Raw genomic sequence first — 115,343 nt, forward strand, 5'->3', positions numbered from 1 at the left:
TCGCCTGGCTGTTGCACCGATCGCCCGTGATGGCGCCGATCCCCGGAACCAGTAGCAGCGCACGTCTCCACGAGAACCTGGCAGCCGATCAGATCAGCCTCACCCCTGAAACCATGACCGCGATTGAGCTGGCGGCCGCCAACGCGGACAACCAGTCAGAAGCCGGGAGGAAGCGATGAACCTCCGGCCCTTTTCTGACCATCAGCGGGGCTTGTTCGTCAGCGTCGACGGGCCGAGCGGCGCCGGAAAGTCCACGATCGTGCACCACCTGGCGCAGCTGCTCGTCGCCGCTGGCGAAGACGTCCACGTGACGGCCGAGCCGTCCACCGGCCCCATCGGTGCGCTGTGCTGCGAATTGACGGAGACGATCACCGGTCACGCGCTGGCCTGCTTGTACGCGGCCGACCGCTACCACCACCTCGAGGCGGAAGTCCGGCCGAACACCGAGGCCGGCCGAGTGGTCATCTCCGACCGCTACATCCCGTCAGGCCTGGTCATGCAGCGCTTCGACGGCATCGACCCTGCATTCCTCTGGCGATTGAACGCCGAAGCCGACCGCCCCGACCTGGCCGTCATTCTCGAAGCTGACCCCGAGGTCATCTCGGAGCGCCTGAGTGAGCGCGGCCCGCACAACCGCTTCCAGCTCGCGCCGGGCAGCAGCCACGCCGAAGCACACTTCTACCGGCAGGCCACCGAGCGACTGATTCAAGCGGGCTTCGACGTGCTCCGGGTGAACGTGAACCGCCAGCCGGCCGATCAGTCCGCGGCCCTCATCCGTGACCGGCTGCTGACTTTCTTCGCGCCTGCGGCGGGGTGAGCGGGCATGGTCGAGACGACCACGGAAGCCGGCGCCGAGAACGAGATCACAGCACTTCACCGGCTCGCCACCCGAGTACTGAACGAGCACCGGAGCGACAACGGCCTGTGCGCCACGTGCAGCTGCGCCCTCCCATGCAGTCGCGCCGTGCTCGCTGAACACAACCTCGCGCTCACGAGCACTCCCTGAACCGGCAGGACCGGCGACGCCTGGACGCCTGGGGCCCGTCGCCGGTCCTGTCACCCAAGTTGTACGGAGACCGACCATGAAACCCCAAATGCCGAGCGGCACGTGATGGATCGGCGCGACCTCGGCATGGACATCGTCGGGCAGCTCAAGGACATCAACAACGACACCGGAACGTTCGTCGCAGGAGTTCTCAGCGACGACATCTCCCGAGAGGACCAGATCACCTTCGCGCTGCGGCTCGTGCGGCTGGCCGCGCGCATCAAGGAGCGAGCGGACGGCACGGCCGAAATGGTCATTGAAGGGGGCGTTGTTGATGGCGGTCATAGCGGGCGACCTGCACTCACGGCCGGAGCAGATGAACGGCCCGATCATCCCCGCCCCGCGGTCGATGGCTGAGCAGCCTCGTCCCAAGGCGATAGCCGACCTCACCTTGGCGGCCACGTCCACGGCGGTGAACGTGGGCAACCTGTTTCTTTGCTACACCTTCGCGGAGTGGCGGCGCACCGAGCTAATCGACACTGGTGAAGCCGTGCTCTCCGAGATGATCGGCCAGACGGTTGAGTTGACCGGCGTGCCCGACCCAGCGGCACGCTGGATCAACCTTCGGGACCTCGCGCTCCTCCGCGTGCGGCTTGTGCTCCTGGAGGCTGGCGTCATCGTCGAAGTGGCCGACCGCCACAACCAGCCACCGACGTGGCCCGACGCCGTGACGTCACTGTGCAGCCGGTGGAGCTCCTACCCGACCAACGTCGGCCGGGTCGTGTGGTGCGAGCTGGAAGCACGGGTGTACGAGCTAACCGAACAGGGTCTACCGAAGCGGCCGAAGACTGCGGGCGCCACAGGGCCGCCGGCACCAGGGGCTGATCCGGAGCTTCTTCGGCGCGTGCTTGAGGGGCTGGAAGGGCTGTAAAGAATGATCGCGACTCACCGACATCGACGGAGGCTACGGGGCGTGGCAAAGGGACGAGTAGAAGATCGGGCTGTTTTTCTGGCCGCGTCGCTGCTGGCCGGGGCGCTTCCGATGTGCCGCTACATTCACCGATACGGCAACACCCAAGATCGAGAGAAGTTGCGCAGGCTGACGGGCTCCAGGGAATACGAGGAGCTGGTCAGCCTCCTTGTGCAGATGCGAAAGTAGAAGCCCCGCGATAGTAGCATCCCGCTGATACTTCCCCTGGACCCTTGAGTTAAGGATGGGCCGCAGCCACTCAATGCATCAGGCAACGAACGAGCCGCAGGCTCGAAGCAACACTCAACTTCCCGACTGGTAGAATGTAGAGACAGCCCAAAGGAGGTCTCGCTTGATACCAGATTCCTGCAAACACTCCCAAGTGAACCTATTGAGCCCTTGGGAGATCATCCGAAAGTACTCATGCCAGGCATGCAGTGCCGTTCTTACATGCGCGTGCGATACACAAATAGCAACACGAGTACTACCACATCAGGCCCTGCAAGGAATTGACGACTACAGTGGCGCCAGGGTGGCAGTCACTCAACCTCTCACGCCAAACATCTGCGATGAGTGTCGAGGCGTTCCACTGAAGGCCTATCCGAGAGCCGCAATTCGCGGTGCGACGACGAAACTCCGTCGTTACTACTGGCGAGAGATCTGGACTGGCACACATCTTCGATTTCTTAGGTGGTGCGACGAAGAAGGTATAGCCACGCAAGACGAAGAAGGAAACTCGCTCGTACTCACACTCGAAGGTCAACATAGGGACCAGTATGAGCAGTTCGAACGAGATGCGATCGACCAGGTATCCCAACTTCATAAGACTCAGCCAAAGTACACATACGAAGAGCTGTCGGACGCGGAAATCATCAAGAAGCACAACGTCCGAGTAACCGAATACAAGGCGACATACTTGAGTCCCACCCGCGACCAGGTACTCGTACTCGCCCTGGAAGACTCCAACCCAGACAACGCCCAGTCAGTCGAGGAATTTGTAGCGACACAGCTGCAATCCGAGGGGCGCGAGGTCATGTTCTGCGAGTCGCTTCCGTTTCAAGCACTATTTGGTTGCCTCATGTGGATGTGGGTGCAGGATTTCGCCGACCCCTTCGGCAGGCCCGCAGGCTTCGGCGGTCGTCCAGGCGAAGGCGGCGGAGGCAACGAGCTGATCTGGACAATGCTGCCATCAGACTTTGGCCGACAAGCTCATGGCGATCGAAGACGAGCCGAACTGGACGAGCATCTCGATTTCATCGGCGCGACGACCAAGGATATCCTCTGGGCTTTCGACTACTGGCTGGAGCCATCTCGGCCATTACGGCAGTACCTATGGGCGTACAAGCCCGAGGACGAGCAACGCGCCAGAAAGATCATACAGGTGCTGGGTGTTCAGAAAGTCAAGACGGTCTTGCGCTGGCTGGCAGAATCGTATTGGGCACGATACCTGGGCTGGCCAGATCTATTTACTTGGCGCGAGACCCCGGACGGGCCAAGCGACGTCCGGTTCGTTGAAGTGAAGTCAAGCGGCGATCGCCTCAGCGGAGAGCAACGTAACTGGATTCAGGGCAACGACAGTCGGCTTGGTTTCGACTTTACCCTCGCTAAGGTTCATCGCACCAAAAAACTATCGGTAACTGAACCAGAGGCAGAGTAAGCCTAAAAGCACAAAAGCCCCCAGACTCGGTCACCTAGGCGGCGTTACAGTCTACTCTTGATTATCCCGGGCCAGTCTGCCCAAGAGCCCAGCCACTGCGGCCACGACCATGACCGCATCGTCCCGACTCCACGCAAAGTCGGCAGTCACTTCGTCGTCGTGGTTTGCACCGCTCGCGAGGCTATACAGGCTATCGACCAGGACGCTCCATCGCTGTGATTGCGTCCGTTCCTTCGCCTTCTTTTGCTGCGCCGACGTGTCTGAAGGAACGACCTCCTTCACATAATCGAGCGCAGACCGGGCCTTGATTATGGCTTCCTCGTACTTGCCATCGACGATATGCCCCTTGGCCTCTCGAATACGGCTGACGGCCTTTCGTAGTTCGCTGCCGTCCAGGGGAAGCGGCACCAGGACTTCCATCACGACCGCAGCACCCAGGCCCTCAAGCTGTCGCGCCCATGCTTCAGCTGGCACGACGGCCGGCTCCTGCGCCTGCACAACCGGGTACAGGCCGTCTACGGGCTGGAGCAGTACGGCGTCGAGATGCAGTCGTAGCGGGAGATCACGGCCGTCTCGTAGGTCCTCAATGACCCGGACCTGGCTGTCACTGAGAGTGCAAGTCAGCTGTTCGATCGCCTGAATCCCACGGGTCGCCAGCAGCTTCGGATGTAGTGGCCCAAGCCACCTGTTCGCATTGTTGAGCTCGGCGTACAGCTCGCCACCCAGCTGGATCGGCAACCCTTCGGCCAGGCCGACCGGCGCCACGGTCACGGTGATAGCAAGCCGATGAACCCCGGCACCCGGCGACAAGTTCACGGTCGCATTGCCGGGCCCGGCACTCACGCGCAGCCCGCGTCCCTGCGCGAAGTTCAGGTCAACCATGGCGTCTCGTCCTAGCTCGTCGTGCCGTCACCTGCCGGAGGGAACGATACTCTGCCTGTAGGCGCTATACCGAAACGGGCTCATCGAATATTGACCAGTGATGAAAAATGTGTTTAAATAGATACGCTCCATCTAGGTATTTTCCTGGCGGCATCCCTCTCGCCCGAGTAGTAACTCATCTTGCTGCACGCGCGAGGGCGGATGGACTGCCTGGAAAGTGAGATTCCCAGATGGACAAGCGTAATCCTCAGCTGACCATGACGCCGACGATCCAGTACGCAATCACCGTGTTGCGTGCGGCAACTCCACAGCGCGACCGCAAGGCCGGGGCAATCGGAATCAGTGCTGGTTTCGACGAGAGCGGCTTTGACATTTCCGCCGTTTATCCTGGCGGGCGATCCGGAACCAGTTTTGCCCCAACGGACGAGCAGGTAGCAGCAACATGTCTGCTTGCGTCAGTCTTCGGCCTGCACCAAGCCGCCCTGCGCAGGGCGTGGGGTATTGCCGATGACAACGACCGCGATGAAACCTACCCGCCGCAGTACCACGCCGCAGTGAAGCAGCTCCGCGCCAACTCGCGGCGAACGGCAAAGGTGGAAGGATCTCAGTTCTATTACTACGACCGCCGCCTCCATGGCAGCGTGACTGTATACCTCTGAGAAGCGAAAGTCAGCAGTCACAGATTTCTGTGCTATCCGCCCGCCGACCCGGAGAAAAGAATAGGTCGGCACGTAACCAGGCTCCTGGAGTCACTGATCGAGCATCTCAATGACCCTGATTACGTTTCTATTTTAGATGTTCTAGCGCAGGTAACATTTGGTACCGCCACATCATCCACATACCCGCGGCGAAGCCTGCCCCTGCAACCATAACCGTCCACACGATAACTACCATCCAGGCCATCCATCTAGCCATCGGCCTGCCATCAACAATATAGAATTTTCGATCCTTCAATTTTCTCCGCCCAAAAACAAGGGAGGAGTCTACCATACTTCTTGCCAGCTTACTTGCTATTCGACTGATGCCATCATTTTCACGTCGTTTAATTGTCCGATCGCCTCCATAGTGTTTCTTGTCTTCAAGCATTTTTCGACGATCCTCCAACTTCATCGCCTTGCTGTAGTCAGGATCGCGATGCAGTAGGAAGATCACCAACAACGCCTCACGCTCTTCCTCGTTCTCAAGCTGCTCGATCTGGTACCGCAGCCGCCTCGCGACTGCTCTTCGTCGCTCTTCTTGCGGGTCGCTCCTCCAGATCCCAAAGGCGATGCACAGTGGATCTTCGGCCCACACTGGCAGCTCTGGGTGTTCCAGCCCCAGCTTCCACTCGCGAAGATCTTTCAGCCGTTTCTCGATGGTTTCAGCCCAGTCCATGCGGGCGAGCGTAGTCACCGAGAGCGCGTGTCCTCTAGGACATATCGGCAGTCCTGGTGGACATCAGCCCAGCTCAGCCAGGGTCTTGCCCGTGGACGGCACTCGCCGCCCCGGAAGGGAGAACGAGATGGGCAACGAACTCATGCGTCGCGTCGGTGACGCCCTGCTGTCCCAGGACCAGTCGCCGGTACCCGCGCGGCTGACGCGCGAGGTCCAGCGGGCCGTGGACCGCCAAGCCGGACTGGCGGTGGTCCGGGCGGCTGCCGCCCAGGCCGACGCCTACGAGGCGAACACGCGGGTTGAGCTGGCCGCATTCGTGACCGAGACCGGACTGTCGCTAGCCGCGCGGCTATCCAAGCACGAGGAAGAACTCATCCAAGGGGCCCCGCTCGGCGAGGCCCGTTACAAGCACCTGGTCGACAGCTTCGCCATGCTGGCCGCCGACGAAGTGAGAAAGCTGGGGCAGCCATGAATGCCCTAGTCACCGGCGGGCTGGCCGCACTGGTCGCGGCCGGCGTCTCGTTCCTGTCCGGCCTCTGGTTGGGACGTCGGCAGCGGTCGGCGCGGGAAGCCCAGCTCGAAGCTCGGCTGGCCGGGCTCCAGCACGTCGTGGACGTCCAGCGCGACACGACCGGCCTGGTCACAGAGCGCGTCATGTCCGCGATGGGCGACCTGGTGGAACGCTCAATCGCTGTGCTCCGGCGGCAACGGGAGCGGCCATGAACGTGGTTATTGGCTTGGTTCTCGGCGCGGTGCTGCTGCTTGTGCTCGGTGTGCTCATCGGTTGGTGCGCGATGGAGGTTCGTACGGAGGACCAGCAGGAGGACATCAAGCGCCAGAAGTCGCAGGTCAACCGGGAGATGAACGCCATCCGGACGGCCAACCGGCTCGGGCTGGCCTTCTGGCGAACCAAGGAGGAACTCGACACCGAAGCACGACGTCACCAGCGGGGCGGTGAGTGGTGGTGAGCCGCCATCAGCCGTACCGCGGAGCCCGGCGGCGTCGCTATCAGGTCGTCATGAAGTCGTGGCGGCGACTGCGTCAGAACGACGTGGACGGACCCATTCAAATCCGGTTCCAGCGTCGGCACCTCATGGAGGAGCTGCGCGTGCTCGACCTCGAAACCTACGACTACAGCTAGGGACAGGTCATGCACCCAGGAATGTTCAGCAAGCTCCTGACCAGCGTGTTCGGTGCGTTGCTGCTCGTGCTCCTGGTGGCCGGGGTGGCGCGGGTGGCCTACTGGCTGCTCGCGCCGCTCGTCCCGGTCCTCGTGACGGCGGTCGCCTTGGGGGCCGTCTACTGGTTCATCTTCCGGGGAATCAGGCGACGCTAGGCGGACCGCCCTCCTGCTGCGGAATTGACAGCCGCCTTCTTCGCTGAGCCCGCAGCTGTAATTTTGACGGCTCGACTCGTCCGGCCATCAGCTCCATAACAACAAGAAGGGAGTGCATCCGTGTTTTCGCAAACTCGGCTGCTTCACGCAGCCCTAACCAACGGAAAGGCTCCCTATGGACAAACCTCGCAAGAAAATTCATGTCGTCGGCGAACGCCGCGCCCAGCTTGACATCAAGCGCTTCGCTGACGCTCTCATGGCCTTCGCTCTGCACAGCCTGAGCACGAAGGCCGAAGCCGACCACACCGCCCAGCCGGCCGCCGCCGAACCTGACCAGAAGCGGCCGTCATGATGTTGGCTGTACTCCTCGCCCTCGGCGGCCTCGCGATCCTGGGCCTGATCCTCGGCGCACGCTGGCTCGACGCCCTGACGTGGCGTCGACGACTGGTCGCTTACCAGCTCCGGCTACCCTCCGGCCTGACCGCCGAGCAGGTCAGCGGGTGGCTGGCGTCCGTCGCGGCCGACTCGCGGCACTGGCCGGTCGGCGTCGAGATCGAAGCCACCCGCGACGGCATCGCCTTCTACTTGCTCACGACCCGCTCACAAGAGACGAGCACGCTGGCCCGGCTCCGTTCGGCGCTCCCCGGCGTACGCGCCGACCTCCTACCTGACTACCTCGAGTCGCGGCCGGCAGTGCGCGCGGCCCGCGAGTTCAGGCTGACGACTTCACAGCGCCCACTCGCGGCCGACCGCGCCGAGGCCGCCGTAACCTCCCTGCTCGCCGGGCTGCACCCCTTCGCGCATGGCGAAGCGGTACGCGTGCAGTGGCTTCTGTCCGGCGGTCGCGTCTTCCTGCCGAGCAAGGAGGACGCGGGCGAGCTGGCCCGCGCGGTGCGCGCCAAGAACGCTGCGCCGGTCTTCAACGCCGTGGCTCGCGTAGGCGTGTCGGCACCGACGCGCGCCCGCGCGGTCAACTTGCTCAGCCGCGTGACCAACGCCTTCAAGATGCTGGACGCTCCGGGCGTCTCGGTTCTCCCGCGGTTGCTGCCGCTGTCGATCGTGGCCGGACGTCTCCAGAGGCGCGTCGTGCCGCTGACCGTCTGGCCGATGCGGCTCAACACCCACGAGCTTGCCGGACTGCTCGGCTTCCCGCTCGGCAACCTGCACCTTCCGGGATTGGAACTCGGCCGCGCCCGACAGCTGCCCCCGCCCGAGGACATGGCGCGCTCCGGGCTGGTGCTCGCAGCCAGCAATTTCCCTGGTGCCCAGGACCGGCCGTTGGCCCTGCGTACCGATGACCGCCTGCGTCATCTCCACCTGATCGGGCCGACCGGCGTGGGTAAGTCCACGCTCATCGCCAACGCCGCACTCCAGGACATCGGGTGCGGCGACGGCCTGATGCTCATGGACCCCAAGAGCGACCTCGTTGCCGACGTCCTGGCCCGCGTACCGGACGACAGGACGAAGGACGTGATCGTCCTCGACCCGTCCGCCACCGACTTCCCGATCGGCTTCAACGTCCTGCAAGTCGGCCGCAGCGAGCACGAGCGGGAGCTGGTTGTCGATCACGTCGTGCACGTTTTCTCGGAACTCTGGCGCTCGTCCTGGGGACCGAGGACGAGCGACGTGCTCCGTACTTGCCTGCTGACGCTCACTCACACTCGCGCCCACGATGGCTCGGCCTTCGCGCTGACCGAGGTTCCCGAACTGCTGCTCAATCCGGCCTTCCGTAAGTTCGTCACCGCGCAAGCCGGCGTTCCGGACTCGGTGCGCTCCTTCTGGTCGGCCTACGAGCACATGAGCGAAGGCGAACGCGCGCAGGTAATCGGCCCCAGCATGAACAAGCTGCGCAGCCTGACCACCCGCACGTCACTCCGCCTGATGCTCGGCCAGTCCACGGGTATCGACCTGACCGACGTGTTCACTGCTCGGCGCGTCGTACTGGTCGCGCTCAGCAAGGGCACGGTCGGCACCGAGACGGCGCACCTGCTCGGCTCCCTGCTCATGGCCGCGCTCTGGCAAACCACCTTGGCCCGCGCCGCCGTGCCCGCCGAGAAGCGCCGACCGGCGTGGGCCTACCTGGACGAGTTCCAAGACGTGCTCCGGCTTGGCACAGACGGCGAGCTGACCGACATGTTGGCCCAGGCTCGTGGGCTGGGTCTCGGGCTGACCCTGGCGCATCAGTACCTTGACCAACTCCCCCGCCAGGTCCAAGCCGCCGTCCTCGGCACGGCCCGCTCGCAAGTCGCCTTCCAACTCGACCACGACGACGCCCGCACGCTGGAGAAGCGCTACGCCCCGGCGCTGACCGCTGCCGACCTCATGGGCCTGCCCGCTCACGAGGTCGCCATCCGACCCAGCATCAACGGCCAGACCCGACCGCCGACGACCGGCATCACTCACCCACTCAGCGAGCCGGACCACGATCCAGCCGTGCTCGCCGAGCAGAGCCGCCAGCGCTTCGGCGTGGCTCGGGTCGACGTGGAGGACGCACTCCGCTCGCGCATCGAAACTCCGGCAACGGGCAAGATCGGCCGCACGCGGCGCGGGAGTGCCTCATGAACCGGGCTATGTCGCGTGTTGGTCTCGGCGTTGGAATCGCTCGGCACCTCGCTCTGCTGTCACCGACGTCAAACCGCGTGCAAGTGCCGATAGCGCCAGCGAAACACCTAGTCCTTCAGGAGGACCAGGTATGACCGCCCGCGCCCGCCGAATCAGCACAGCACACGTCCTGGCTCTGGCCGAGACACTGACCGAACGCGAGTGGTCGATCCTCACGACGGTCAACCTGCTCCGGCTGGCGACCGGCCTCCAGCTCGAACGGCTGCACTTCGCGGAACTGACCGGCAAGAGCCGATCGGTCGTCCGCTGGCGCGTGCTCAAGCGGCTGGTCGACGCCCAGGCGCTCATGCCGCTCACCCGTCGCGTGGGCGGAAGCCTCCACGGCTCGGCGCAGCTCACCTACGCGCTGGACACCGCCGGGGAGCGCCTGCTCCGCCTTCGCCGCAACCTGTCGCAGACCAAGGAGCGCATCCGACGACCGGGGCCGATCGGAGAGCGCTTCGTGGCGCACACGCTGGCGACGAGCGAGCTGTATGTGCAGCTGGTCGAACGCGCCCGAGCGGAGGGCTTCATGCTCGACGACTTCCAGGCTGAGCCCGCCGCGTGGTGGCCGAACGGGGCCGGCGGATGGATGAAGCCGGACGCCCACCTGTCGATCTCGGCAGGTGAGTTCACCGACCACTGGTGGGTGGAGGTCGATCTCGCCACCGAGGCCGTGCCCACGCTGCGCGGCAAGTTTCTCGCCTACATCGACTTCGTCAGCCTCGGACAGCTCGGCCCTGATGACGTTGTGCCGCGCGTCCTGGTCACGGTGCCGACCTTGGAGCGGCGCGACGTGATGACCAGTGTCGTCACCAAGCTGCCCGCTCCCGCCGGTGAGTTGTTCGCCGTGGTGCTGCACGACGAGGCCGTGGGCTGGCTCACCGCGGAACTCAGCGAGGCCACCCATGAGTAGGGAGCGACCGCGCGACTGGTGGGTGATCGCGGGCATGACCGTCACCGCCTGCGCGGCGGCCGTCAGCAGCTTCTCGGGTCTCCGCTCGTTGGCAACGGCGACTGGCTGGCCGGACGCGCTGGCGCCGCTCATGCCGTTCACGGTCGACGCCTACGCCATGACCGCTACCCGCGTGTGGCTGTCCAAGGCCACCGGCTCAACGGAGGCTCGCCGGTTCGCGCGCTGGAACGCCATCGGGGCTATCGGGCTGTCGCTGATCGGCAACGCCGCGTGGCACCTGATTGCCGCGAAGGTGCTCGCCGTGACATGGCCGATCGTCGTGCTCGTCGGAGCCGTCCCGCCCGCCGTCCTCGGACTGCTCTCGCACCTGGCTGTCCTGCGCGTCCAGGACGACGAGGACGAAGCCGCACCGCTCGGTACGGAGCTGTACGAGCACCAGGACGGGACCGATGCCAGCGGGGACGACCTCCTTGAAGCTGCTCGCGCCGCTGACGACGCCCACCGCGCCGAGCACGGCAAGCCGATCACGCGCGACGAGCTGCGGAAGGCACTGCGCGTCAGCACCGGGCGGGCGAGCGAGTTGTTGCGAAAAATACGCGAGCTACCAGAGACCGAGCGCGATATTTCGTGATCGTTGTCAATTCTACTGTACCGAATTCGGTACAGCTCGTGTATATATTTACTCAAGGGGACGCACATGAAAGAACGTAAAAAACCATTACCGAATACACTCGGCCAATATCTAGAGCATGGACGACAGGCAGCAGGACTCAGCCTCCGTCAACTCGCCAACGCAACAGACGTACCACTAACGACAGTCGCCAGGCTAATGAGGGACGAGGTTGAAAGTCCACAAGCCGACCTTGTCCAACAGCTTGCAAGAGTTCTTGAACTAGACGTTGTCGACGCGCTCGCTTACATAGGAGTAGTCCGGCCGCGCGGATTACCGAGCGCCAAGCTGTACCTCCGAGAAAAATTCGGGCTTCGAGGCGAACAACTCGACGAAGCCACCCAGGAGATTCAAGAGATTATCGACAGACACAATAACTAACCGTTCATAGAGAGGAGACTGCTTATGAACGACATTCCACAACCAATCATTAGGCAGCTTCGCTCTCTTATGCCAGTTCGGCCACTTGAGGAGCACGAAGCACGGGGAGTCGCCGAACGGCAGGCGACGAAGCTCCTTGAGCTTCTAGACCAGCATGAGCCGGCGGTTGACGTCGAACTCGTTGGCGAGCTGCCACGGGTACAAGTCAAGGTCGATTCCGCCCTCAGCGGCACGGGCATACTTGGCTTCTCGGATTGGAGTCGTGGCCGCTGGCTCATCGTGGTGAACCGCGATGACAGCCCTACACGACGACGCTTCACGCTCGGCCATGAATTCAAACACGTGCTCGACCACCCATATATCAAGGTGATCTACAGCGAGCTTGGTCGCACCAATAAGGAGCGGGACGAAATAACCGAAAGAATTTGCAACTACTTCGCAGCCTGTGTGCTCATGCCGCGCAATTGGGTCAAACGAGCCTGGGCGAGTGGCATCCAGGGTCCGGCAGCCCTTGCCGCCAAGTTCAAGGTATCGCCAGAGGCGATGGCCATCCGGCTAAGGGAGATCGGGCTTGTCGACCCTTGGCCTCGCTCCATCCACCTACCCGAGCCAAGACGCTCCGTTCGGAGTTACTTCCGTAAGGATAGACCAGCAATGCGGCCCCTAGTCAGTCCAATAACAACTTGAGGAGGAATACTTATGATCAAAACTTTTCTACCAACATATCTCCGGACCGCGGCCGAGAGTTCTGAAGAACTTCTCACCGTCGCCGAAGCGTGCGCCGAGTTGCGCGTCAGCAAGGGGACTCTCTACCAGTACATCCACTCACGCCAGCTCGCCAGCATCAAGCTGCGCAGCCGTCGCCTGATTTCGCGCAGCGCAATCCGTGCACTAGTCGAGAAGCTAACAATCGAGGCAACCACGTAATGGCTCGGCGAAACGCGAACGGCGAGGGGAGCATCTATAAGCGCAAGGACGGAAGATGGGAGGGCGCAGCCTACCTGGGGACTATTAGCGGAAACGTCAAACGCCTTCGCGTTTACGGCAGGACCCGCAAGGAAGCACACGGAAGACTAACCACGGCGCTCGCGCAGGTACAGCAAGGCGTATCACTACCGGACCGCAATTGGAAACTTGCCGAGTATCTAGACAACTGGCTTGACCGTGCCGTGAATGCCGAACGACGACCGAACACCCACAAGCGATATGAGGTAGTAGTCCGACTCTATCTAAAGCCCGCACTCGGCAAGAAGTCGCTGCAGCAGCTTTCCGTGCGAATGGTGAAGATTTCTACAAAAACATACTTGCGAGTGGCGCTTCACGAAACACAGTGTATCAAGCACGGAAAGTTCTCAGCGCCGCACTGACACACGCCATGAGGCAGGAGCTACTGCTTCGCAATGTAGCACGGTTGGCCGAGATGCCACGGTACAAGCCACAGGAGGGACAATACTGGACAGCTCACGAGGTCGTCAGTTTCCTTAGCGCAGCACGGTCAGACCCCTTCTATCATGTTTTCGTCCTGATTATCCTTTACGGCTTACGCCGAGGCGAGGTTCTGGGTATCCGATGGCGAGACGTGGACTTTGAGAAGGGTGTACTACACCTCAGACAGCAGATACAGCGAATTGGCGAAAGGCTCCAAGAGGTAGAGCTGAAGACCGACTCCAGCGAGCGAGACGAACCGCTGTTGGCAACCACGCGTGAGGTGCTCATACGACAGCGGGCTAAGCAGGCGGACGCCCGCCTAGCGGCTGGAGCCGACTGGCTGGGGGCAGGAACCGACGATGAGCTTGTTTTTACAACTCGGACAGGAGGCCCGATTGAACCTCGCAACCTTTACCGCTCGTTCCATCGCATACTCGAAAAACACGGAATCCGCAGGATCAAGCTACACGAACTGAGGCACACCAATGGGACCACTCAAAAGGACCTCAACATTCCGGAGCGCGACACTCAAGCCGTACTTGGACACAGCAGCGTATCGACCACCCGCATCTACCAACACGTAAGTCTAAGCAATAAGCGAGACGCGTTGGAGAAAGTGGAAGACCACTTGCTCGCAGGACAGTTCGCAGTAGATCAACCCGGTAGCCGTCAAAGTCTGCCGTCAACAAAGAAAAAACTCCACCAGCTTGGTGAAGTTCTCTCTGGAGGGCCCACTGGGGCTCGAACCCAGGACACGTGGCTTAAAAGGCCCGGCCAGCACACCTTACAGGAACGCATTACCTCTATAAACCAGGTATCACGAAGGCGTAGACAGACGTGGAAACTCGGATGCGTCACCGTCAAAATTACCGTCAGCCAAACTCCAACGAACTATAGCTCATGGCAAACCATTTGTCTACGCGAGCGGCCGAAAGCGTGGTCGGCATGAGACATCGACCACGAAACCGCGAACGCGGTCCTCCAGCCCCACCAGATGCGCTCCCTCCCTATCTCGACAACCCGAAAGGAGCCGGTCTTGTACCCGCTCATCTCACCCCATCGACCACTCGTGAAGGGATGGCGCTATGCGCATACTCCTCGACCCAACTCAACCCTTCCCCGAAAACACCAAGTTCGCTGTCAGCTACCTGCGCGTCTCGACCAAGGCGCAAACCGAGACCGGCTACGACGAAGAGGGCCTGTCCATCGCGGCCCAACGCGAGGCCAACGAGAAGAAGGCCGAGCAGCTCGGCGCGGTCATCGTGGCCGAGTTCGTAGACGCGGCCGAGTCTGCCAAGACCGCCGACCGTCCCGAGCTCCAAGCAATGCTGAGCTTCATCCGCGAACTGGGTGTCATCAGCTACGTCATCGTGGACAAGGTTGACCGACTCGCCCGCAACCGGGAAGACGACGTGCTCATCAACATGGCCGTCCGCAAGGCCGGAGCACAGTTCGTCTCTTCCAAGGAGAACATCGACGAGACGCCTTCGGGCAAGCTTCTGCACGGGATCATGGCGAGCATCGCCGAGTTCTACTCCGCCAACCTGGCTTCCGAGTCCAAGAAGGGTATGCGACAGAAGGCCAAGTCCGGCGGCACGCCGGGCCACGCGCCCCTCGGCTACCGCAACGTCCGCGAACGCATCGACGGACGCGAAATTCGCACCGTCTCTGTCGACCCGGAGCGTGCCCCGCTCATCCAGTGGATGTTCAGCGCCTACGCCTCCGGCGAGTGGACCATGCGCCAACTCACCGACGAACTCAACCGTCGCGGGCTGCGCATCCCGGCCACGAAGAAGCTCCCGGAACGCCCGCTGCGCTACCAGCACATCGACAAGATGCTCGTCAATCGCTACTACATCGGCTTCGTCAGTTACGAGGGCGTCGAGTACGACGGCCGGCATCCGGCGCTCATCGACTCTGCGACCTTCGAGCAGGTGCAGGCCGTTCGAACCGCGCGCGCTGCGGCACGCGAGAAGGTGCAGAAGCACCCGCACTACCTGAAGGGCTCGATCTTCTGCGGCCGGTGCCGTGGTCGGTTCGGTGTCATGAACGCTCGCAACCGCTGGGGCACGATCTACCCGTACTTCTACTGCCTCGGCCGCGCCAAGAAGGAGGACTGCACACAGTCAACGATCCTGATCAGCGACGTTGAGGCGGCCGTCGCGGACTACTGGTCCCGCGTCCAGCTCAGCGGCCCCCGCATCGCGGACATCCGCGAGCAGGTCATGGCCGAACTGGTACGGCGGCAGCACAGCAACCGGGCTGAGCTCGACAGACAGGAGAAGCGCAGGAAGGAACTGCAAAACCAACAGCTCAAGCTGATCGAGATGCGCTACGCGGATGCCATCACGCTCGAACACCTGAAGTCCGAGCAGGACCGCATCACCCGCGAGCTTGCCCAGGCGCAGCAGATCATCGACCAGTGCTCGACCGAGATCGAAGCAGTCATGAAGGTGGTCGAGGAAGCATTGCTACTCTGCGCCAACGCGCACCGGCTGTACGTCAGCGCGCCGCCCGACGTACGCCGACAGCTCAACCAAGCCGTCTTCGCCCGCTTCTGGATCATTGACGACCAGGTGCACGGCGCAGACCTGACCGAAGGCTTTGCCCACCTTCTCGCGCCCGACCTTGCCACACGGCTGGCCGAGCCGAAGGACGGCGAAGCCGCTAAGATCGAAACCCGTTCACGCCCCGACAGGGGCCAGAGACGATCCACCGGCGCACCGAGCGCCAACCGAGAACCGGTGCGGCCCGAGGACGCCGTACAGCGCCCGAACGGCCCACTTCCCGCCGATACAACGAACCCCGGACCCAACCGGGACCGGGGTTCAAACGTGACCACTTTGGTGTTCAAAGGGGGACTTGAACCCCCACGCGTGGGATATCTCCCGTGTTTGGGGAGATCATGCACTCACTGTAGATCAAAGTGACTGCACACGCATTCTGGCTAGCACGGCGAGAGCCGGAAGCGCCGCCGGCGGTCAGACGCGCCGAACTGCGGGACACCGGAGGAGCTCGCGCTTCCCGGCAGTGCCTCGGCGGCAGACTCGTACGCAGGATACGTTCGGCGGGCATTCCTGCTGGTCACCGGCGCCGCGCCGGGGCCGCTTGCGCCAGGTTCAGCTAAGGCTGGCCGCTTTGAGCCAGAGCGTGAGAGGGATGGCCAGCGGGAGCAACAGGAAGACCAGGAAAGACTGGTCGATGTGCCGCTCGCGTGTCTTAGCTGTGGCGCTGGTTCGACTTTCCTCCAGTGCGGCGGTGAGCCGTTTTTCGTTTTCGCCGGCACGCGAGCGATACCGTCGAGAGAGTCGCGCCAAGAACCAAGCATGGTCGAATTCCCAGACGATGCTTCGATCCTCGAGGCCGATTTCAAGCTGGTTGCCGCGCTCGCGCACGAAGTAGACGTGTTCCCACGTCACACTCGTCGCCCCCAAAGCGTAGACAACCTTCAAGCCGCTGCCGTCCCAGGTGATTCGAGGCCGGAGACCGCTGCGGCGAATCACCTCGAGAAGCACCGCTGTCAACGGCAGGCTCACCGCAAGTGGCGGCAAGCTACCGATGTCGACGACCGCCGGGACGCCGGAGCCGACGAGCACCATGGCAAGGGCGCCCGCCACATTGATCAGCCTGCTGCGCCTGATTTCGCCGTGCACGTGCTTCCTCGTCCGTCTCTTCGGGAGCATTGACGGGGGGAGCCTTCCGCGAGGCAGGCTCCCCCCGTCCCGTCATCAACGATACTTTCTCATGAACTTCGTCTGCTTCCGCCACTTGAGGATGCGGCCTATCCCCCACAGGCGGGACGGGCTGAACTGGCGTCGTGCCGCGAAGTACCGGCCCAACCTGGTCGGTTTCACCAGTCGATGGCTGTGCGCGATCGGGAACCGCGCCTGCGCGACCTTGGACCCTGCGAACCCCAGCGCCCCGGTGATCGCACCGCGGATACCGCCGCCGACCACGTGGCCGACCCAGTTCTCCTGGCGGTGGTTCACTGCCCAGTTGGCCGCACCAAGGCCGGCGCCGACGACGAAGCCGACGCCCACCGCACAGCCGATACCCGCCGTGCCCACGCAGGCAAGGCCGACTGCCACGCCCACCACCACGCCCCGGACGATGCTGTTGTCCAGTGCTTTGCGGGCGAGGTCGACTCCCTTGCTCAGCCACGACCACCATTGCCCGTCCAGGTCGGTCTTGTTGATCGGGTCGGCGCTGACGTAGTCGTAGTCGTTCGCCGACCCTCCGTCGACCGGGTCGACCGAGAGGAACCGGCCCAGCAGCGGGCTGTACGGCCGCGCTCCCATCTGCACCAGCGAGAGACCGCCCGCGTGTTCGGTGAACCGCTGGTGCTGTCCGAGCCAGCCGTAGTCCTGCTGCCCCGGCTGGTTGTCCGGGATCGCGTCCGGCGATACCGCGCCGGCGACGTCGAGCGCCTCGCCGTAAGGGGTGTATGCGAGCAGGCCGCCGACTTGCTTGCCCGCCGCGTCGCACGTGAAGCCGATGTCGCCGCGGACAGTCGGTACGTCCCAGGTCGCCGGAGATGCCGCCTGCTGGTTGTAGAGCACGCCACCTGGCAGGCTGATCGTGCGCGAGAGCAGGCGCTTGTTCACGTCAAGTACGACATCCGCGCTGTCACCCGTGGCGGTGTAGCCATAGAGGACGTCAGTGGCGGTGTCGCCCTGGGTGGCCGCGCGCCGCGTGATCCGGCCAGTGGCGTCCCGCACATACGCGATGTCGGCCGGGTCCGGCCCGGTGATCCGCGCGGTCAGGTTCCGGTCGGCGGAGTCCCAGCCCAGATAGGTCGTCGCGGCCCCGGCGGTGAACTCTGTGGTGTTGCCGTGACTGTCGTAACCGATGCTGGTCAACGCCGTGGCACCGGTGGTCGCCAGCAGCCGATCGGCTGCGTCGTAGCAGTATCCGGTCTCGGCGCTGCCGGCCGCAGTCTGGTCCGTCAGGCGGACTCGGTTGCTGTTCATTCCTGCGTTGGCCTGGCTGCCGCCTGGGCAGCCCGCGGGCGTGGCACCCGCGAAGTCGTACGTGTAGTGATGTCCGCGCACGTACGCTTCGGTCATTCTGCCCGCAGCGTCGTAGCCGTAGTTCGGGCCGTCCGGGCGAGCGTCGATGCCGCCGAGCGACTCGTCGACCACCGTGCCCGCCTTGGACCGCGTCACCTGTGAAACGACAGTGGTGCCGTTGGAAGTCTTCCACGTCAGCGAAGTCAACTGCCCCGCCGAGTCCCTGCCGATGGCATCGAGCGACATGCCGTTGGCGTAGCTCACGCTCGCCGGTTCGCCGGCGTTGTCATAGGTCGACGACGCGAGCACTGTCTCGCCGAGTTTCGTGGTCTGCAGCCGCCCGGCGTCGTCGTAGGTGAACGTCGTCAGCTGCGCTGCATCCGCGGCATTGGGAAATACGACATTTGCCTGAGCGACCCGGCCAACCTGGTCGTAGGCGCTCTCTGTGCGCACGCCGTGGACATCGCTGTAACCGACGACCCGGCCCAGCAGGTCCGTCGTGGTGGTCACCGTGCCGTGGACATCCGACACGGAGGTCACCAGCGGGTCACGGCCCACGGCGTAGTTGGTGGTGACGGTCCGCTCGCCCTCGGCCGTGTTGGCCGGAACCCGTACGGAGGTCACCCGGTCGCGCAGATCGTAGGCGGTGCATGTCCAGTCGCCCGCGAGGGACTTGGCCACCACACGCCCGGACGCGTCGTAGACCTGTTCCTCGACCCGCGCCGCGCCAACCGCCGGCGCCGGTGAAGTCACCGACTTCGGCAGCCCGCCCTGCGGAACTGCCGGGCTGCCCGGTACGCAGGGGTTTGCCCGTGTCTCCGTGTCGCCGTAGTGGGCGGTCGTGGTGACCGCGCCCGACGGCTGTACCTTGGTCAGCCCACGGAAGTATCCGGTTCCCGGCGCCTCGTAAGTGGAACCGGTGGTAAGCCGTACGCCGCCGGAGCCGGTGCTGCCGGCCACGGCCAATCCGTACACAGGATCGACACCGCCGTCGGTGAACGAAGTTGACGACACCTTGCCCGGCACGCCGGCCGACTCGTCGGTGGTGACCGACGTGGTGTGCCCGTAGCGCGGCTTGAGCTGGGTTCCCGGAATCGCCTGTTGGGTGCCGGACGGTGTCGTCCAATGCAGCTCCAGCTGCGCAGTCAGGTCGAATTCGTAGTAGTCGACGCGGATTCGCTTGGCCTGACCGGCAGCATCGGCGTGCACCACGCCTTGACGCCAGGCCGGTGTGGTGTTGCGCCAGTCGTCGATCACCAGCCGGTCGTCCACCCACACGCGAACGCCGTCGTCGGCGAGCACCCGCAGGGTGTAGTCACCAGCCGCCGGGAACACCAGGTCCCCGGTTGCGCGTAACGAGAAGTGGTCGGCGGGAACGGCAGTAGGCGCATCGCTGTTCCAGTTCTTCACGAACGAACCGTCGGCCGTGCCCAGCCCGGTCGTGTACGCCTTGGGTGAGCCGGCTAGCTGATCGTTGCCGTACCAGGTGACGGCGAGCCCGTTGATGCCCTCGTCGTAGCCGGTCCGCGTGTGCGGCACGGTCGCCGCGCATGCCGCGGTCGGTACCTGCCCGCTGAAGCAGGACGTCGGGGCTGGCCCGTAGGTGTCGACCGGGCGGTCCGCGTAGTCGTACACCGTGGTGGACGTTCGATTGGCCGCGTCGGTCGTGCTCAGTTGCTGGTCTTTGGCACTCCAACTCTGCTGGGCGACCTTGCCGGTGGCGTCGGTCGTGGTGAGAGTCCGGTCGGCGTCGTCATAGGTGACCTTCGACAGGAAACCGGTGGCGGGGTTCAGCCCTGCAGCGGTGACCTTCGTCGTCTTCGCCGCCGGGTCGTAGATGTATCCGTGCTGCGGACGCGGCTGCCCCGGCGCCGGGGCGCCCGACCGCACGGAGGTCGCCTTCGCCTTGCCCGCGACGGTTTCGTAGGTGATCTCGGCGTTCAGGTCGGTCAGTCCCGCGCGGTTGGCCGGGTCGGCAGCGATCCAGTCGTTGACCAGCGAACTGCGTAGGGTGGTCAGCAGACCGGCGGCATCGTAGCCGTAGTCATTGATTTCCGAACCGGGATCTTCGATCCGTGAGAGCTTCGCCTGGCTGTACCAAAGCCGTGTCTCGGTTCCGTCCCAGTAACTGATGCGGCAGAGCATCTGTGACGGCGCGGTAGCGTCCGCGCCGGCCGGCGGAGTCGCGCCGCCATAACAGTCGTCACCGGCGCGGTTGTAGTGCAGGATCTGGGATCGCTGCGATACCGGATCCTTGATCTCGCGCAGCCGCGATGGCGCGCCATCGTAGACGTACTGAAGCGTCGCGGGTTTGCGGCTGTCGAGGACGCCGGTCTGCGACTCCACCTTGCCGTCGGCGCGGAAAACGTACACGCTTCCGGCCTCGGTGAGCGTCACCCGTCCGGCGGCGTCGAGGCCGAGGATACCGGTCTCGCCGTCGGGTGCGGTGTAACCGCCCGCGCTCTTCTTCGTCCAGGTGTGCTTGGACCCAGTGGCGTCGGTGAGCACCACCGTCTGGTCGGTGACTTTGGCCTCGGTGTAACTCGACCCGTCGCCGTCGAGATCGGCCGAGACGGACCAGCCCTGCGGGAGCACGGGCAGATCGTTGGTGTAAAGCCAGTCAGCCGGCACGATCTGCGGCACGACCGTGGTGTTGTCGGACGTCCGCACGAACAGGCGCATCTTCGCCGAACCGGTGGCCTCGGCGCTCTCCACCTTGATCGGTACCCGCTGGCCCGCGGTCAGGGAGACGTTGGTGGCCTGGGTCCAGTTCAGATCACTCGGAGTGCCGACGTCGTAAATCTTGGCGTTGTTGAGCCATACGACCGCGCCGTCATCGTGAACCCCGGCAAACTGGTAGGTCCCGGTGACCGGGGCCTGGAAGAAGCCTTCCCAGCGGGCGACGAACCAGTCCGCAGGCAGGGCTGGGGCAAACGGCGAGTCGACACCCCAGTCGACGTTGACCTGCGGTTCGGTGCGCACAAGCACCGGCTGCTGAGCGTCACTGATGAGGCCGTTGTGCGACAGGTCGACGAAGTAGGACGCCTTGAGGCCCTTGTTCTCTCGCTGCTGGGAATTGTAGGTGAGTGTGACGCCCGCGCTCCCGGCGACCGTGGTGAAGGTAGGTGTTGCCTGCGATGCCGTGACGTTGCCGTTGGCGAGGTTGACGCTGATGGGGCCGGCAGTGTCCGCCGGCGCCGGGCCGTGGTCACCGATGCGCTGGTCGATCTTGAAGTGGCCCACCCAGGCCGGGGTGATCGTGGTGGTGCCGCTGTAGGTCATCGCCTGCCAGGTGTAGGCGACGCCGTCCTGCAGGATTCCGGCCGGCACGGTCCACGTCGGGGTGGTCAGGCAGCCCGACTCCACCACGACTCCGGACTTCGCGTCGGCACCGGTGGCGATGCGGAAGCAGTACTTGACCTGCTCGCCGTCCGGGTCGGTGACCGGGTTGACCGACAACGTCGGGGTCAGCGACGTCGACACCAAGCCGTCGGCCGGAGCCACCATCGTGGCGGCTGGGGCCGGGGAGCCGGTATCCACGGTCAGGGTGGCGTTGAGGTTCTTGTAGGTCCAGGTACCCGGGTTCTCGGCACCGATCATCATGAAGAAGACCGAGCCGTCGCGGGCGTTGACCCGGTCACGGATGAACCCCGTCATCCCTTCGCCGACGAAGCTGCCGACGTCACCGACCAAAGCGCTGGTCATATACCCGCCGACGCCGTTGAAGTTGAACGCCGACGCGTGGTAGAGATTCGCGTTCCACGTCTTGACCGAGCCGACCACGCTGGTGTTGCGCGTGAGGTCCATCCGCGCGCCGACCACGGTCTTGCCGAACAGCGGCGAGTAGTCCATGTGGAAGACGCTGCGGTTGTAGGTGTCTCCGTTGGCCTGGCTGTTGCCGATCCGCAGGCCGCAGGCGTCGCAGTTCGTGCCGTCGGAGCGGTAGGAGTGCGACTCGGTGACGCCGTAGGTGAACGTCGGGTCAACGAACACCGGGTAGACGCGCTTGGGGTCGCGCAGCCAGTCCGGGTCGACCGCGACGGTCAGCCACCAATCCGCGCCGGCCTTGTCCAGGGTGTAGACGCCGCCGGTCATCGCCGGGGCTGTCTCACCGTGGCCCGCGGAGTCCCAGGTCTCGATCGGCGGCAACACGATCTTCGCCGCCCCGCTCTTGTCAGCCAGCGTGACCGACCCGTTCTTCTCCAGCTTCGGCGTCAGGTCACCGGTGGTGAGCTTGAACTTCCACGACGACCGCCCATCCGACGGCAGCCGCTTGAGCTTGATGGTCTCCTTCACCGCGCCCGGCGTGACCTCGTAATCCAGGTCCGTGCCCGCGGCGACCTCCGGATAGGTGACCGAATCACCCTTCACCGCGGCGGTCGCCGGGGCGGCCTGGTCCAGCGCCAGGCCAGCGGTGTGGCCGCCCGATTCGACCTGCAGCACCGCGGCGTCGTCGGCTTTGGTGGCCAGCGAGGGGCTCAGCGGGTGGTGGTCGGCGTCGGCGCGCTTGGTCGCCGGGTCGGTGGCCAGGATGGTCTGGACCGGCTGCCACTGGCCGTGCTCGTCCTGCACGTTCAGCGGCTGGTTCGACTGCCGCACCGAATGCGTGCCATCGACGTTGACGTACTCGGTCGTGAACATCGACCGCGACACCGGCGTCGACCGCTGCGGATCGAAATGCGTTCCCGCGCCACCGTCCAACCGGCTCGACGCGGCGAAATCCGCCTTCGACGGCGCCTGCGGCGCGACGGGAGCGGGCGGGGCCGAAGGCAGCAACCCGACGTCACGCGCATCGATCGGCTTCGGTGCTTCCGCCAGGCGCGGCGGGGCCGCGATCGCTTCGGCGCTGCCGACGAGCAGCGTCATCGTCAGGGCGAGCACGATCGCTCTGACCCAGCGGACCAGATGGACAGGACGCGACAACCGCAGCACGGCCAGTTCCTCCCCCGGCGACCCGGCATCCGCCGCGGCCGCCCCCAATGGCCCGCGGAGCACGACTGCCGCCGCGGGATGGTGCCGGGCGCTCCGCACACGTCGTGCCCGGTTCGCCCCGAGGTCGGGAATTCCCGTCCCTCGCCCGCACCCTGCATCGCCGGAACCTCACACCGTCGTTACACCGTCGAGTGAGATGAAGCCCACAGTTGCCAGTCGATCACCGATCCGGTAGAAGCGCTGCTCACCGCCCGTCTGAAGGCGAAGGCTCACCGGCTACGATCGCAGCCGGTCCCGCCTTCGCCGGACCACATACCGCCCCTTCGACAGGAGACCGATGCCCCAGCCCGCGCTCGACGCCCCGGACGTCACCGCACCGATCCCGCGCACGACCGCGAAAGTCCGGCGCGACGCCGCGCCTCGGGTCGGCGTCGCGGCGCTGTGGGTCTTCGCCGCCGCTCCCTTCGCGCTGGCGCTCCTGGCGGCCGTGCGCGCGCCGAAGATGCACGTGCTGCTCGACTACTGGCACGTCTTCGCGAAGATCACCGACGACAACGGCGGCCTGCTGCTCGGCCAGGTCTTCACCTACCACCTCGACCAGCCGTTTGTCGTGCCTTCCTTGCTGTTCTACGCGGACGCGGCGTGGTTCGGCGGGGACAACCGGGTCCTGACCGTCCTGACGATCGTCCTGCTCACGGTCGCGGTGCTCGCTCTGCGAACGATGCTGCCGCGACACCTGAACCCGACGACACGGGTGGCGTTGACCGCGGCGATGTCGTGGCTGCTGTTCACTTCCCACGCCACCGAACTGTGGCTGCAGGGCACGAACGGCATCAGCTGGGTCCCCGCGATCACGTTCTGCACGATCGCGATCGCCTGCGCCCACCACGGCCGCCCGATCGGCGCGTCCGTGGCCGCTGTGCTGGGCTGCCTGAGTTTCGGCGCGGCGTTGCCGATCTGGTTCGTCCTCGCCTTCATCGCCTGGCTGCGCAAGGAAACGCGGCTCCGCATCGCGATCCCCGCAGCGGCCGGGGTCGTCATCCTCGCCGCGTGGTGGCTCACCAAACCGGCCGGGGCGCAGTCCGGAGCGACGGACGCTTTCGACCCGGACGGACGGCTGTCCGTCGTCGCCGCCGCGGTCGGCGGGTTGTGGTCAGTGGACATCGCCGTCCTCGCTGTCATCGCCGGAGGCTGCACGATCGCCCTGCTCGCCCTGCTGCTGCACCGCACGATCGACCGCCGCCCGGCCGAAACCGACGCAGGCTGGGCCGGCCTGGCCGCCTACGCCTTCGCGCTGGCCCTGATGCTGGCGCTCGGCCGGACGACGACGAATGTTCCCGGCGGCAACGTCGGGCTGATCAGCCGGTACGTCCTGGTCGCCGCACTGGCCACCATCGCGGCGCTCGTCCTGACCACTGTGCACCATCCACAGTGGCCGAAACGGTACGTCGTCACGGCGGTCGTGGCGCTGTCCCTGGTCACGCACGCCATCGGCGGCGCCAAGGCCGACGAAGTCCGCCGCAGCTACGCGTCACTCAACCTGTCCGCAATCGCCCTGCGCGTCGACGCACCCGCAGCACTGGAAGCCCTGCACATCCAGCGCGCCGCCGCCCCCGCCGCCCGCACGCTGGGGGCCTACCCGTTCAACGACAGCTTCACACTCGGCTGCCACGGCCCCGAACTCGGCACCCACCTCAACCTCACGACCGCACAACCGGCCTCAGCCGGTGCCCTCGACGCCCCCGCCACCGACGCCGGCACCATCATCACCGGCTGGGCCGCCATCAACGGCACCCGCCCGGACTGCATCCTCATCACCGACCAAACCGGCACGGTCACCGGCGGCGGTATCACCGGCCTGCCGCTCACCGCCGGACAGACCACGAAAGCCACCCCCGGCGCGACGGCGTGGCAGGCAACGTCCGGCCCGGCCAACGGGCCACTGACCGTGCTCGCCGTCCAGGGCGGACGCCTCCACCCCATCATCTGAATCTCCATCTGCATAGCCAGCACACTTTGTCCACAGATCCTCGGCCATGCGCAGAACCGGGAAACTCCCCATCCCTTCCACATTCCGTCGCTCCAATTGGACCCGACCTGAGGTTCGTAATAACACGTTCGTCAGCGAATAGAACGTTATACAATCCAGCCTCGGCCGCGCTGATCGGGCGAAGACTTCCCAGCCCGCCGTCATGCGACCTCGGCTGGAGCCTCGCTCCAGCGTGATCCTCGTTCGACCGCCCTCAAAGCCAGCACCGTCACCGACGGAGACCGTCGACCTGCTCGCACAGTGGATCACCGTCAGCAACTCCACCCGCACCTCTCCCCCATCCGAGCACACCAGTGGATTGCGGTTCGCCTTCCACGACCGCACCTCGACCACCCACCATCAAGATCGCGTGTCATTCCAGGGCTGGTAGCGCGACATGGCGGAGCACCTCATCGCCGGACACGGTCAGATCATTGCCGCTTACTTCGACACCTGCACCTCACGCCGCGTCCCGTGGCGACAGCGACTACAGGCCGCCCAGCTCACGACCGAGGCGTCGAGTCCGGAGTGCCCGATCGATGCGATTGAAGTCGGCGATTACGAACGTGCCTTCACCGGTAATCAGTTCGCCACCCTCTACAGCCGGTGCACCCGGCACGGCATCCAGCTGTGGCTGCCCGAAACCGGGGGGCCCGGTCGATCTCGGCAACCGGGACCACCGGGGACAGATGGTGCCGCTGGCCACCCAGTCACAGCGCGAGGTCCTCCGCGCCCGCCACCGAGTGCTGGCGGCCATGCACAACCAGGCCACCCAACAGGCCCGGCGATCACCTCGGTCCGGGCCAGCGGGGTGTCCGGGCAGCCATGGAGCCTCGATGCCCAACCGAACAACAGACGACCGAGCCCGACGATTCGTTGCGTGTGATCGCCCTCAATGTGGCCGACGACCTCGCCGAACTAGCCAGGGTGCGTGCCTGGGCCGACCACTTGCTGCAGGACCTGCCCCGAAAACCTGCGGGTCGAGAGCTCATGGTGATCGACAAGCTGACCTCGAACGCGCTCCGCACCGGGCGAAGCCGGGTTCGACCGGCAGCTCGATCCTGTTGATCGCCGGTGCCCCAGGTCCCCACTTCCGACGACCGATGTCCGACCCGCAACACCCGACGGATCTTGCTGCCGCCGGCTATGGGCCGCTGTGGATGAGCGGTGCCCACAGGTCGGCGCGGTCGGGGTGTTCGTCGCGCAGGTCGCGAGTGATGTGGTGCAGCGCCGAAGCGGCGTGGTCGGCTACCGGGGTGTCGGGCATCCGGTGGTAGAAGGCGGCTGCGGCTTTTGCGGCGATGCGATCGTCGAGCGGCCAGAGGCTGGCGATAACGTGCCGGTACCCGGCCACCTGGAACGCGGAGGCCAGGTGGAGGACCTCGTCGGCAAGCCATGTCCCACCGTGTGCGGTGGAGCACGCGGACAGGTAGGCCAGTTCGGCGTGCGCCAGCCGGAGGCGGCTGATGTCGGGCAGGGGCAAGGTGCCGTCATGAAGACGCAGCCCGCTGAGTGACGGGGTGGCGAGGTCCGCCCTGGCATGGCAGGCGAAGTGCGCCCAGGTGGCCTTCGCAATGCCGGCCAGGACGCGCGTCGTGGTGGCGTCGTGGTCGATCAGGGGTGTGCCGTCAGCGTGAAGGGCGTGCAAGACGGCGGCCTCGGCTGCGGTACCGGGTAGGTCACGCAGGCCGGGCGTGCGGGTGAGGGCGACGGTGAACTGGTGGCGAGCCGTGGCACGGGGACGTGCGCGGGCGTGGGCCAACGCTCGGAGGGTGGGGGTGTAGGAGGACACGACACGGTCGAGGGCGCCCGGCTCACCGGGGTGACCGGCGGCGTGCAGGGGGAACAGGCCGAGCAGCCCGATGGGCATCCACCAAACCCTCGGCAGCGGCGCGGCGGTACCGCTCACCGAAGGAAGCGTGTCGACGACACGGCTGACGAACGCGTCCCAAAGCCAGCTGAGAACGTCTCGCAGAACACGATGGCGACGTAAGACGCTCGACAGAGAACTGCCGTCGTGGGTGACGTCCATCAATTCCCGGGCCTGGGAAAATACGTCGTTGAGCACGAGGTCGGGCAGTGGAACGCACACGGGCTCGGCGTCGCCGGTGACGACGATCGCGTCGCTGCGCCGCCTCCCGGCGTTGACCAGTACCACTGCACCGCCGGCGATGGCCTGCTGCAGTTCAGCGAAGCGGGGCGGGAGAAGGAACCGGGAAAAGCCGGGTCTCCGACGCACCCGGGCGATCAGCTCCGTCGTGCTCGGCCCACAGCTGTCTCCTGCTCTCTGTCCGTCCGACCTTGCCGACGAGGCTGTCTGTGTCGGGGTCGAGGGTGCTGAGCTGTTCGCGTGCGCGCCGTAGCTGCGCGGCCAGCTCGGGGTGGGCCTTGTCGAGGTCCGTCAGGTCGGATCGGGAGTTCAACTGCGCGGCGAGCAGGACACCTCGGCCCAGCTCCGCAGCCTCCACTGCGCCGGTGGTGTCGTCGAGTGCGCAGTGGGCAGCCACTGCGTCGCCCACCAGGCCTTGGTGCTGGCCGAGCCGGTGCTCCTGGTCTGTCTGCTCACCTTCACGAGGCGCGATGAGCTGCATCGTCGCCACTGCGGTGTCGAACAGTTTCGCCGCGGCGGCATGGTCGTTCATTGCGTGCGCCAGCCGCCCCACCTCACTGGCGGCCCAGACCCGATCCGCCGGCGCAGTTGTCTCCGATGAGAGGACTGCGGCTAGCGCCTCGCGCAGCATTCCGAGGGGAGCGTCCAGTCCGCTCAGCTCGAATCGCTGCCTGTAGCCAGCTGCGAGAACTGCGACAGTTCTCGAACGTTGGGCGTCGTCGGCAGCGGTGACGGCCATGATCTCTTCCCCCAGCTCGATGGCCCGATCTAGGTCCGCCGGCACCTCAGCCTGCTCGAACCGGGCCTGGTAAGCACTACTGAGATTGAACATGCACCCGACCCGCACGGGATCGCCGTTGGGGGTGGCGGCCACGGCTTCCTCCCCCAGTTTGACGGCCCGGTCCAGATCGGCCGGCACCTCAGCGTGCCTGAACCGGACCTCGTAGGCGACACTGAGGTTGGCTAGGCATCCCACCCGCGCGGGATCGCCGTTGGGGGTGGTGGCCACGGCCTCTTCCCCCAGCTTGACGGCCCGGTCCAGGTCAGCCAGCGCCACGGAGCGTCTGAACCGCGCGGTGTAGAAGCCGCCGAGGTCGTTCAGCGCGCTCGCTCGGGCCGTATCACCAGCAGCGAAGGCCGGCAAGGCCTGCTCGGCCAACTCGATTGCCCGGTCCAGGTCGGCAAGCACCCCGACGCGCTCGTACCGCCGGGCGTAGGCGGAGGCGAGCGTGTTCAGGTGAAGGGCCACGCCAGCCCTGTCGGCAGGGGCGATCGTGTTTCCTTGGTCGGCGCTGACGGCTTTCCCGCCCAGTTCGATTGCCTTGTCCAGGTCCGTCGGCACCCCGAAACGTTCGAATCGTCGCCGGTAGGACGCACTGTGATTGGCCAGGATCTTCGCTCGTTCGGGGTGGTCGGCGGAGGCGGCTGCCACGGCTTCTTCCCCGAGCTCGATCGCCTGCTGCAGGTCCGCCACCTTCCCGAGGCGTTCGAACCGTGTTTGGTAGGAGATACTGTGGTGGGAAAGGATCTTCGCTCGTTTGGCGTGGTCGGCGGAGGCCGCTGCCACGGCTTCTTCCCCGAGCTCGATCGCCTGCTGCAGGTCCGCCACCTTCCCGAGGCGTTCGAACCGCGCAAGGTGAATATTCGCAAGATTGGCCAGCGATTCCGGACCCTTGGGGTGGCCCGCCTGCGTGAGGGCCAGTGCGCGTCTGCCGAGCTCGATCGCCCGGTCCAAATCCGCCGGGACCCCGAGAGTCTGATACCGCCCCAGATAGGAATTGGCCAAATGGGTTACCAATGCGGGCAGGTAGTCGGCGTCGAATGAGGGGATCAGGAGGACTTCCTCACTCAGCTCGATCGCGCGGTCCTGGTCCGCCTGCGCACCGATTCTCATGTACCGCTCCAGGTAGGCGGCAGCGAGATCCGGCAGCACCCGGTCGCGGTAGGGGTAGCCGCCGTCCATCGCCTGCTCCCGCAGTTCGATCGCGTGGTCGAGATCCGCCGGCGTCCCGGTGTGCTCAAAACGCAACCCATGGGCAGCGCCGAGGTCCACCAGCAGCGAAGCGAGACGGGGGTGGCCGTCGGGAGTGACTTCTGCCGCCCGCCGGCCCACCGCGATGGCCTGATCCAGGTCCGCCACCGCCCGGGTGTGCTGGTAACGGAACCGGTGAGCGATGCCGAGGTTGGCCTGTGCCCACACTTGGTGGGGATGGGCGTGGTCCGAGGCAGCGGTCAGCAAAGTGACGGCGGCATCGACGAGGCAGGGGTCGGTGCCGGTCTGCGGTTCCGCTAGGAAGGCGAGCGCGGGCCGGATCTGCATTTCGGGGTCGGCGCCAGGCCCGAGCAGCTCTTGCATCGGCTCCGGGAGCACGGCTTCACCGTCGAGCAGCGGCACGGCGATCTCGATGGCCCGGGCCAGTTCCCACAGATCGCGGCCGCGCAACGCGGCATATCGCTGGAGGTGGAGCCAGCACAAGGCATGGCAAGCCGTGGTCAGCTGCCGGTTGTGCTGTGCTGCCGGTTGTTCGGGGTTGGGCGACTGCACGGCCTCCCACAGTCGGACAGCGTCGGCTCGAGCCGATTCGCCGACCACGGCGGCAACTTGACCATTCCGGCGATAGCTCGCGACACGCTGCTGGACTCGATGCAGCAGCTCGTCGAACGACACGTCGAACCTCCTGTGCTACCCGCCACTGTTCCGTGAAGCACCTCACTCGGTCCCCCACGCCGGACGCCATCATGCCCGCGTGGGCGCCCGGGAGTCGAGAACGCAAGCGATCGGATCGGCGGGTACTTCGTCCTTGACCACGGACGCCATTCCTCCCGCGTTGTAACACTCGTCGGCAGCTCAGCAAGCTTCGCGACCGCCGAAACGAACTTGGTGATCCGGCCGATACAGGCGACGCTCCGGTCGCTTGGACGACTATACGATCCAACCGGACCAGTTCGGTGTAGCGAATCGGCCGCCGCCCGCGACCTGTTAGGCAAGAAACTAATGTTGTCGTCGGGTGGGGGTCGATTTTGGCTGGCCGAAGTAGTCGCGCAGTGTGGCTAGTTGCCGCAGGGATTGTGACATGGGCAGTGATCCACTTCGGTTTGCTGAACTGGCTCGGAGACACACACCGCCCCTGGCGCCCCATCGTAGAGGGGGTGAGCTGGGTCGCCGGAATCGGTGCGCTGGCAACACTCAGGTTTACATACTGGGCTATCCACACCTGTTCTCACCGCACCCGGCGTTCTTCTGCTCCGGCATCGAAGCCAGTGAAGCCCGCTGGATCACCAGCAAGGAGGACGCGCTCAACAACGAGATTTCCCAAGCAGTCAAGCGAATCCGAGATCCTCGCCTGCACTACATCGACACCTCCAATGCATTCCGCGATGGTGAGCTGTGCGCGAAGAACCACACTCAGTATGTCACCGGGCTGGTCGTGGACACGCACAACTGGGTCTACAGTTTCCACCCAACCGCAGCCGGCCAGCAGCAACTGGCCAACACGGTCAAGTCGGCTGTACTCAGCGGACGACTCTGAGCGATATCCCTCACCGGGACGTCGCAGCTCCCGTGATCACAACGCCCATGAGCTACTTCGGCCCGTCGACACAGAACCACGGGACATTGCTCATGAGCATCATCACCAAGGTCGCCAGTGCGCCGAAGCCCAGATTAGGCCTGGGCTTCGGCGCAAGGACGTTCAAGCCGATCAGACCATGCCGGTCCAGTACAGCGGGTTGGTTCGCTTGAACTTGACCTTCACCGTGATCTCGGCAGCGGTTGGCGGACAGTATCAGCACCATGCCGAGCGTGCTCTCGGCTCCCGCGAGCACGTCGGCCCGGCCGTGCGCCTGTCTCCGATTTGCAGTGCGTAATCGGTGACCTGCACCACCGCCGCGCCGTTCGCGGTCACGGCGAACGTGAACGGCCCGGCCTTGGAGCGCCTGCTTCGAGGTGTATTGACGGTGACGTCGAAGCGTAGGCCGCGTGTGAAGTCCTTCGTCCGCGCGGGGCCGGCGAGCAAGGAAACGCGGACGGCTTGCCGACGGTGCTGACCTCGCGCTTGCCGGCCCGTTCCTCTCCGAACTTCATCACCTGCCGCGGTGCGCTGCTGATGGGCTTCGCCGCGCTCGTCGGCGGAGTCTTGGGCGGGTTGGCCGGCGCTGCCCAGTAGGACCAGCCCGCCCCGCCAGGATCAAGGTCACGGTGGGGCGTAGATTCGAACCTGTCGTATTCGCATTCGAGTTGGTTCCGGACTCATCAGGTCCAGCCGCGAGCGAGGCGGAAGATCTGGCGGCCGGCGTGCTCGCGCACCTGACGGAGTCGGAGCGCGACGCAGTCCGTGTCCGTGCTGCGCACGTGCTCGAGGTCCCTGACCGGCCGGGCTGACGTCGCAGAACTTGAGGAGCCGGGCGAGCCGCGGCTTGGCCTCCGGCTGACATCGGGCTGTTGCACCGTCCGGGTCCGGATCAGCTACCGACAGCCGTGTCGGTCAAGACACTCGTTAATCGACCTCTCTCACCCGGCACTCCGGGGTACAACAACGTCGAGAGACCTCCTACCACGTCGCGGCACGACGGTTCTCCGCTGGCCGCTCTGGCCGCGGTTCGACATCACTCGTCGCGTAGGCGAGGCAGGCTAGGGACGCCATGCTGATCGTGCAGTACCCGAGCCATGCGGCATTGAGTCGGACAGTCGCGGATCTAGGCTACCAGCACGTCATGGCGTGCCTGTTGGTCTTGCCGGGTGATCGCGCGCCGTGGTGTGTCATGCGTCAGCGATCCTCGCGTCGCACCGTTGATAGCCGGCGACTCGAGGGGCGGCAGTATGGAGACACCTGATCTTCTCGGTGACTGGGTTCAGGGCGCACGCCGAAGGATTGCCCACCGTCCGCAGCGGGGAGCCCGAGGCGCGGTCAGGTTCGCGTTCTACGGTCGGACGTCAACGGTTGAACATCAGGATCCGGTGAGTTCCGCTGCGTGGCAGCGCGAAGCAGCCGAGACCTTGATCGCCAGGCACGGAGTGATCGTGGCCGAGTATTTCGACGCCGGGTGCTCACGGCGGTTGCCGTGGCGTGACCGGCCGGAGGCGGCAGCGCTGCTGGCAGCTCTTCCTGATCCGGATCGCGGGTTCGATGCGATCGTGGTGGGAGAGTACGAGCGCGCCTTTGCCGCGGACCAGTTCGAACAGCTGGCCCCCACACTCACCCGATACGAGGTGCAGGTCTGGCTCCCGGAGGCCGGCGGGCCAGTCGAGGCCGGCAGTCCCCTGCACCGGATGCTCATGACTTTACTCGGCGCACAATCGCAACGGGAGGTACTGCGCGCCCGACACCGGACACTGGCAGCGATGCGCGCCCAAGTACGCATCCAAGGTCGCTACTTGGGAGGGCGTCCACCATACGGGTACCGCCTGGTCGATGCGGGACCGCATCCGAACCGGACACACGCCAGCTGGGGGCGCCGACTCCAGCGACTCGATCCGGACCCGGTGACAGCACCGCACGTGAAATGGATCTTCGCCAAACGACTCAGCGGGCGAAGCGCCGCCGGTATCGCCCGCGAACTGAACGAGCGAGGCGTGCCGTGCCCGTCCACAGCGGATCCGGACCGCAACCGACACCGTTCCGGCCAAACGTGGTCACTCCGCACCATCGTCGAAATCCTCCGAAACCCGCGATACACCGGCCGAGAAGTATGGAACCGCGTCCCTGACCGCAACCAGCAAAACCTCGAAGCACCGCGCGCCATGGTGACCATCGCCGCCGGGCCCTCGCATCCAGCGCTGGTGAGCGAGCGGGATTTCATCGCTGTCCAGACTGTCAGGGTCAGCCGGACCGCGTCCGACGGCACGGAACGCGTCTACCGGCTGTCGGGCCTGGTGCAGTGCGGGTCCTGCGGACGCCGGATGGACTCACATTGGGTCAACGACCGCCCCGGCTACCGCTGCCGACATGGGTACACGAGCGCGCAGCCCCGGCCAGCCACAGGTCTCAGGAACCTCTACCTACGAGAGGACGACCTGCTCGCGCGCGTCGCCACGCACCTGCTCACCCAAGGCAACCCGGCCCAGGATGTTGTCGAGCACTTGCGTGCACACAAGCTGATGATCAACTGTGACGCCGGGACGCTGACGCTACGGTCCGTGGGAGATCAGCCAACAGGATTGCCCCACGGTTGATCGCGAGGCGATCGTCCATGGGGCAATGATGTGTCCGAGACGATCTTGCTCACTATCTACACGGCTAATTCTTGACTGACCTTGCGGCAGACTCCCGAGTCGAGGGTCGAGGGTCGAGGGTCAGAGTTTGAACTCAGGTGGTCCTTCGCACGAGGCCGGTGTAGCCAGCAAGAGCGAGCGTCGCCAGCCCCCAGATCATCGCTTGCGTGAGCCAGATTGCAACGGTGAATTTCGCGGCCAAGTTGGTGTCGGGGTTGAGATCGCAGCGGTTGCGGACACCGTTCGTTGCCAGCGGCAGGCCCCGGTCCAAGCCCAGGCCGATCAGTTCCACACTTGTACATGGCCTACCGGTGGCATCGGTGAAAGTGCCAGTGCGCTCGGCGATGTGATGCCCGCCGTCGGTGACGTGCCCAGCCCACAGACCAAGGCCGCCAGAGACTGCGAGAGTGATTAGGAGTGCTGCAGCAGTGCGTCGAGTCAGGTAGCCGTAGCCTGCAAGAACACCCCAGATCCAATGGAACCGCCGAGTCAACCAGTTGCCTAGAGCCTTCGGCGCTCGATCATAAAGGTCCCTCTGCTGAGCGATCAGAATCCGGCGGGCATTGCCATCGTGGCCAGCGGCCCGCTCTGCGGCTGCTAGCTGCTGATAAGGACCAGGTCGATATGCTTTTGTGTGGCAGCGGATAAGGTGTAGCCACTCCTGCCACGGCATGGCCCGATATGGCATCATTTCAAGCGCGCCAAATTGAAATCCGTTGATATCCACACATTTAGAGCGGTCGCACGATTGGTTGGGCCGAAATCCCGAACAGAGCACAGTGATCGGAAGAAAGACCTTCGACTCCACGTGCGTGTTTTCGATATCTAGCACTAAACCGTCGTCATTAGTGAACTCGGATTCCAGCGCACTTAGCATACCTCCGACCCGCGCGCCAATGAGGCGGATTGCACCGTGTCTGCCACCGCCGACGACGTGCACCTCGTCGAGGTTTAATCCAGCTTCAACCTTCAATTGGTCGGCAGACAGGGCAGATCCTGCACGATTGGTTATCTCCGCGCCACGAAGTATTAGCGCACCGCCAACATGAGCTTGGAAGAGTTGGATAGTTCCCCGCTCACTCACGCCACCAAGTCGGGCATTGCGCAGCCACATGTTGCCATCGACACGAAGGCCGGGCGCGAATAGCGCAGGACCAGTCTCGTTGATGATTTCAGTTCTACTCAAATCTAGCACGCCACCAATATGGGAACCAGGAAGTCGGACCGCGCCCGCGCTGCCAGTTCCAGTAACGCGAAGACTGTCGAGCCACATGCCCGATACGAGCCGAATGCCGTCAGCATAGACATTACCGACGCGACAATGCGCGAGGCGAAGCCAGGACAGACTAGCGTACCACGCAGTGATTGTACTAGTGACAACACAGGAGGTTACACTCAATCCAGTGCAAGCAGCGACATTGTCGAGGTCCAGCGTGCCGGTTATCCGCGCACCTTGGACTCTTATGCCCTTCGGGTCCAAGGTGCCACGCTGGCCCAACAGCATCTCGCGCAATAGCCGCGCCCGGATCTCATGTGCCGGATCGTTGTCTTCGGCGAGTTCCTCGACCGTAAGTCCAGAGCCCGCAGGTGCGTCGCCAGCGCGGGCAGCATCGATCAGTTCTCTCTCAAGCTCGGCCAGGTCATCTAGCATCGGCAGCGGCGAGTAGTCTGTCACATCAAGCGAGTCGCCGACCGGCGTTCGGATGCTACACGCACCGTCGCGCCGTGCGGACATCAGCAGGCGCCGCGGCTGCACGACCAGCGCGTTCAAGCCGCCAGGAACCGAGGGCGCGTGTAGCCTCAGCGCCCCGGACCGAGTTGATCTATAACCCCACGCTGAAGTTCGCGACCGACCTGCAGCTTGTGTGACCCACCTCCGTGCGGGAGATCTCTTGTGTTCGAGGAGATCATGCACTTACTTGAGCTCAGAGTCACTGGTACTCGATGTCGAGCACCGGTGGCAGCTCACCGGGCTGGCGAAACTGCTGATTACCACGGTGCTGACGATCCTGCTGGTGACACCGTTCGCGCTGGCCGCCAGCGCCGGCCGCGGCTACCTCCCTGACGTCGCCGCGATGGTCGCCGCGGTGTTCCTCGCCCAAGCGTCGCGCTGCTCGGCTATGGCGGATACTTCCCCTGGTCGGTCCCCGCGCTCTACACCGACATCTCCGGCCCCGACCGCGATCCATCCGGCCGCTCGGCTTCGTCCTCGTCGCCCTAGTCGGCGTCGCGGACGTCGCCGGCACCGCCGCCTGGTGGCGCCACGCCGACCACGACCACTAACCAACTGTCCAACCGGGCCGGTAAACACCAGTTCACTGTTGTCGGTAGCGGGGCGCCATGCCGCGCGCCGCCGCCTGCTGCACCAGCGCTGCGCGGCGAGCCGTTCATCCCTCCCGCACGGCTCCCCCGTGGTCCACGACAACGACCGGAACCGAGTCGGTCAGGTGGCCGACACCGGCTTACGCTCGTCGTCCTGCGGAGGGACCGTCGCTTCGTCGTCGGGGATGGTCATCCCATTGGCGCCCAACGGAGGAAGCTCCCCTTCGGCCCGTCTGACGAGATCATGCGCACCATGCGCTCCGAACATCGCCACCAACGACTGGATCAACACCACGCGCTGGGTGGGATGCAGGAAAGGCGCGAGGAATTCGCGGACGAGCTCGAAAAGACGATCGTCCAGTGTGGCGTCTTCCACCGGCTCGTCGGGCCGGATCTTGCCGGCGATTGTGTCCAGTTGTTGCATGACGTGGTCGACCTCCGCGGAATGAAGCTGTCCGGGGTCCTGCCGGATGAGCCAGGCAAAAGCCGCGCGTGGATCGGCCAGCATGGCGCGCACGACGTCGACTTGCGCGGCGATGTAGTCACCTCGCTGCCGGCGAGCCTGCGCCGCGGCGTCGTAGTCGGCCAAGGCAAGACGTCCTCGGTTGTCGAGGCCGACCGCGATGCCCGTCACCGCGATACACAGACCGAGATTCTTGTCGACGGGCACGTCGCTGCTGCACAGAGCGTCGCGAGCTGCCGCAGTGTCGGCGGGATGCATGTCCTGCAGCACGTCGGCGAAGTGCCGGCGTAGTTCTTGACGCGCCAAAGCTAGCGCACGTTCGCCGAGGCTGCGGATCCCGCCACCTGTCGCATCAGCGAGCTGGATCTCGGCCGTCGCCGTGACGTGGAACCTGATGCCGGGCAGGGTGCTGTCCAGCGATGCGGTGAACGTCGAGCGGGCCCGGCGACGGCCGGCGACCGAAAATTTCACTCGACGATCCGACGCACGATCTTCGTCAGCAGTGCCGACCTCTCGTCGGGAGCATGGTCGCCGCTCCGGCTCTCCGGACCGAGCACGTCGAGGAACAGTGGCGAACGGAGGTTACGACGCAGAACCCAAGCCAAGAGGGCTTCAGCCGGCTCGGCGATATCGCTGTTGCTCAAGGCGACACTTCCCCAGCTTCTGAGTACCCGCGCCGCCCGTTCCCCGAGTTCCGGTTGCTTTGTGGTGGTTTCCCAGCCGTGCCGAAGCCGAGCGGATGCCTCGTCATCGAGAGCGGCCTGGCGGAGAAGAGCTTCGAAGGATGCCGCCGGGGAAGCCGGGTCCATCAGCGCCAGGAAGCCGCGACCGGCCGCGAGTGTGCTGTCCGACTCCCACTGCAGAACTGCGGCGAGCAGCCGGACCGCGTCATCTGCCGTCACCGCGAGCCGGCGCAGCGCATCCACCGCGAGTTCATCGATGATGTCGGAAGCCGGGCCGGCGAGCAGCCATTTCAGCCTGATCAGACAAGCGTTGGGATTGTTCTGGCCGAACCTGCCCGCGCACATCTGCGCGACCATCTCCGCCAGCTGCGATGACGACGCGGATTCGCGCCGGCCGTAGGAGTAAGCCCAGGCCCTGGTCTTGTTCCGGACAGACGTGCCCAGCCTGCTGTCTTGTTCCGCGAGGCCGGTCAGCAGGTCGGCGACGAGTTCCCGGGTTTCCGGTGTGGAGTCGAGCCAGGACCGCACTGTGTCGACGGGATCGAACTCGGGATCGACACTCGTCAGCTCCGCCAGCCGTCGGCCGATGGTGGCCAGCCTGGCCCGTCCGGTTCCGCCGACACGCGTCAGCGTCCGGATCCAGCTGATGAGCGCGGTTTGCATCTGCGGTCGCTGCCGCCACACGTGCGGCAGCACGGCCGCGCTGAGCCCGTGCCGCACCTGGTCGAGCGACACACCCTCGCCGAAATTGCCAGCGCCCGAAATGCGAGCTAGCTGGGTATCCAGGTCGTCACCGGCGAGCAGCTCACCGGTCTGAGCGGGCACGGCGCGTCCGTCGAGCAACTCCATCGCGGCGCGCCACACCACCAACGGCGGTGCACCGTCCAGCACGGCCGCGGCGATGAGTAACGCGCGATCCACGACGTCGCGGTTGCTTCCGCTGAAGAAGTCACGCAGGTGCCCGCGCCACGCGCGGAACTCGTCGAGGATCCAGGCGACCGGTACTGGTTCATCGGCACCTTCCTCCTGCGCATCGCGGGCCTGGGCCGGCGCGTGTTCGATCGCGGCGGCCAGGCGAACAGCGTCACGGGGCAGCGTGCCACTCGTCAGGACCTCGGAACCGGCCAGTTTGTCGACCCATTGCGCGCGGGTGTCGAATCCGCGATAACGGAGGTGCGCGAGCACGACGTCGCGCGGCTTCGGGGCACTGACCTCCGCGTCGAAGTCGCTCAGCTGCGCGCCACAGCGCCGCCAGGCGCGATCGGTCATGGTGACGACCAGGCGCAGGCCCGGCCGTTCATCGACGTAGGAGCGGAGATCTTCACCGAACCCGACGGGGACCTGGTCGGCTTCGGTCTCACCGAGGTCGAGGAGGAACACCTGCTCGCGCGGAGCCGGCAACATGCCCGCGGCCGGTTTCTCCCAGTCCGCGACGAGCTCCCGTATCGGCCATCCGGCCGCGTCGGCCGGTGCCGTTCCGAGCTCCGCACCGCTGAGCAGACGCAAGGCAACGGTGCGCTTGCCGACGTGCTCGGGACCGGTGATGACCAAGAGCCTGCTCCGGCGCCACACAGCCGTGACGCGCTGCCACTCGCGGTCGTCGATCGGTGCGAAGCAATCCCGCGCGATTTCCAGCGGACGGCGCAGGCCCCGATCCCGCAGCACTTCACCGAAGTTGTTGACGATGTCACGGCCGGCCTGAGTGACCGAGCCGTGCGCGCCCGTCCGGCCGATCAGGACAGGACCCGGCCGATCGCCGGACTCGGTGCCGGCCGGGACCGAGTCGCCGAGTTCTTCCGCCGTCGTTACCGCGCCGGCTCCGGACTCTGCCGCACTCGGCAGTGTCCCGGCGGGTTCACCGCCAAAGTGGTCGGGCACGGTCACTTCGTCACCCCGCCGGAGTTGTCCCGACCCGCCTGGATGACGATGCCGCCGTCGCCGGCCGTCCCGATGAGCGAGCCGCGCGGGTAGGAGGCTTCCGGCTGGGCCGGCCGGTGCTCGTCGACGATCCGGGCCAGTTCCTCGGCGGCATCGGGGTGATCTTCGAGGAACACCTCGAGGCGACGCTTCCAGCTGGTGAGCAGCTCTCGTTCCTCGACGCTACGGTCTGGCGACTTCTCGAGCCGTTGAGCGGTTTCCTCGAGCCGGCGAACCTCGGGCGACTGCTCGGCCTGCTCCGGCTCGCCGCGTGTGAACAGCCGGACCAGCTGGGTGCGCAAGGCCTGTGCGGCTCCGCCGGCCAAGCCCTTGACCACGATCTGGGCCGCGGACTGCGCGAGGGTCGTGAAGTCAAGCGGGGAGTCCAACGTCTGCTCCTTCAATGGTCGTGACAAAGCGGATCGACTTCAGCTCGTCGGACAGGTTCGCCTCCCATTGCCCCGGATACGTAACTCACCTGATCGGATCAACTACTCGATGTGAGCCATCCGCGGAGTTCTGATATTTTCGAACTCACGTACTCTTCGCTTCCAACACGGAGACCGGCAGGGAGCAGCATGGACGGCGCGGAGGACTTCGCCCTACCCTGACCGAGTACGGCCTCCAGCGGATGACCGCCCGAGTGCTGGCGGTACTGCTGTTCACGGCGCCGACCACGACGCGCCACAGGTCGCCCTCCGCCACACGGCCAACGAACGCGCAGGCCTCATCGAGCGCCGCTGGTGGTTAGCCGCCGCGCTCTCGGCCTGACGCGACAAGCTCCTGCCTGCTGAGCTGCCCGACCTCTTGCAGGCATTCCTCGACAACCGCTTCCCGCTCACTCCCCTCACCGCGTGAGACCGGGCTCCCCAGCGTGGACGCACCGCTGACCAGGTCGGCGGATGGCGATCCGGGCACGAAACGACTGCGCCACCGGGCCATCCGGCAGCGGAGCTGTCCACCGATAGGACGGGGCACGAGCTACCGCGGCTGCCACAAGCGTGCAGTCGAAGCCCTGATCGATCTGCTCTGGTGCGGCATGGGCAAAACCTGAAGGGCTCCGAAGGCCCAGGGATCACCAGCTCGAACGGGCGAACCCACCGAGCTTGGGCTGCGGGAACAGGGGGGCAGCGAAGAGTGTCACCTGGTGACCACCAGGTGACCGCTGTCTGCAGGGCCATTCGCCGAATCCCAGGAAATGATCGAGACCAAGCAACCGCCCGCCGACACACCGCGCGAACAGCGCCGGAAGGACACGTCATGACCGCCTCCGCACCCACAGCCCCGACCGCACCCGGGGTGCGGTCCTGGTGGGGAATCCCGTTCGCCACCGCCGAGCGATACCGCCGTCCCGTCGTCGCGGCCTTCGACCCGGACCGCCCCTACGACCGCAAGGGTGTCGCCCCTGTTCAGCCCGACACCGGCGACTGGCTCGAAGCGGACAGCGGGACCGGCGAGGACTGCCTGAACCTGAACGTCTGGGCCCCCGCACAGCCGACCGGGACGGCACTACCGGTGGCGGTGTACATCCACGGCGGCGGCTTCGAGTTCGGCGCGAACACCCAGACCACCTCAAACGCCGCCGGTCTCGCCGCTTCCGGGCGTGTGGTGGGCGTGTCGGTCAACTACCGGCTCGGCGCGCTGGGTGCGGTCTCGCTCTCGCAGTACGGCGGGCGGCTCGCCGAGGCGAGCAACCTCGGCCTGCAGGACATCATCGCCGCGCTCACCTGGATCCAGCAGAACATCGCCTCCTTCGGCGGCGACCCCGACAACGTCACCGTCTACGGCCACAGCGCCGGCGCCTATTCCACGTTCGGGCTGCTCGGTGCGTCCGCCGCGGACGGCCTCTACCGGCGGCTCGCCGGGTTCTCCGCCGGACCCTCCCGGCTCCAGCCCGCCTGGTGGGCCGAGGAACTCGCGGACCGGTTCGTCACTGAACTCGGCGTCGCGGACAACCCTGACAAGCTGATCGACCTCGACCCGGCCTCCTTGGTGACCGCGCTGCACAAGGTCACCCCGACCGACCTCGGAGTCCGCGGCGGGATGGACAGCAAAAGCCTCGGGGTCGTCCTGGACACCGCCCAGCCCGGCGCAGTGCTGCACGCCCACCCCATGGACGTCCTCGCCTCCGGCACGCACCGCGACATCGACGTACTCCTGAGCTTCGCCAGCGACGACATGGGCTGGTGGGTGGCCAACGACCTCGACCGGTTCGACCCGCACACCGTCGACCGCATCACCGACGAAATCGCCGGCTGGCGCATCCCCCGCTCCCGCGCCAAGAAGCTCGTCGCAGCCTACGACCAAGACGGACGCACCCCGGCCGAGATCCGCGCCGCACTCCTGACCGACTACATCTTCGCCCTCCCCGCCGCCCGCGCCGCCCTGACCCACGCCGCCGCGGGCGGCAACGCCCACCTCCTCGCGATCGGGCCCGCCCAGGGCGCGCCCGCCGTGCACGGCACCGAGATGTACGCCCTGGTCGGCCAGCACCAGCCGGGCCGCAGCCCCGAACAAGCCGAGCGTGACACCCGTATCCGCGACATCGTGCTCGACTTCGCCACCGGCGAGCAGGCCCGCCTGTGGCCCGCCGTCACCGACCGGCCCACCGCGGAAAGCGTCGGCAACCTGCCCTTCGACGCCTTCGCCCACTACCAGGCCGCACTCGACCTGTGGGCGAACATCGACCGCCCCTGACGGTCACCGGCCACCACGAACACGACGAGGAACTCGACATGAATCAACCGACCACGGCCGGCGACGCCACACCGGCGACGATGCGAGCCGTCGTCGTCACCCGCCCCGGCGGCCTCGACGCACTCGAGATCAAGGATGTGCCGGTGCCCGTACGCAAGCCCGGCTGGGTGCGGATCAAGGTGAAAGCCTTCGGTGTCAACGAGTCCGAGGTCAGCACCCGCAAGGGCGAGTCCGACGCGGAGGTCACCTACCCGCGCATCCCCGGCATCGAAGGCGTCGGCGTGGTCGATGAAGCCGACAAGGACAGCGGACTGCGGCCGGGACAGCAGGTGGCCACGATGATGGGCGGCATGGGCCGCTCCTACGATGGCGCCTACGCCCAGTACGTGACCGTCCCCGCAGAGCAGGTCATCCCGTTCGAGACCGGCCTACCGTGGGAGGTCGTCGGTGCGCTGCCGGAGATGTTCCAGACCGCCTACGGCTCCCTCGCCACCGGCCTCGGCCTGCAGGCGGGACAGACACTGGTGATCCGCGGCGGCACCTCCACCGTCGGGCTGAGCGCGGCCACGATCGCCAAGGACCTCGGGGCCACCGTGCTGTCCACCACCCGCAGCCCGGAGAGGGCCGGGGAACTGCGGGCCGCGGGCGTCGACCATCCCCTCGTCGACAACGGCACCATCGCCGACCAGGTGCGCGAGCTGGTGCCGGACGGTGTCGACGCCGCACTGGAGCTGGTGGGCTGCTCGGTCCTCGCCGACACTCTCCGCACCGTCCGTCGCGATGGCACCGTCTGCTTCACCGGAGCTCTGGCGGGCCAGTGGACGATCCCCGACTTCACCCCGTTCCTGATCCCCACCGGGGTGCGGCTGACCTCCTACAGCGGGCAGGCTGCCGACCTCCCGGCCGACGTCTTCGCCCACCAGCTCCAGGCCATCGCCGCAGGGCGCCTCAAGGTCCCGGTCGCGAAGGTCTACCACGGCCTGGAGCAGATCCGTGACGCCCAGGCCGACCTCGAGTCCGGCACCACGCCGGGCAAGCACGTCGTCGTCCTTACTGACTGACCGTCTGGTTGCACGCACCTACAACTCAATGCCTTAAATGACCGATATAGGAGTGAAGTTACCCATTGTGGCCCGGAGAGTCGGGCCTTAGGAACCTGACGTTCACAAGCGCACGCCCGCCGCACGCGGTCGGCCAAAACGCCTCGGAAGGGACGCGGAATGAGCGTCGACAAGGTCGACAAGGAACAGATCAGCAAAACCGTTCTCGAGTTGGACAAGGAGTTCAACGAGCGGTGGAGTAACGGCGACAACCGCGGCTACCTCGACGCGTACACCGACGACGCCACCTACTTCGAACCAGCCGTCAAGAAGATGATCGTCGGCAAGGACAAGATCATCGCGTGGATCGACTCCATCTACTTCAACGAGCACATCGTGCGCAACGAGTACCTCAATCCACAGGTACACGTCAACGGCAGTGGCGACTTCGCGCTTATGGCGTACAACCTGAACACCTACATCCTCGACGAGAAGGGCAAGGAACAGTTGAACTGTGCCTGGAACACCTCACACGGCTACCAGCTCATCGACGGTCAGTGGCGCATCGTGCACTCCAACTGGGCGCTCACCCGGACCACAACCGAGGAGACCACCTCCTGACCGGAAGGGACCAGGGACGCTCAGACCGTCGCTGACTGACCGTCTGGGCACCTGAGGGTCGGGCACCTGTCAGTTCGCAGCCGCGGGAAACAGGCGCTCGACGGCCGCGACGATGGCAGCTGGGCACGCCGCCAGGAACCTGGGGCGATCCTCGTCGTGCGGGGGTTGCAGGTCGGGTTGCGCAACCCAGGCTGTGGCGATCTGGTGGACGAAGACCAGGATGTCGACCGGGTCCCAGTCGGCGTCCAGCTGGCCGGCTTCCTGGGCCTCGCGGAGTTGCTCGATCTTGCGGGTCAACGATTCCCGGAAGGTGTCGTTGGGAAGGGAGTCGCCGGCGTCGAGCTCCAGTTGGCCCCAGCCCATGAGCAGGAAGCGGTCGGGGTGGTCGATGTAGTAGTCATGGAGGCGGCCGGCGTAACCGGGCAGGTCGGTGAGGTCCATGCGGGTCGCTTCGGCCACGGCCGCCAGCTCCTGTGCGGAGACGAACCGGTAGAGGGCCACCTTGCTGGAGGAGTAGGCGTAGACGCGTTCCTTGCTGGTCTTGGCGGCACTCACAGAGTCCAAACTGAACTGTTTGGTTTGACATCGGGAGAGATCCACATGCAACACTGGATGCTCGGCACCCAGGGCCTGACCGTCTCGGCGATCGGCTACGGGTCGATGGGCCTGACGATGGGCTACGGTCCCGGTGACGAGGAGGCGGGCATCGCCGCCATCCGCCGCGCCCACGACCTGGGCGTCACCTTCTTCGACACCGCCGAGCTCTACGGCTGGGGCACGAGCAACAACGAGGTTCTGCTCGGCAAGGCGGTGAGCGACTTCCGCGACGAGGTCGTATTGGCCACCAAGTTCGGCTTCGTACAGACCGAGCGGGGCCTGGGCCTCAACAGCCGCCCGGACAACATCCGCACCGTCACCGACAACAGCCTGCGCTATCTCGGCGTCGAGCAGATCGACGTCCTCTATCAGCACCGCGTCGACCCGGACGTGCCGATCGAGGACGTCGCGGGCACCGTCAAGGAACTGATCGACGCGGGCAAGGTGAAGTACTTCGGCCTCAGTGAGGCCGGCCCGCAGACTATCCGTCGCGCGCACGCCGTCCAGCCGGTGTCGGTCCTGCAGACCGAGTACTCGCTCTTCGAGCGCGATGTCGAGCAGCTCTTCCCGGTCCTCCAGGAGCTCGGCATCGGCTTCGTCCCCTATTCGCCCCTCGGCCGCGGCTTCATCACCGGTACCGCGAAGCCCGCGGCAGAGTACGACGCCACCGACTTCCGCAACACCAACCCTCGCTGGCAGCCCGGCAACTTCGAGAAGAACGTCGAAGCCGTGGACCGACTCGGCCGGCTGGCCACCGCCAAGGGCATCACCGTCTCCCAGCTCGCCCTGGCCTGGCTGCTCGCCCAGGGCGAGCACATCGTCCCGATCCCGGGCACCCGCAGCGCAGCCCGCGTGGAGGAAAACGCCCACGCGGCCGACGTCACCGTCACCGAGGGCGATCTCGCCGCGATCCGCGAGATCCTCCCGACCGGCGGATTCGGCGCCCGCTACGCCGAAGAACACATCCCCGACTGGGTCTGACCCAACCCGAGCGGGCCTCCGAATCGCTCGGAAGGCCGGCTGAGCGCCCCGTTGCCCGGGCCAGTCAGGGGTGCGGGGGTCGGCGCGGCGCCCTGGTCACGGGTGAGTCCTCGCTCCGCGGGCCGCGAAGGCGGCCGGGGTGAGACCGGTGCGGTCGCGGAAGAAGCGGCCGAAGTTCGCCGGATCCGTGAAACCGAGGTGAGCGGCCACGGCCCGGGCGTCCCACTGGGCGGCTCCCAGCAGGCGCCGGGCTTCGAGCAGCCGCCGCTCGTTGATGAGTTCACGCACTCCGTGGCCGGTGGCGTCCTGGGCGGCGCGGCTGAGGGTGCGGACCGAGCAGCCGAGCAGTTCGGCGTAGTCCGCGGCCAGGTGCAGCTCGCGGAAGTGCAGCTCCAGGGCGTCCAGGAACCGTCCGTAGGTGTCACCTCGGCTTCCGCCGGCCGTCGGGTCGGGGGCAGCGACGCCGAGGGAATTGGCCAGGCGCAGCAGCAGCGATTCGAGCAGGCTGCGGCGCAGGGCGTGGTGGACATCGAGAGGGCGGCGTCCGAGCGCCCGGTGTTCGTCCAGGAGCTGGAACGCCGTCTGCTGGAGCCAGAGCGTGTCATCGGGGTGCGGGGTCAGCACGGCGGGGGCGTCGTGCGCGGTGAGCGGGGCCAGCAGGCGCGCGGTGGCGGACGTCAGGAGGTCCGGCTCGAACAGGATGAACGGGCCGCGGGCGGTGCCGGGCGGGTGCCAGCACTGCGCGTGCCCGGGACGCACCCACAGCCACTGGCCGGGCGCAACGGTGCGCGTGACGTGGTCGACGTCGTGCTGCAGGGAGCCCTCGGTGACGAGGATCAGGTAGTGGAAGGTCGCGCGGCCCGGAAGCGGCGGGTTCCACGGCCAGTCGTCGTGCTGGGCGAAGAAATCCTCGACGGTGATCACCTCGAGGCCGTACGGAGTGCCGACCGGGGGCCGGAAACCGTACAACGGAACCGCCACCGGTTCGCTCGCCCTGGAATGTCGCTTGTCGACCATCACGTGTCCGCAGTCTACCGCTGTCTTGATCGAATTGGCGGGAAGGATGGGATGTGCCGCAGCCCGTCACCACCCGAGAAGGCCCCATGAACGGATCGACCCTGCAGAAGACCGCCGCCGACTGCGCCGAGGAACTTCCCGGAGCTCGGCTGGAGCACCCCTTCGGCCCCGACTGGGAAGTCTTCAAGGTCCGCGGCAAGGTGTTCATGCTGATGACCGAAGTCCCGGGGCGCCCCGTCGTGATCCTCAAGGCCGACCCCCGGCGAGGCCCTCGCCCTGCGCGAACGCAACAGCCACATTACCCCCGGCTACCACATGAACAAGAAGCACTGGATCACGCTGGAGGACGGCGAGAGCATCGACAAAACGCTGGTCGAGGAGCTCGTCACCGACTCCTACCTGCTCGTGGTCTCCGGCCTGCCCAAGGCCGAGCAGCCTGTCGACCCGCACACCTACGGCAGCGGCACGCGGGCGGCTCGGTGAGCGCGGCCGGCGGCCGGCTTCAAGACGCCGCACGCGCCACGGCCCTCGCGCTGCCCGGGACGGACCACGGTTACCCGTTCACCGAGCACTTGGACGTGTACATGGTGGCGGGCAAGGTGTTCCTGATCGTCACCGACGACCCGGACGACTAGATCATCACGGTCAAGTGCGAACCCGAACACGCCCGCGCAAGAACGCGGCTATGCCACGATCACACCGGGCCGCTATCTCGACAAACGGCATTGGATCTCGTTGGGGCCGGGCCCCGGCATCACCAAGCGACTGGTCGTCGACGCGGTCGAGAACTCCTACGACCTGGTCGTCGAACGGCTACCGCGACGCGACCGCCCAGAGGCTCGATGAGCGCCGCGAGCCTTCCCGCCGGCGGCTGAGCCCCACGCTCGTCCGTGTCCCGTGCAACGCTTGTCGCGTCCGCACACGTCCGCCTTCGATCCGAGAGTCCGATGGAACCGACCGAACCGACCCTGCCGCTATCCGCGACCGGAGGCGGGGTTGCCCGGTCTCATCGAGCTGTGCCCGCGGTCCGCGCTAGCGGGCGAAGAGGGCGTTGACCTGCTGGTTGGCCGCCTTGAGCGAGTCCGGTCCGGCCGTGAGGCTCATGATCGCATCCATGGCCGGGTTCATCACCGCCTGCAGCTCGGTCCAGTGCTGGGCCACCGGGGCCAGGTGCGTGCTGTTCCGGTCGATCGGTACCTGGAACGACGCCGTGTCGATGCCCTGCTTGGCGAAGGCGTCCTTCGAGACATGTGCCGAGGACTCCACCGCGGGGAAGGCGACGCCCTCGGCCGCGATCAGATCCTGGCAAGCCTTGGACCCCAGGAACGCCAGCAGCTTCTTGGCTTCGGCGGGGTGCTGGGTACCGGCCGCGATGTTGTCCGCGAGCCCGTTGAACATGGACGCCCGCTGGCCGTTCGGGCCGGCCGGCACCGGGGCGATCGTCGTCTTCACGCCCTTCAGCTCGAAATAGGTCTTCGTGTTCCAGCTTCCCTCGGTGACCATCGCGTACTTGCCCGCGCCGTAGTTGTCGGGCTGGCGCCCCACCTTGCCACCGCCGGCCACCTGGAGCGTCGGCATGAAGCCCTTCTTCGCCAAGGACTGGAACCACCCGATCGTCTCGACGAACTTCGGATCGTCGTAGTTCCACTGTGTGCCCCACGGGTTCTTGTCGGAGTGGGTCCAGCCGTCGCTGAAGGCGTACTGGCTCCATTCCGTCTGCCCGAAGCCGCCGCCGGACCCGTTCAGGCCCAGGCCGTACACCGCGACGTTCGCTTTGTCGAAACCGGGCTGGTCACCGCGGACGCCCTTCTTGTCGACGGTCAGGTGGGCGATCGTCTTCTCAAACGTTCCGCCGTCCCGCGGATTCCACGCCAACGAGTTCAGCTGCTGCGCCGTGATCCCGGCGTCGTCGAGCATTTTCTGGTTCGCGAAGACCGCGACGGTGTCGTAGTCCTTCGGGAGGCCGTAACGCTTGCCGTCCTGGCTGACCCACAGGTCAGCCAGGCCCTTGCGGTAGATCGACAGGTCTGCCTGCTTCGACTCGACGACGTCGTCGATCGGCATGATCTGGTTCTGGCCGGCCAGCTCCGGATAGTGGTTCAAGTGCGAGACGAACACGTCCGGGCCTTCACCGGACACCAGGCCCGCCGCGAGGGTGGTCCAGTAGTCGTCCCAGCCGTATTGGGAACGGCACGATGAGCAACAGCGGGATCCGGCCAGGCAGCGACAACGCGAACCCGAAGACCGCGCCGGTCGTGGTGATCAGGAACGCCGTCGCCTTCCACTGCTGTTCACCGAGGTGCAGAATCTCCGCCCGCAGCGCGACGAACTCGGCAAGCGGGCCAGTGTGCTCATCGACGGGCTTGCGTCGAAACAAGACCGGCTCCAATCCTCGCGTGACCGCTGGTCCCGAAAGTCGGCTCTGGCGCAAAGTTCGTGATGTGGGTTCAATTGCCGAGAAGGATGCGGCGTCGGAGGAGGTCGAAGTTCGCGCGGCCGAACATTTGCCGCTTGAGGGCTTTGATCTTGCAGACGGTGCCTTCGGTGGGCCCATTGCTCCAGGGCAGGGTGAGGCCGGCGGTCACGGCTGCGAGGTCGCCGCGGAGTCCGTTGACGAAGGTGCGTAGCGGGGGCAGGTCGTCGGTGAGCACGCGTTCTGCCCATTCCTCGAGTCGGTCGCCGCGCAGGTCGCGGATCATCGTGGCGAACGCGCCGACGTGTGCTCGGGTGGCTTGCAGGTGTGGGCAGCGGTCCAGGATCGCGGTGAGCCGACGCTGATCGTCGTCGCTGAGGTGGTCGGGATGGGTCATGATCCAGCGGGCGACGCGGCGGGGTTTCGGGGTCGCGGGCGCCGGGGCTGGCAATGCCTTCGGTGGTGGCAGGGCCGCGCGCAGCGATTGCAGGTGGCGGTAGACGGTACGGACGCCGCCGCGGTAGCCGCGTTGACGGAGCTCGGCGAGCAACACGTCGACGGTGGTGCAGCCGTCGTTCCAGCGCTGCTGAAGGTAGGGCAGGTGGTCGTCGAGGAGGCCGGCGCGGGAGGTCATCTGGGCCAGCAGCTCTTCCACGCTGGCCGCGGTAACGAATCTGCGGACTGTCTTGCGATCGAGCTGCAGTTCGCGGCCGATCGCGCGCAGGCCCTCGCCTTGGGCACGCAATGCATGGATCGCCTCGTAGCGCTCCCGGGTCCGTATGGCCAGCCTCGTGCCTGCTGGCGTGGCGGCCTGGATCTCAGGTTCCGGATCGTCCACAGTGGATTGACCGATGGCTGTTTCTGCCTCGCCTGCCTGCGCAGGGGGCTGCGGTGCCTGCATATCGTCTTCGGCAGTGGGTTCGGCCAGGCAATGTCGGTGAGCGAACACGACCTTGTCGACGGCCTCGCCGAGGTTCTTCCACAAGTGCCACCGATCCGCGACCTGGATCGCCTGCGGGGCTCCTGTGGTGGCACCGGACGCGTAGTTGCCGCCGCGGTCCCGGCAGATGATCTCGACGTCGGGCTGGGCGGCCAGCCATCGCGCCACGGTGGCGGCCTCCCTGTCCGGCAATACATCGACAGGGCGGTGGCTGTCCATGTCGATCACGATGGTTGAGTAGGTTTGACCTTTTCGGATCGCGAAGTCGTCGATCCCGATGACCGACGGGTTTCCTGCTTCTGGCAACGGAAGTGCCCTGATCAGCCGCAGCAGCGTGGAGCGGGACACCTCCGCCGCCAGTTGCCGGGTCAGGCGCTGACCGGGCCTGCCGCCCAGCGCCAACGCGACCTTCTCCAACATCGTACGCAGCAACGGACTCCGGCGCGCGTGCGGAACAGTGACGCCGGGGACCTGCTCGGCGAACGTCCGCTTCGGGCAGTCAGGGTTGTTGCAGAAGAATCGCCGCACCAGCAGCCGGATCACCGTCTCCTGCCCACCGATCGCGGGGTCCGACAGGAACCGCTGGTAGCGGCTGTGCACCCGGCCGGACCGGACGCCACAACCCGGGCAGGCTGCATCGACCTGACGAACCCTGGCCTGCAACTCGAGCTGTGTCCCTTGCTGAACAACCTGCTCGATCGCCAGCGGAGCGAGGTGAGGAAACAGCGTCTTCAGACCAGGATCGTCGCACCACCAACATGATCAACCAGGCCATCGGCCGCTCAGCCACCGGGGCTCAGCCCGTCACGAACTTTGCGCCAGAGCCCGAAAGTCGGTCGCGGCCCGCTGGTGTTACACGTCATCATCCACGGCAGCCAGACACGCTCAGTGCGGCGACCATCGTGTCGGCGTCGTAGAGGCCGGGGAGTTCCGCTGGCCCTAGCACACCGGGAACTACCGTGCCGGCGCCGCGCGCCCAAACGGCGCGGCCGCCACGCATCGCACGCAGCCCAGTCCCCTCTCCACCCAGCACTTCCGTCCCTCGACTGTCATGGACAGTTTCTCTACGCCCTTGCGCGTGACGTCGGTCCGTCCGAGGGCAGCGGAAGATCGGTCCGAGCGGACAGGCCAGCACTGTTTCTACACGCCCTTTGGCGTGAACCCGGTCCGCCCGGTTACTACAGCGGGCTCCAGTTCGACCTCGGCCCGTTTCTATACGTCCCTTGGGCGTGAGGTCGTTCCGCCCTTTTTACGGTGGCGCTACTTCATCACGGCCAGCATCGTGTTTCTATACGCCCTCTGGCGTGAGGTCGGTCCGTTCCGTCACCTGGTGAACGAAAGCAAGACCGAGCTTGTTTCGGACTCCTCCACAGCCGGAACCTCGCTCGCCCCCGCCAGACAGCCCGCCGTACGCACAGCAGGCTCTCACCGGGATCAGCCCGCGACACATAAGCCCGGGCCGGACGACGAGAGGCCTTCCGAGGCATGACCCCCTCGCCTGTGCGATGCGCGGGGAGCCGGACCCGCCGGTGCGGGTGTCCCGGCGCGGCCTGGCCCGGGCCCGGATCAGCCAGTCCGGCTCTGCAGGCCCAGCCGGGACTGAGCTCATGTCAGCAAAGCGATGTTGGACGCGCGCCGTGCTGGCAACCAGGACGCCGGCGGACCTGCTCGTTGTTGGCCGATCTGACTTTGAGTACGCCGCATTCCGGCTGCAGCGTCGGCATCAAGTCGGATACCAAGGGGTCCCGCGAAGCCGCCGGGGTGTCCGTCATCTCCGCCGGGTCCACCGTCAGGCGCGAGAAGTAGTGGTTCGACAGCTGCTTCGCGCGGAACGGCTTCTCCCCCAGCTCGGCCACCGCGGCGGCGCGCTCGGCCACCGAGAGGTCGGCGAGGTGGCGCGGCGGCAGGCCGCGCTTGGGGGCGTCGAAGACGAGCGGAAGGGCAGTCATAACCCGACCAGTCTCACGCCCCCACCTGCGCGCCTGGGCCGCCCTCACCGGGTGTACCCCAGCTCATGGCCCGTCAGCGCCTTACAACCCACGCGACCGGAAGAAGGTGTCTTCGGCAGCCGTGAACTGATCGATTTCGCTGCGGTACTCGGTCCCGATCCGCTGATGCAGCCAATCGTCGAGGTTGCTGGCCTGGCGCGTGTAGCCATCTAGGAGTTCGCAGATGTCGACCGCACCGCTCGGCTGCTGCGCCAGCCATTTGATGATCTTGCTGTTCCAATCCGTCCACTTCAATAGGGCGTCGCACGGCAACACGATCGCGACGGTGGCCGAACCGGCAGTGATGGTCTCTGTGCTCGAGACGATCGGCAGCTGAACATGTGCTAGTTCGTTGCGCATCTTTTGGAGAAAAACTGCTGTGACATCGCCGGCGAACAGTGCGGCGACTCGTTCGTGGTACTCGGTGGCGATCGGGCCGTCGGCGTCGAAGTTGTGCTTGATGAACCGGCGGAGTTGTGCGACGCGCGTCGCCATTGCGGCGAGTACGTTGTGTAGCAGCCGTTGACTCTCGTCGAGCACCTGGTCGAGGACGTCGGCATTGGCGACATCTCTGGCCGGCGGGCGCCCACCCTGCCATCCACCACATCTGGCTCAGCACTCAAGCCGACAACCTCCGCAGAATGGCCGACAAAGGCCGCGGCGGAGGACGTTGGTGGCACCGCACGTGGAGCGGACTGGACCGGGGCGAACGCGCGGAGCGCTCCCACCAGCTCCGCGACGTCGTCGCCGAGCACGGATGGGACGCAGACCGCATCCGCGGGGCTGATGCGCATCGACCCCGTCCAGACCGTCCTGTTCTAGCCTGCCGCCGCCTCGCCCTCCCCGTCGACGGCGCCGCCCCCAGCCGTCGTCCTGCCGGACGACCGTCCACTTGCCACCCACGGGATCGGAAATCTTCACCCGGCCACGATCGCATCGTGCCGCCGGCCGCTATCTCGGCCGATGGTCGCGCCCAGCATCGAGCCGTGGTGAATACTCTGCGGGGCACCCCAGCACGGAGGAGGACGGCGTGAAGCCCGACTACGCCTCGCAAGGCATCGACCTGGACCGGCCCAACGCCGCCCGCACCTACGACTGGGCGCTCGGCGGCACCGCGAACTGGGCCATCGACCGGCAGTACGGCGAGCAGGCGCTCAAGGCCTATCCCCTGCTGCGCGAGGCGACCCGCGCGAACCGGGCGTTCCTCGGCCGTGCGGTGCGGCACTGCCTGGCCGAGGGCATCACGCAGTTCCTCGACCTCGGCTCCGGCGTCCCGACCATGCGCAACGTGCATGAGGTCGCCGACGAGGTCACCCCGGACAGCCGGTGCGTGTACGTCGACATCGAGCCGGTCGCCGTCGCGCACGCGCGGCTGCTGCTGGAGAAGAACGGCGACCGGAACCGGCACGCGGTGCTGCACGCGAACCTGTGCGACGCCGAGGAGGTCTGGGACGCCGCGTTCGACACCGGCGTCCTGGATCCCGGCAAGCCGATCGGCCTGCTGACCGTCGCGGTGCTGCACTTCCTCCCGGACTCGACCGGCGTGCGCGAGGCGGTGCAGGCCTATCGCGAGCTGCTGCCGTCCGGCTCTCGCTACGTGCTGTCGCACATCAGCCCGGCCGACGTCGACGAGATCGAGCAGGACCAGCTGAAGAACCTGGAAAAGGTCAGCAAGCAGAGCAGCACCCCGGGCGTGCTGCGCAGCCGCGACGAGCTGATGGGGTTCTTCGGCGGCCTCGAGATCCTCGACCCGGGGCTGGTCCCGGTCGAGCAGTGGCGGCCCGCCCCAACGGACGACCCGGACGTCGCTGTCCGGGCCGCGCTCGGCGGCGTCGCGCTGAAGCGGTAGATGCCCCGGACCGCGCGCCGCGTGGCGTCTGCACTGGCGAACTCCCGCTGTCCGCCTCGCGCAGCTGCTCAACAACTGCGCAGACTGCAGTTGCGGCAGCCACGGATGGTTGAGGAGGCTTTCGGTCGTCAATCCCTCGCGCTGTTGACTATCCTCACCGCGGCGTGCGCCAGCGCGGGCCAGGTCACCGAGTCCACCACCGCAGTGTTCCAGCAGCGTCCGGACTATGCGATCATCGCCATCGCCCCTGGCATGGCCGATCGATCCGGAGACAGCGGTCCGTAGTCGTCAGCTTCGGCAGGGACATTGCCCCGGATCGGACCTGTCGTAGATGCTTGTGCGGTGTCCGACCGCCGCGCCCTCGTCATCGGCACTCAATGTGCTTCGCTGGCCGGTCTGTCCTTCCTGCCGCAAGCCGCGCGTGACCTTCATGAGGTGTTGAAGGACCCGGCATTGGGTGACTGCCACACGGCTCAGCTACTGCTGGATCCGACGGTTCGGGAATTGGACGCGGCGGTCGAGGATGCGGTGAGAACTGCCTCGGACAACGAAGAGTCATTGATCATCGCCATCATCGGGCACGGCGAATACGCCGATGAAGACTTCTACGTGATGGCTCAGGACAGCTCGTGCCCGGCAAATTCCGCTCGTGCGTACCTGCTCGCGCAACGGATCAAGGAGGCTGTCCGTGAGTACTCACTGCTGGACGGCCTGATCCTGTTGCTCGACACTTGCCACGCCGGAATCGGCGCAGCGCAGGCCGCTCAACACTGGGTCCGGACGATCGGGGCCGCGGGCCGACGGTTCGAAGTGCTCACGGCGAGCAACGAACGGACCGCCTCCGGCGGCTGCTTCAGCCGGTCGCTGGCCGCGGTGCTACGCAAGGGTCATCAGGACTGCGGTGACCGGATTCGCTGCTCCGACCTCAAGCCGATCCTCACTGCGGCCTGCCCGCACCAGACCTCGCAGTACCTGTCCTTCGACGGCGACCGGGCGGTGCGGTACGGCGACGACGCGTCATGGCTGGCCCGCAACGCCGCTCGGGCGTCGAGCATGCCCGACCGCACCACGTCGGCGATCGTGGCGGAGCTGACCCGCTGGTACGTGCCGACGCCGGCCTTCGCCGGGACAGTACGCCGGCTGACGCGGCGGAGCCGGTGTGTGACGGTCACCGGGCCGGGTGGCAGCGGGAAGTCCACGCTGCTGGCCGCGCTCGCCGCCGAACGGCTGGTCGACGCGGTCGCTTTCCCCGCCGAAGCCGACTCGCCGGACCTGGCCGCCACCGTACTGGCACGGCAGCTCACCGGCTCGGCCCCGGACGCGCCGACGACGGTGCCGGCGTTGGAAAACCTGCTGCGGACCTTGACCGGCCGTCGGGTCCGACTCGCCATCGACGCCTCGCCTGCCGCGTCGAGCATCGTGCCGCGGCTGTCGGCCGGTCCCGGGCTCGCCCACGTCCAAGTGGTCACCGCTGCCGAGCACGAGGGCGACGTCGTCCTCGGCCCCGCAGGACGACGGGAACTGGCCGACTACTTCCGCCGGCGCACCGTTTCCCAGGAGGAAGCGGCGTCGCTGATCGACACCGCCGACGGCGATTGGTCCGTCGCTCGCGCGCTGGCCGACCTCGCCCTGCGGGAGCACGCATGAAGCCGGCGCTGGCGCAGGCTTACGACCGGCTCATGGATCGAGCCGGGACAACTGCGTTGCTCGCGGCGCTCGCCGACACCGGGCCAGGCCGGACGCTGCCGATCACCGACCTGCTGCAGGCCGTGTCAGCGCTTGGCGGGCCCTCGCGGCTGGGTCCCCTGCGGGACCAGCTGATGGCGCTGCAACCTCTGCTTCTCCGGATGGACCCGGGGACGGACGAGGAGCAGGTGGGATTCCGGCACCCGGAGATCGCTGCCCGTGCCCGGGCCCGCCGATCGGACGCAGGCGTCACGACGGGGAACGATCCGCACTACGCCGTCGCCGACCTGTGGCTGCTCCTCGACGGCGAAGCGGAGGCCGGCACCGAGATGCGAGAGCACCTCGAGGAATGCGCTTCCTGCCTGGAGACATTCGCCGGGCTCGAACGGCTCAAGCTGAAAGTGGCCCGGTGCGCGGGCGGCGAGCACGCACCACCGGAGCTGAGAACCCGCATTGTCGCCAGTGTGCGCCAGACGGTCGAAAGCGCCGCTGGGCCGACGCTGCCCACCTCGGCCCGCAGGAGCAGCCCGGGTCCACCGTGATCACGTGAGCACGGCCGCCACTGCCGCGCCGACTTCGCGCTTGGTCAGGTAGAAGGTGGCTGTGGTTTCCGTGGCGGTACTCTCGTGCGCGATCGGGCTAGTGGGTTGCTCGGCAGGCCGTGGTAACACGCGGCTGCGTCGTCCACCGGCGAGCCGTCCGCGTCAGAACAGTCGAGTGCCGGGCTGCCGAACGGGGACAGCGCTGCACCGATCCCCGCTGCGGGAACGTGCAAGCTGGGCAGCCGGGACGGCCAGCCGACGCCAGACCCCAAGTGCACCCCTGGTGCCGTTAATCCCGCGGTCACCCAAGCCAACATCAACGACACCATCTGCAAGACCGGCTGGACGAAAACCGTGCGGCCACCGGTGTCCAAGACCAACAAGATCAAGCGGCAGATCGACACTGCCTATAGCCTGTCCACCGACACCCTGGGAGAACTCGATCACGACGTCAGTCTTGAACTAGCGGGCGCCCCGGATGATCCGCGCAACCTGTGGGTGGAGCCTGGGAAAATCCCGAATCCGAAGGATGCGGTGGAGAACAAGCTCAACCAGGCCGTGTGCTCGCAGCTGGTCCCCTTGGCCACTGCGCAGCACGCGATCGCAGCCAGTTGGGTGACCGCGTTCGACGACGCGGGCTTGCAGATCATCGGTGGGAAGGTCTGCCTCAAGGGACAGCCCGGCCGGTGCGTCAACGGTCGGCATGGTGACGGCGACTGATCACGGAGTCAGTCGCTGCTTCTGGCGGTGTGGCTGCGACGGAGGACGAGCAGTTCTTCGTGCGCGGCCTCCAAGGCGCGGCGGAGTTCAGCGATCGCTTCCCTGTGTTTGCGGCGTGTGTCGGCGAGTTGCTGGCTGAGCCTGCGGACCAGCGTGCTGGACGCGGCATCGGCGTCGACCTGCTCGCCTGCGTCTCTGGCCGGTGACCCCGAGCGGGCTCGCCGAAGGCCCTCGACTTGGCTGCGGAGTTCAGGGTGGCGGTAGATGAAGTCGGTGGACACTTCGGCCGCGGCAGCGATGCCGGCGAAGGTGACCGGCGCGCGGAGCGTGCGGGCCTCCCGCAGCGCAGACTCGACAACTTTCTCAGCGTTCTGACGGCGTCGACGTGTGGCCTCGGCTAGTGCGGTGACGCTGGGGTTCAAGGTGCTGATTCCATTCCGTCTTGCTGCTGTCGGGTAGTCGGGGCGATGCGGTTCTGGGGTGCGCCGGCGCCGCGCAGCGGGGTGATCGATCCGTCGGCATGGCGGACACCGTCGATTGCCAGCAGGATGCCGTCGATCGCGGCAGCAGAGAGTCGGCGTGTTCGAGGGGCATCCGCGGCGGCCAGTACACGGGAGGACATCGGCCCGACCAGAGCGGCCTGACATCATTCGAACAGCGCCTTGACCGGATACTGACGATTTCTGTCGAGGCTGTTCCCCATGACGATCTTTTCGGGCCGGCCCGGTGCCCCGGCCTGCCGCAGGCACCGGCATTGCAGGTCTCCATCGGCGGTAGCTGGTTCACGTTGATCGGCGTACTCGAAGAGGGGAATACAGGGGATGGACGAAGTTCGGCATCCGGGAGCCTGGAGGCGACGCCGGACACGAAGAGCTCGCGCACTCCACGGCCTGATCGTGATCGTGATGCTGGCGGGCGCCACGTTGACGGCGACCGCCATCAGCCGACCGCAGGAGGCAAGCGCCGCCCCGCAGGACATCACGAACCTGCGCATGGCCACCTGGAACCTGCAGGGCGGCACCATGATGGGCGAGAGCAAATGGACGGACGGCGTCGGCCCCATGCTTGAGGGCAGGAGCACAGACAACATTCTTTCGCACGACATCGTGGCGCTGCAGGAGGCGGGTTCCGCGCCGCCGGGGGACCGGCAACAAACCCCGGTCGCCAGGTTGGGAAATCTGCAGGTGTTCCACTATCTTTGGCCATACGGACGCGGAATCCAGCACGTCTACTTCATGGAAGAGGATGTGAATGGGCACCGCGTGAACCTGGCGATAGCGACCGCTCGCGAACCGCAGCAGGTGGTGATCGTTCCGGGCGGTTTCAGCGGCAGCCGGTCGGCGTTCGGGGTGCGATTCGGCACGACCTGGGTGTTCACCGTGCACGGGCTTTCCGGCAGCGGTAACGACATGCCGGGACTGATCCGGAACATCGCGACCGCGGCGGGCGGGAACAGCTGGATGGTGCTCGGCGATTTCAACCGGGACCCGAACAGGATGATCCGGGACATGCCGCGCGATGCCAACGGCAGCCGCCTCGGGATCGTCGCGAGCACTGGGAGGGCGACGCATCGGAACGGCTCAGAACTGGACTACATGGTCACCTCCGGTGACCTGGTCGGCATCCTCGCCCCGCAGGTCACGGCCAACCTTGCCGGTTCGGACCACTGGCCCGTGGAGTTCGTGTCGGCGCTGGCCGTCACGGCGTCCCAGTTCCAGGTCACCGCGACCGAGGCACCACTGGGTACCGGGGCCACGCTTCAGGTGACGAGCCCGGCGGAGACGGCAACCGTCGACGACGATCTGCGCGGCGAGCAGAACTGGCTCTTCCAGAACTACAATCCGGCGGACAACACCGCACAGATCGCCAATGCGAATCCGGGCCTCGGGTGCATGGTTTTCGGGGGAAGCGGTGCCATGAAGACGGCGCCGTGCATAAAGGAACGCGACAACGTACCGCCGGAACAGAAGATGACCATCGTCGACGCGGATGTGCCCGGCGAAGGACGCGACGTGCAGATCAAGCCCCAGAAGGATTCCAGCTATTGCTTGTCGTGGGAGTATACTGGGCAGTTTACTTCCAGTTCCGGTTCTTGGAACAGATGCGTACATCCGATGCGGGCGGCGGCTGAAACAGGGGGAGGCAACCACTGGGTTATCGCCCCGGTTCGCCGGGTAATGATCGTCGGCGATTCGATCACGCAGGGCCATGAAGGCGACTTCACCTGGCGTTACCGGTTGTGGCAGTGGCTGCGGAACCAGAAGGTCGCCGTCGACTTCGTCGGGCCCTACTCCGGCACGTTCACCCCCGACGTGGCGGCTCCGCCCCGGCCCCCGTTGCTGCAGGGCGAAACTCCAGCCGACCAGGGGCTGCGCATCGGCGGTGGCTACGGACCCGACCGGCCGAATGAAATCAAGTTCGACAGCGACCACTACGCGCATTGGGGCCGTCAGGCCGCGCAAGTCAAGCTGGGCATCCGGCACGAGGTGGAGACCTACCGGCCCGACCTGATCCTGCTGGCGGTCGGCTTCAACGACATGGGCTGGTTTGTCAGTGACGAATACGGCACGTTGAACGACGTCGGGCAGATCGTCGCCCAGGCCCGCGATGCCAACCCGAATGTCGATTTCGCGGTGGCCAACGTGCCACAACGCACGAAGATCGGCGGCCGGGACGACCTCATCCAGAAGACCGGCCATTACAACAGCCTCCTGCCCCAGGCCATAGCGGACTGGCAGGCGGGCAACGCCATCTCCGACATCAGCCTTGTCGACTGGGCGGCCCGGTACTCGTGCTCCCCGGAGAGCTGCAAATCCGCGTACGACGGCCTGCATCCCAACGAGTACGGGGAATACCAACTCGCCGCAGCGTTCGCGGAGGTCTTGCAGAAGGACTACGGCTTCGGCGCCAGGGGCATGGGCATCAGCAACGTGCCCGACAGGCGCGTCGCCGGGCCCTACGCGGTGGCGGCGAAATCCAGCCCGCTCGGCGTCACGGTCACGTGGGGCCCGGTGTACGGGGCCGTCGACTACGACGTCCGGTCACGGATCGCCGGCCAGACAGCGTGGAGCGAGGGCAAGGCACTCAGCAACCGGATCGACACCACGTGGACCGTGGACGGCATCACCTGGGAATACCAGGTGCGGGCCAACTACGGTTGCCGCCCGGCCTGGGACCCCCGCGACTCGACCACGGATCCTCCCCGCACGTGCACGGAAACCAAATCGGAATGGTCCGGCACGGTCAGCGCGGTCGCTCATCCGAAGACGGCGCCGCCGCCGCAGAAGATCATCAGCCGGCCCACCGCCGAGGGCGACGGCGTCGAAGTCGAGATCACCCCACCCACCGGCCCCTACACCGACACCATCGACCGGTACGAGCTGCTGCTGTTCGACAAGGACACGCCCGGTGCCTGGCTGACCGGCACCGGCTTCCGCGGCAACCGGGTGCGGGTGGACGGGCTGAACCGGGGCCACCACTACATCGTCGGGGTCGTCACCTGGAACGCCGTCGGCGGTGGCCTGCCCGGGGTCGCCCGGCCGGTGACGGTCGGCACCACCACGCCACCGGCGCCGACCGAACTGCGGGTGACCACCGTCGATCCGACTACGGTGCAGCTGGACTGGAACGGCTCGGCAGCGGCGGCCGGCTACCGGCTGTGGACGTCCAGAATCCTGGAGGGCGGCGGCACCCTGCCGGCGGCCGACGAAACCATCATCGACGGCACTCATTACGGCGTCGGCTTCCTGTTCCCGGGCGTGTGGAACTACCGGTTCTGCGTGACGGCCGTCAACGGCGCCTATGAATCCGGGATGTCCAACTGTGTGGTTCCGCAGCGCCCGGCCGGCAGTGCCCCGAGTGCCCAGCCGGGCACCCGTCCCGCGGCGTCGGTCGGCGCGGTGGACACCAATCCGTTCGCCAGGGTGGTTAACCCGGACGGCACGAGAAGCCCCGTTGCCGTCGGTGCCGGCATCAACGGGGGCGACCGGTAACCGAAGCCGTGTTCGCGTCCTGTCCCCCTGCCGGGACAGGACGCGAACACACACCCGGCCGAGCCATGTCGGCGTTGCACGCGGCACGATGAACTCGTCTACGACACGCCGCCAAAGCCCGCCCAGGCCGAAACCGCTGCCGGAGAGCTCCCGCTGCGGCCGGGAGACCAGTGCCCGACCCGGGTGGGCGGCGCCTACCGCCCGCACTGGTTCTGAATCACCGGCTGCAAGCAGCACCAGGGTTGGGCACGAACCGTGTCTGTGGCGGCGCGAACTCCGCCAGAACCCGGGTGCCAGTCGCGGCAGGTCAAGACAGAACGGGGGCTCCAGGCTCGGGCAAAGCGAACAGGGCGTGCTGAGCTGGATCGTCGGGTTCGCCGGCCAGCCGCAGGCACTTGCGGCAGCTGACCTCCTGGTGAGTCGGGGTGATCTCGCCACCGGCGCCAAGCCCGGACCAGCCTTGATGGCAGGCGGGCGCGGGCAGGGTGAGGCTGTTGATCCAGGGCACCCAGGCGACCTGGTGGGCGATGTCGGAGCGGCCGATGTGCAGCCGCATCCCGGTGAAGAGCCGGTGTTGCGCCGCGGCGAACTGCACCGGGTCGACCCGGGTGACCGGGAACAGCGGGATCGGCTCGCTCACCCAACCATTATGGCCAGCGCAGCGGGCCATGGTCGCGAATCCGGCCGGCACAAGGCACTGAACGACAGCGCCGGTGCATGCGAGGCTGCGTACCGAACTGCCTGACTATCGCTGGTTCGTCGCCCCGGAGAAGACGACGTCGCGGCCGTTCTGGGAGCTCCGGCCGGCTACCCAGGTGAGTACCTTCCCGGCACCCGCGAGCTCCTACTGTCCTGAGCGGCAGCCATCGCGGCGAACGGGTGAATCGGCAGTTCACGGGCCCGGCGGCAAGGCGCGGGGTCCTTGCCGCCGGGCCTGATTGCGGCTCGATGTCGCCGCTGACAAGAAGACGTCTCTCGCCGCGCGGGCGTTACTGGCCATCGGCCAGCGGACCGCTCTGGGACGAGCCCGGCCTGGCTGGCGCTGCGGCCGCGCGGGAGGGCGACCGCGGCGCCGGCGAACGGGGTGATCAGCGGTTCCACCAGCTTCTTCTTCAACGGCGACATCGAGTGCGGCCACCCGATCTTCTGCGCGATCACCGGTCCCGGCATCCGCGGCCACTGGGCAAGCAGCGCCCGGATCTGAGGCTCGAACGCATCCGCCACCGACCTCCGTGAAGCCCGCTCATACTTCGGCGGCCCCTCGGACCTCAACGCCGCCCGGACCGTGTTCCGCGAGATCCCCAGCCGCCGGACGATCTCCTTGATCGGCACGCCCTCAGCCCGATGCAACCGGCGGATCTCCGCCCAGTCCTCCACGTTCAGCACCCTCTACCTCAGAGGGGGTCAACTTTCGAAGACTCCTGGGGGTCAGTTTTCACGAAGCGACGACACCGTTCGGGCTGTGACGTCGACCGCTGTCTCGGCGCCCGAGCCGGAACCACCAGGCAACGGCCGGATCGCCGATCTCGTCGCGCAGTACACGCCGCTGAGCCCGCTGGGCGAGCGGCAGCTGCGCGGCGACTGCCCGTTCTGCCGATCGCCAATGCTCCGTGTCCGGCCCGACCACGGCACGTTCCACTGCTTCAACTGCGGTGTCGGGGGCGACGCCCGGATGTTCGCGGCCAAGATCGGCCATCGGCCCTGATCACGCGCAACGGCGGCAGGTCGGCTGCTTGTTCGGTGAGCCAGGACTGCGCGGGACAGTTCACAGCCCACCCCATGACACGCCCCGACCTGACCGGCGGGCTGCGGCCGCTGCGCGATCCGGACGCCGGTGACGAGTGAGATCCGGTCACGAGGGCTCACAGCCGTTGGGGCATAGCCCCAGGGCTACCCCGGTCTGCGCCACTTGCGGCGTCTCCACCTGCGTACCCCGGTGGGAGATCGTGATCGAGTAGGACGGCAGGCCGCGTGGCACGCCCGGAACGGAGAAGGGCATCACACAGGTGTTGCTGTTCCCGTTGGGGAGCTGACCGTATTGCAAGGCGCCGACCCCGACCTGCTGACCTTCGGGGTCCGTGATGACCACCGCCGTACCGGCGGAAATGTCCGCGTAGACGCCGGTCCCGTAACAGCCCCGCGCGGTCGTCTTAATGAGCGGACCATAGCGCACGTCGCTGGATGACACCTTGATAGTGAACGTGCCGGATAGAGTGAACGTCGAGGGCTGGACCGTCGTCGAGGGCTTGGGCGTGGGGGGCCCAACTGGCGGGGTGCTGTTCATGGCGAACACCACCGCGGCGGCGGCGGCGGCGGCGAGAACGGTGCCAAGAGAAGCGCCAAGGAACACCCGATGTCGGGTGAGCCAGCGAATGAGTGGACCGGTGGACGAGTCCCGTGTGCCGGGTTCACCGGAATCGGCCGGCTCGTCAGAATGCACATGGGTAGCAGCCGCAGTTGGCGAAACGGCTGTGCCCGCAAGTCCCGCCGCGTTGCGGGCGAACACGAACGCGGCCACAGAGTCGTCGCTGCGCTGGTTGGGGCGGGGCAGCCCTTTGGTCATCAGCCGTTGTCGCAGGAGAGGGAAGATCTTCCCGAGCGTCAGGCCCGGCGGGCCGTCAGGGACGCCATCGCGGGCCAGCAGGTCCAACAGCTCGCCGGTGAACGCGGTGCGCGGGTTGCCCTGGTCGTCGAGAGGCACTCGGGCACGCTCGTCGGCGGCGGTGAGGGTGTAGGCACCTGCGCAGTCGCTCAGATCCGCCAGGTCATCTGGTCCCAGCCCCCCGATGACTATCCCGGAGTAGCAGCAGTCCAGGATCACAATCCTGGTGGCGGCGGGGGTGCCGCTGTGCAGCATCCTCTTGATCTTGGAGTACTCCAGGCCGGTCGCGTCGGGGTTGGCGTGGTCGGTGTCGGTGATGGCCAGGCACAGCTCGCCGGTGTGCTCGCTGGGCTGGCCGTGGCCGACGAAGTACAGCAGCAGCACTCCGGTCGTCTCGGCCGCCAGCTGGCGCAGCCGGCCCATGAGCTGACCGGCGTTGGCGGGATTGATGATCTTCTCAACTTGTTCCTCGCGCCACCCGCACAGGCTCGATTCGACCAGCAACTTATACATACCCTCGACGCTGTTGCCGACGGCGGTGTACGACCGGTACCTGGCGTCCTTCTCGTAGCGGGGGACGCCGATGAGGATCGCCCGGGAGCCGTCGGGGATGCGCGGGTCACTGCTCATCGGCGTCCCGCAGGATCTCGCTGAGCAGCTGCACCGCCTCGGCGTTGGCGCCACGGGCGCGCAGTTTCACGGTGCGGCGTTTCGAGGTGACGGTGACCTTGGCGACGAGATCGGCGCGCCGGGTCTCCAGCCACTTGTTCAGCGAGCTGGTCAGGGCGACGCCGAGCCCGCCGGAGCCGACCGCGACCGTGAGCATCTCGACCCAGTCCCCGCCCAGCGCCCCCTCTGTGGGCGGGCCGGTGATCTGGCGGACGCGGCCGCGGAAGTCGCGTACGCCATTCAGCCAGTCGGCCAGCGCGATGTAGTCATCCATCGCCCCGTCCTCGATCTGGATCTGCAGATCCACCGTCCGTCCCTTCTCGTCTCACTGCCCGCATCGCATCGGCGCGCGCGGGCTCGACCATGTGGCAAGGCCGCCCTGTCTTCCCTTGTCGGGGCCTAGATAAGCGGTGCTTCGCACGGGTCCAGTCATCGGAACTGCCTATCACCGATTTTCGGCACCAGCCCGTGATGACGGAATGCCGCAGCCAACTAGCTAGTCGCCGGTCGCCGGGCATAGCATGCCTGCGGGGCCGCCAGATCGGTCGCCGGGGCGACGTGGTCGCTCATGACCGAGGATTCTGGCACTGGGATCCGGGAGTACCCAACCAGGTGAATCGGACCGCGCCGATAACTTACCGCGAGAGGGCGCAGTGGGGCGTGCCGGACCGGGCACCGTCCGCTCCGTAGTCGCCGCCCGATCGGAGGCTTGATGTCGCTTCTTCGACACAGGCACCGTTGGCCATGTGGAATCGCGGGAGTTTCGGGTGCGGCTGCCGTTCGACGTGCCGCAGGCCCGGTACGCGGCGATCGTGCACGCGGTCGCCCGTAGGGTTCGACGCCCAGGTCGCGTGCCTGCCGCACTCGAAGCCGCGTACGGCATCACGATCTCCGATACCGCGATCGCCGACGTCCACCAACTCGGGGACCTCGCCGCCCTGATCGAGCACCGCGGGGCCTCCGCCCCAACCGCGCTCGTCGCCCTTGATCAGGTTCCCGCCCCGCGTCCGGCAGTCGAGCAACTGCCCGATGCGGTCATCCACCCGACCGCCGAACTTGGCACCGGCGCCGCCGTGGGACGCGGCAGCCGCCTCTGGCGCCGTGTCCTGCTCGCCGACGGCGTCCAGGTCGGAGACCAGTGCACGCTCGGCACCGACGTCCACCTCGGCCCCGGCACCCGGGTCGGCAACCGCGTCAAAATCCAGAACGCCGTGCAGGTCTTCGGGGCAGCCATCCAGGACGAGGTACTGCTGTGTCCCGGCGTCCTGATCATCGAGGACAGCGCGCCGCGAGCCGTCACTTCGGCAGGGCTCCCCCAGACCACAGAGGACTGGACCCCACGACCGGTGACCGTCCGTCGAGGCGCGACCGTCGGGACCGGAGCCATCCTGCTCCCCGGCATCCAGATCGGCACCTACGCCATGATCGCCGCCGGGGCGCTCGTCGACCGCGACGTCCCGTCCCACGCGCTCGTCGCGGGCAACCCGCACCGGCACGTCGGCTGGGCCTGCCGGTGCGGCGCCCGCCTGACCGGCACCGCCTGCAGACGCTGCGGGAGTCGCTACGAGCACCAGTGAGCCCACTCGACTACATAAAGTGACAACAGCCTACACGGATAGCGACAATGGGGGCGGGATGGCCTGCCCTGCGTGACGACGCCCACCGCGACGCAGCAGCACTTCTTCGAGAACTACCCGATGGCCATCCCGTCCGCCGGCGTGCTGTTCTTCGACAACCCCACCCACGAACGCGTCCTGATCGTGAAGCCGAGGGGCCGCGCGCTGTGGGAAATCCCCGGCGGCGTCACCGAAGCACGCCGCGGCGAATCGCCCCTCGGCACCGCCCGGCGCGAGGTCGCCGAAGAACTCGGCCTCGACATCACCGTCGGCCGGATCCTCGGGATCGACGATCCGCTACGTCGACGGCGAGATCGGCGAACAGGCGTACGTCGACCCTGACCAGCTCGCCGAGCTGATGGTCCCCCCGGCTTGCCCGCCGGGTGGCCGCCTGCGTCCCCCACGCACGTACCGGCAACCCCGAGCCGCTCTACCTCGAACACGGCTTCGCCCCGGCCACCTGATCCAGGTTGCATCCACTGATTTGTCCGAGTGCGCGGTCACCAACGTCGCGTCCAGATCGATGATCAGCGGATCGTCGGCGTCGATCCCGTGGTCGGGTGCATGATCACCGGCACGGCCCCATGCCGCGGCACGTGCTGCCGCGCGCGCCGCTCGGATGGCGGTCACCGCCTTAGCTGGATCCTTCCGATCCGGGCAAGATCGTGTTGGATCTCACGGTCACGGTCGCGCTGGGTGGTGACTGCCTGGCCGACATCGGCCTGGCACGGGTCGAGCCGGGCGTGTTTGGGCTGGTGGCCTCGGATCCGACCGTGTCGCGGCTGATCACCGCGCTGGCCGCTGTCCGGCTGGCCGCCCGGGATGCGCGTCATCGTGCGCGCCGAACGCCCGCACCCCGGCGCGCAGCTGCGGTTCACTGACCGCGACGGACTGCGGCTGACCGCGTTCGCCACCAACACCCGCACCGGGCAACTCGCGGATCTCGAGCTGCGGCACCGCCGCCGCGCCCGCTGCGAGGACCGCATCCGCGCCGCGAAAGACACCGGGCTCGCGAACCTGCCGCTATATGGTTTCGACGCCAACCGGATCTGGGTCGAGATCGTGTGCCTAGAGCGTGTCTGCTAATTGCGGACGCGGTGGTGGATGATCAAGCAGGCGAGGAGGACGCCGCCGAGGTAGGTGGTGGCGTACTTGTCGTAGCGGGTGGCGATGGCGCGCCACTGTTTGAGTCGGCCGAAGCCGCGTTCGACGGTGTTGCGGTCCTTGTAGATCTCGGGGTCGAACGCAGGTGGCCGCCCGCCGGCTGATCCCTTGTCCTTGCGGCGTTTGATCTGGTCCGAACGCTCGGGGATGGTGTGGGCGATCTTCTTGGCCCGCAGATGAGCACGCGTGCTCGGATGAGAATACGCCTTGTCCGCCAGCAACCGGAATGCCTCGGTGTCACCGCGCCGGTGTGCTGCCAGCAACGGCTTCAGATACGGGTTGTCACCGGCATGACCGGGTGAGAGCAGCACGGTCAACGGACAGCAGAACCGGTCGGTCAGCGCGTGGATCTTGGTGCTCAGCCCGCCGCGGGAGCGCCCCAGAGCATGATCGGCTGGTTCGTGGGCGAGATTCGTGTCATTCGATCGAGCCCCCCGTGTGGGCATCATGCAGCGCGCCGGCCGAATGCTGATGCGCGCGGGCGATAGTGGAATCGATCGACAGCAGGTTACGCAACTGCTCGTCACGCTCGGGAGCAGCCGCCCGCACCGCGGCGAACATCCGCACGTACGTTCCGTCGTCGGACCAGCGGCGATGCCGCTCCCAGATCGACTGCCACGCCCCGAAATGATCGGGAACGTCCCGCCACGGAGATCCGGTCCGGTAGCGCCAGACGATCCCTTCCAGCGTCAACCGATGGTCATTCCACGGCCGCCCCTGATGCCCACCAGCCGGTAACACCGGCTCAATCAACGCCCACAACCCGTCAGAGACCTCATCCGCACGCAGCACCCGCACAGCATCGCGCCCCAACCCCCCGATCTTTAGCAGACACGCTCTAGCAACGGAACTCACCGCCTGGCTGCAAATGCTGGCCCTGCACGGCCACGACGCGCGCCGCTGGGAACCCAAACGCCTCCGGTTCCGGCTGTTCTCCGCCGCCGCCCGACTGGCCTGCCACGCCCGGCAAACCCGGCTCCGCTTCCCCGCGCACTGGCCCTTCACCGACCTGATCACCACCGCACTGGCCCGCCTACACCCCGGCTGACCAGCAGCAACCCACTCCGACGACCACGAAAGGACACTCATCCGGGCCCGTGGAACCCGGGAGCCAACCCGCTGAACGGGGCCACCCCGCACGCCCACCGACCAGAAAACACGGTCAGAAACATGATCCGAAGCCGATCAGGCCAATCCATCAGCTGCACGAAAGATCCGGGTTAGCTCCCGAGGGACGGCGGGCGTCCGTATGAATCGTGAATCCCGGGCGATGACTCGCCCGGGATTCACGATTACCCTGGAGTCAACAGCGGTTGTCCAGTGACATGTAATTGATCAGCCAGAAGTGATCAGGGTTGAAGTAGCCGCCGTACTCGAGCCATCGATACTGCTGCCTGTTGTCTGGCATGAACTTGGTGAACTCGTTTCGCGCGCCCGGGTTGTTCTGGTTCAGCAACATGCCGAGCTCAGCTTTGTTGGCGTCCTTGTAGTGGGCGTACATCTTCCAAGTGTCGTTGGTGTCGCTGCTGGTCACCTTAGCATCCCACTGCGCCCAGGTGTTTTGATTGCTGTCGTCGTAGTACAAGGTCCAGGTGCCATTGAACCGTGAGCAATCGCCGACGTGAATATATCCCCAGGTAAAAGATTTCCAGTAAATCGTCTGGACGCGGGCGCCTGTCGACGAGCCGCCTTTGACGGCCGAACCGCTGTGCATGACCGCGATGACGACTGGGTTCATGCCCGATTCGGCCTGGGCAGGAATTGTTGGTGCCAAGATTCCGAGCAGCATGCTCATGACGAAAATAATATTGCGTATCATCTGTTCCCCACTCATTGTTGATGCAAGCGTGCATGCCGGTCTCGCGCCCGCAAATGGACACCTGACATTAGGGGTAGGCCGTGCAGTGAGCTCGTTCGTTTCCAGCATGGCGAAGCCTGGCCCTGCAACCGGCCACACCGGGGCAAGCACTCGCCTACTGACAACAATCCAGAAGGAGGAGGTGTCCGGCCACCTGATCGGACGTATTCGGCCGGAGAAACTCGACACCCGCTGGTCAGGACCTAGACTGTGGCAGGTGTCCGGCGACGTCGGACACCTGCCACAGCGAGGCTGAGGGGGCCGCGTGGGCGAGATGACCGACCCTCGGGTGGAGTTCGCGCGCCGATTGCGGGCCTTGCAGGAAGCGACCGGCCTGTCGATACGACGCCTAGAGATCGAGAGTGAGCGAACCCCGCGCCGCCGCAACGAGGACAAGATCAGACTTAAACGAAGCACCATCGCCGGGATGGTTAGCCGAGAGCATCCGGTTCGACCACAATTGCCGAATTTCGAAGTCTTTATCGATACGTGTTTACGGATCGCAATGGAAAATAATATATCTCTACCGCCAAATCTCGGTGACCCTGTCACCTGGGACGAGGCTTACCGCGATCTACGCGACCTCGTCGACCGCTATCCGCGCGGTGTCGATACTCCATCCCAGGCTGATAACGCACCCACGATCGAGCGGGTCCAGAACGGTCTTCGCGAGAGCCCTGCACCGTGGGTCACTCGGAGGCAAGTGCTCCTGGCCGCACCCATCGCGCTGACCGTGGTAGCGGCGGGGGTTGTCGCTCCGATGTTCTTGAGGGGATCGGATTCGTCGAGCGGAGAGCCCAGCTTCTCCGCTGACGACAGTACCTACAGCCCTCTTGGCCGGCTCATCAGCGCTCCACGCGATAAGGACAACCCGGTCTGGTCGGTCGCGGTGGGTGCGCTAGGCGGGGACGCGCTGGCGATCGTCGGCCGCGCGGATGGCACGGTGCAGTTGTGGAACCCGATCACCGGCAGCACACACGGCAACCCGCTCACCGCACATGACCAGCCTATCTACTCGATCGCGCTCAACGCTCCCACCGCAGTCTCGGCCAGCAGCGACGGGACGCTACGGCTCTGGGACCTCACCACCGATCCGCCGACGAGCATGCGAATGGGAGATCGCCAGGAAGCGGGAATCAACAGCGTGGCACTCGGGACTGTGGCCGACCACGTCGTGGCGGTTTCTGCCGGGGACGACCGCACTGTGCGGGTTTGGTCGCTGGCCACTCCCGCGCTTACCGGCACGGCGCTCAGCGGCCAACTCGATTCCGAGGTCAAGAGCGTTGCTACCGGGATCGTGCGCGGTCGAGCCGTGGCTGTGTCTGGGAGCGCCGACGGCACCGTCCGACTGTGGGACCTGACAGGTGAGCACCCTGCCCGGCTACTCGGTGCTCACCAATCCACCGTCGGCACCGTCGCTATCGGCGTCGTGTCGGACACGATTCTTGCTGTGTCGGGAAGTGAGGACGGAGTCATGCGCACCTGGGATCTCATGCAGACCGAGCCACACGGCGTCGTCCTCGGCGACCGGATCCACAGCGCGGTCAAGACCGTGGCGATCGGCACTATCAAGGGAACAACCGTGGCCATAGCAGGAAGCGACGACGGCGCCATGCGGATCTGGGACTTGGTCACCCGGCGCCCGTACGGGAACGGCCTCACTGGCCCGGCAAAAGGCGCGGAATCTATCGCGGTCGCCAGCCTGGCGAGTCGGACCGTCGTCGTCTCCGGCCATTGGGACGGCACCATCTGGACATGGAATCTTTAGTGCTAGCGCACCACACTTAGCATCATCTCGGCGGGCAGCGGCCGAGCCGTGCAACACGAACGGATAGCCGTCGTACGCCATTCGGCTGATAGTGCTTCGCGGCCTGTGACGACACCTCCGTCGCGGGCGACTCTTAACAGAGAGCCGGACGTCGAGGGGACTCTCCGATGACAAGCTTGAGCTTGCGAGCCGTCGGTGCGGTGGCCACACTGCTGCTGTTGCCCTTCCTGACCGCTGAAAGTTGTGGCGACGAGCGGACCGGACCTTCCTCGTCGGTCCAGCCGCCCGCGGTCGGCGGGGACACGGCGCGCACCAGCGAAGCGGTGTCCAGCGAGGTGATCTCTTCCGACGCATCACCCGGACCGAACCAGACGACAGCCCTAATCCCTGAGCCGTCGTCAGAGCCGCCCACGACCTCAGGGGAACCGACCACCGTGGTGACCGAACCGCCGCCGACCCCGTGAACGACGCCGCAGACTCGTCTTTGGGGCTCTGGACCCGAGCGACCACCGTGCTTTCGCAGACGGTGCTGATTTCCGCGCTGCTGTACTACTTCGGCTGGGTCCGAACCCAGGCCACCTGGTCCCACTTCGGCATCGACACCCGCCTGCTCGGATATGACACCGCAGACTACGCCCTGCGTAGCATCAACTCGGCCTTCCTGCCGCTGGTCGGCGGCGGGCTCGCCGCACTCGGCGCGACCGCATTGCATCGCACGATCCTGGCGCCCGCGGCTCGCGCGACACCGTCAACGCGCCGCCATCGTCTGGCCAACGCCACGATCGTCGTCGCCCGGGTCGGCGGCTTCCTGTTGATCGCGGTCGTCGTGACCGGGCTATTGCTGCCAGTCGCAGTTGGCAACGCGCTCGGTGTGGCGCTGCCGTTGTCCTTGCTTGGCGCAGCCTGTCTGCTCTCCTACGCAGATCATCTACATGCTTGCGGGCAACGACCGGACCGGCGGGTACCGCCGAAAACTCCCGGACTCCGCAGACTGCTGCTGATCGGCCTGGCCTTGGTCGGCCTGCTGTGGAGCATCGCACTGTATGCCCAGGCGACCGGCCAGGACGTGGCACGCAGTATCGCGGCCGGGCTACGCACCCGGCCATCCGTGACCCTCTACAGCGTCGAGCGGCTCGCGGTCACCGGCCCGGGGATCACTGTCGAGACACTGGACCTGGATGGATCCAAGTACCACTTCCGTTACACCGGATTGGTTTCCTTGACCCAGACGTCAGAGCGCTACGTGCTGGTTGCCGCCAGTTGGCGTAAGGGGCGCGATGCGGTATACATTGTCCCAGCAGGTGACAACCTCCGAATCGATATTACGACGCGATGAGACTGAACTGCAGTGGGAGCGCCCCGGCGACCTTGATCGACACGACCTTGCTCTGGCTGGTCTCTGCGAGAAGTTGACGCAGCATCGAGGAAGCACCACGCGAGATGCTCAGATTGTCGTCGCTGACCGACAGCGTGGCCCGCCGCAAAGGCTCCAGCCCGGCCTGCTTGTCCAGCCACCACTCGGGCTTTCCCTCGACGTGATAGGTGTAGCTCGAGTCGTAGGCCTTGGATTCGCCCCACCGCCGGCTCACCGTCGTCGGACCGGACATGCTGTTGTCCGTGCCGAGTGTGAGCGTCGCCGTGATCTCGGCCCGGCTGGTGCCCCGGTCGTAGCTGAAGCCGCGGCCGTCGCCGGAGAAGTCTTCGCCCGAGGGGATCGGCCCGAGGTTGTACTCGGAGTTCGGTCCCTTGATCACCGGCGCGGGGATGAAGACGCGATATCTGATCTCCACCGTGTCCCCGCCCGTGCCCAGCGCCTGCGCGGGGCGGCCTCCGGCGACGCCGAGCTGTTCCGCGACAGCGTGCTGCACACCGGTGTAGATGTCGATCGGCGACAGCCCGGCGCCGACACCGACTTGCAGCGTCACGCCCTGGAAGTGGAGCTGCTCGTCGAACAGGGCGGCCGCGCCGCCGGTGAGGCCCTCGCCGCCCGAGATGCCGGCCGCGTAGCCGAGGCCGCGGAAAGCATCGAGGCCGCCGCTGACGATGGTCAGCTGCACCGAGGCACCGATCGAGGCGATGAAGCCGGCGTCGATATCCACCTGTCCGTAAGCACCCATCACGTTGCCCGGCGCGAAGATGATCCCGGCACCGAGCCCGACGCCGGCCAGGAGACCGGCGCCGACCTGCGGTCCGATACCGATCGAGACACCGGCCGCTTCGGCTGCCGCGCGGGCGATGAGCACCAGCGACGTCAGGGCCGGGTTGGCGGCGAGCAACGCCTGGATGCCGAGGGCCCGCAACTCGGGCACGGTCTCGACCGGCGGTGGGGTGATCCGCCGGCGCTCCGCGGAGACGCTGATGGACTCCGCCTCCAACGAGACAGCGGTGAGCCGGCGACGGGTGGGTGCCGCGAGGCCCAGCGCCTGCGCGGCCGGCTGCGCAGACGACGCGGCCGCGGTGACGAGTTGCATGAAGTAGTCCCAGTCCCACGCTCCGGCGGGGCAGGACGTGTGGGTGGTGCCGGGGTCGGCCTCGCTGTGCCCGATGATCGTCGCGCGGTCCGGCGTGAGACCGTACTCCTGGCACAGGTGCAGGACCAGGGCGGCCGACTCGCCGTACTGGATCTCCGTCGGTGGCAGGTACGGGAACGTGGTACCGCCGTAGGTAGCCCCGCCCTCTTTCACCGCGACGTGCTCGATGCCGACGCTCCGTCGGTTGAAACCCTTGGCGTGCCAGGCGGTGTCGGCCTCGGACACGAACTGGACGACCTCGCCGTCCTGGCCGACCAGGTAATGGGCGCTGCTGTCGGCGTCCGCCCGGGTGAAGTGGTTGACCGTGCTGCTCGTCGTCGGTGCGTCCGTGATGTGGATGACGATCCGGTCGACCTCCGTGCCGGCCCGGCCGGCCGTGAACGCCGGTGAGGGCTCGGCGCGGGCGACGCGCTCGTACTCGCCCGCGCTGAGAGCCAGCGCGGTCGCGGTCGCGGGCGCGGGGACGTCGCCGCAGGCGCTGCTCTCGATCGCCATGTTCTCGGGATCGTCTCGAAAGCGCAGGGCGCGGCCGAGGCCCTGCGCGGACGGCTGAGCCGCGAAGAACTCGGCGACCGAAGTCATGTAGCGATCCCAGTCCCAGGCGCCGTCGGGGCAGGAAGTGTGGGTGGTGCGGCGGTCGGCCTCGCGATGCCCGACGATCGTCGTCCGGTCGGGTGTCAGTGCGTACTTCCGGCACAGGTGCGCGACCAGCTCTGCCGAGGCCCGGTACTCGGCGTCGGTCGGCGGTGTGTACGGGAAGGTCTTCACGCTGCCGTCGGGTCGGGGGTAGCGTGCGCCGCCCTGCTGGATCGCGACGTGCTCGATGCCGATGCTCCGGCGGTTGGCACCCCGCGCGTGCCAGGCGGTGTCCTGCTCGCGGACGAACTGGATGATGTCGCCGTTCTGGTCGACCATGTAGTGCGCGCTGGTGTCGGCCTCCTCGCGCGTGAACCTGCTGCCGATGTACGGCGTCTGCGGCGCACCCGTGATGTGGATGACGATCCGGTCGATCGCGTGCCCCCGCCGCCCTTCGGTGAACGCGGGCGACGCCATGACCCTGGTGACGCCGGGGTACTCGCCCCCGGTCAGCGCCAGCGGCGGGACGCCGAGCGCCATCGCCTGTGGCGGCGGCGCGTCGTCGAGCACCGCGTCCTCGATCCCGGCCGTCTCGGGATCGAGCTCGAACGCGCGGGTTCCCGTCCCCTGTTGAGCGGCCGGAACCGGGGCCGGAGGCGCGGCGACCGGGGAGGTGGCGCCCGTGCTCGCGTCGGGCGACCGCAGCGGGGGCAGCGGACCGAACCCGTCGTCGTAGGGGGGCGGTCCGGGCGGCACCTGCGCGCCCGGAGCCGGGGCGACCGGCTCGGCGGCCACCGGCGGTGTGACGGGCGCGGCCGGCACCGTCCCGGGCCGCGCACGATCGCCCGCCCACTCCAGGACGGACCGGGAGCCGTTCCTGCCGTAGCCCGAGCCGTTGCGCGACGGGTACATCCGCACCCGGCGCAGCGCGTGGTCGCTCAGCCCGGTGAGCGAGATGTAGGGGCTCTGCGCGGTGGGCATCAGCACCACCCGCCAGTCCGCCGCGGCCGCTGACGTGGCGGTCGCGAGGCCGAAGTAGAGCCGCTCCGCGTGGATGAACCGTGCGAGCACGTCAGGTCGCACGGTGTAGACGGCGTCGCCGCCGGACAGAGCCAGCGGACCGTGCTCACGACTCGAGTAGAAGGTGGAGGACGTGCGATTCGCCGGTGTCACGAACAACGCGGGGTCCGTGGCGACCACGACCTCGGCCACTCCCGGACTGTCGGTGCGGATGGTGAAACCGAGCATCGGGAAGCGATCGGTCACGTTCAGACGATGCGGACGCATCTGAGCATCCATGAGCTTGTCTCCTTCACCGGGACCGCCGATCCCGCACGCCCGGCGCCGGTCGCGCGTGCCTTTCCTGCGCCGGAGTCTCATCCGGCCGGTGTCACCCGCCCGTCACCGGCTAGCAAGGGCCGGACAACCACCGGCGTCGTGAACGAGGACGCGGCGGATCACTGCTCGGGTGACTCCCCCAGTGGATCGAAGAGAGATACAGACTTCGAGCTTACGAAACTGCAAGCGTCAATGAATAGAGCGTTATACGCCGTAGCCTCGATGACACCTCGGCTGCGCTGATCGGGCGAACGTTCCCAAACTCACCGTCATGGAGCCAGAACAGGTGCATCCGTTCAGGCGTGATCCCACCTCGAACACGCCCTGGGTCAGCGCCCTCCTCGGCACAGACAATGGACCTGCTCGCGCAGTGGATGACCACCGGCCGATCCACCCGTCCCTCTCCCCCAGCACAGGACGGCGGCGGGTCGCGGTTCGCGTTCTACGGCCGGACCTCGACCACCCGCCATCAAGACCGCGTGTCGTCACAGGGCTGGCAGCGCGACATGGCCGAGCACCTCGTCGCCGGGCACGGTCATATCGTCGCCGCCTACTTCGACACCGGCACCTCACGCCGCGTCCCGTGGCGGCAACGATCCCAAGCTGCCCAGCTCATGACCGCAGTCTCGGGTCCAGGATCCGCGATCGATGCAATCGTGGTCGGCGAGTACGAACGTGCCTTCACCGGCACCCAGTTCACGACCCTCTACACCTGGTGCACCCACCACGGCATCCAGCTCTGGCTGCCCGAAACAAGCGGTCCCGTCGATCTCGGCAACCATGACCACCGCACGCTGATGGCACTGCTGGCCACCCAGTCACAGCGCGAAGTCCTCCGCGCCCGCCACCGCGTCCTGGCCGCCATGCACAACCAAGCCACCCGGCAAGGCCGCTACCTCGGCGGCCGACCACCCACGGCTACCAACTCGTCGACGCCGGCCCCCACCCCAACTCCGCCGACGCCCGCTGGGGCCGACGGCTGCAACGGCTCGCCCCCGACCCACGAACCGCCCCGCACGTAGCCTGGATATTCCGCCAACGCCTCGCCGGCCACAGCGTCGCAAGCATCGCCCGACACCTCAATGAGCGTGGTGTCCCCTGTCCATCGAGCGCAGACCCGGACCGCAACCGGCACCGCAGAGCCTGGACACTGCGTACCGTCGCCGTCATCCTGGCGAACCCGCGCTACACCGGACGGCAGATCTGGAATCGCCGAGCGACCGGGACCGAAGGCCCAGCGTCAACGCCAGCGCTATCTGCGAAGGCCGCGTATCCGCCGATCGTCACGGAGCAAGACTTCGTCTCCGCCCAGCAGATCCGGGCAGCGCGGCCAGCCGTCGACGGCCGGGCTCGCCGGTTCGCGCTCGCCGGCCTGATCCACTGCGGGTGTCTGCGACCGGCGACTGGACTCGCACTGGAACCACGGACGCCCGACCTACCGCTGCCGCCACGGCCACACCAGCACCCAGCGCGCGAACCAGCCGCGGCCGAAGACCCTCTACATCCGCGAAGACTACCTCGTCGACGAGCTCAACATCCAACTTGGAGATGAAGGCAACGACGGCCACGCCACGGCGGAGTTTGACCGACCACGACACCGACGCGTGGCGGCGGCGCTGCGCGACTCAGGAAAGATCATTGTCTACGACGGCACCGGAAGGCGACTGAAGAAGATCGATTCGAGCTGAGCTACGATCGCCTCAGCTTCAAGATCGCGTTTCGCGATCCGTGGGGTAATACTGTGTCCGAGACTTGAACCCCCATGCGTGGGATATCTCCCGTGTTTGGGGAGATCATGCACAGATTGTAGCTCAGAGTCACAGCGTCTCGCACCCTACTGTCCTCACACGACCGGGTGACCGCAGAAGTCGACCGCAGGTCAGAGGCGTCGCCCGTCGCCTGCGCGACGACTGCCACGGTGGCAGGTTAGCTACAGCGCGAAGCGGAGCTCGGACACGAGGATGGCCGGGTCGCCGGCCTGGGCCGCAGCTCCCTGCTCGGACTCGAACCAGTACTCCTCCGGTTAACTGGAGGTTCTAGCCGTGGGTCGACGTCAATCGATCTAGCAGGGATGTTTGCATTCGCTCATGCCCTTATTCGGTGTCAATCGACGTCGATCGTCGCCGTTTATGGAGCATAAATGCTCCCTCGTTTGTGATCATAAAGCAGCGAAGGTGGCTGGTTAGTACTCCAGCTGTAGATAGTGATCTTGTTAGTCGGATGCCACGCCGTGAATGAACTGATCCCAAGTGCAAGTGGGCGGGTACGGCTCCCGCGCCATCTCAGGTGGGCTGGTCCATAGAGGTGACGTTGGCGCTCCCCATGCCGAAGAACCGGCCCTGTTCGCAGAGGGAATCGATCTCGGCGTTCTCTTCCTCGCTCAGTTGCGCGTCGAGTGCGACGTCGATGACGTGCCGGGCATGGGCCAATCGTCGAGCGACATCCCAGTCGGCGATGAACTTGCCAACGGTGTACTCGTCGGCGGTTCCGAAGGCCTGCCGGGAACCGAGTCGATCGAGGGAGACGACGAACTCGTTCAGGTCCTGCAGGATCGCTACGACCTCGCTGAGGGGCATGCGGACTTCTCGGGAGGACATGTCCATCGGTGACTTCAACTCCGTTCCAGACCGGGGGAACCGTGGCAGCAGGACGAGTCCGACTGGGCACAGGCGCGGCCACTGCTGATCATCGTGGTTTGTGAAGACAACGAAAGATCAAGCGGTGGCCGCAGGTCACAGCGTAGACCCGGTCCACTGGCAGGACGCGTTCGAAGGTCTGATGAGCCGGATCGCGGGTCGTTTCGCGCGGGTGGAGCCCCGCCGCAGGGTCCGGCGGTTGGTACTCGGGCTGCTCTCGGACCTGCCGCGCAAGAACTGCTGGACGATCGCCGAGTGGGCCGGGGAGTCCACCCCGGACGCAATGCAGCACCTGCTCAGCCGGGCTAAATGGGACGCTGACGCGGTTCGTGACGACGTGCGGGGCTACGTGGTGCAGCATCTGCACGACGAGCGGGCGGTGCTGGTGATCGATGAGACCGGCGACGTGAAGAAGGGCACCGCCACGGTCGGTGTCCAGCGCCAGTACACCGGCACTGCCGGCAGGATCGAGAATGCCCAAGTCGCCGTCTACATGGTCTACGCCGGTCGGCGCGGGCACGCCGCTGTGGACCGGGAGTTGTACGTCCCGCGCTCCTGGACCGCTGCCCCCAACCGCTGCCGTGCCGCCGGGCTCGGGGAGGAGACCCTCTTCGCCACCAAACCGGACCTGGCTGCGCGCATGGTCGCCCGCTTCCTGGATGCCGGCCACCGGGCTGCGTGGGTGGCCGGCGATGAGGTATACGGCGGCAACCCAAAACTTCGCACTGCACTGGAGGAACGCGGCACCGGCTACGTCCTCGCGGTGGCCTGCTCGCACGAAGTCGCCACGAGAGCTGGAAAGTTCCGCGCTGATGCCCTGGCCAAGAAGGTCCCCAAGCGAGCGTGGCAGAAGCTGTCGGCCGGGGCTGGGGCGAAGGGTCACCGCTTCTACGACTGGGCCGTCATCGACCTCGCCGACCCTCGACCCGGGAGCAGCCAGCTGTTGATCCGCCGCAACCGCAGCACGGCGAACTCGCTTACTACCGCTGCTACTCGCCTGCCGCAGTGCCAATGGCCGAGCTGGTGCGCGTCGCTGGATCAAGGTGGCGGGTGGAGGAGTTCTTCCAGTCCGGAAAGGGCCTGGCTGCTCTGGACGCGCACCAGGTCCGCCGCTACACGTCTTGGTCCCGCTGGGTCACCCTCGCCATGCTCGCCCATGCCTTCCTCGCCGTCATCAGAGCCGATGAGCACGCCCGCCAACCGGCATCGAACGGCCTGATACCGCTCACCTGCAACGAGATTCAGCGCCTCTTTATCGCTCTCGTCATTCGGCCTGTCCACGATGCCGCCCATCGGCTCGGCTGGTCTGACTGGCGACGCCGCCACCAGGCCCGATCCCAGGCCAGCCACTACCGGCGGCAAGCTGCTCAAGCCTGAAGATCACCATCTACAGCTGGAGTATTAGGGTGACCCAGTTACGGTGATCGGGAAGCCGATCGGCCAGTCCTATGAGGTGACCGTGGACGGCCAGCACTGCCGAGCGGCCCGCTTCAGTTGGCGTTGTCCTGGATGTTGCGACCCTCACTCGCCGCGGACAGCGAGCGCTGGGGACGGGATCGCACCCAGTCGGCCACCGCGACCGCACAGTCCGCCGGATCGATTCACACCCCGCCCCGACGAGCTGCCGCGGTGCTCAAACCAACGCCGTTGGCCCCAACGGTGCAGTTCTCCAGCGCAGACTGGGTGTCTACGCGCGCTCGGCGCCGTCGTGGAACACCTCGTGGCGGACTTTCGCCGCTGCCTCGTTGTCCAGCCAGCGCAGCTCGAACTGCTCGCCATACCAGTCAAGCCGCGCCGTCTCCAGTTCCTCCTGCGCGCTTTCGGTCCCCGGATCCGCGCGATCCTCGTACCGCCAATGATCTGACTCGTCGAGATCCCGTCGCGCGAACACCATATCGACATAAGTGACACCGCCGGCTCGAGCGGTCTTGACCGTCTCCGGAACCGTGACGTGGAGATACCCCTCGAACCGCGTCCCGTGGATCACTTCGGCGATCCGGTCTGCGAACGCGAAGTCGTTCGCCGTGTTCTGCGTCATCGGCACCTCCTACGGCTCAGTGTCGCACATGGTAGTTGTTGGTGTACTTCTTGTTGACTCGGCCGGACTCGAAGTTGGATTGCCAACCACGCGCTCCCTTGTTCTCCGGCGAGCGGTATTGGCGTTTGCCATTGCGGGAGACCAACCGGACGCTCCCGCGCTTCGTGACTGTTTTCTTGGCTAGCGGGCCGACCCAGATTCGTCCGGCGACCCTGGACTGGCGGACGGTCGCCTTGACACCCTTGAACACGATTCCCTGAGAACGCCGGGCGGCCTTGAGAACCGTGCTGACACCGCGGGCGAACTTGACGGCCTTGTAAGCGCCGATCGCAGCGCCGACGTCGGCCGTGCCGATTCCGGCGGTGAGGACACCGGCGAGGGCCTGCGCGCCGTAGCGTAACGCGGCTCCCATGTTCCCCTGGATGGCGTTACCGACGGCGGCAACCCCACTCGCGACCGTTCCGATGGGTCCGGGGATCCACGAGGCGACTTCGGCCACCTTGGTCACGACACTGACGATGGAGCTGAACCAGGAGTTGCCGTCGAGGTCCATCGCGTTGATCGGGTCGCCGGCGACGTAGTCGTAGTCGTTTGCGGATCCACCATCGACCGGGTCGACGGAGAGGAACCGGCCGAGCAGCGGGCTGTAAGGTCGGGCTCCCCATCTGCACCAAGGACAGGGCGCCGGTGTGCTCGTACGGGCGCTGGTACTGGCCGAGCCAGCCGTAGTCCATCGAACCGGGAGAGTTGTCCGGAACGTTCTGGTTGTCGACCGCACCCGAGCCCGTCAACGGCTGACCGTAGGGGTCGAAGGCCCGCAGGTTGCCGATCTGGTGGCCCGCGGAATCGGTGGACAGGACCAGGTCGCCGCGCACCGACGGGTGGTCATAGGTCGGCGTGAACGCTCCGCCGGAGCCGACCCTGGTCGTGTAGAGGACACCACCCGGCAGGGTCAGTCGCCGGGGAGGGGAATCCGCCGGCTGCTCGTCCTCCGGATGAGGCTCCGGCCGCCGCACTCCTTCAGGCTGTGCCCGGACAACGATCGCCCAGTGGGCCGCGCTCGGCTGGCTCAGCCAGCTCTGGACGCCCTGGTGACACAGGCCACAGCCCGCCGCGACGAGGCGGCTTTGACGCCGGGTTCCGCACCGATAACGATGTCGGGGTGACACGACGTTCCTCGACTTCGCCCAGCATCCGCGATGTCGCGGCCGCCGCGGGTGTCTCGTACCAGACCGTGTCGCGGGTGCTGAACGACTCACCCAAGGTCAACGCCGACACCCGGCGACAGGTCCGCGAGGTCATCGAACGGCTGGGCTACCGCCCCAACCGGGCGGCCAGGGCCCTCGGTTCGGGGCGGTCGAGCGCGGTGACGGTGGTGATCGCCGACACGACGCTGTACGGCTACGCTTCGACGCTGCGCGGGATCGAGGAGGCGGCCCGGCTGCGCGGGCTCGCCGTCGGGGTCCGGGTGGTGGAGTCGGACCGTCCGGCGGACGTCCGGCAGGCCGTCGAGTATGTGAGCGACCCCAACGCCGGCGGCATCGTGGTGGTCGCCTTCGACTCGGCCGGGGCCGGCGTCTTGCGGGCGCTCCCGCCCGAGGTGCCGTCGGTGGCCGCGACGGAAGCCGGCGGTCTCGACGATGTGGTGCGCCCGATGATCTTCCTCGACGAACGGCAGGCCGCCGCCGACGCGACCACGCACCTGCTGGACCTCGGACACCGCACGGTGCACCACGTCGCGATCCCCTCGGAGACCGGCACGAGCGCCCGGCAGGCGGGGTGGCGGAGCGCGCTCGAAGCACAGGGCATCCCCGTTCCCGCCGTCGTGCCGGCCGGGTGGGATGTGCGGTCGGCCTACCTCGCGGGCCGGGAACTGGCCGCCGATCCGGCCGTCACGGCGATCCTCTGCGGCAATGACGACACCGCCATGGCGGTCCGCCGCGCCCTGCACGAAGCCGGCCGTGACGTGCCCGGCGACGTCAGCATCATCGGCTTCGACGACGTGCCCGGCGCGGCCTACTGGACCCCCGCGCTGACGACCGTGCGGATGGACTTCGTGGCGCTCGGCCGCGCGTGCCTGGCGGCGCTCGCGGCCGAGCTCGCCGGCGCCCCCCACCCGGCGCTCGCGCTCGCGGCACCGTCGCTGGTGGTTCGGGAGTCGACGGCACCGCCGCCGAATTGTTCGTAACAACAAGGTAACGCGGTCTTTCCAGTCGGACGCCCGACCGGTCACACTCCTGTCCTGCTGATGTGACCGGTCACACTATCTTTGAACAGCACAAACAACGACAGGAGCCGGTGTGGTCTCGTTGGAATCCGTCACGACCTTGGTCTGGGGACATTCGGCGCTGGAACTCGTCGTCGACGTGTCCCCGGACGGCCCGGTGGGGGTCCGGTCCCTGTCCGGCGGTGGCCAGCAGGGACACCCCAGAGCAACCCAGCCGCTGGTGGAGCTGCTGGTCGCCGGCGAGGGCCGGGGCCGGGCCTCCCACCGGTTCTCCGAGACCGCCGTCGGTCGGCGCCTGGTCTACACCGGCTCGGTCCGCGGCGAAGCCGGGAAGTGGCAGGAGCTGCACATCGACCTGCGCGACGAGCGGACGGGACTGCTCGCGCGGACGTCGTTCCGATCGGTTGACGGGGTCCCGGCCTGCCGGATCACGACCACGGTCACCAACGACAGCCGGGCGCCGGTGCTGCTGCAGGGCGTCACATCCTTCGCGGCGGCCTTCCCCGGCGCGCCGGTCGGCGATCTCGACCTGGTGCGGGCCGACAGCGAATGGCTCGGCGAGGGCCGGTGGACGCGGCGGCCGCTGCGCGAAGACGTCCTGCCCGACCTCAACCTCGCGCTGCACGGCCAGGACGGCCGCGGCCGGTTCGCGGCCATCGGCACGGGCACCTGGTCGACCGGGATCCACCTCCCCACCGGCGGGCTCGCCGACCGCCGGACCGGGCGGGCGTGGCTGTGGCAGGTGGAGCACAACGGGGCGTGGCGGTGGGAGGTCGGCGAACGCCGGGACGGCGCGTACCTCGCGCTGCTCGGGCCGACCGACATCGACCACCAGTGGCACCAGACCCTGCGACCCGGCGAGTCGTTCACCACCGTCCCGGTTTCGGTGGCGGTGGCCGAGTCCGGTTTGGACGGTGCGGTCGCCGCGCTCACGGCACACCGGCGCGAACTCCTCCGCCCGCACCCCGACCGGTCCGCCCTGCCTGTGGTGTTCAACGATTACATGAACACCCTGATGGGCGACCCCACCACGGCGAAGCTGCTCCCGCTGATCGATGCCGCCGCGGACGCCGGTGCGGAGGTGTTCTGCATCGACGCGGGTTGGTACGACAACGGCACGAGCTGGTGGGACAGCGTCGGGGAATGGCAGCCGTCGCAGACCCGGTTCCCCGGCGGGATCGGGGAGGTCATCACCCGCATCCGTGAGCGGGGCATGGTGCCCGGCCTGTGGCTGGAGCCGGAGGTGATCGGGGTCCGCAGCCCGGTGGCGGCCAAGCTCCCCCACGCGGCCTTCCTCCAGCGCGGCGGCGTCCGCTTGGTCGAACACGATCGGTACGTCCTGGACCTGCGTCACCCGAGCGCGGTCGCGCACCTCGACGAGGTCGTCGACCGGCTCGTCGAAGATCTCGGGGTGGGTTACTTCAAGCTCGACTACAACGTCGATCCCGGGCCGGGTACCGACCTGGCCGCCGACAGCGTCGGAGCGGGCCTGCTCGGCCACAACCGGGCGCACCTGGCCTGGCTGGACGGGGTCCTTGACCGGCATCCCGGCCTGACTCTGGAGAACTGCGCGTCCGGCGCGATGCGCATGGACTACGCGATGCTGTCCCGGCTGCAGCTGCAGTCCACCAGCGACCAGCAGGACCACCTGCGTTACCCGCCGATCGCCGTGGCGGCCCCGATGTCGGTCCTGCCTGAACAGGCGGCGAACTGGGCCTACCCGCAGCCGGACATGCCGGACGAGGACTTCGCCTACACCCTGTGCACCGGGCTGCTCGGCCGGCTGTACCTGTCCGGGCGCCTCGACCTCATGACCGCGGAGCAGCGGGCCTCCGTGCGCGCCGCGGTGGAGGTGTACCACGAAATCCGCAAAGGACTGACGGCCGCGGTTCCACTGTGGCCGCTGGGCCTGCCCGGCTGGAGCGATCCGTGGCTCAGCCTGGCCCTGCGCTCGGGCGACGTCACCCACGTCGCCGTGTGGCGGCGCGGCGACGACGCCGGACCCGTGACATTGTCTCTGCCGCACCTGCGATTCCAGAACGTCCACATCGAGGCGCGCTATCCGCGGGACCTCTCCGCGTGGACTGTCCGATGGGACACCGCAACCGGGTCCCTGACCGTGACCCCCACCCCGCACACGACCGCGTCCGCGCGGCTCTTCCGCATCGTCGCCGGCTGAACCCCCACCCCACCGAAGGAACCCCCGATGAAGAAATGGATCAGCGTCGTCGCCGCCGCTGCGCTCGTGCTCGGCCTCGCCGCCTGCAGCGACCCGTCCGCGAACGCCCCCGCCGACGCCGCGCCCGCCACCTGGGCGGACCCCACCGCGAAGCTCGACGGGGTCAAGCTGACCCTCTGGGCGGCGCAGAACAGCAACACCGTGCCCAAGCAGGTCGTCGAGTCCTTCGAGAAGGCGACCGGCGCGACCGTCCAGGTCGTGACGCTCCCCGACCCGTACGAGCAGAGCATCCAGACCAAAGTGGCCACCGGCGACAAGCCCGATCTCGCTTTCTGGCAGCCCACTTCGTCGATGCTGACGGCGATCAACGCGAAGACCAACCTCCAGCCGCTGGACGACGCGCCGTGGCTCGGCAAGCTGGCGCCGGAACTGCGGGACATCACCGGCAAGCTGGACGGCAAGCGCTACGCCGCCCTGATCACCAGCCCGGCCGTCGAAGGCGTCTACTACAACAAGGAAGTCTTCGCCGCCAACGGCATCACCGAGACGCCGAAGACCTTCGACGACATGGTCACCGCGGCCCGCGCGCTCAAGGCCAAGGGCGTCACCCCGTTCTTCGAAATGGGTGGCGACCGGTGGGCGACGCAGTGGTGGGTGCAGGTCCAGCTGGCCGACGCGGCCAAGAACGGCCTCTGGGACAAGATCAACGCCAAGCAGGAGACCTTCACCAGCCCGGTCGTGCTCGACACCATCAAGAAGTACAAGGCGCTGATCGACGAGGGCCTGTTCAACGCCGACATCAAGACCGCCAAGCTGGAGGACCAGAGCGCCGCGCTGCTCGACGGCAAGGCCGCGATGGCCGTGCAGGTCAACTCGTTCTTCAGCCAGCTGCAGGCCAAGGCCGACACCGCGACGCTGGACAAGAAGATCGGCTTCTTCCCGATCGCGCCCTCCGGCCAGATCGGGACGTTCATCCCGGACCAGTCGAACGCCCTGGTCGCCTTCCGGACTGGTGACGCCAAGCGCGAGGCCGCGGCCCGGCAGCTGCTGGCGTACTGGATGGGCCCGGGCTACGCCGGGTTCGTCGCCGACCGCAAAACCGTCTCGCTCGAGCCGTCGGTCGCCAACCCGCCTGGCGTACCGCAGGCCCTGCTCGACGTCCACAAGACCCTGCCCACCGCGGTCGGCTCGATGCAGGCACTGGCCGTCGCCAACCCCGACCTCTACATCAACCTCGCGGACATGATCGCCGGCACCATGACGCCGGACCAGGTCGCCAAGGCCACCCAGGACCAGTTCGCCCAGCTGGCCAAGGCGGCCGGGGCCCCGGGCTTCTGATGTCCACCGCAGAACGCACGCTCGTCGTGGAGCGGCCGGCCGCCCGGCCCGCTCCACGGCCGAGCGCCCGTCCCTCGAGCACGTACGGCAAGCGAACGCACCCGATGTGGTTCCTGGTGCCCGCGTTCGCTATCCTGCTCGTCTTCTTCTTCCTGCCGACGCTGTTCAACTTCGTCTACGCCTTCACCGACTGGTCCGGGTTCAAGGGCTCCATCAAGCCCGTCGGGCTGGACAACTTCACCCAGCTCGCCTCGGACGGCACGCTGTTGCGGGCGGTGCGGGTCACGCTCGTCTACGCGGTGCTGGTCGCGGTCTTCCAGAACGTCTTCGGGTTCGCGCTGGCCGTCCTGCTCGAACGCGACAACCGGCTCAACCGCCTCGCGCGGATTTTCTTCCTGATCCCCGTGCTGATGTCGGCGCTCGCGGTCGGTTATGTCTTCCAGGCTCTGCTGAAACCGCACGGCAGCCTCAACGAGCTGATCGGCGCGGTGCTCGGGCGGACCTTCGACTACGCCTGGCTCGGCGACACCACCTGGTCGATCGTGGTGGTCGCGCTGATCCACGCGTGGAAGTGGATGGGCTTGTCCATGCTCATCTACCTGGCCGGGCTCAAGACCGTCCCGGAAGACATCCTCGAAGCCGCCCGCATCGACGGCGCCTCGCGCTGGCGCACCTTCTGGGTCGTCAAGTCGCCACTGCTGGCACCGGCGGTCACGTTCAACGTCGCCACCGCGCTGCTCGGGTCCATGAACGGCTTCGACGTCGTCCAGGCCACCACGGGCGGCGGCCCCGCCCGCACCACGGAAATCCTCAACATCTTCATCTACCGCACCTTCGGGCAGGGCCTGTTCGCCCAGGCCACCGCGATGAGCCTGGTGCTGTTCCTGCTCGTCGCGTTCCTGGCCTTCCCGGTGATCCGCACCCTGCGCAAGCGAGAGGAGATCCTGTGACCGCCCGCCTCAGCGACGCGCGCTTCTGGACTAAGCTGCAGCCGGTCGTCACCACGATCGGAGTCCTCGTCCTCATCGGGATCCCGCTCTGGCTCGTCGTGGTCACCGCCGGGAAGTCCCAGGGCGAAGCGCTCAACCCGGACCTCTCCCTGCCCAGCCACTGGCAGCTGTTCGGGAACCTGCGGGAGGTCTGGGTCCAGGGCGAGGTGCCGGCCGCGTTCTTCGGCAGCCTGCTGATCGTCGTGCCCACGGTCGCCGGCGTCCTCACCTTCGGCTCCATGGCCGCCTGGGTGCTGGCCCGCCGCGCGACCCGGCTCAACGCGGCCCTGTACGCGCTCGGCATCAGCGGCATCGTGCTGCCGCCGGCGGTCGTCACCGTGGTGCTGCTGCTGCGCCAGCTCGGCCTCGCGGGCAGCGCCGTCGGAATGATCGGCGTGTACATGGGCATCTACCTGTCCACGGTCATCTTCTTCGTCACCGGCTTCGTGCGGACCATCCCGGTGTCGCTGGAGGAAGCCGCGCAGATCGACGGCGCCGGTCCGTTCACCGTCTTCCGGCGGATCGTGCTGCCGCTGCTGCGGCCGGCGCTGGCCACCGCCACCATCCTCATCTGCCTCTACGTGTGGAACGACGTCTTCTACGCCTTCTTCGTCGTCGGCGGCCGGCTCGACACCCTGCCGCTCAACCTCTTCCGCGTCGCCAGCGCGGGGCTCTACCTCAACAACTGGCACCTCATCTTCGCCTACGTCGTGCTGATGAGCCTGCCGCTGATCGCCGTCCTCGCCGTGGCCCAGCGGAAGATCATCGCGGGCATCACCAGCGGCGCCGTCAAGTGAACCTCCTCCCCATCGAAGCGGAGTGCTGATGCGACAACGAATCCTGGCCGGGGCGGCGGTCGCCGTCCTCGCGTTCACCACGCTGTCCCCCGCCACCGCCCAGGCCGCGGCGGCCGAAACGCTGCGCGTCGACCTCGGCGCGTCCACGGGCGCCTTCCACGGGGGTGCCACGGGCATCCTCTACGGCCTCGGCGATCCCGGAGTGCCGTCGCAGGACCTGATCGCCGGGATGCGCCCGCGCACGATCTCCCAGAAGGCGCCCGATGGCGACCAGCACCCCAACGGCGACGCCCTCAAAGTGGCCGACGGCTTCTTCTCCGCCGGCGGCACCGACGTCCACATCTACGCCCAGGACGTCTACAGCCGCTGGCCGTACCAGGACCTCGGCGTCGACGACTACATCGCGCGGCTCGAGCCCCAGCTGGACAAGGTCGCGAAGCGGCCGGACCGCGACCGGTTCGTGTGGACGATCTTCAACGAACCGGACGGGAACTGGTACTCGGACTGGGCGAACAAGAAACAGCAGTTCTTCGCCGACTGGACGAAGGTCTACCACACGGTGAAGGCGGTCCTGCCGAACGCCCGGATCGCCGGCATCGGCGAAACCGGGTACCGCGCCGACCACCTGCGCGAGTTCCTCACCTACGCCAAGGCCAACGACGTGTTGCCCGACATCGCCACCTGGCACGAGCTCAGCCCGGACTCACCGGCCACCTACCGCGGGCACTACGCGGACTACCGCGCCATTGAACGCTCGCTCGGCATCCCGCCGCGGCCGATCACCATCAACGAGTACACCGACCGGCAAGACACATCCGTGCCCGGGCGGCTGATCCAGTGGATCACCATGCTCGAAGACACCAAAGTGGACGGTCAGCTGGCGTACTGGTCGCTGGCCGGCAACCTCAGCGACAACGCCGTGCGCACCGGCCGCGCCAACGGCGGCTGGTGGCTGAGCAAGTGGTACGCCGACCTGGCCGGCGACACCGTGCGCGTGACGCCGCCGCGGCCCGACACCCGGAACTCGCTGCAAGGCCTCGCCACCCTCAACCACACCGACCACAAGGCGACCGTCCTGCTCGGCGGCACGGCGGACGCGGTCGACGTCGCGCTGACCGGCCTCGACTGGAAGGTCTTCGGCGACCGGGTGGACGTCCGGATCGCCAAGGCGACCTGGTCGGGCTACGAGGGCGACGCCCAGCAGCCGCCGATCGTGGCGGCATCCCGGGTCCGCGTGCAGGACGGCAAGGCGACGATCTCCGTGCCGGGCGGCGACCCGCTGGCCGCGTACCAGGTGGTCGTCACGCCCGCGGGGCTCGGCGCCCCGCCCGTGCCGACCGCGCCGTGGCAGGCGAGCTACGAAGCCGAGTCGGGCACCGTGGAGAACGCCCGGGTCTACGTCCAGGACGACGGGTCGGGTTCGTGGGACATGGCCATGCGCTACACGACGTCGGGCGGCAAGGACGTCGGGTCCATGAACACCCCCGCCTCCCGCGTCACCGTGGACGCCGACGTCCCGCGTGCCGGCGCATACCGGCTGGGCGTGTTCTACGGCACCAACGCCTTCGTCGGCAGGCTGGCACTGTACGTCGACGACACCTACGTCCGCACCCTGCCCCTGCCGGCCACGCTGAACTGGACCTACCGGGGCCGGCTGGACACGCCGCTCACGCTGAGCGCGGGCAAGCACCGCGTTTCCGTGCGCACCACCGATCCGAGCGGGTTCCTCGGCGGCTCGTCCGACGTCACGCTGGACCGCTTCGACCTGACCGAGACCACCGGCCCGGAGCGGGCGGAGTACCCGCTCGCCGACGCCCGCCGCTCCGGCGGCTCGGTCGACCACGGCACGGCTGCCCTCCAGGTCCTGGCGCCCGGCGCGGTCGTACTGGCGCCCGGGCAGAAGGTCACCACGTACCTGTCCGCCGCCGAGGACGGCTACTACCGCCTGTCGACGTCCTGGGCGGGCATCGGCCGCAGCACGCTCGGGCTGACACTGTCCGGCCGCCGCGTAGCGGGCGGCGACCTGACCGCCACCGGCGTCGGCGTCGGCGTCGGCGTCTGGTCGGGCAGCGAGACGGTGTTCCTCAAGGCGGGCGTCACCGAAGCGGTGGTGTCCAACGAGGGCCGCACCCCCTTGGCGGCAGGCACCCTCACCCAGGTCCGCGACGCGGCGGCCGACCAGCGCGCGGTCCGCGTCGAGGCCGAGTCGGGCAAGCTCGCGGGCGGAGCGGCCACGGCGACCGGTCCCTGGGCGTCCGGCGGATCGTACGTCGGCTACCTGGGCAACGGCGGCACGCTGACCATCCCGCGCACCGGCGGTCCCGGCCAGTACGACCTCACCGTCGCCTACGCACAGGCAGAGAAGAACACCGGGCACCCGTACAACACGGACACGATCACCCGCACCCTGGTGGCGACCGAAGCGGGCGGCACGGTGACGAGCGCGCCCTACCGCCACAACTACACCTGGGACGGCTTCTGGCCGGAGACCTCACCGATCGACCTGACGACGAAGGGCGGCGCACTCACCTTCGGCAACCCCGCCGCCTGGGGCCCGAACGTCGACTGGATCCAGCTCGCCCCGCTCGTCGTGGCGAACACGGTGAAACCCCGGTTCTGACCCGGAAGGCGTCTGGCCGGTTCCCGCGAGCCGGCCAGGCACCGTGTCCCCGCCGTAAGCGGCCTTCGCTTCGCACGCCTGCCGCGGCGGGTCACACCGCCCAGGACTGGACAGGATCGAAGCCGGCGGAGTGGACTCGCACCCTGAGCACGGTGATAGTCAACGCTAACGCCCCCGCAGCGTTCACCTGCCACGACACATCCGCCGCCTCCAACTCCTCTTCACCGAGTAGTCCTTGAGGGGGAACGGCAGAGTCAAGCTGCCGAAGTCGGGAAGGCCGGCCGAGCCGGCACTTCGCACCGACTCGGACCCTGATCAAACACCCCAGCCAGACCTGCCAGATCAGCGACACCACACAGGTGTCGGCCACCTTCGCCCTGTCCGGCCAGCAGCCCCTCCGGCCGCGGCGACTCGGCCTGACCCCGTCCAGCAGCACGTCGCAACATCGTCCGTGGCCATCGAGGCATCGCCGCCATGTTGCGGTCGCCGAGCCGCTGGAACGGCGCGAACGCCGACTCGGCGGCCCCCTTCGGCAGGCCGCGGCCGTGGTCGACGATCCGCAGCTCGACCCGGCCCGCGTACGCGCTGGCGCGCACGGCGACCTCGCCGCCGCCGTGGCGCAGTCCGTTGTCGATGACGTTCGCGATAGCGCGTTCCAGCAGACCGGCGTCGGCCGTCACCGCAGGCAGACCGGCGTCGACGTCGACAACGACCTTGCCATCGCCGTCGACCGCCGCCAGCGCGGTCGCGACCACCTCGTCGTAGCCGAGAGGTTGTCGATCAGACCGGAGAGCCGGTCGGTGGACTCTTCTCCGGTGGCCAGCAGCTCCTCGGCTTCCTCTTCGGACAGACTGACGTCGTGGGCGCGCAGGCCGCCGAAGACGGCCTTGATCGACGTCGGCGCCGTGCGCAGCTCGGTGGTCTCGGCCCGGCGTTCCTGCTCGGCCATCCGCTGCTGCCGCAGGGCCAGCGACGCCTGACCGGCCGCGGCTTCGAGCACGCGCTGGTCGTGCGCCGGCAGGGTCCGGCCGCGCAGGGCCAGGTGGACGTCGTCGGTGACCGGGACGTCGACGTCGGCCTCGTCCGGGTCGTCGCACGGCCGCTCCCCGGTGCAGGCCGCGCGGACCCACTCGTCGTCCTGTTTCTCCAGCAGCGACACGGATTCGAGGCCCGAAGTTCTCCCGCACCTTGTCCAGCAGCCGCTGCAGCGGCTGGTCGTGCCCGAGCACGGTCCGGGCGTAGGAGGCCAGCAGCGCAGCCTCGGTCCGAGCCCGGGCCGCCGCGTCCGCCCGCCGGGATGCGCGGTCGACGACGAGCGCGAAAGCCACCGCCACCGCGACCATCGCGATCAACGTGATGACGCTCTGCTGAGCGTCGACGGTCAACGTGTACAGCGGTGGCGTGAAGAAGAAGTTCAGCAGCAGCGCGCCGGGATGCCGAACAGGAGGGCGTAGCGAGTCAGCGGAGTGAGCGAGTGACGACACGGACCGGAAGGGCGCGAGGGTTTCCGGGACACTCCCCAGACCCGGCCTCGACCAGCCACCTTCGGCTCAGGACGGGCTACGCCGTCGCGCCCCTGGGGTTCGCCGTCGACCACGATTCCGACCGGCGCGGCGTGCACTCCCCCGCGCCGCCAGCAGGGCCAAGCGGGTCGAAGCACCGGCCGTGCCGGGGGCGGCTCACCGACCGCGAACGATCAGCGCTACAGGCGGTTGAGATCGATCGTGTTCGCCATCGCCCGCATGCCGGCATCGTTGGGGTGTAAGCCGTCCCCGGAGTCGTACTCGGCCCGCAGCTTGTCAGGATCGGCCGGGTCGGCGAGCGCGCGGGCGAGGTCCACGACGGCGTCGTACTCGCCGCTGGTACGGATCCAGTTGTTGACCGCGGCGCGTACCTGCCCGCCTCGCTCGGTGTAATAGCCCTGATCCGTCGCTCCCTTGAACGGCAGGATGGTCGCGCCCAGCACCCGAACGCCGCGGGCATGCGCGGCGGCGATCAGGGCCCGGTAACCGCCGATCAGCTGGGCCGGCGTCGGCGGCCGGCCGCTTGTGCCGACGCCGACGCCGAGGTCGTTGACTCCCGCCAGGACGATGACGGACCGGACGCCCGGCCGGCCGAGCGCGTCTCGCTGGAACCGGGCGGTCGCACGGTCACCCATCCCGTCCGCGTCGGTGAGCAGCCGGTTGCCGCTGATGCCCGCGTTGGCGACGCCGAGGCCGCGGCCGGCCGCGACGAGCCGCTTCGCCAACTCGTCGGGGTAGCGGTTGTCCGCGTCGGGGGTCGACCCAGACCCTTCGGTGATGGAATCGCCGAACGCCACCACGGCGCCTCGGTCACCGCTCGGCGCCGCGCCGGTGACATCCAGCCCGGACAGGTAGTACCAGGACTGCGACGTCTCGCCGAACGCCTGCGCGGCCGGGTCGGCCAGATGGTTGCCGGCGGACCGGTACGAGGTCGCGATCGCGGACGGGTGGAACGACGCCGGTCCGGTGGGCGCCGCGAAGTACAACGTCACGGTCAGCCGTTCGAGCGCAGCGACGGTCAACGGCACCGGGTCGGAATCGAGCTCCCGGCCTGCCGGCACGGTGGTCGACCCGGTACCGCCGAACGACAGTGCTTGTAACGTCCCCGGCTGGACGGCGGCGCCCGCCCCGGCCCGCCCGATCGACGCGCTGGTCAACCGCAGCGGCCCGGTGCCGAACACGTTGGAGATCCGGATCCGCACGGCCGATCCGCCCCGGCTGGCCCGGACCGGTTGGCGCACCGACTGGTCGCTGAACCCGCCGGACCAGTTGGGCATGCCGAAGATATCGGGCGTGGCCGCGACCATCGAGGTGGACCAGGTCGCGGTCCACTGGCCGCCCGCCGGACCCGGCTGCACGGCGGCGGGCGGAGCGTCCGCCGGCAGCGCCACGACAAGTGCGACCAGACCGGTGAACACCGCGAGAAGCCGGCCCCGGAAATACTGGATCATGGATGCTTACCCCCTCATGATGTCCGTCGGTATGGTGATCCTCGAGGAATGCCGGCGCCATTTACCGCTCCCCGACGGGTGGCCATTCTCAGTGCGGTGCGGCTCAGATCTTGGTCCACCACGGTTTGCTGACCATGCGGACCGCGTTGGACCCACAGTGGATCTCACCGCCCCCGGTGTGGTGACTGTTGTAGTCGTCGATGTGGCTCACCTGCATGCCCACCTTGCGGTAGGCACGCTCCACGGCGTCCGCGAACACGTCACGGCCGTTGACCACGGGCCCCCATTGCTGTGGGGCGAGGTAGTGCGTGCGGTCGACGACGATGCCGTTGACCGCACCCGGCAGGTACGCCCCGAACGAGCCCTTGCCGTATTCGATCGGATCGTCCTGGGCCGTCGCCGCGTCGAACGGACGGTCGGGCGCGTAGGTATTTGCCGCGTTCCCGGCCTGTGGTGGGAAGCCGGGCGGCAGGTTGCCGGGCGGCATGCCGCCGAATCCGAGACCGTCCTTGCTGTACAACGCCGGGACACCGATCACCTCGTTGCGCTGGACTCCGGTTTCGTCCATGAGGATCTTCAGGTTCCGGTCAATCGCGTCGGCCGCTTCGGTGTTGCCGGCCACGAACTTCTCGTCGGCCAGCAGCTGGGCGACCGTCACGTTCGGGGCATCCTTGTGGCTGGTGGCGCGTACGGCGCCTTGTCCGGCGGCCTGTATCGTCCGCAGCAGCTCGACGCCCGCCCGGGGGTCGGCGACCGCGATCGTCCAGCCGCGCGGATTGTCCGCGGGCAGAAACTGGACGAACTCGTCGACGTGCCCGATGAACAGCCATGACGTGTCCAGTTTCAGCGGGTCCTGGATGCCCTGCGACGCGAACAGGGTGAGGGCCTGCTCGCCCAGGTTCGCGCCCGGTCCCGCGTCGCCGTGGATGATCCGCCCGGCCGGGAACGACCGGCCGTTGTGCTCGTACGGGGGGATCGTCTCGAGGTTGCCGAACGAGGCGACCTGGTGATAGCCCTTACCGCCGGTCTGCACCGCGCCGAACCCGGGACCCCGCAGGTCGAAGACCGCCCGGCCACCAACCCGGCCGGGCTGGCCCGAACGGATCGCGATCTCGATGGCCCGGGTCGCGCCGCCTGGGCCCGGCATCGACACATACCCGAACTCCACAAAATCCTGCGCCCAGGTGTCCTCGGTGGCCAACGTCGTCAGCTTGACGCCGCCGGCCTTCGCCGCCGCGTCGCCGAGGTCCCGGACGAACTTCTGATGGGCGGCGTTGTCTGCGCTGCGCGGGACGAACAGGGTCGTGGCGCGCTCGGTGTGGTTGTGCAGGATCAAGGGTGCGACGACCATGCGCACCGAGTCGGACGACGTACGGTCTCCGTCGGACACCTCCACCCGCAGGGTGAACCGGCCGTCCCAGACCGCCTTGTCCCGCACGATGTCGCGGGAGTCGACCCCGAGCTCTACCCCAGACCGCAGGTCCTGCGCGGTCAACGTCGTGCCGGACTTCAGGAACGTCCACGCGTCACCAGCCTTGCGGAAGACGCGGATCCGCCCCGGGGGGTCGCCGTCGACCCACAGCGTCCCCGTCGCCCGGTCGGATGCCGCGGTGAACGGGAGGATCCGTACGGGCGCGAGGTTCTGCGGGGCGTGCGCGGTGTAGTCCGCGGCGTCATGACACGCCTCGAGCTGATTGTCACTGGCGGTGCTGCGCGTGTCAGGGCAGCCGACGCCGCTCACACCGATGTTCGGCAGCACCAGGGCGCCATCACTCTGAGTGCCAACCCGCATCGGCTCGTCGACGACTCCGTCACGGTCCACGTCGGCGACGATGCGGACACCGTCCCCGGATCGTCCCACGGCGTTGATGACCACGGTGGCACCGACGGCCGACACGGCAAGAACCACGACGGTGACGATGGTCAGAGTCTTGCGGCTCAGACGGGTCTTTCCTCCCGGGTTACTGCTGGCCATCGGCGACGACGTCCCAGTGCTCGATGATCTTTCCGTCGACCACGCGGAAGATGTCCGCGACGACGTAGTCGGAGCTGAAGACCCACACCAGGTCGCCGTCGGCGAGGGTGTTGCCGAACTGAGTCCCGGTCCTGGTGGCTGTGCTGGGGGTACCGCTGGGCGGGGTGACGCCCTGCTGCTGCATGAACTGCTTGAGCGGGTCCGTTCCGTTCGCGGCCGCCGGGTTGTGCTGGTAGTACCGCGGATCCCAGCTGGTGTCGATCACCGTCGCGTCACCGTCGGAGAGCTTGCGGTAGGCCTCGACCGCGAACGTCCGGTTCTTCTCCTCCTGCTCCTCGGACAGGGTCGGCGCCCCGTTCGGGTACTGGTACTGGTCGCTGAACAGGGAGTTGCCGCTGGCCGTCGTCGCCGGCACGGTCTGCGTGATGCTCCAGTGCTCGACCAGCTTGCCGTTGCCCACCCGGAACAGGTCGACCTTGGCCTCGCCGGTCGCCTCGTTCGCCGGGGTGGCCGACGCGTGCCAGTGCACGGCCACCAGATCGCGGTCGGCGGCCGTGCGCTTGACCGTCGCCACCGCGCCGGGGATCTTCGCCTTGAGGTCCTGGAACTGCTTGACCTGACCGTCGGCTCCGCCGGGCACCGACTTGTCGTGCTGCACGTAGTCCGCTCCGACGAGTTCCTTCACCACGTCGGTCTTGTCCTGGTTGAACGCCTCTGAGTACAGGCGCAGGACGAGCGCCTTGTTTTGCGCCTCGGACGCTGACGACGTACCGGTCGCGGCGGCCGGGCCGGCGCCGGACGCGCCGCTGCACGCGGTCGTGAAGAAGGCCACGGCAACGAGCCAGGGAAGGGTCTTCCGGTATCCCACTCGAGTCTCCTGTGTACGGTCGGAAAGGACCGCCGGCCTTCCTCGGCCGACGTCACCATTTGTTTTCACATCGCTGTTCTCCGATCGCGCCCGCCGCCCCGCTCGTCAGGCCAGGCCGAACCGCTCGGAGTGCACTTGCCGGCCGGGAACCTTCAGCCTGCGTAGGGTGCCGAGGACGGCCGAGGTCATCGCGGGCGGGCCACAGACGTACACGTCGCGTTCGGCTATGTCGGGTACCAGGGCACGGAGACTGTCCGGCTCGAACGGCGACGTTCCCTCTCCCGTGCGGCCGGTGAGCAGGTGCAGTTGCCCGCCGCGGTCCGCGACCAAGGCTCGAACCTCGTCGACCAGCACGGCGTCGCTTTCGCTTCGCACCCGGTAGAGCACGACGACATCCCCTGCCGATTCCTCCTCCAGCAGGGCCCGGATCGGCGTGATCCCCACGCCCCCGGCGATCAGCAGCGCGCCCGGCCGCGTTCGATGCAACGACGTGAACGCCCCGTACGGCCCCTCGACGAACACGCGGCTCCCGACCGGGACGTGCCGCAGGCCGGCGCTGGTGGCGCCGACCGCCTTGGCGGTCAGGCGCAACGTGCGGCCGTCAGGCGCCGCCGACAACGAGAACGGATTCGCCAGCCACCAGCCGTTGTGGCCGGGGAACCGCCAGATGCAGAACTGGCCGGCCCGGACCGGGAGCCGGTCGAGGTGCCGGCCGGTCACGTGCACCGACACGACGTCGTCCGACTCCGGCACGACCGCTGTGACCTCGAACCGGTGATAGCGGTTGCGCCACAGCGGGACCACGATCCGCCCCGCGACCAAGGCCCCGAAGGAGAACAGCCACAGCAGCCACCAGTACAGTTTCGCGGGCACGGACGAACTGAACGTCGTGGTCTCCAGCAGCTGGTGGACGAACGCCAGCCCCAATGCCAGGTACAGCAGCAGGTGCACCCCGTGCCAGGTCTCGTAGCGCAGCCGACGGCGCACGTACCTGGCGGAGACCACGGCCACCACGACGACGATCGTCGCGGCGCATATTCCAAGCAGGGAGGCCGGTACTCCGGCCAAGGCGAAGAACGTCTTCACCGCCGGCGCGCCGTCGAGCCGCGCGTAGCCCAGCACCACCAGCACGGCGTGGGTGAGAATTGTCCACAGCAGCGTGAAGCCGAGCCACCGGTGCCACACCGTCAACCGATCCATGCCGATCCGGCGGTCGAGCCACGGCAGCCGTGCCACCAGCAGCAGCTGGAACAGCATCAGCACGGCGGCGTGCAGGCCGAAGAACTTGGCGACCGTGAGCACCCCGTTCTTGCCGGTCCCGCCAGCGACGAAGAGGGCCTCGACGATCACCAGGTTGACGATGACGAACGTCCACAGCGCCGCCCGCGCCGCGACGACCGGAGGCACGGTGCGCTGCCGCACGGTGGAAATCGTTGCTCCCATCACTTCCCTCTTGTCCACAGCACACACTCGGCCCGGCGCCTGGCGGCCGTCCCGCCCGCCGTCGCCGGTAGGTTGGGTGATTAACGGCTTAACCACAAGCGGTCGCACGCGGGCGTTGGGAGACACATGAAGGACCCGGGTGTCTGGCAGCGGCCCACGCTCGGGGCCGTGGCCGCACGGGCCGGAGTGTCCACGGCCACGGTGTCGAACGCGCTCAACGGCACCGGACGGCTCTCCGAGGCGACCAAGCAGCGTGTGCTCGCCGCGGCACGCGAACTCGGTTACGCCCCTGCCAGCACAGCCCAGGCCGTGGCCTGCGGCAACACGGGAGTGCTCGGCCTGACGATGACGACGTACGGCGAACTCCCCGTCGCCTACACCGAGATCCCCTACTACGCCCAACTGACGCTGGGCGCGATGGCGGCGGCGCACGAGCGCGGCTACCTGCTCACGGTGCTGCCGAGTTCGCTGGCGCCGTGGATGTGGCTCAACACGCCGATGGACGGCGTCATCCACGTCGCACCGCGCGCCGACGACCCGGTGTGTGCCCTGCTGCGGGAGCGTGGCATCCCGATGGTCAGCGACGGCAGGCCGCCGCGGCCGCGCTGGGGCGACGCGTGGGTGGACCCCGACCACGACGTGGCCCTGCGCCTCCTGCTCGACCACCTCACCGACGCCGGCGCCCGGCGGATCGGGCTCACCCTGCCCCGGCACGACGACGCCTACCCGCTCCTGATCGGACGCGCCTACGCATCCTGGTGCGCCGAACGTGACGTGCCCGCCCTCGTCGAGGAGTACGCCTCGCTGCCCGACTACTTCACGGCCGAACGGGACGCGGCCGGCCGGCTGCTCGGCCGCGTTCCACGACCGGACGCCGTCATCGGGGTCTATTCCGACTCCGGTCACAACATCCTCGCCGCGGCCCGGCACCACGGGCTCCGGGTACCGCGGGATCTGCTGGTGGCGTGCGTCAGCGAGGATCCGGACTACGCGACGACGACCCCGCCGATCACCACGGTCAGCCTTCGTCCGGACCGGGTGGGCGAGGAGGCGGTCGACCTGCTGCTCGCCCTCATCAACGCCCGCACCGGGGCGGATCGACGTCGTCTCGTGCAGCCGGAGCTGGTCCCTCGCCGGTCCACCCGGCACGCGGCCGCCGAACGCCGGTCGTGAGTGGTAAAGAGGGTTAACCTCTTTACCACTCACGACAAGCCGTGGCCGGCCATCGAACCGCCACCTGCCCGGGCGCATCGCCAGGCCTGCTGTCAACGAACTTCTTGCGTGCGGTCTACAGGAAGTACAGGCGGGAGAGCGCGACCGACAGCTCGGCGGTTCGGAGGAAACCGGCTCGCCGTCGACCGAAGATCCCGACCTCGCTGATGGCAGGCTTCGTCACCAGCGTCCCGGCGTTGTTGACCACCACATCCAGCCGGCCGAACCGCTCCTGGGCGGCCACGACAGCGTCGAACACCTGCACTCGATCGGTGACGTCCACGCGCAGCGGCAGCACCACGCCTGAACGACGGCATCATCGGCAAGATCAGCGACGGTCGACATACCCGGCTGAGCCGGTCCCAAAGGAACCGGCTCAGCGTTGTCGCGCGGATACCTCAGGGGATGATGACGTTGTTTCCGGTACCGCCATCGAGGATGTCGTTGCCGCCCCGGCCCTCGAGCCGATCGTCACCGACGCCGCCGAACAGCTCGTCGTTGCCCGGGGTACCGATCAAGGTATCGTTGCCTCCGGGTGTCAGAATCGGACTGGCATCGCCGCTCTCGATGAGAGTCTCGACCGTGCCGGCGGTCAGCCCGCCGGCATCGATGACGTCATCGCCGGCATTTCCGCGCACCGCGAAAAACTGCGCGCCGGTGACCAGTACGGCCCCGGACCCGGCCCCGCTCACCGAAACGCCCTTGGCCGACGTGCCGCTGATCCTGATCCGATCCGGGCCGTCCGTGCCGGCGATATTGAATAGGTTCCGCAAGCCGGGATTGGGATTGACGAAGGAGCCGAGGTCGACCCGCATCACGCTGATGTCGGTGCCGAGCCCCTCGACGGCCACCGTGTTCGGGCGCGCATCGGTCGGGCCGGAGGCCAGGTTCAGCTTCACCTGCTCGACTCCACCGACGTCCATCACGTCCTGAATCACGGTGCTCGGGGCGGTGGGCTGGACGCGGTGCACCGTTGTCCGTGGTCCGTTTGCGCTGACGAAGACAGATTCGATGAAGGACGGAATCGTGGGGGATCCGTTGACGATCAGGCTGTCGGTCCCGGCGCCGCCATCGAGGTGGTCGTTGCCGTCGCCGGTGTTGAGAGTGAACTCGTCGGCGTCCGCGCCCAGGCTCACTGTGTCGTTGCCGGGGCCCCCGACCACCCTGTCGTTGCCAGGGCCTCCGACAATGTTGTCGGCGCCCGAACCACCGGTGATTTTGTCGCGTCCGTCGCCGCCGATGAACTCCCCCTGTGGCATGACGCCGTTGGTCTCATCGAATTTCAGGGTGTCGTCGCCGGCTCCGCCATCCATGTGGATCAGTGATACGTTGGCGGTCGTTGCGGTTCCGCCCAACACGACGGCGCCGTTGAGGGTGATGGTGCCGGCCGGGGTTCTGCCTGCTACGAGGCCGTTGTTCCCCGCGTCGCCGGTGACGGTGAGCACGGACCCGCGCAGCACCACGGCGACGCCGGCCGGAGCGGCGTGCGCCGGCACAGCGGTCAGCCCGGCAGCCCCGATCATGGCGGTGCCGGCGACGAGCGGGCCGATGACAGTCCGACGAAATCTGCGTCGACTGAACATGTGCGATCTCCTGATTGTCATTGTTGATCCGGTCGCTTGCCGCGGTCCGGAAGGGGACGGTGACAGAGCTCTGATCTGCTGCGCCGCGCGGCTGCTTGAGCGGTGACAGCGGCTGCGAAATCATCTTCATGCTGTTCGAGTGTGCTCAATCGGCGAACGTTTGCGGCCGATGCCAAGCCTGAGCCAGAGCGGGCCGCCGGGCATCCACGCGAGCCCGTCGGCGAATGTCGGTCCTGAGACGTTTCGCGGGCCTGGCTCAGCCGCAGTTGAAGATCTGCGGCCCGTCCCAGTTGGTACGCCATTCGGTGGGCGTCGTGGTGATGCAGTCGTACCGGAAGTTCAACGCGACCCAACCGGACTGGGAGGAGACGCGAACGCCATTGCGCCAGACCTCGAGCGTGATCGTTCTTACGCCGCAGGCCGGGTTTTCGGGGGCTTCGGCGTCGGCGATGATCGCTGCGACCGGCTGCTGGTAAATTTCGTGAAATACCAGGCACTTGTGGCCGGCCGGCGTGGCGGCAGCGGGTGTGGCGGCGGCCAGGGTCACCGCCAGCGCCGCGGTACCGATGAGCGCGAGTGTGCGGGTGGTCGTCTTCATGATCGGGTCAGCCTCCGGTCGGTCGGCAATGGGCTTTCCTGCCTGCCTCCGAGCGTTGACCCACGGCGGCGTCCGCGGCGCAATCCCGAACGATTCCGGACGCAAGACCAGCCGGATTGTTAACAACGCCCCGGACATCCCCGATAGTTCGGGGTGAAGGGGGCTGTGATGAGTGTGCCACCGGCGGACCGTGCGTTCCTCGTCCCACCGGATCCCGGCCGCGCCGGCTCGCTCGACGAGCTGATCGAAGCGTTGCGGTCACTGAAGATCTGGGCCGGAGACCCGTCCTACCAAACGATCAAGGACCGCGTGAACACGGCGTGGCTGGCCGAAGGCAGGCCCCAAGCCGAGCTGACCGGCAAGACCACCGTCGCCGACTGTTTCCGGACCGGCCGGCGGCGGGTCAACACCGACCTCGTGCTCGCCGTGGCGACCGCGCTGCACCCGGACCTCGGGTACGTGACGCAGTGGCGGCAGGCGCTGCAGGTAATCGGCGCACAGGCCAAAGCGGGATCGCAGGTGCGGGTTCAAGACCAGTTGCCGGCCGACCTGGCCGGGTTCACCGGCCGGACTACTGAGCTCGAGCGGCTCCGCCGGGCCTGCGCCGAGGGCGGCGCGGTGACGATCACCGGGATGGCGGGGATCGGCAAGAGCCGGCTCGCCGTGCGCGCCGGGCACCTGCTGGTCCGGGACGGGCTGGTCGACCGGGTGTTGTTCGTCAACCTGCGCGGGGTCCACCCCGATCCGGCCCAGCCACCGGCCGAGCCGGCCGCGGTGCTGGACGGATTCCTGCGCCTGCTGGGTGTATCCGGGCAGCAGATCCCGCACGACCTGGCCGCCAGGGCCGCTGCCTACCGAGCCCGGCTGGCCGGCACCCGGACGCTCGTCGTGCTGGACAACGCCGCCGACGCCGGCCACGCCCGCGCGCTGCTGCCGGAGACGCCAGGCTGCCCGGTACTGGTCACCAGCCGTCGCGACCTCACCGGCCTGCACCCCGCTGTGCACCTGACGATGGACGTGTTCACCCCCGACGAGGCCGCGGCCTTCCTGACCTGGGCCGCGGCCGGGGTTCCGGCCGGTGACGACCCGGACGCCGCGGTCCGGATCGCCCGCCGCTGCGGCCACCTGCCGCTCGCGCTCGGGCTGATCACCGGGCACATCCGCAGCATGCCTGGCTGGACCCTCACCGACCACGCCGACCGGCTCGACGAGCGGCACCGGGACCGGCGCTTGGACACCGGCGTGGAACTCGCCTTCGACGTGTCCTACCGGTACCTGCCCGCCGACGAGCAACGACTGCTGCGGCTGGTGGCGCTGCACCCCGGCCAGGACCTCGACGCCCACGCCGCCGCGGCGCTGGCCGACAGCGACCTGCCCACCGCACCAGCGCTTCTGGACCGCCTGTGCCGAGACCACCTGCTCCAGCAGGACATCCCGGGCCGCTACACCCTCCACGACCTGGTCCGTGCCTACGCCACCGGCCGGGCGAGTGACCAAGACCCGCCGCCCACGCGTCGCGCGGCGCTGACTCGCCTGTTCGACTTCTACCTCGCGGCGGCCACCGCCGCGATGGACACGCTGCACCCGGCCGAGACGAACCGTCGGCCGCTGGCCGACCAGGCCGCCAAGCCGGTGCCGGATCTGACCGAGCCGGATCGCGCCCGGGCCTGGCTGGACACCGAACGGGTCGCCCTGGTCGCCGTCACCGCCCACACCGCCGCCCACGGCTGGCCCGGCCACACCGCCCGGCTCGCCGCCACCCTGTTCCGATACCTCAGCGGCGGGTACTTCACCGACGCCCTGGCCGTGTTCGGTCACGCCCGCGACGCAGCCCGGCACGCCGGCGACCCGCAGGCAGAAGCCCAGGCAATGACCAGCGTCGGCGTCATCCAGATGAGCCTGAGCCGCTACCAACCGGCTGCAGAACTCCTCCGCCAGGCCCTGCGGCTGTTCCGGCAGGCCGGCGACCAGGCGGGCGAAGCCCGCGCCCTGACCAACCTCGGCGTCGTCGAGGGAACGCTGGGCCACAACCAGCCCGCCGCCGACCACCACATGCAAGCCGCGGCCCTGTTCCAGCAGACAGGCCACCAAACCGGCGAAGCCCATGCCCTGACCAACCTCGGCGACGTCGAAGGCCAGCTGGGCCGCACCGAGCCGGCCACCGACCACCTCGCCCAGGCGCTCGCTCTCTTCCGGCGGCTCGAGGACCGCACCGGCGAAGCCTGGGCGTTGACCAGCCTCGGCGAGGTCGAGTTGCGACTGGGCTGGTACGCGGCGGCGAGCGAACACCTCCAGCAGGCGCTGGCCCAGTACCGGCAGCTCGCCAACCCCGTCGGCGAGGCCTGGGCACTGAACCACCTCGGCACTCTCCACACCCATCTCGGCCTGGCCACCGGGCAGCACCAGCAGGCCGTCGCCTTGTTCCGCGAGATCGGCGACCGCAACGGCGAAGCCAGCGCGCTCAACGGCCTGGGCGAAGCCGACCACACCGCCGGCCGCCCGGCCGATGCCCTGACCCATCACTCCGCCGCGCACGCGATCGCGGTCGACCTCGGCCTCCGCGACGAGCAGGCCCGCGCCCACACCGGCCTCGGCAACGCCGAGCACACGCTCGGCAGGGCCGCTCGAGCCCGGCGGCACTACCGGAGCGCGCTGACCCTCTATATCGATCTCGGCATGCCCGAAGCCGACGAGGTCCGCGCCCACCTCGCCACCGACGCACAACGCTGCCGGGCGACCACGCTCGACAGCACCCGGTGATCGCCGGCTCCCACAGACGGAACCGAGGGTTCAGCGGGCAAGCTCACCGGATCTGCGCGCCGCCGCGCAGTGTCTCAGGCACTCCTCCAGCAACGGAGCCCTATCAGAGACGCACTGGACGCAAACCTGGTCCACAGTGGACCAACGTCAGCCACGATCATCAGTGTCCGCGTGAAGCTCCAATGCCGCGCCGCCCCTGACAGGCCAGCGCCACCTACGCCTTGTTATCGGCGGTTCGGGAACGGGCACTCACCTGGCTGGGGTTTCAGGCCGGGTCGCCCTGGGACAGCGCGGAGACGTCGGCCCAGTCCTGCCAGGTCTTGAGGCGCTCGGCGTAGACGTGGGGCACCATGTCCAGGCCCGCGGTGCCGAAGAAGACGCGCAGGGGCGGGGTGTCGGCGTCGACGATCTTCGACAGTGCGGGTCCGGCCGCGGAAGGGTCGCCGATCTTCATGTCCTGCCAGCCGGCGGCCATGGCCGCGCGCACCTCGTCGTAGGCGGGCAGCTGCTCGGTGAAGGTGGCGGAGGCGCCGGACCAGTCGGTGGCGAAGCCGCCGGGCTCGACCAGGGTGACCTTGATCCCGAAGCCGGCAACTTCCTGGGCGAGGGACTCGGTCAGTCCTTCCACGGCCCACTTGGAGGCGTGGTAGCCCCCGAGGTTGGGGAAGGTCATCACGCCACCGATGGTGGAGATCTGCACGATGTGACCACTGCCCTGCTCGCGCAGCAGGGGCAGCGCGGCCTGGGTTACCCACAGGGCGCCGAAGAAGTTGGTCTCCATCTGGTCGCGGACCTGCTGCTCGGTCAGTTCCTCGACCGTGCCGAACAGGCCGTAACCGGCGTTGTTGACCACGACGTCCAGGCGGCCGAAGTGGACGTGCGCCCGCTGGACGGCCTCGGTGGCGGCGGCCTTGTCGGTGACGTCGAGGGTCAGCGGAAGGATCGCGTCGCCGTGGGCGGCCTGCAGGTCCTTCAGGGAATCGGTGTTGCGGGCGGTGGCCGCGACCTTGTCGCCGCGCTCCAGGGCCGCCTCGGCGAACTGGCGGCCGAAGCCGCGCGAGGAACCGGTGATGAACCAGATCTTGCTCATGGAAGCTCTCCTACTCGATACGAGGTATTACACAGAGACTGTAACTCTTACTGAGACTCCGTTTCAAGTTGAGCTTGCGTGTATCCTTCGGGTATGACTGATTTCACCGGTACTGCTGCCCGCTCCGCGGCCAAGCCCGGGCTGCGTGAGCGCATGCGAGCGACGGTCCGGGCCGAAGTGACGGAGGTGGCGCTGCGGCTTTTCATCGAGCAAGGGTTCGACCGGACGACCGTCGAGCAGATCGCCGCGGAGGCGGGGCTGTCGCGCGCCAGCCTGTTCCGGCACTTCGGCACGAAAGAAGACATCGTTCTGGGCGACCTGGAGGAGATCGGCCGCCAGATCGCCGACGCGCTCGCCGCCCGGCCCGACCAGGAGCAGCCCTGGGAGGCGCTACGCTGGGCGTTCGACGCGATGACCCTCAGGTACGAGACCGCACCCAAGCAGACCCTCAGCTACCTGCGGATGCTCCAGGACACACCCTCACTGCGCGCCCGGCACTACGAAAAGCAACTGCGCTGGCAGGAAATGATGATCCCGGAGATCACCCGGCGACTCGGGGCCAGTCCTGACCGGCCGGAGGACCCCAGGCCGACCGCTCTTGTCGCAGCTGCCCTCGCCTGCCTTGACGCAGCATCAACGGGATGGCTGGCCTGCGAGGGAGCTGTTCCACTGCCTGTGCTGCTCGACCGCGCGATGGGCGCCATCACCGAGTAGCCCCCGCGCAAACGCCAAGGGCAACCCAGCGACCAGTCGGCGGTGCCGTGGGTGACAACGGCGTCCACGAGGTGGTCGCTGCCGGGCTTGGCGAGGTCTTCGGCGGTGAACCACCTCCGTTTCCAGTTGGTGAGGGCGTTCTTCGGGTTTGGGCGAGTGATCCGCTACTGGGCCCATGTCGCGATCCGTTCCGCGATCGCTTCGGGGGCCTCGATGTGCAGGAAGTGACCGACGTCGGGGACGATCTCCTGCGCGTGCGGGGCGGCGAACCGATGTCGGTCGTCGGCCTGCGGGGGGAGGATGCAGTCGTCGTCGGCACCGTGGAGCTGCAGCATGGGCACCGTGATCGGACGAGACAGGCGGCGCGCCGCCCCGAGCATGCCGGGTCGCAGCATCGCTCGGTAGTACTTGATGGGCGCGGGCATGCTCGCCCGCAGGTGCTCGTGTAGCTCCGCCTGGACAGCTGGATCGAGCGAGAGGCTGGGCGACCACTGACGCCAGAGGTGGTCGATGAGGGCGAGATCGTGGGCGGTGGCGATCCAGCCGCTTCCCGGCAGTTGAAAGAGCCCCATGTACCAGCTCCGGCGTAGCTGAGCGAGGCGCGGCTGGCTCAGGAACGTGAGTGGGTGGGGGATGGCGAGCGTGACCGCGCGTTCGATCCGCTCCGGTGCGGTGACGCAGGCATCGTAGGTGATGAAGGCGCCCCAGTCGTGGCCGATCAGCTCCACGGCTCGCCCGGGAGACCAGCGGTCGATCAGGGCGAGCGCGTCGCTGGTGAGGGATGCGAAGTCGAACGGCCCCGCGGTGGGGGACGGCGCGTAGCCGCGTAGCCAGGGTGCGAGGACGTGACGTCCGCGGCGGCCGAGCTCGGCAAGGAAGGGCTTCGCGGTCGGCGGATGGTCGGGGAAGCCGTGCAAGACGAGCGTCGGCTGGCCGTCGGGATCGCCACCCTGCAGCGCGTGAAAGGTGCCGTGTGGCAGGTCGAAGGTGACGTGTTCGAATTCCATGTGCGTCAGCCGGCCAGTCGGTTGAGCTTGCGGATTTGTTTGTCGAAGGCGCGCGCGGGCACGAACCGGCGCAGGAGGCTGACGCGTGCGGCCATCGGGCCGGCGGGGTAGCGGAGCTTGGGCTGGGAATCGGTGGCGGCCGTGACGATCACCTTCGCGACTACGGCGGGGTCGTCGGCGGTGCGCAAGGCCGTGGCCAGCACGTCTCGGGAGACCTCCCGCTGCGCGGCGTAGAGCGGTAGTGGCGAGTCGGGGGCCAGGCTGCTCGCCTCGAAACTCGTGCTCGTGTAGGTCGGCTCGACCAGCAGCATCCGGACGCCGTGCTCGCGAAGCTCGTGGTCGACGGACTCGGAGTAGCCCTCGACCGCGTGCTTGGTGGCGGCGTAGACGGCCATGAAGGGCGCTGGGACCCGACCCATCATCGAGGAGACGTTGACCACGCGGCCACTGCCGTGGGCGCGCATGTGGGGCAGCACTGCGTTTGTCATCCGCATCAGGCCGAAGACGTTGATGTCGAAGACCTCCTTGGCTTGGTTGATCGAGCTTTCCTCGCCGGCGCCGATCGCGCCCACGCCTGCGTTGTTGACCAGGACGTCGATCCGGCCGAACCGCTCGATCACCTCCTCGACCAGGGAGCGGACCGACTCGTCGCCGGCCACGTCGAGATCGAGGAACGTCACCCCGGCGAGCGGCTGGGCGTTCGCGGCGTTGCGGCTCGTGCCGACCACCGCGAAGCCGGCGTTCACGAGGGCGAGCGCGGCCGCCCGCCCGATCCCGGAGGAGGCGCCCGTCACGAGGGCTACTGGGGTAGTTGTCTGCATGGTGGTTCCTTTGGTTGTGGGCATGACTTTGTCGTGCGCTGTGCGGGTCGCCTGTGCTCAGGTCGACACGGTTGGCACCGGCCTGGTCCGCGTCCGGAAGGACGAAGGCCACGAGGCCGCGCAGGTCTTGGGGAATGGAGGGGTCTTCGGGCCCGACGTGCTGCTGCGGCAAGACGATGTGTTTTGCTCCGGAGCGCTCAGTGGCTCGGGGCAGCCGCCAGTTCGGGCAGGCGAGTGTTGTTCTGCAGCGCCCATCGCATGGTCCGTGGTGGGTGCCCGAGCAGGGTTTCCAGTTGGTCGGAGAGGACGTCGTACCGCCCGCTGGCGATCAGCCTGGTCTGGGTCTTCAGGTGCGCCGCCACGTGCCGGGCCGTGGCCGGGCCGCCGAGGGACTCCTGCAGGACGGTCTCGTCGATGAAGGCCTCGTTCCAGGCCTCCACTTCCTCGGGGATGTAGGTGACCGGGCGTCCCAGCACGGCGGCGTAGTCCTCAGCGAACCCGTACATGTCCTTCAGTTCCGGGCCGGTGAGCGCGTAGGACTTCGAGATGTGCGGTGCGGGGTCGGCCAGTATCTTCACGCACACCTCTGCCAGGTCGTGAACGGCGATGGGCGCGAGCCGCTGGTTGCCGAAGGGCAGGCGCAGTTCACCGTTGCTCAGCGGGCCCAGGAGCATCCAGGTCAGATGGGGGTTCTCGGCGAACAGGGTCGCACGCACGTTGACGGTCGGGAGGCCGGACCAGTCCAGCACCCGCTCGCAGATCCAGTGCGCCCGCTGCTGCGGTGACCAGTCGGTGACCAGTCCGCCGAGCCAGGAACGCCGCTCCTCGTCCGGTGTGGTCATCTTCTCGAGCGTCATGTACGACTGCTCGTAGTTGGACATGTGCACGAAGGCCTCGATGTCGCCCTGGGCTCGCGCCGCCGCGGCCATCAAGGTGAGGGCGTCGGCGTAGTACGGCTGCGGGGTCATGCTGAAGTAGATGCGCTTGACACCCTTCAGCGCGGCGGCCACGTCCGCGAGTGTGAGCAGGTCACCGACGAAGACCTCGGCCCCGGCCTCGCGCAGCGACTGCGCGCGTTCGTCGTCCCGTCGCACGAACGCGCGCACCGGGTGGCCCTGTTCGAGCAGCATGTCGACCATCACCCTGCTCACGCCACCGACTTGGCCGCCGGCGCCCGTGATCAGGATGGGATTGCGCTCGGTCATTGTCGTGTCCTTCATATGGTTGGGGTCCCTTTTGGGCTTACCTCGGCGATCGCTGGAGGGCCGCGTCGGTGTCCGCGGTGGCCAGCATCCTGTTGATGTCGGCGCCGGCCAGTGCACCGGCCGCTGCGGAGGCCCCGACCTGGGCGACCAGATCGGTGGCGTTGCCGGCCACCCACACCCCCGGCGCCTCGGTGGTGCCGGCCGTGCCGGAGGCGAAACCGGGGCCCTTGTTCGGCACGTCTTGCACCGGCAGGCGCAGACCTTCCAGGCCCTGGGTGCGGGCCTGCATCGGCGCGGCGACCGCGAGGACGCGGCGGGCCACGATCTGGCCGTCGGCCAGGCGCACTCCGGCGAGGGCACCGTCCTCGTCGTTGACGACCTCGGTGACCGGGGTGTCGATGATGCGGATGCCGCGGGCGGCGAAGCGGGCGCGGCTGTCTTCGTCCAGGTCGGTGCCGTGGGTGAAGTAGGTCAGGTCCTCGGTCAGCTGGCGGAACAGCAATGCGTGGCCGATGGAGACCGGTCCGGTGGCGAGGACACCGATGGGCTCATCGCGCACTTCCCAGCCGTGGCAGTACGGGCAGTGCACCACGCTGTGCCCCCAATGCTCGGCGAGCCCGGGCACCTCCGGCAGCACATCGGTGAGGCCGGTGGCCACCAGGACGCGGCGGGCAGTGATGCCGCGACCGTCGGCCAGGGTGACGGTGAACCGCAGGTCCCCGTCCGCCGACGGGGCGGCAGGCTCGGCCGCGACCACCTCGCCGTGGACGACGCGTCCACCGTACTGGCGCACCTGCTCCCGGCCCCGTCGAAGGATCTCCGACGGCGGGGTGCCGTCGAAGACGATGAAGCCGTGCACGGCCTCGGCGGGCGCGTTGCGCGGGGAGCCGCTGTCGATCACGACGACCGAGCGACGGGAGCGGGCGAGGATCAGCGCACCGTTCAGCCCCGCGGCGCCCCCGCCGATCACCACCGCGTCGACGGTCCCCTCGGACAGTGCGTCGCTCGCGTACGGAGAAGTCGCCACAGCCATGGCCTCCTGCCTTTCCTTATCAGTCATGGTTCGGTCAACCCTTCGAGGTTCTGGGTGGTTGGGCGGTTCTGTACTGATCGGCCTTCAGGTGCGCGCGGAGGTCTGCAGGAACAGTTCGAGCAGTGCCAGCAGCGTCTCGGGAGCGTCCTCGGTCGGGAAGTGGCCGGAGCCCGGGATCTCGACCACTGGTGCGCCGGGATAGCTGAGCTTGAACGCCGGGATCACGTACTCGGGCAGCAGTGCGGTGTCGCGCATCCCGACCGCCAGCATCACCGGCAGGTCTCGCAGCGCGGCGACGGCTTCCATGGGCGGCGGGCCGGGCGGCGGGCCCTGCGGACCCTCCAGGACCTGCCGGGGGAACGCGATGATCCCGCGGCTCTGCGCCGGGGTGGGGAAGGGGCTGGAGTAGGCGCGGATCCAGGTCGGCGTGGCGATATCCGGCCGGGCGATATGTTGCAGATCGATCATCAGGTGGGCGATGGTGTGACCCGCGTGTCCGAGGATCTGCTCGAACGAGCCGTCCGCGAGCGCCGAGCGGGCCCACTGGAACCACCGGCTCTCGGCGCCGTTGGCCTTCATCAGATCGTCGATGCCCTCGGCGAGCGGCAGCACGGTGTTCACCGCGAAGATCCGGGAGATCCGGCTGGGATTACGCAAGGCGAACCCGGTGCCGATGGGGCCGCCCCAGTCACGGACCACCAGGGTGATGTCCGTGAGGTCGAGCGTGTCGACGAGCAACGATTCGAGATTCAGGATGTGTTCGCTCGCGTCGTAGGTGCGATCCTGGGGCGTCTCGCTCTTGCCGAAGCCCATGTGGTCGGGAACGACCACCCGATGGTGACGTGCCAGCGGCCCGATCAGGTGGCGCCACTCGTAGCCCCACGTGGGCTCACCGTGCAGCATCACGATCGTCTGACCGGGCCGCTCGGGGCCCTCGTCGACATAGTGCTGACGGAAGCCGGCAGCCTCGGTGAACCGGGCGGGATACGGCCACGTGCCGTCGAACGTCTCGTCAGCGGCAATCACGGGATATCGCGCCTTCCGGTGCGGTGTTGTCCGTACTGGCCGCGGTCATGAGGTCCTCCGAAGTATTGGTTTCCGAAGCAGCCTTCATCGGCTGGCTCGTTCTTGCGCCGAGCTGCGCACTACGCCCGGACCAAGCCTGTCCGGCCAGCTCAGGATGGTTATGTACTGAACTGTCATAAACCTACAGAGTTCTGTACTGAGTTGTCAACTACGGCAGGTCGGCGCTACCTTCGGGGTATGGCAAGACCACGAAGCTTCGACCGCGACCACGTCCTGCATGCCGCCGAGCGGCAGTTCCGCACCACGGGCTACAACGGCACGAGCGTCGACGACCTCAGCGCCGCCACCGGCCTGGGCCGCGGCAGCCTCTATGCCGCGTTCGACGGCAAGCACGGCGTACTGCTACAGGCGATGACCGGGTACTTCGCCCGGCTGGGGCAGTTTGCGCCGCAGGCGCTCGCCGGACCGGACGAGGGCGCCCTGGAACGACTGCGCAGGTACTTGCACCGCGCCGTCAACGGGGTGCCACTCGCCGACGACGTACCCCCCGCCCCCGACCGGGCGGCCGCGGCCTGCTTCGCCGCCAAAATGGCCCTGGAACTCGGCGCCTCCGACCCCGAGGTGGAACGCACGGCCAAAGCCTGCTTCTCCGCGGTCGCGACAGCGCTGGCCGAGTGCGTGCGAGCGGCGCAGCGCAACGGCGACATCGCCCCCGACGCGGATCCCGACGACCTTGCCTACCTTCTGCTGACCATCATCCGCGGAATCGATGTCGTCGGCGCGGCCGGCCACAGTCCCGCCCGCCTGACCTCGATCGCGGAGAGCGCGTTCGCATTGTTGCCTCGCCCGCGCCACCGCTGAGAAGGGCACTGCCGGCCCTCGTTGCACAGGCATCTGATGCGGTCAGCCCACTGCGACGCCGGAGACACGGCCAGTAGGTTTACGCGCCGCAGGGCGGTCGTCTGGGCGGTTGGCGAAGAACTGCGCCCGCATCCCGTCGAGTTGCTCCACCGCATGCGCGCTGCGGTTCCCGGGCGCAGAACAACCCAGCGCCACGACCAGATCGAGGTGGCCACCCAGGTCGGCGCCGCCGGCAAGGAGGAGATCCCTGGGCGCCGTCCATGTCGATCGCGTCGGCCCAATCCTGCTCGGCGATGCCCGCCAGCAGCCGCCAGAGCGGGGCGATGCGCTTGGCGCCGATCGCGAACTTGCTGAATTCGCGTGACGATGAGTTGTGGTTGCTCGGCCTGGATGAAGTGCGCCGAGGCGACCTGTTCGTGGCGCCCGTCGGGCAGGGTATCGGCGTAGTGGCGCCGGTGTTCGTTCATGGAGGCGTTCTGGCGTTCCCGTCCTGTGGCGGCGCGGGCCGCGGACAGCACGATCGTCGGGCATTTCGGGAGTTGGGGCGGCCGGGCGCGGAACTGCGGGATAGCGGCGGCCACCGCCCCCATCTCCTTGCGGGTCTGGGAGGTCCCGGCGGGGGTGAAGTTTTCGGCGAGCATGGTCTGGTAAGTATCGGCGGAGAACAAGTGCCGGACGTTGGCGCTGAACAGCCGGGCCAACGGGCGGAAACGACTGAGCGCCTGCGTCACGGCCAGCGCGCGGTCGATCTTCTTGGTGGTCTGGTCCCAGGCGTCGTACACCGGAGATGTCTCCGGTGTGGGGTCGACCAGCAACAGCCCTCGCAGTCGCGACCCCAGGCGTTCGGCGGCGCGGCGGGCGACGAGCCCGCCCATGCTGTGCGCGACGAGCAGGAACTCGCCCGGGACGACGGCCTCGGTCATAGAGACCAAGTCCGAGGCCATGTCATCGATGCCGACCTGCCCGGTGGTGCGTCCCCTGAGCGCGCGCCCAGCGCGGTCGTAGGCCACCAGCCGCGCCGTGTCGGCCAGCAGTGGCAGCAGCGGGTCCCAGAAGGTCCGGCCGCAGCCTCCGCCCGCCTCGAAGACCACCCAGTCCTGTCCCTGGCCGGACTCCTCGACGTAGACGGTTCGGCCGTTCACGGGCAGCCGCCACCCCGGGACGTCTCGCATGGCTCTTCCTCCGTCAATAGTTTGGGGATGAACACCGTCGATCTGCTCCTGCACCCCGTCCGCCTGCGGATCGTGCAGGCCCTGTCCGGTGGACGGGAGCTCACCACCACGCAGTTGTGCGCCGGCCTGCCCGACGTGTCGAAGGTGACCGTGTACCGGCAAGTGCGCCCCTCGTCGACGGGGGTTTCCTGGAGGTCGCCGGCGAGCAGCGGGTGCGCGGGGCTGTCGAGCGCCGGTACCGACTGCGCCAGGACCGGCCCGTGATCGACGCTGACGCGGCCGCCGCAATGACGTTGGAGGATCACCGCCGTGGCTTCGCCGTCGCCATGGCCGTCCTGATCGCCGAGTTCAACGCCTACCTCGACCGCGACGCTGCCGACCCGACCGCAGACGGGGTGTCCTACCGGCAGGGCGTGCTCTGGCTCAGCCCTGACGAACTCGCCGAGATGACCCGCACGATGCTCGGGGTTCTGCGGCACGCGGTTGCCAACACGCCGGCGCCCGGCCGAGCGCCCTATCTGCTCAGCCCGATTCTCTTTCCGACCGCGCAGGCACTCCAGCCGGAAACGAGGCAATAGCCGACCTTTGCCACCGTCTCCACCTGCGCGGCCCGGATCCGCGATCCGACCCGGACATTGCAGCAATGATCACCATCGGACCTCTTGGCACGAACAACACGCGCTCATGCCACAGGCCATGCGGCGGCTGTCCGCTACTGCCGAAGAGCGGACAAACAAGCTGCGCACGGATGACTCCGCGCGTAGGTTCAGCGGGCTCGGTCGCCCTCGGTGGGGCCGAGAGTCGGTTGAGTACCAGCGGGAGAAGGTGAGCACATGCCGGACGGCGACCTGTCGGCCCTATGGCAGCATCAGTGGCCGGCGTGCCCTCCGCTCGCCGACGGCCTGAAACACGCCTATCACGACCGATGGGTGCGATTCCACAGCCTGCCCAGGTCCAAGCGTCCCGACACCGACGCCGAGTACGACATCGTGCTCCACCGCTACAACACGGTCCTGAACGAGCTGTTCCACGGACAAGATGTCCGGATCATTACCACCGACTGGTCGGAGGCATTCGAGCCATCGGCGCTGTCCGCGCAACACACGCTCTGGAGCCCGGGTGCCCGGCACTGGATGTCCGTCCGTACGTGATCTTGTCGGCGTTCTTGAGATCCTCGTCCGGCACTCACGACGAACGCTGTCCGGGTACGGATTCAGCAGTATGGATGGATAGAACCGTTGCGATCCTCGCTGGCCGCGGGCAGCCAAGACTGCTTCATGTCCACCTCCAGGGGAGTTCGGACCGCAGTGCGTTGCGGTCCTCGCTGGCTGAAGGGCGGCCAGTGCCCCCGGCAGTCGTTGCATCCCACTTGGTGCTCGGATACATGTTGCGTTCCTCGCTGGCCGCGGACGGCCAGCGCTGCCAAACACCCACTCGTGCACCAACGAGCCGTCGCTGATGTTGCGATCCTCGCTGACCGTGAACGGCCAGCGACGGCCTCGACAACGAAGACGAGGACTTTGACGAATCTACAGCCGACAAACTCGACGACCAACCCGACATCGACTTCCACGCCCGTCCGGACCGAAGCCCAAACCAACCAAAACCGGCCCCTGTAAGCGGCCGGCGCTGCGGTGGCACCACTGGTGGAGTGGAGATACTTCATCGGCTTGCGCATCCTCGCCGACCGTGGATGACCGGCGCTGCAGGTAAGCTTGTTGAGCTTGTCCTGGGTGCTGCACCGAATCCGGCGAAGTCCCGTTGATTCTCTGGCGCGCCCTCAAGCCGCGCTCCGTGTCGCGCGTAGTCGACGAGTATCATCGGTGTGCTGCAACCCATCGAGACCAGTGCTCGTCGGCCAGCTGTGCGGCACGTCGGCGAGCCGCGAGCGGGACCTCTTCCCTGCACCAGTCATCCAGCACCGCAGCCATACCGGTCACGAAATCAACACCGAGATCGGTGAGACGGCCACTGCGTAGTAAGGTCCCCGCAGCCCGGGCTGCAGCCACGCGCCACCGGGCGAATTCCGTGTCCGCGTGCGCACGCGCCTGGGGCGTAAGGTCGGGGTCGTGATGGCGCTGCCTGCGCCAGAACGCAGCGACACCGGTGAACGCGTACGTTCCATGCAGCAATCCAGCCGCGGGGCGCGGATCTTCGCGCCATGGAGCATAGAAACGCTCTCCGGGCAACGGTTCCACGAGCGGGATCAAGTCCATGAGTGCCACGAGCTTGGTGTGGTGCAATTCGTGGGCCAAGGTCAAGGCCAGAGCCAAGGGGTTCGGGGCAGCGGACAGGAACACGCAGCCGAAGGTGTCGTCGAGTGTTGCGCTGGTCATGCCGCTCGGCACTGGTCGCAGGGGGCTCAGCACACTGACCCCCGCCGCGAGTCCTTCCGCCACCTCCGAGTGGTGACTTGTCAGCAGGTCCCAAGTCCGCGTCGCCATGTCTTGCCAACCGGGCAGGTCGACTTGGTCGGAGATCTGCAGGTCGGTAGGGAGCTCCTCCGGCGACCAGATGTCGACTGAGAACGAGGTGGACACGCCGGCCGCACCGACGGTGATCCTGGGGAACGGGTGCCACGCGGGAGCGGTGTCCTGCCAGCGCAAGGGAATCCGCACCCCTTCGGCGACGTCGGTGCCTTCCGGGGTGTGACGCACCCCGACGTCGCCGGATATCTGACGCTGCACGATCCCCATCGACGGCAGGATGAGCCGTCCCGCATCGGAAACGGTGACGACCGCATCAACCCGGCCGAGGACCGCGGCTGCGAGCGCCACGTTCGCGAGCCGTTCCGGCGCCGCCGGACGGCCGCCCTTCAGCCCGGTGGCAGTTCGTGTCGCCCACGCCCCGACGAACGGGTCGTCCAGCACCCGTGCTACCGCTTCCGGTGCCCTCCGATGCGCGTTCCTCAACGCCTCGAATGCCCGCCGCACCCGTTCGTCGCTCGAAGCGGTCCCGATGATGTAACGAATCAGCAGAAGCGTTCGGCTGCGCCGGGCCGCGACCAGGTTCCGGACAACCACGGCTCCGCCGCCGCCTCTGGACAAGGTGACGAGATCGGCTCTGCTCAGCCGGTGAGCCTGCGGGTTCACCTCGTTGCCCGGCGCAGCTCGGCGAGGTCGGCGGAGACCCGATCGCGGATGTGCCCGGCCAGCCGGTAGAGATCGGGGCAGTACACCGAAGGGTTGTCGAAGCCGTCGTCGGCACGGTAGCGGTGGGCCGGCAGACCACCACCACACACGACTCGATGCCGGCAGCTTCGGCATGTCTCGCACAGGTCGGCGAGCTCGTTCCGCCGAGCGGTCACGGCGGGAACTCCCCACGCCGCGTCGAACGAGTCCCGAGCCACGTGCAGGCCCGTCGCGGCCGCGCCTTCGAAGGTCGACGCGAGGATGTCGGACTGCTCGATCATGCCGTCGGTCTCGATCACGATCATCGCGGCGGGACCGAGGCCGACACCTTCGAGCCGGGAGTGCCCGCCGAGCAGCACGGCGAGGATTTCGTCGAAGACACGAACCCCTGTCTCCCGCTCCGGCGCGGAATACCAGCGGTCGAACAATGCGATCAGCCAGTCGGCGTAGGGTGTGGCACCCGGACCGGCCGGCAGGCCCGGCGGTGGATTCGTCCAGTTGCCGTGCGGCAGCAGGAAGTCGACTATCGGTGGCTCGTACTCGAGCAGTGCCTCGTAGGTGGTCACCGGGTCGTTGACCAAATCGACTGTGCACAGCAACCCGGCGAACAAATGCCGGTACTCCCGGGACGTCAAGGCGGCCAAGGCGCGTTGCACATCCCGATGACTGCCACGACCACTGGGACCGACCCGGTGGCGGTCGTGTGCGGCCGCATCGCCGTCCAGGCTCACGCCGACCCGGACGCGCAGCTCTCGGAACAGGTTCAAGAAATCTTCGTCGAGCAGGGTTCCGTTGGTCTGCACCGTCACCTTCAACCGGGCCGGCACCGCCAGCCGCAAATCGGACACCAGCCGGCCGATCGTGCCCGGCCCGGCGAGCAACGGCTCGCCGCCGTGGAGAATCACCTCGGCCTCGTCGAGCCCGTGGACTCGCACGTGTTCGGCGACCCGGCGCACCGTGAACTC

Annotated in this window: 95 protein-coding genes, 1 tRNA gene and 13 pseudogenes (2 of these 109 running past the window's edge); 60 read left to right on the forward strand and 49 right to left on the reverse strand. The window is 67.4% G+C overall.

From position 1 onward, the window contains the following. From AB0M82_RS00275 to AB0M82_RS00295, 5 genes are all read left to right on the forward strand, one after another. A protein-coding gene (locus AB0M82_RS00275; protein ID WP_364715974.1) for an aldo/keto reductase crosses the window boundary here: on the forward strand, positions 1-179 show its final stretch. The gene continues 676 nt to the left of window position 1, outside the view; 179 of the gene's 855 nt are visible here — the last part of the coding sequence; its start codon lies off the left edge, out of view; its stop codon occupies positions 177-179. Further along, positions 176-817, forward strand: coding sequence for a dTMP kinase (tmk, locus tag AB0M82_RS00280; protein WP_364715977.1), 642 nt, complete (start codon positions 176-178; stop codon positions 815-817). The genes AB0M82_RS00275 and tmk overlap by 4 nt, the downstream gene beginning before the upstream one ends. Positions 818-1,111: 294 nt before the next feature. After that, positions 1,112-1,402 carry a hypothetical protein gene (locus tag AB0M82_RS00285; RefSeq protein WP_364715980.1) on the forward strand — a complete coding sequence of 97 codons (291 nt, stop codon included), beginning with the start codon at positions 1,112-1,114 and terminating at the stop codon, positions 1,400-1,402. Beyond that, positions 1,362-1,916 carry a hypothetical protein gene (locus tag AB0M82_RS00290; RefSeq protein WP_364715982.1) on the forward strand — a complete coding sequence of 185 codons (555 nt, stop codon included), beginning with the start codon at positions 1,362-1,364 and terminating at the stop codon, positions 1,914-1,916. The genes AB0M82_RS00285 and AB0M82_RS00290 overlap by 41 nt, the downstream gene beginning before the upstream one ends. Positions 1,917-2,487: 571 nt before the next feature. Then, positions 2,488-3,612: a VRR-NUC domain-containing protein gene (locus AB0M82_RS00295; protein ID WP_364715983.1), complete on the forward strand. Its 1,125-nt coding sequence runs from the start codon at positions 2,488-2,490 to the stop codon at positions 3,610-3,612. A gap of 51 nt (positions 3,613-3,663) precedes the next feature. Here AB0M82_RS00295 and AB0M82_RS00300 read toward each other — a convergent pair whose 3' ends face one another. Further along, positions 3,664-4,494, reverse strand: coding sequence for a hypothetical protein (locus AB0M82_RS00300; protein WP_364715985.1), 831 nt, complete (start codon positions 4,492-4,494; stop codon positions 3,664-3,666). Positions 4,495-4,724: 230 nt separating this feature from the next. Between AB0M82_RS00300 and AB0M82_RS00305 the strand changes: the two genes are divergently transcribed. Further along, a complete protein-coding gene (locus AB0M82_RS00305; protein ID WP_364715988.1) occupies positions 4,725-5,153 on the forward strand; it encodes a hypothetical protein in 429 nt (142 codons plus the stop codon). A 127-nt stretch (positions 5,154-5,280) separates the two neighbouring features. Here the strand turns inward: AB0M82_RS00305 and AB0M82_RS00310 are convergent, their stop codons facing one another. After that, the gene (locus AB0M82_RS00310) at positions 5,281-5,868 is read right to left on the reverse strand and encodes a hypothetical protein (RefSeq protein ID WP_364715990.1); all 588 of its coding nucleotides are present in this window, start codon (positions 5,866-5,868) and stop codon (positions 5,281-5,283) included. A gap of 127 nt (positions 5,869-5,995) precedes the next feature. On the opposite strand from AB0M82_RS00310, the gene AB0M82_RS00315 reads away from it, so the two are divergent. The 14 genes and pseudogenes from AB0M82_RS00315 to AB0M82_RS00380 all read left to right on the forward strand — a co-directional run. Next, on the forward strand, positions 5,996-6,340 hold the full coding sequence (locus AB0M82_RS00315; protein ID WP_364715992.1) for a hypothetical protein: 345 nt from the start codon (positions 5,996-5,998) through the stop codon (positions 6,338-6,340). Beyond that, a complete protein-coding gene (locus AB0M82_RS00320; protein WP_364715994.1) occupies positions 6,337-6,591 on the forward strand; it encodes a hypothetical protein in 255 nt (84 codons plus the stop codon). The genes AB0M82_RS00315 and AB0M82_RS00320 overlap by 4 nt, the downstream gene beginning before the upstream one ends. Then, positions 6,588-6,836, forward strand: coding sequence for a hypothetical protein (locus AB0M82_RS00325; protein WP_364715997.1), 249 nt, complete (start codon positions 6,588-6,590; stop codon positions 6,834-6,836). The genes AB0M82_RS00320 and AB0M82_RS00325 overlap by 4 nt, the downstream gene beginning before the upstream one ends. A 50-nt stretch (positions 6,837-6,886) precedes the next feature. Beyond that, complete coding sequence (locus AB0M82_RS00330; RefSeq protein WP_364716000.1) at positions 6,887-7,009, forward strand: hypothetical protein; 123 nt, start codon at positions 6,887-6,889, stop codon at positions 7,007-7,009. A 21-nt stretch (positions 7,010-7,030) separates the two neighbouring features. Next, on the forward strand, positions 7,031-7,204 hold the full coding sequence (locus AB0M82_RS00335) for a hypothetical protein (protein WP_364716002.1): 174 nt from the start codon (positions 7,031-7,033) through the stop codon (positions 7,202-7,204). 175 nt (positions 7,205-7,379) lie between these two features. Beyond that, positions 7,380-7,556 carry a hypothetical protein gene (locus tag AB0M82_RS00340; protein WP_364716005.1) on the forward strand — a complete coding sequence of 59 codons (177 nt, stop codon included), beginning with the start codon at positions 7,380-7,382 and terminating at the stop codon, positions 7,554-7,556. Beyond that, a complete protein-coding gene (locus AB0M82_RS00345; RefSeq protein ID WP_364716008.1) occupies positions 7,553-9,766 on the forward strand; it encodes a type IV secretory system conjugative DNA transfer family protein in 2,214 nt (737 codons plus the stop codon). The genes AB0M82_RS00340 and AB0M82_RS00345 overlap by 4 nt, the downstream gene beginning before the upstream one ends. 130 nt (positions 9,767-9,896) lie before the next feature. Then, positions 9,897-10,721 (forward strand): replication-relaxation family protein, encoded by an 825-nt coding sequence (locus AB0M82_RS00350; protein ID WP_364716011.1) that lies wholly within the window; start codon positions 9,897-9,899, stop codon positions 10,719-10,721. Positions 10,722-10,755: 34 nt separating this feature from the next. Next, on the forward strand, positions 10,756-11,352 hold the full coding sequence (locus AB0M82_RS00355; RefSeq protein WP_364716013.1) for a DUF2637 domain-containing protein: 597 nt from the start codon (positions 10,756-10,758) through the stop codon (positions 11,350-11,352). 66 nt (positions 11,353-11,418) lie between these two features. After that, the gene (locus AB0M82_RS00360) at positions 11,419-11,772 is read left to right on the forward strand and encodes a helix-turn-helix transcriptional regulator (RefSeq protein WP_364716015.1); all 354 of its coding nucleotides are present in this window, start codon (positions 11,419-11,421) and stop codon (positions 11,770-11,772) included. A 24-nt stretch (positions 11,773-11,796) separates the two neighbouring features. Further along, the gene (locus AB0M82_RS00365) at positions 11,797-12,459 is read left to right on the forward strand and encodes an ImmA/IrrE family metallo-endopeptidase (RefSeq protein ID WP_364716018.1); all 663 of its coding nucleotides are present in this window, start codon (positions 11,797-11,799) and stop codon (positions 12,457-12,459) included. Positions 12,460-12,471: 12 nt separating this feature from the next. Further along, entirely contained in the window at positions 12,472-12,699 is a 228-nt protein-coding gene (locus AB0M82_RS00370) for a helix-turn-helix domain-containing protein (protein ID WP_364716020.1), read from the forward strand. Continuing rightward, positions 12,699-13,139, forward strand: a complete 441-nt coding sequence (locus tag AB0M82_RS00375) for a hypothetical protein (protein WP_364716023.1) — start codon at positions 12,699-12,701, stop codon at positions 13,137-13,139. Before AB0M82_RS00370 ends, AB0M82_RS00375 begins: the two co-directional genes overlap by 1 nt. Before the next feature lie 53 nt (positions 13,140-13,192). Then, a pseudogene (locus AB0M82_RS00380) lies at positions 13,193-13,774 on the forward strand (site-specific integrase); the annotation flags it as partial. Positions 13,775-13,923: 149 nt separating this feature from the next. Here the strand turns inward: AB0M82_RS00380 and AB0M82_RS00385 are convergent. Continuing rightward, positions 13,924-14,021: transfer RNA gene (locus AB0M82_RS00385), tRNA-Lys, on the reverse strand. 264 nt (positions 14,022-14,285) lie between these two features. Here AB0M82_RS00385 and AB0M82_RS00390 point away from each other — a divergent pair. Beyond that, positions 14,286-16,130: a recombinase family protein gene (locus tag AB0M82_RS00390; RefSeq protein WP_364716025.1), complete on the forward strand. Its 1,845-nt coding sequence runs from the start codon at positions 14,286-14,288 to the stop codon at positions 16,128-16,130. 189 nt (positions 16,131-16,319) lie between these two features. Here the strand turns inward: AB0M82_RS00390 and AB0M82_RS00395 are convergent, their stop codons facing one another. Together AB0M82_RS00395 and AB0M82_RS00400 are read right to left on the reverse strand one after the other, a co-directional pair. Then, positions 16,320-16,853, reverse strand: a complete 534-nt coding sequence (locus tag AB0M82_RS00395; protein WP_364716027.1) for a hypothetical protein — start codon at positions 16,851-16,853, stop codon at positions 16,320-16,322. Positions 16,854-16,928: 75 nt separating this feature from the next. Beyond that, on the reverse strand, positions 16,929-23,141 hold the full coding sequence (locus tag AB0M82_RS00400; RefSeq protein ID WP_364716029.1) for a PA14 domain-containing protein: 6,213 nt from the start codon (positions 23,139-23,141) through the stop codon (positions 16,929-16,931). 337 nt (positions 23,142-23,478) lie between these two features. On the opposite strand from AB0M82_RS00400, the gene AB0M82_RS00405 reads away from it, so the two are divergent. Beyond that, on the forward strand, positions 23,479-25,131 hold the full coding sequence (locus tag AB0M82_RS00405; RefSeq protein WP_364716031.1) for a DUF2079 domain-containing protein: 1,653 nt from the start codon (positions 23,479-23,481) through the stop codon (positions 25,129-25,131). Between the two features lie 1,183 nt (positions 25,132-26,314). On the opposite strand, the gene AB0M82_RS00410 is transcribed toward AB0M82_RS00405, so the two are convergent. Both AB0M82_RS00410 and AB0M82_RS00415 read right to left on the reverse strand, forming a co-directional pair. Further along, the gene (locus tag AB0M82_RS00410) at positions 26,315-27,328 is read right to left on the reverse strand and encodes a CHAT domain-containing protein (protein ID WP_364716033.1); all 1,014 of its coding nucleotides are present in this window, start codon (positions 27,326-27,328) and stop codon (positions 26,315-26,317) included. A gap of 28 nt (positions 27,329-27,356) precedes the next feature. Then, the gene (locus AB0M82_RS00415) at positions 27,357-29,948 is read right to left on the reverse strand and encodes a tetratricopeptide repeat protein (protein WP_364716035.1); all 2,592 of its coding nucleotides are present in this window, start codon (positions 29,946-29,948) and stop codon (positions 27,357-27,359) included. A gap of 406 nt (positions 29,949-30,354) precedes the next feature. On the opposite strand from AB0M82_RS00415, the gene AB0M82_RS00420 reads away from it, so the two are divergent. Next, positions 30,355-30,810 (forward strand): hypothetical protein, encoded by a 456-nt coding sequence (locus AB0M82_RS00420; RefSeq protein WP_364716037.1) that lies wholly within the window; start codon positions 30,355-30,357, stop codon positions 30,808-30,810. 1,340 nt (positions 30,811-32,150) lie between these two features. Then, on the forward strand, positions 32,151-33,452 hold the full coding sequence (locus AB0M82_RS00425) for a recombinase family protein (RefSeq protein WP_364716693.1): 1,302 nt from the start codon (positions 32,151-32,153) through the stop codon (positions 33,450-33,452). Positions 33,453-33,585: 133 nt separating this feature from the next. Here AB0M82_RS00425 and AB0M82_RS00430 read toward each other — a convergent pair whose 3' ends face one another. From AB0M82_RS00430 to AB0M82_RS00450, 5 genes are all read right to left on the reverse strand, one after another. Beyond that, positions 33,586-35,262 carry a hypothetical protein gene (locus tag AB0M82_RS00430; RefSeq protein WP_364716040.1) on the reverse strand — a complete coding sequence of 559 codons (1,677 nt, stop codon included), beginning with the start codon at positions 35,260-35,262 and terminating at the stop codon, positions 33,586-33,588. Positions 35,263-35,422: 160 nt separating this feature from the next. Further along, entirely contained in the window at positions 35,423-35,593 is a 171-nt protein-coding gene (locus AB0M82_RS00435; protein ID WP_364716041.1) for a hypothetical protein, read from the reverse strand. Between the two features lie 341 nt (positions 35,594-35,934). Then, positions 35,935-36,747, reverse strand: a complete 813-nt coding sequence (locus tag AB0M82_RS00440; RefSeq protein WP_364716044.1) for a hypothetical protein — start codon at positions 36,745-36,747, stop codon at positions 35,935-35,937. Then, positions 36,744-38,843: a hypothetical protein gene (locus AB0M82_RS00445; protein WP_364716046.1), complete on the reverse strand. Its 2,100-nt coding sequence runs from the start codon at positions 38,841-38,843 to the stop codon at positions 36,744-36,746. The genes AB0M82_RS00440 and AB0M82_RS00445 overlap by 4 nt, the downstream gene beginning before the upstream one ends. Next, a complete protein-coding gene (locus AB0M82_RS00450) occupies positions 38,840-39,265 on the reverse strand; it encodes a hypothetical protein (RefSeq protein WP_364716049.1) in 426 nt (141 codons plus the stop codon). Before AB0M82_RS00450 ends, AB0M82_RS00445 begins: the two co-directional genes overlap by 4 nt. 769 nt (positions 39,266-40,034) lie before the next feature. Here AB0M82_RS00450 and AB0M82_RS00455 point away from each other — a divergent pair. The 3 genes from AB0M82_RS00455 to AB0M82_RS00465 all read left to right on the forward strand — a co-directional run bounded on the left by AB0M82_RS00455 (position 40,035) and on the right by AB0M82_RS00465 (position 43,234). Then, positions 40,035-41,573, forward strand: a complete 1,539-nt coding sequence (locus AB0M82_RS00455) for a carboxylesterase family protein (protein ID WP_364716051.1) — start codon at positions 40,035-40,037, stop codon at positions 41,571-41,573. Positions 41,574-41,611: 38 nt separating this feature from the next. Beyond that, the gene (locus tag AB0M82_RS00460; RefSeq protein ID WP_364716053.1) at positions 41,612-42,634 is read left to right on the forward strand and encodes a zinc-binding dehydrogenase; all 1,023 of its coding nucleotides are present in this window, start codon (positions 41,612-41,614) and stop codon (positions 42,632-42,634) included. 159 nt (positions 42,635-42,793) lie between these two features. Next, entirely contained in the window at positions 42,794-43,234 is a 441-nt protein-coding gene (locus tag AB0M82_RS00465) for a nuclear transport factor 2 family protein (RefSeq protein WP_364716055.1), read from the forward strand. Positions 43,235-43,303: 69 nt separating this feature from the next. Here the strand turns inward: AB0M82_RS00465 and AB0M82_RS00470 are convergent, their stop codons facing one another. Beyond that, complete coding sequence (locus AB0M82_RS00470; RefSeq protein ID WP_364716057.1) at positions 43,304-43,789, reverse strand: TetR/AcrR family transcriptional regulator; 486 nt, start codon at positions 43,787-43,789, stop codon at positions 43,304-43,306. Between the two features lie 45 nt (positions 43,790-43,834). Here AB0M82_RS00470 and AB0M82_RS00475 point away from each other — a divergent pair, with 45 nt between their 5' ends. After that, the gene (locus AB0M82_RS00475; RefSeq protein WP_364716060.1) at positions 43,835-44,812 is read left to right on the forward strand and encodes an aldo/keto reductase; all 978 of its coding nucleotides are present in this window, start codon (positions 43,835-43,837) and stop codon (positions 44,810-44,812) included. Between the two features lie 96 nt (positions 44,813-44,908). On the opposite strand, the gene AB0M82_RS00480 is transcribed toward AB0M82_RS00475, so the two are convergent. Next, entirely contained in the window at positions 44,909-45,793 is an 885-nt protein-coding gene (locus tag AB0M82_RS00480; protein WP_364716062.1) for an AraC family transcriptional regulator, read from the reverse strand. Positions 45,794-45,915: 122 nt separating this feature from the next. Here AB0M82_RS00480 and AB0M82_RS00485 point away from each other — a divergent pair. From AB0M82_RS00485 to AB0M82_RS00495, 3 genes and pseudogenes are all read left to right on the forward strand, one after another. Then, positions 45,916-46,023, forward strand: a pseudogene (locus tag AB0M82_RS00485) (MmcQ/YjbR family DNA-binding protein); the annotation flags it as partial. Positions 46,024-46,144: 121 nt separating this feature from the next. After that, entirely contained in the window at positions 46,145-46,312 is a 168-nt protein-coding gene (locus AB0M82_RS00490) for a hypothetical protein (RefSeq protein ID WP_364716065.1), read from the forward strand. Next, entirely contained in the window at positions 46,309-46,464 is a 156-nt protein-coding gene (locus tag AB0M82_RS00495) for a hypothetical protein (protein ID WP_364716715.1), read from the forward strand. The genes AB0M82_RS00490 and AB0M82_RS00495 overlap by 4 nt, the downstream gene beginning before the upstream one ends. A 397-nt stretch (positions 46,465-46,861) precedes the next feature. On the opposite strand, the gene AB0M82_RS00500 is transcribed toward AB0M82_RS00495, so the two are convergent. The 5 genes and pseudogenes from AB0M82_RS00500 to AB0M82_RS00520 form a co-directional block, all read right to left on the reverse strand. Continuing rightward, the gene (locus tag AB0M82_RS00500) at positions 46,862-47,968 is read right to left on the reverse strand and encodes a sugar ABC transporter substrate-binding protein (protein WP_364716068.1); all 1,107 of its coding nucleotides are present in this window, start codon (positions 47,966-47,968) and stop codon (positions 46,862-46,864) included. Then, positions 47,958-48,206 carry a hypothetical protein gene (locus tag AB0M82_RS00505; protein WP_364716071.1) on the reverse strand — a complete coding sequence of 83 codons (249 nt, stop codon included), beginning with the start codon at positions 48,204-48,206 and terminating at the stop codon, positions 47,958-47,960. Before AB0M82_RS00505 ends, AB0M82_RS00500 begins: the two co-directional genes overlap by 11 nt. Before the next feature lie 70 nt (positions 48,207-48,276). Further along, positions 48,277-49,845 (reverse strand): ISL3 family transposase, encoded by a 1,569-nt coding sequence (locus AB0M82_RS00510; RefSeq protein ID WP_364716073.1) that lies wholly within the window; start codon positions 49,843-49,845, stop codon positions 48,277-48,279. 1,049 nt (positions 49,846-50,894) lie between these two features. After that, positions 50,895-51,131: pseudogene (locus AB0M82_RS00515) on the reverse strand (23S rRNA (adenine(2503)-C(2))-methyltransferase RlmN); the annotation flags it as partial. 81 nt (positions 51,132-51,212) lie between these two features. Then, positions 51,213-51,710, reverse strand: a complete 498-nt coding sequence (locus AB0M82_RS00520; protein ID WP_364716076.1) for a hypothetical protein — start codon at positions 51,708-51,710, stop codon at positions 51,213-51,215. A 490-nt stretch (positions 51,711-52,200) separates the two neighbouring features. Between AB0M82_RS00520 and AB0M82_RS00525 the strand changes: the two genes are divergently transcribed. From AB0M82_RS00525 to AB0M82_RS00545, 5 genes are all read left to right on the forward strand, one after another. After that, entirely contained in the window at positions 52,201-53,019 is an 819-nt protein-coding gene (locus tag AB0M82_RS00525) for an SAM-dependent methyltransferase (protein ID WP_364716078.1), read from the forward strand. A gap of 105 nt (positions 53,020-53,124) precedes the next feature. Further along, a complete protein-coding gene (locus AB0M82_RS00530) occupies positions 53,125-53,304 on the forward strand; it encodes a hypothetical protein (RefSeq protein WP_364716080.1) in 180 nt (59 codons plus the stop codon). 57 nt (positions 53,305-53,361) lie between these two features. Continuing rightward, a complete protein-coding gene (locus AB0M82_RS00535) occupies positions 53,362-54,666 on the forward strand; it encodes a caspase family protein (protein WP_364716083.1) in 1,305 nt (434 codons plus the stop codon). Further along, on the forward strand, positions 54,663-55,247 hold the full coding sequence (locus AB0M82_RS00540) for a hypothetical protein (protein ID WP_364716086.1): 585 nt from the start codon (positions 54,663-54,665) through the stop codon (positions 55,245-55,247). Before AB0M82_RS00535 ends, AB0M82_RS00540 begins: the two co-directional genes overlap by 4 nt. Positions 55,248-55,613: 366 nt before the next feature. Next, positions 55,614-55,967, forward strand: a complete 354-nt coding sequence (locus tag AB0M82_RS00545) for a hypothetical protein (RefSeq protein ID WP_364716089.1) — start codon at positions 55,614-55,616, stop codon at positions 55,965-55,967. A gap of 8 nt (positions 55,968-55,975) precedes the next feature. Here the strand turns inward: AB0M82_RS00545 and AB0M82_RS00550 are convergent, their stop codons facing one another. Further along, positions 55,976-56,389 carry a hypothetical protein gene (locus AB0M82_RS00550; RefSeq protein ID WP_364716092.1) on the reverse strand — a complete coding sequence of 138 codons (414 nt, stop codon included), beginning with the start codon at positions 56,387-56,389 and terminating at the stop codon, positions 55,976-55,978. A gap of 483 nt (positions 56,390-56,872) precedes the next feature. Here AB0M82_RS00550 and AB0M82_RS00555 point away from each other — a divergent pair, with 483 nt between their 5' ends. After that, on the forward strand, positions 56,873-59,959 hold the full coding sequence (locus AB0M82_RS00555; RefSeq protein ID WP_364716695.1) for a GDSL-type esterase/lipase family protein: 3,087 nt from the start codon (positions 56,873-56,875) through the stop codon (positions 59,957-59,959). 307 nt (positions 59,960-60,266) lie between these two features. On the opposite strand, the gene AB0M82_RS00560 is transcribed toward AB0M82_RS00555, so the two are convergent. Both AB0M82_RS00560 and AB0M82_RS00565 read right to left on the reverse strand, forming a co-directional pair. Then, a complete protein-coding gene (locus AB0M82_RS00560) occupies positions 60,267-60,599 on the reverse strand; it encodes a hypothetical protein (RefSeq protein ID WP_364716094.1) in 333 nt (110 codons plus the stop codon). A 482-nt stretch (positions 60,600-61,081) separates the two neighbouring features. After that, a pseudogene (locus AB0M82_RS00565) lies at positions 61,082-61,345 on the reverse strand (helix-turn-helix domain-containing protein); the annotation flags it as partial. Positions 61,346-61,475: 130 nt separating this feature from the next. Here AB0M82_RS00565 and AB0M82_RS00570 point away from each other — a divergent pair. Then, entirely contained in the window at positions 61,476-61,664 is a 189-nt protein-coding gene (locus tag AB0M82_RS00570) for a CHC2 zinc finger domain-containing protein (RefSeq protein WP_364716697.1), read from the forward strand. A 147-nt stretch (positions 61,665-61,811) separates the two neighbouring features. On the opposite strand, the gene AB0M82_RS00575 is transcribed toward AB0M82_RS00570, so the two are convergent. Then, positions 61,812-63,191 carry a hypothetical protein gene (locus AB0M82_RS00575; RefSeq protein ID WP_364716097.1) on the reverse strand — a complete coding sequence of 460 codons (1,380 nt, stop codon included), beginning with the start codon at positions 63,189-63,191 and terminating at the stop codon, positions 61,812-61,814. Beyond that, a complete protein-coding gene (locus AB0M82_RS00580) occupies positions 63,181-63,537 on the reverse strand; it encodes a hypothetical protein (RefSeq protein WP_364716099.1) in 357 nt (118 codons plus the stop codon). Before AB0M82_RS00580 ends, AB0M82_RS00575 begins: the two co-directional genes overlap by 11 nt. A gap of 460 nt (positions 63,538-63,997) precedes the next feature. Between AB0M82_RS00580 and AB0M82_RS00585 the strand changes: the two genes are divergently transcribed. Both AB0M82_RS00585 and AB0M82_RS00590 read left to right on the forward strand, forming a co-directional pair. Next, entirely contained in the window at positions 63,998-64,807 is an 810-nt protein-coding gene (locus AB0M82_RS00585) for a hypothetical protein (RefSeq protein ID WP_364716102.1), read from the forward strand. 72 nt (positions 64,808-64,879) lie between these two features. Then, a complete protein-coding gene (locus AB0M82_RS00590) occupies positions 64,880-65,188 on the forward strand; it encodes an NUDIX hydrolase (RefSeq protein WP_364716105.1) in 309 nt (102 codons plus the stop codon). Positions 65,189-65,329: 141 nt separating this feature from the next. Here the strand turns inward: AB0M82_RS00590 and AB0M82_RS00595 are convergent. Then, positions 65,330-65,479 (reverse strand): annotated as a pseudogene (locus AB0M82_RS00595) (IS1380 family transposase); the annotation flags it as partial. 168 nt (positions 65,480-65,647) lie between these two features. On the opposite strand from AB0M82_RS00595, the pseudogene AB0M82_RS00600 reads away from it, so the two are divergent. Continuing rightward, positions 65,648-65,917 (forward strand): annotated as a pseudogene (locus AB0M82_RS00600) (transposase); the annotation flags it as partial. An 11-nt stretch (positions 65,918-65,928) separates the two neighbouring features. On the opposite strand, the pseudogene AB0M82_RS00605 reads toward AB0M82_RS00600, so the two are convergent. Beyond that, positions 65,929-66,802: pseudogene (locus AB0M82_RS00605) on the reverse strand (IS5 family transposase). A 46-nt stretch (positions 66,803-66,848) separates the two neighbouring features. Between AB0M82_RS00605 and AB0M82_RS00610 the strand changes: the two are divergent. Then, positions 66,849-67,058 (forward strand): annotated as a pseudogene (locus tag AB0M82_RS00610) (transposase); the annotation flags it as partial. A 255-nt stretch (positions 67,059-67,313) separates the two neighbouring features. Here the strand turns inward: AB0M82_RS00610 and AB0M82_RS00615 are convergent. Beyond that, entirely contained in the window at positions 67,314-67,805 is a 492-nt protein-coding gene (locus AB0M82_RS00615) for a DUF6294 family protein (protein WP_364716108.1), read from the reverse strand. A 337-nt stretch (positions 67,806-68,142) separates the two neighbouring features. On the opposite strand from AB0M82_RS00615, the gene AB0M82_RS00620 reads away from it, so the two are divergent. Together AB0M82_RS00620 and AB0M82_RS00625 are read left to right on the forward strand one after the other, a co-directional pair. After that, positions 68,143-69,636, forward strand: a complete 1,494-nt coding sequence (locus tag AB0M82_RS00620; RefSeq protein WP_364716699.1) for a hypothetical protein — start codon at positions 68,143-68,145, stop codon at positions 69,634-69,636. Between the two features lie 460 nt (positions 69,637-70,096). Beyond that, positions 70,097-70,972: a hypothetical protein gene (locus AB0M82_RS00625; RefSeq protein ID WP_364716111.1), complete on the forward strand. Its 876-nt coding sequence runs from the start codon at positions 70,097-70,099 to the stop codon at positions 70,970-70,972. Here the strand turns inward: AB0M82_RS00625 and AB0M82_RS00630 are convergent. After that, positions 70,959-74,009 carry a peptidoglycan recognition family protein gene (locus AB0M82_RS00630; protein WP_364716113.1) on the reverse strand — a complete coding sequence of 1,017 codons (3,051 nt, stop codon included), beginning with the start codon at positions 74,007-74,009 and terminating at the stop codon, positions 70,959-70,961. The genes AB0M82_RS00625 and AB0M82_RS00630 overlap by 14 nt on opposite strands. A 425-nt stretch (positions 74,010-74,434) precedes the next feature. Between AB0M82_RS00630 and AB0M82_RS00635 the strand changes: the two genes are divergently transcribed. Both AB0M82_RS00635 and AB0M82_RS00640 read left to right on the forward strand, forming a co-directional pair. After that, positions 74,435-75,103: a recombinase family protein gene (locus AB0M82_RS00635; protein WP_364716116.1), complete on the forward strand. Its 669-nt coding sequence runs from the start codon at positions 74,435-74,437 to the stop codon at positions 75,101-75,103. A gap of 5 nt (positions 75,104-75,108) precedes the next feature. After that, positions 75,109-75,633, forward strand: coding sequence for a recombinase family protein (locus AB0M82_RS00640; RefSeq protein WP_364716700.1), 525 nt, complete (start codon positions 75,109-75,111; stop codon positions 75,631-75,633). 730 nt (positions 75,634-76,363) lie between these two features. Here the strand turns inward: AB0M82_RS00640 and AB0M82_RS00645 are convergent. Beyond that, positions 76,364-76,657, reverse strand: a complete 294-nt coding sequence (locus tag AB0M82_RS00645; RefSeq protein ID WP_364716119.1) for a hypothetical protein — start codon at positions 76,655-76,657, stop codon at positions 76,364-76,366. Between the two features lie 202 nt (positions 76,658-76,859). Here AB0M82_RS00645 and AB0M82_RS00650 point away from each other — a divergent pair. Then, positions 76,860-78,094 (forward strand): annotated as a pseudogene (locus AB0M82_RS00650) (IS701 family transposase). 310 nt (positions 78,095-78,404) lie between these two features. Here the strand turns inward: AB0M82_RS00650 and AB0M82_RS00655 are convergent. The 3 genes and pseudogenes from AB0M82_RS00655 to AB0M82_RS00665 all read right to left on the reverse strand — a co-directional run. Then, entirely contained in the window at positions 78,405-78,755 is a 351-nt protein-coding gene (locus tag AB0M82_RS00655; protein WP_364716122.1) for a hypothetical protein, read from the reverse strand. 16 nt (positions 78,756-78,771) lie between these two features. Continuing rightward, complete coding sequence (locus AB0M82_RS00660; RefSeq protein WP_364716717.1) at positions 78,772-79,308, reverse strand: hypothetical protein; 537 nt, start codon at positions 79,306-79,308, stop codon at positions 78,772-78,774. 45 nt (positions 79,309-79,353) lie between these two features. Next, positions 79,354-79,533: pseudogene (locus AB0M82_RS00665) on the reverse strand (hypothetical protein); the annotation flags it as partial. Between the two features lie 384 nt (positions 79,534-79,917). On the opposite strand from AB0M82_RS00665, the gene AB0M82_RS00670 reads away from it, so the two are divergent. The 6 genes from AB0M82_RS00670 to AB0M82_RS00695 all read left to right on the forward strand — a co-directional run bounded on the left by AB0M82_RS00670 (position 79,918) and on the right by AB0M82_RS00695 (position 88,905). Next, positions 79,918-80,943, forward strand: a complete 1,026-nt coding sequence (locus tag AB0M82_RS00670; protein WP_364716125.1) for a LacI family DNA-binding transcriptional regulator — start codon at positions 79,918-79,920, stop codon at positions 80,941-80,943. Positions 80,944-81,055: 112 nt separating this feature from the next. After that, positions 81,056-83,161 carry a glycoside hydrolase family 36 protein gene (locus AB0M82_RS00675; protein ID WP_364716128.1) on the forward strand — a complete coding sequence of 702 codons (2,106 nt, stop codon included), beginning with the start codon at positions 81,056-81,058 and terminating at the stop codon, positions 83,159-83,161. A 27-nt stretch (positions 83,162-83,188) separates the two neighbouring features. Beyond that, positions 83,189-84,499, forward strand: a complete 1,311-nt coding sequence (locus AB0M82_RS00680) for an ABC transporter substrate-binding protein (RefSeq protein WP_364716131.1) — start codon at positions 83,189-83,191, stop codon at positions 84,497-84,499. Continuing rightward, positions 84,499-85,449 (forward strand): sugar ABC transporter permease, encoded by a 951-nt coding sequence (locus AB0M82_RS00685; protein ID WP_364716133.1) that lies wholly within the window; start codon positions 84,499-84,501, stop codon positions 85,447-85,449. Before AB0M82_RS00680 ends, AB0M82_RS00685 begins: the two co-directional genes overlap by 1 nt. After that, complete coding sequence (locus AB0M82_RS00690) at positions 85,446-86,285, forward strand: carbohydrate ABC transporter permease (protein ID WP_364716136.1); 840 nt, start codon at positions 85,446-85,448, stop codon at positions 86,283-86,285. The genes AB0M82_RS00685 and AB0M82_RS00690 overlap by 4 nt, the downstream gene beginning before the upstream one ends. Before the next feature lie 28 nt (positions 86,286-86,313). Next, positions 86,314-88,905: a hypothetical protein gene (locus AB0M82_RS00695; RefSeq protein ID WP_364716139.1), complete on the forward strand. Its 2,592-nt coding sequence runs from the start codon at positions 86,314-86,316 to the stop codon at positions 88,903-88,905. Between the two features lie 476 nt (positions 88,906-89,381). Here the strand turns inward: AB0M82_RS00695 and AB0M82_RS00700 are convergent. The 5 genes and pseudogenes from AB0M82_RS00700 to AB0M82_RS00720 all read right to left on the reverse strand — a co-directional run. Next, positions 89,382-90,332, reverse strand: a pseudogene (locus AB0M82_RS00700) (DUF4118 domain-containing protein); the annotation flags it as partial. 275 nt (positions 90,333-90,607) lie between these two features. Then, positions 90,608-91,879, reverse strand: a complete 1,272-nt coding sequence (locus AB0M82_RS00705) for an SGNH/GDSL hydrolase family protein (protein ID WP_364716142.1) — start codon at positions 91,877-91,879, stop codon at positions 90,608-90,610. Positions 91,880-91,982: 103 nt separating this feature from the next. Further along, on the reverse strand, positions 91,983-93,788 hold the full coding sequence (locus AB0M82_RS00710; RefSeq protein WP_364716144.1) for a protein-arginine deiminase domain-containing protein: 1,806 nt from the start codon (positions 93,786-93,788) through the stop codon (positions 91,983-91,985). A 52-nt stretch (positions 93,789-93,840) separates the two neighbouring features. Next, positions 93,841-94,722, reverse strand: a complete 882-nt coding sequence (locus tag AB0M82_RS00715; RefSeq protein WP_364716146.1) for an ester cyclase — start codon at positions 94,720-94,722, stop codon at positions 93,841-93,843. A gap of 105 nt (positions 94,723-94,827) precedes the next feature. Beyond that, positions 94,828-96,165, reverse strand: coding sequence for a ferredoxin reductase family protein (locus AB0M82_RS00720; protein ID WP_364716148.1), 1,338 nt, complete (start codon positions 96,163-96,165; stop codon positions 94,828-94,830). A 126-nt stretch (positions 96,166-96,291) separates the two neighbouring features. Between AB0M82_RS00720 and AB0M82_RS00725 the strand changes: the two genes are divergently transcribed. Then, entirely contained in the window at positions 96,292-97,338 is a 1,047-nt protein-coding gene (locus AB0M82_RS00725) for a LacI family DNA-binding transcriptional regulator (RefSeq protein WP_364716150.1), read from the forward strand. A gap of 223 nt (positions 97,339-97,561) precedes the next feature. Here the strand turns inward: AB0M82_RS00725 and AB0M82_RS00730 are convergent. The 3 genes and pseudogenes from AB0M82_RS00730 to AB0M82_RS00740 form a co-directional block, all read right to left on the reverse strand. Further along, positions 97,562-97,678 (reverse strand): annotated as a pseudogene (locus AB0M82_RS00730) (SDR family NAD(P)-dependent oxidoreductase); the annotation flags it as partial. A gap of 97 nt (positions 97,679-97,775) precedes the next feature. Further along, a complete protein-coding gene (locus AB0M82_RS00735; protein WP_364716151.1) occupies positions 97,776-98,960 on the reverse strand; it encodes a hypothetical protein in 1,185 nt (394 codons plus the stop codon). Between the two features lie 256 nt (positions 98,961-99,216). Next, complete coding sequence (locus AB0M82_RS00740) at positions 99,217-99,558, reverse strand: hypothetical protein (protein ID WP_364716153.1); 342 nt, start codon at positions 99,556-99,558, stop codon at positions 99,217-99,219. A 168-nt stretch (positions 99,559-99,726) separates the two neighbouring features. Between AB0M82_RS00740 and AB0M82_RS00745 the strand changes: the two genes are divergently transcribed. Beyond that, positions 99,727-102,318, forward strand: coding sequence for a tetratricopeptide repeat protein (locus AB0M82_RS00745; protein WP_364716155.1), 2,592 nt, complete (start codon positions 99,727-99,729; stop codon positions 102,316-102,318). 265 nt (positions 102,319-102,583) lie between these two features. On the opposite strand, the gene AB0M82_RS00750 is transcribed toward AB0M82_RS00745, so the two are convergent. Continuing rightward, positions 102,584-103,408: an SDR family oxidoreductase gene (locus AB0M82_RS00750; protein WP_364716157.1), complete on the reverse strand. Its 825-nt coding sequence runs from the start codon at positions 103,406-103,408 to the stop codon at positions 102,584-102,586. 93 nt (positions 103,409-103,501) lie between these two features. On the opposite strand from AB0M82_RS00750, the gene AB0M82_RS00755 reads away from it, so the two are divergent. Next, positions 103,502-104,122, forward strand: coding sequence for a helix-turn-helix domain-containing protein (locus AB0M82_RS00755; protein ID WP_364716158.1), 621 nt, complete (start codon positions 103,502-103,504; stop codon positions 104,120-104,122). Between the two features lie 164 nt (positions 104,123-104,286). Here the strand turns inward: AB0M82_RS00755 and AB0M82_RS00760 are convergent, their stop codons facing one another. From AB0M82_RS00760 to AB0M82_RS00780, 5 genes are all read right to left on the reverse strand, one after another. Further along, on the reverse strand, positions 104,287-105,129 hold the full coding sequence (locus tag AB0M82_RS00760) for an alpha/beta fold hydrolase (RefSeq protein ID WP_364716161.1): 843 nt from the start codon (positions 105,127-105,129) through the stop codon (positions 104,287-104,289). Positions 105,130-105,134: 5 nt separating this feature from the next. Further along, on the reverse strand, positions 105,135-105,950 hold the full coding sequence (locus AB0M82_RS00765) for an oxidoreductase (protein ID WP_364716163.1): 816 nt from the start codon (positions 105,948-105,950) through the stop codon (positions 105,135-105,137). A gap of 197 nt (positions 105,951-106,147) precedes the next feature. Continuing rightward, positions 106,148-107,155, reverse strand: a complete 1,008-nt coding sequence (locus tag AB0M82_RS00770) for an NAD(P)H-binding protein (protein WP_364716164.1) — start codon at positions 107,153-107,155, stop codon at positions 106,148-106,150. 37 nt (positions 107,156-107,192) lie between these two features. After that, positions 107,193-108,182, reverse strand: coding sequence for an NAD(P)/FAD-dependent oxidoreductase (locus AB0M82_RS00775; protein WP_364716167.1), 990 nt, complete (start codon positions 108,180-108,182; stop codon positions 107,193-107,195). Between the two features lie 90 nt (positions 108,183-108,272). Then, complete coding sequence (locus AB0M82_RS00780; protein WP_364716169.1) at positions 108,273-109,214, reverse strand: alpha/beta fold hydrolase; 942 nt, start codon at positions 109,212-109,214, stop codon at positions 108,273-108,275. Between the two features lie 237 nt (positions 109,215-109,451). Between AB0M82_RS00780 and AB0M82_RS00785 the strand changes: the two genes are divergently transcribed. Next, complete coding sequence (locus AB0M82_RS00785) at positions 109,452-110,075, forward strand: TetR/AcrR family transcriptional regulator (RefSeq protein ID WP_364716171.1); 624 nt, start codon at positions 109,452-109,454, stop codon at positions 110,073-110,075. 374 nt (positions 110,076-110,449) lie between these two features. Here AB0M82_RS00785 and AB0M82_RS00790 read toward each other — a convergent pair. Next, positions 110,450-111,247 (reverse strand): annotated as a pseudogene (locus tag AB0M82_RS00790) (alpha/beta hydrolase); the annotation flags it as partial. A 27-nt stretch (positions 111,248-111,274) separates the two neighbouring features. Between AB0M82_RS00790 and AB0M82_RS00795 the strand changes: the two are divergent. From AB0M82_RS00795 to AB0M82_RS00805, 3 genes are all read left to right on the forward strand, one after another. Then, positions 111,275-111,511, forward strand: coding sequence for a helix-turn-helix domain-containing protein (locus tag AB0M82_RS00795; RefSeq protein ID WP_364716173.1), 237 nt, complete (start codon positions 111,275-111,277; stop codon positions 111,509-111,511). Then, positions 111,508-111,825 carry a hypothetical protein gene (locus AB0M82_RS00800; protein WP_364716175.1) on the forward strand — a complete coding sequence of 106 codons (318 nt, stop codon included), beginning with the start codon at positions 111,508-111,510 and terminating at the stop codon, positions 111,823-111,825. The genes AB0M82_RS00795 and AB0M82_RS00800 overlap by 4 nt, the downstream gene beginning before the upstream one ends. A gap of 255 nt (positions 111,826-112,080) precedes the next feature. Next, the gene (locus AB0M82_RS00805) at positions 112,081-112,398 is read left to right on the forward strand and encodes a hypothetical protein (protein ID WP_364716176.1); all 318 of its coding nucleotides are present in this window, start codon (positions 112,081-112,083) and stop codon (positions 112,396-112,398) included. Positions 112,399-113,064: 666 nt separating this feature from the next. Here AB0M82_RS00805 and AB0M82_RS00810 read toward each other — a convergent pair. Both AB0M82_RS00810 and AB0M82_RS00815 read right to left on the reverse strand, forming a co-directional pair. Further along, positions 113,065-114,339: an HEXXH motif-containing putative peptide modification protein gene (locus tag AB0M82_RS00810; RefSeq protein ID WP_364716179.1), complete on the reverse strand. Its 1,275-nt coding sequence runs from the start codon at positions 114,337-114,339 to the stop codon at positions 113,065-113,067. Next, positions 114,336-115,343, reverse strand: partial view of an FxsB family cyclophane-forming radical SAM/SPASM peptide maturase gene (locus AB0M82_RS00815; RefSeq protein ID WP_364716181.1) — the 3' portion only. The gene runs 147 nt beyond the window's last position; 1,008 of the gene's 1,155 nt are visible here — the last part of the coding sequence; its start codon lies off the right edge, out of view — the gene reads right to left on this strand; its stop codon occupies positions 114,336-114,338. Before AB0M82_RS00815 ends, AB0M82_RS00810 begins: the two co-directional genes overlap by 4 nt.

Origin of the sequence: Amycolatopsis sp. NPDC051128, from assembly GCF_040682715.1 — a bacterium.
In the GTDB taxonomy this organism is placed as follows: Bacteria; Actinomycetota; Actinomycetes; order Mycobacteriales; family Pseudonocardiaceae; genus Amycolatopsis.

Coding starts and splice junctions, on each gene's coding strand:
- AB0M82_RS00320 (WP_364715994.1), top strand. CDS start 6,337: ATGAATGCCCTAGTCACCGGCGGGCTGGCCGCACTGGTCGCGGCCGGC.
- AB0M82_RS00705 (WP_364716142.1), bottom strand. CDS start 91,879: ATGATCCAGTATTTCCGGGGCCGGCTTCTCGCGGTGTTCACCGGTCTG.
- AB0M82_RS00645 (WP_364716119.1), bottom strand. CDS start 76,657: ATGCCCCTCAGCGAGGTCGTAGCGATCCTGCAGGACCTGAACGAGTTC.
- AB0M82_RS00805 (WP_364716176.1), top strand. CDS start 112,081: ATGCCGGACGGCGACCTGTCGGCCCTATGGCAGCATCAGTGGCCGGCG.
- AB0M82_RS00370 (WP_364716020.1), top strand. CDS start 12,472: ATGATCAAAACTTTTCTACCAACATATCTCCGGACCGCGGCCGAGAGT.
- AB0M82_RS00330 (WP_364716000.1), top strand. CDS start 6,887: ATGAAGTCGTGGCGGCGACTGCGTCAGAACGACGTGGACGGACCCATT.
- AB0M82_RS00540 (WP_364716086.1), top strand. CDS start 54,663: ATGAAGCCGGCGCTGGCGCAGGCTTACGACCGGCTCATGGATCGAGCC.
- AB0M82_RS00725 (WP_364716150.1), top strand. CDS start 96,292: ATGAAGGACCCGGGTGTCTGGCAGCGGCCCACGCTCGGGGCCGTGGCC.
- AB0M82_RS00755 (WP_364716158.1), top strand. CDS start 103,502: ATGACTGATTTCACCGGTACTGCTGCCCGCTCCGCGGCCAAGCCCGGG.
- AB0M82_RS00660 (WP_364716717.1), bottom strand. CDS start 79,308: ATGGACCTCGACGGCAACTCCTGGTTCAGCTCCATCGTCAGTGTCGTG.
- AB0M82_RS00355 (WP_364716013.1), top strand. CDS start 10,756: ATGACCGTCACCGCCTGCGCGGCGGCCGTCAGCAGCTTCTCGGGTCTC.
- AB0M82_RS00750 (WP_364716157.1), bottom strand. CDS start 103,408: ATGAGCAAGATCTGGTTCATCACCGGTTCCTCGCGCGGCTTCGGCCGC.
- AB0M82_RS00735 (WP_364716151.1), bottom strand. CDS start 98,960: ATGTTCAGTCGACGCAGATTTCGTCGGACTGTCATCGGCCCGCTCGTC.
- AB0M82_RS00555 (WP_364716695.1), top strand. CDS start 56,873: ATGCTGGCGGGCGCCACGTTGACGGCGACCGCCATCAGCCGACCGCAG.
- AB0M82_RS00770 (WP_364716164.1), bottom strand. CDS start 107,155: ATGACCGAGCGCAATCCCATCCTGATCACGGGCGCCGGCGGCCAAGTC.
- AB0M82_RS00375 (WP_364716023.1), top strand. CDS start 12,699: ATGGCTCGGCGAAACGCGAACGGCGAGGGGAGCATCTATAAGCGCAAG.
- AB0M82_RS00315 (WP_364715992.1), top strand. CDS start 5,996: ATGGGCAACGAACTCATGCGTCGCGTCGGTGACGCCCTGCTGTCCCAG.
- AB0M82_RS00620 (WP_364716699.1), top strand. CDS start 68,143: ATGACCGACCCTCGGGTGGAGTTCGCGCGCCGATTGCGGGCCTTGCAG.
- AB0M82_RS00740 (WP_364716153.1), bottom strand. CDS start 99,558: ATGAAGACGACCACCCGCACACTCGCGCTCATCGGTACCGCGGCGCTG.
- AB0M82_RS00420 (WP_364716037.1), top strand. CDS start 30,355: ATGGGCAGTGATCCACTTCGGTTTGCTGAACTGGCTCGGAGACACACA.
- AB0M82_RS00285 (WP_364715980.1), top strand. CDS start 1,112: ATGGATCGGCGCGACCTCGGCATGGACATCGTCGGGCAGCTCAAGGAC.
- AB0M82_RS00300 (WP_364715985.1), bottom strand. CDS start 4,494: ATGGTTGACCTGAACTTCGCGCAGGGACGCGGGCTGCGCGTGAGTGCC.
- AB0M82_RS00795 (WP_364716173.1), top strand. CDS start 111,275: ATGAACACCGTCGATCTGCTCCTGCACCCCGTCCGCCTGCGGATCGTG.
- AB0M82_RS00655 (WP_364716122.1), bottom strand. CDS start 78,755: ATGACGCAGAACACGGCGAACGACTTCGCGTTCGCAGACCGGATCGCC.
- AB0M82_RS00745 (WP_364716155.1), top strand. CDS start 99,727: ATGAGTGTGCCACCGGCGGACCGTGCGTTCCTCGTCCCACCGGATCCC.
- AB0M82_RS00685 (WP_364716133.1), top strand. CDS start 84,499: ATGTCCACCGCAGAACGCACGCTCGTCGTGGAGCGGCCGGCCGCCCGG.
- AB0M82_RS00390 (WP_364716025.1), top strand. CDS start 14,286: ATGCGCATACTCCTCGACCCAACTCAACCCTTCCCCGAAAACACCAAG.
- AB0M82_RS00575 (WP_364716097.1), bottom strand. CDS start 63,191: ATGAGCAGTGACCCGCGCATCCCCGACGGCTCCCGGGCGATCCTCATC.
- AB0M82_RS00365 (WP_364716018.1), top strand. CDS start 11,797: ATGAACGACATTCCACAACCAATCATTAGGCAGCTTCGCTCTCTTATG.
- AB0M82_RS00460 (WP_364716053.1), top strand. CDS start 41,612: ATGAATCAACCGACCACGGCCGGCGACGCCACACCGGCGACGATGCGA.
- AB0M82_RS00325 (WP_364715997.1), top strand. CDS start 6,588: ATGAACGTGGTTATTGGCTTGGTTCTCGGCGCGGTGCTGCTGCTTGTG.
- AB0M82_RS00465 (WP_364716055.1), top strand. CDS start 42,794: ATGAGCGTCGACAAGGTCGACAAGGAACAGATCAGCAAAACCGTTCTC.
- AB0M82_RS00490 (WP_364716065.1), top strand. CDS start 46,145: ATGAACAAGAAGCACTGGATCACGCTGGAGGACGGCGAGAGCATCGAC.
- AB0M82_RS00635 (WP_364716116.1), top strand. CDS start 74,435: ATGGACCTGCTCGCGCAGTGGATGACCACCGGCCGATCCACCCGTCCC.
- AB0M82_RS00335 (WP_364716002.1), top strand. CDS start 7,031: ATGTTCAGCAAGCTCCTGACCAGCGTGTTCGGTGCGTTGCTGCTCGTG.
- AB0M82_RS00785 (WP_364716171.1), top strand. CDS start 109,452: ATGGCAAGACCACGAAGCTTCGACCGCGACCACGTCCTGCATGCCGCC.
- AB0M82_RS00760 (WP_364716161.1), bottom strand. CDS start 105,129: ATGGAATTCGAACACGTCACCTTCGACCTGCCACACGGCACCTTTCAC.
- tmk (WP_364715977.1), top strand. CDS start 176: ATGAACCTCCGGCCCTTTTCTGACCATCAGCGGGGCTTGTTCGTCAGC.
- AB0M82_RS00765 (WP_364716163.1), bottom strand. CDS start 105,950: ATGCAGACAACTACCCCAGTAGCCCTCGTGACGGGCGCCTCCTCCGGG.
- AB0M82_RS00475 (WP_364716060.1), top strand. CDS start 43,835: ATGCAACACTGGATGCTCGGCACCCAGGGCCTGACCGTCTCGGCGATC.
- AB0M82_RS00680 (WP_364716131.1), top strand. CDS start 83,189: ATGAAGAAATGGATCAGCGTCGTCGCCGCCGCTGCGCTCGTGCTCGGC.
- AB0M82_RS00695 (WP_364716139.1), top strand. CDS start 86,314: ATGCGACAACGAATCCTGGCCGGGGCGGCGGTCGCCGTCCTCGCGTTC.
- AB0M82_RS00615 (WP_364716108.1), bottom strand. CDS start 67,805: ATGAGCATGCTGCTCGGAATCTTGGCACCAACAATTCCTGCCCAGGCC.
- AB0M82_RS00310 (WP_364715990.1), bottom strand. CDS start 5,868: ATGGACTGGGCTGAAACCATCGAGAAACGGCTGAAAGATCTTCGCGAG.
- AB0M82_RS00720 (WP_364716148.1), bottom strand. CDS start 96,165: ATGGGAGCAACGATTTCCACCGTGCGGCAGCGCACCGTGCCTCCGGTC.
- AB0M82_RS00405 (WP_364716031.1), top strand. CDS start 23,479: ATGCCCCAGCCCGCGCTCGACGCCCCGGACGTCACCGCACCGATCCCG.
- AB0M82_RS00340 (WP_364716005.1), top strand. CDS start 7,380: ATGGACAAACCTCGCAAGAAAATTCATGTCGTCGGCGAACGCCGCGCC.
- AB0M82_RS00530 (WP_364716080.1), top strand. CDS start 53,125: ATGGTTGAGGAGGCTTTCGGTCGTCAATCCCTCGCGCTGTTGACTATC.
- AB0M82_RS00350 (WP_364716011.1), top strand. CDS start 9,897: ATGACCGCCCGCGCCCGCCGAATCAGCACAGCACACGTCCTGGCTCTG.
- AB0M82_RS00290 (WP_364715982.1), top strand. CDS start 1,362: ATGAACGGCCCGATCATCCCCGCCCCGCGGTCGATGGCTGAGCAGCCT.
- AB0M82_RS00345 (WP_364716008.1), top strand. CDS start 7,553: ATGATGTTGGCTGTACTCCTCGCCCTCGGCGGCCTCGCGATCCTGGGC.
- AB0M82_RS00360 (WP_364716015.1), top strand. CDS start 11,419: ATGAAAGAACGTAAAAAACCATTACCGAATACACTCGGCCAATATCTA.
- AB0M82_RS00305 (WP_364715988.1), top strand. CDS start 4,725: ATGGACAAGCGTAATCCTCAGCTGACCATGACGCCGACGATCCAGTAC.